Origin of the sequence: Pseudomonas sp. URMO17WK12:I12 (assembly GCF_000514395.1) — a bacterium.
Lineage (GTDB): Bacteria > Pseudomonadota > Gammaproteobacteria > Pseudomonadales > Pseudomonadaceae > Aquipseudomonas > Aquipseudomonas mucoides.
The window spans coordinates 226,439-323,980 of record NZ_AZVV01000010.1 but is presented as its reverse complement, the minus strand read 5'-3'; the positions used below and the strand labels follow the sequence as shown (position 1 = coordinate 323,980).

The following is a 97,542-nucleotide window of genomic DNA, read 5'->3' as shown; positions in this document are numbered from 1 at the left end:
TCAGGATCACGGGGAGGTTTTCGGGCATGAATCATGCCTTGGATTATGCCGAATCAGGCCACGTATCAAGACGTCAAAACCTGATGAGGACGGTTGCAACCATCAAGTAGCCAGTTCAATTCCTGAACGGTCAGGATGATCGCTTCATCGTTGCCATCGGGCGATGTTTTAAATCGTTCGGATTCGAGGCGCTTGAGCCAAAGGCAGAAGCCATTGCGTTCCCAATATAAAATCTTCACGCAGTTGCGTGGCGTGTTGAGGAAGACGAAAAGCACAGAGTCGAATACCGCGACTTTGATATCCAGTTCGACCGGCGCGGCCAGGCCATCAATGAATTTTCGAAAGTCCACGGGTTTGGTGTAAAGATAGACTTTTTCGACGTTTGCATCGGGCGCATCATGGCGGGCTGGCTCTTGAGGGAGTCGGAAGCACCGCATCCTGGATCAGCTAAGTGCTTTGAATGTGGGGTTCATCGAGCGCTTACAAACAATCAGGGCTCGAGACGGCGTTGCAGGTAGATCCAGTCAACGATATCGCCGTCAGGGGTGTAGCCGCTGACGGTTTCGCGTAGGAGTTGGCGAATGCGTGAGTAGTCATCGTTTTCAACCGCATTCACCAACTCTGCCAGCTTCCCCTTAAGCTCATCCCAGGGAAGAAGATCCTCATTGGCGGTCATTATCATCGGATGCTGTGTGGCCGCTACGTTGTCGCCGATCAGTAATTCCTCGTAAAGCTTTTCACCTGGCCGAAGTCCCGTGAACTCAATGGCAATGTCACCGTGCAAGTTTTGTTCCGAACGCACACTCAAACCAGATAGGTGAATCATTTTTTCGGCGAGCTCAGCAATTTTTACCGGCTCGCCCATATCCAGAACAAACACGTCTCCGCCCTGCCCCATAGAACCCGCTTGGATTACCAATTGCGCTGCTTCAGGAATAGTCATGAAGTAACGAGTGATCTTGGGATGGGTAACGGTCAACGGCCCACCGGACTTTATTTGCTTATAAAACAGCGGAATTACAGAACCCGAAGAGCCCAGAACGTTGCCAAAACGGACCATCGTGAAACGGGTTTTATTGACGCGTGAAATTTTCGAATTGTCGCCAAAAAGGACAGGCGCTAATTCATGACTGAGCGCCTGAAGCGTCATTTCGGCAAGACGCTTTGTACTACCCATGACGTTGGTAGGGCGCACTGCTTTATCTGTAGAAATCAGGACAAAGTTAGCAACGCCGGCAGTCAGCGCCGCTTGCGCAGTATTAAGCGTTCCAATGACATTATTAAGAACACCTTCAGCGATATTGTGTTCAACCATCGGAACATGCTTATAAGCAGCGGCGTGATAAACGGTGTCAACCCGCCACGCCTTCATCACATCCAGCAACTTACTCTGATTGCGTACTGACCCCAGAATGGGTAGAAGCCGCACCGACAGGGATTCACGAGCGATACGCTGTTCCAATTCCGACGATATCGAATACAGGTTGAACTCACTGTGTTCAAACAACAAAAGCGTTGTGGGACGCAATGCGAGAATCTGTCGGCAAAGTTCGGAACCGATGGACCCTCCGGCTCCCGTTACCATTACAGCCCTGCCTTTCACACAGCGCTCGAGCAAATCGCTTTGGGCTGGAACCGCGTCACGGCCCAGTAAGTCAGCGATGTCTACTTCCTGAATATCATCGACCTTGACACGCCCACTTGCCAAATCCATAAAGCCTGGGACACTACGAACGTGTAAAGGGAATCCCTCAAGGAAACTTAAAATTTCTCTTCGCCGACCACGATTTGATGACGGAATGGCCAAGAGAATTTCCTGCGCACCCGAGACATCGATCATCTGCTGAATATGTTTAGGCTTATAAACGTGCAAGCCGGAAATGACTCTGTCGGCAATACTGCTGTCATCGTCAATAAATGCGACCGGCCGCATTACGCGCCCCATACGAAGTGCAGCGACAAGCTGATTACCGGCGGCACCAGCGCCATAGATGGCGACCTTCGTCAATCCATTATCCCTGCTTGTAAACGGCACATGCTGCGCCGCAGCGAACCAATCGCCCAAAAAATATTGGCGCATGGCTAGACGCAAGCCACCGATCATGATCAGGCTCAGCCACCAGTAATTAAACACAATCGATCGCGGTATGACTGTTTGATGGTTACTGTACCAATATACGACAAAGCCCAGAATAAGGGCCGACAAGCTCACAGCTTTGATGATAGCAATCAACGCATCATTACCGAAGTAACGCATCACAGCGCGGTACATCCCAAATCGGATAAACAGCGGAATCGACACGAGCGGAGCTGCCATAAAAAGCCAAAAATGCCTTTCAATGGGATTGATCATTTCGTCGATTCCCAATCGCACGACGAAAGACATCCAAAGCGCAACCCACACCAAGACCACGTCAGTACTGACCTGAATCAATCGCTTTTGTCGACGTGGCAATCCCAAGAGACGAACCCTGATGCTATCCATACACTGCTCACCGTTCTCTTATGCCCACACCTACCGAGTGAGGCCATCAATCATACATAATCACGGCAACCCCTAGGGGCTGACCAACGCATCTAGCGTAGTTTAATCGGAATGCTCAAGGGCGCCAGATTTAAATTTAATGGCGAGTAAAAGCAACGGTATGTAGGCAATAAGCACACCAGCGAACCCGCTTATCCGAAGCGTGGCAACCATAAATGCAAGCGGTAGTAACCAGAGAACATTAATTCCAAAAACCGCCATTGTCACGGGGAGGTGATTACCGTACCGGCGAGAAGCATATTGATAACCGTGACTGCGATGTGCTTCATAAATTTTGTCACCTCTTAGCAATCGGCGTATTAACGTAAAAGTAGCGTCATTGATGAATACGCCTAGGACTATTACCCAGGCACAAAATAGCTGAGGTGCAACCCAGGCGGAATGCAAAGATAATATACCGAGCGTGATACCGAGAAAGCCACTACCGGCATCTCCCATGAATATTTTGGCCGGCGGAAAGTTCCAAAAAAGAAAACCAGAGACGCACATAGCAAGAATCGCTGCAGGCCATATTAAATCGGGCAATCCCAGAACCCAATATATAAGACACATACCCAAACAGGCAGAAATGGCTTCAATACTCGCAAGACCATCGATACCGTCCATGAAATTATAAAGATTCAACAACCATACAAGATAAAATACGGCAAAGATATTTCCCAAAACACCAAAGTCTATAACTCTGCCAAAAATATTTAACGGCGCCAGCCCCTGTAAAAAAAACAACGTGACAACTGCACTTGCAAAGTGCCCCAGCAAGCGCCAACGAGCGGCGATATGACCGTGATCGTCCAAAAACCCCAATATCGCAATCCCCGAACCGGGCAAGAGCAACGACCACACCCACCCCCAAGACAGCAGTCCAAAAAAACCAAAGAACGGAAGCGCAATTAGAAAGGTTACAACTATCGCGACTCCGCCTCCTCTAGGAGTCGGAATTGTATGAGAACTCCGCGAGTTAGGTTTGTCTATAAGATTGGCAGCCAGTGCATACTTACGCAGCAACCATGTGGCAAAAAGCGCCGAGAAAAAGACCAAAATCAACATCCAAAACATCACCAACTCCCGACCAGAATCATGACCCGCCGATCAATATAAAACGTTGCCCGACTCACCGGCAATCATAAACTCTTTTGCGGCCAACGAAAGCTCGCTTCGCACGTCAAATGGTGCTTTCCATCCTAGAAGCGTCTGCGCCTTGGAGGAATCGATTAAAAAATAACCACATAGCTGCGTATAAAGCATTTTTTTGCGAAGCAGAATCGAACCGAACCGCAAAAAACCCAGTGGGATCGGGACTAGCACCAACTTACGTTGCATTCCTAGCGCGAGGCTTTCCAGAACTTCCGGAAGAGATACATCTACACCGTCGGATACTAAAAATAACTGATCAGCAGCGTTGGGGTGGACCATAGCCACTTTGATAAAGCTGACTAAATTAGCCAAAGAAATCATACTTCTTCTAGCAGCTACTTTACCAAAAGGTAGCGGCACACCAAGCTTTACGAGCCGCAGTAACCTTTTAAAATTACCAGGAGCATTAGCTGCATAAACCAATGGAGGTCTGATTATTACAAATTCCATCTTGCCCTTCAGCAATGAAGAAAGTGCTTGCTCAGCTTCAAATTTAGACACCGCATATTGCCTGACAGGATTAGCTTCAGACATTTCGGTAATTGGTTCGGCCGTGGTATCAGCACCATTGACACCTATTGAACTCATAAAAACAAACCGCTTAACACCGGCTTTCATGGATAGTTCAGCCAAAGCGATTGTTAAATCCCTGTTTACTTCTCGAAAAGCTAATAAAGGGTCAGAAACTACTTCTTTCATCTGATGAGCTCGCCCTGCCAGATGAACGACTACATCAATTCCCTTTAAAGCTTCTTCTACCAAGGCAGAATCTGCCAAGTCGCCGCACACAACCTGGATCCCCACCCCTAAATCACGCCACTTCCTTAACAGCGCCGTTACCTGCATTCCCTGACTGGACAACTCCTTGCAAAGAGCTGACCCAATAAATCCACCCGCCCCTGTAACCAATATTTTCATTTGGAGGTTACCACTCTAACTATTTCTTCCATCCACCCGGCCAATCGGTAGCGATGAAATATCGTTTCCGGTACATCGTCGTAAGGCAAATCAAGAAAACCATCATTAACAACAGGATTGTGCCGATCTACAATACAAATATTGCTTTCTTTATAGAAATCATAATTTCTAACATTAGAATTGGTCGTTATCAGCTTTTTCCTCGCCCCCAATGTTTCAAGAGTTCGCATCGTCAGCCCAGTTTGATTAGGATGTTCGATATCGAGTATAGCTTTAGATTGGTCAAATACCCGTTGGACTTCCGGCTTCGAAATTGGGTCAAATTTGAAATCTGAAATACTTGAATGACGAAAAGCACTATTCGTAAGACGGCAAAACCAATATACCCATTTTGCCTGCAGGTACAAATACAAGAATTTTTTAGCGCCTACAGGTAATTTTTGATTTATTTTTGAAATAACGCTATACCTATCGGTATGTGCTGTCCCAATAAAACTTATATCGTAAGAAAAAACCTTTTGTTGCTCCTTTTCAAACCCGCTTGAAAAGAACAACGGCCTAAAGTTGATGTTGTATTTTTTAGCATCTATCGCATCAAATGTAAAAGCATAGTCAAAAAAGGCAAGATTATCTACAGCCCATTTTCTATTGCCAAACGAATCCCACATGTACAATACAAACTTAGCTGCAGGATAGAGTTTTTTCCATGACGTGAGGGTGTCTTTGGACAAAGTTTGCCCATTTACTACAAATACATAATCAAATTTAACACCTGAAAACTTGCTGACACCTTCTCTGTAATATTTATCAGCGGTACCAATTACCGAACCTCTCCACACTTTAGTCAGCGCTTTGAGAAACGGACTGTCAAAGGGCCTATCTAGAAGAAAGCATACGTCCGCACCTTGACGAGTCAGCTCACTCTCGATTTCGGACTCATAGCCAAAAAACCGAGGTGCCACGTAAAGTATTTTTTTTCCAGCCAAGCCCTTTTCCAACTCAATTACCTACTCGTAAAAATCAAATAATTCTTGCGGGAATGCCGACGGCGACGCGCCCCGCAGGCACATCATTCAAAACCACTGCATTGGCACCTATCTTGGATCCTTCCCCAATGGTGATACCGCCAAGAATTTTCGCGCCGGCGCCAATGATTACATCGTCCAGAATAGTAGGTCGTCTCTCGGGGCAATAATTCATATCAGCCTCCTTGGCGCCAATAGTTACTCCCTGAAATATAGTAGCATTTGCACCAATTGAAGCGGCACCAATAACCGTACCTACTGTATGAGGTAAAAAAAGGCCAGGGCCGATTTTCACTTTTGCTGAGTATTCCAATCCAAAAACAACAAGATTTAACAAACAAACAATCTTGGAGATCGGTCCCATGTGGTGATGGGCGCACCAGTAAGCTAGTCGAATGAACGCCACCGGCATAAGTCGAATATTGAAGAATGCCTTAAGCGCGCCAAACTTTGAGACATTCGCACTCTTCCCAACCAAACTGTAATAACGCTCTAGATCACTCTTCAATAAAGTAATCATGTCAGGACATCAACTTCATACGGCGCAGTTCCGCACTCGCTTCATCAAGTCTGTCAACAGGAACATCTTGAGTGAGCACCCAGTCCACAAATCGCTTCATTCCCTCGTCGATGCCGACTTTTGGCTGAAATCCGAGCACTGCCTGTATATGTCTCATGTCGGCATAACAGTGACGTATATCACCGACACGATATTCCGCAGTAACATGGGGTGCTACAGTTCCGTTGAGAAGCGACACTAGTTTGCTGGCGATATCCATCACTGAAACCGGAGCACCCAAGCCGACATTGAACACATCATGTGGCCCTGTTTCGGTAAAAAGCGAAAGCGAGATTGCCGCTGCGATATCGCTTACATGCACAAAATCCCGACTTTCAAGTCCATCCTCAAATATTGGTAGAGACTTACCCTGCCTGATACGCGTCGAAAAGATAGACAGAATCCCGGTATACGGGTTATTGAGGGATTGCCCTTCGCCGTAAACATTCTGGAATCTCAAAATGACACTTGAAATTTCCAATGCCTGCGCACCGATCCGAATTAACTCTTCTTGAGCGAACTTAGTAGCGGCATAAATCGATGCTGGATTGACGGTTCCACTTTCTGGCGTCGCGACGGCCAACATTTCACCGCTACAATCAGGGCATTCGAAATCCCATTTATGCGCGGCCAGTGACTCTCGAGACCTTGGATTCGGATACCTAATGACGTCGGGGCTGCATGCTCCACAGCTAAAGGCACCCTCACCATAAACGGAACGGCTCGAAGCAAGCACAAATTTCTTTACACTGTTGGGTATCTTCTGGAGCGCGTCCAAGAGAAGCGCAGTACCTTGAGAGTTCACATAATTGTAGTGGGCAATCTGATACATTGATTGACCGGTACCAGTTTCAGCCGCCAGATGGACAATTGCATCCACCTCGCCTATTACAGCAGCAAGGTCTGCGACGCTAGTGACATCCCCTCGTACCAAAGAAACTTTATCATCTTTTAATATAGGATCGTCGAGATTGGGGATCACGCCATGAATTTGTGCACTAAGATTATCCATCAGAATTATCTTAGTGGCTTTACTTAATAGCTCTTTGGCCAAATTAAGACCGATAAAACCCATCCCTCCGGTAATAAGAACACGCATTACTTCACCTCCGATACGTAGGGCCCAACTTTATTGGCAAGACCATGATAAACACCAAGACTCATCATTCGTAATGATTTCAATTTTTTGTTATCTATAAACACATTAACTACGTAACGTAGCAAAAGGCCGATGATCAGGCGGCGCTTCCAATAACTCTCAACATAGTTCTGTTTAATTAATCGGGTCGTATTTCTGAAGAAATAGTACCGACGAAGTGGAGAATATCTGAAAAAACTTAATCCAAAAACCCGAGCGGGTGGCGCATCAGAAGGAGCGTGCCCCATCTCGACACTTAAACATCCTACTATCTGATAACCCAGACTACGGGCACGGAAACACCACTCCGTATCGGTGTAGTCAACAAAGAACGATTCATCGTATTTTACTGACTCCTTCCATACAGATGCTTTTACCAGCATCCCCGAGGTTATGAGTACGTCTGCCTTTACGAACTCAGACCTTTCTTCGGATGGAAAGACCGCTTCAATGTATCCCTTCTCCGAAGTGTAAAAAGGGAAATACTGCTTAACATCATCTCGACGATCGAAAAATACAGGGCTTACTGCTGCGCAGTTAGGAATAGTCTCATCGGCGCGTTTCATCGCTTGACTTAAACTTTCAATAAGGTTTGGCGCCGCATTGCTGTCCTGGTCAAACGTAACAACATAGTCAGCGCCATTTTTAACAGCATATTCGAATCCAACATTGAGCGCCCGGCCCAACCCCAAATTGCTGCCAAGGTCTATATACTTTATCTTCTCTCTCTTTGTAAAATCCTTATTGAGGTACGTTTCACTACCTCCATTATCTACAAGGATAAGAATATCAACCTGATCAACCAGGGATGATAACAGGCGATCAATTATCTCCATTTCGGGCCTGAACCCTACAACAATTGCGGCAACTTTATTCATGAAAGCCTCTAAAATAAAAGTTGTCTACTCGTTAGTTGAGTAGCGACTGAATGTTTAATAATGGCGGCTCAGCAAAAAATGCGAGATTTAGGTACACGTAACCCAAAGACACTACTGTCAGCAGTTTGTAAATCGCTGTAAATTGCCCTTGAGTTAACGCTAAGGAAACAACAGAGAAAAACAATGCAATGTCAACGATTCTCACCGCGGCGGCAGGCATTTGCCCCATACTTAAATACAAAGCAAGAAATGCGAACGCGTAAAATCCTATTTTTTTAGCAACCTGCTGCTTATGAAAATAGACAAAAATAAATGTTACCAATATAAAAAGAACTTTAAAGGAAAAAGGATTATATGCTTGAAGGTAAACATCCAAAGAATATGTAGAAAAATAAGGCATGAATTCAATGATAAAATACAAAACAACAGCTGCAGCGCAAACCACTACAAAGCGAAGGGTATAGAAATATCTGAAAACCGCCCACATAATAAATATGATAATTGCGACATTGTGCAACAAGGCAGCAAATAAGAAAAGAACGATACTTTTCTGTGCCTTATGATTGACAATGGCTACGCAAGAAACTGCAACAGCCGCAGCGTTTCTTATTTGTGTCAACTCCCACAGAGGGAAAAATGCAATACCGTATAATATGACGAAGAAACAAGTATTCGCCGCCGTCAGTTCATCCAACGAAATAAGAAAGCGAAATTTGTAATACAAGGTAATAAAAGCATATATGAAAAGCAGCCCGACAAATCCAAAACCTAGTGTCTCACTTAGCAGGGAGAAGACTCGATATCCAAGTTCAACACTTACTTCTCCGCCAGAGATTATCGTAAGGAAATTTGCTTCGTACACCGTATAATCCGATGCCAAGTCGCTGGGGCGAAAAGCTATTAACACAGCCAGCACCAGCAAAACTAAAATCCACATGAAGTTATATTTACTTATCAAGGATCCGCCCCGAACGCAGTACAGTATTAAGAGCGACCATAGCCGTTCACCTTGAAAATATCTATCATCTTAGAAGCAATTACACTCCACCGAAGTTTTTCAACGTCGGCCTTGGACTTTTCAACAAGATCATAACGCTGAATGGACGACATTTTCAGCACTTCAATTAAAGCAGCAGTAATTTTCTCGGAATTAACATCTGCGAGATAGATTGCGTTCTCCGCGGTTGCAGGTGAGTAATTTGAAATGACCAAGCATCCACTGGCCATGGATTCGATACAAGGATAATGAAATGCACCATCCTGGATTAAGCCTGTCGCCACAAACACATCGCATGCCCTATAAAACTCAGCTAATAGTTGGTCTCCGTGAGGAGCACAAAACTCAACAAAACCGCAATCTGACACATTAATCTCATCAGGCAGCTCAAACGCTACGCGCAATTTGAGGTCTCGCCCCGTGATAGTTCTAACAGCCTGAACCGCATGGATAATTTCCATGGTGCCTTTCCACTTCGATTTTCGGCCGATGCATCCTATTATTAGCTCTTGACCCTCCCGATGCTGCTCTCGGGATTTAAATACCGCAAGATCGATACCGGGTTCGACTACATATTGTGTAGATATCTCATGATAGTTTCGATACATTGGAGCGTTGACAATTTGAACCAGCGGCAAACGATAAGAAAATTTGGCTATAACAGTACTTAAACGAGCAGCTATAGTTTCTAACTCATCATAAAATTCGGGCTCGTAGGCTTGTATGTAGTAATAACCTTTTTTAGAGCCTAGCGTTGCCAGCGCCACCGGAATTGCGGTAACGTTATAGTTAGCCACAATCACGTCAAAACTTTTCCTATTCTTCATCAAGGCCAGATACATACCCAAAATCTTGCTAATGGTACGAAGTATTGGCAACCGTTGAAAGTAGGCTTGGTATTTTAGTATAGGTGCAGTAGTAGGAAAGTATGGCGCCTGAGATCCTACAGGTGCCAAAAATGCCACTTCGTGTCCCTGCGCAATCATTTCATCAGCAATTTTCGACAAAACGCGCATGCCGCCAGCGCTGGAAAATGCCAACACGGGAAATAAGATTTTCATGAAAATTTCGCAACACGATGATACTTCGACATGATACTAACCCGTTTGCCCATTTTTAAAATAAAAGTATATCCCTACGGATACAATGAACCAATAAACGAGATAAGTAACAGCATGGGCGATCGCTACGCCTTCGATCCCGTATTTTCCAGTGAAGACAACCGTAAATAATACAAAGCTTGTAGCTGCAATTATTTCAGTAAGAATGAACGTTTTAAACATAGCCTTACCTACCATAACGTAAGCTAAAAGCCAGCTACCGATTTTCAAAGTATCACCAACCAGCTGCCAGCCGAAGAGTTCACGAGCAGGTAAAAATTGAGGACTAAATAAAACAACTACGACTATATCGCGCATCAAATACACAACCAACCCACACAGGGCTGCAACCGGCAGAATGATTTTATAGCCACTAATAATTTCCGCTTTAATATCAGCATATCGTTTCAACTCGGAAAGCTTAGGCAAATAATAGAGACTTAAGGTAGTAGTCACCAGTAACAGATAAGAACTACTCATGCGCCAAAGTGCTTCCCAGTACCCAGCAGCCTCCGCGCTGAAGTTATCGGTTAAGTAACCCCGTACTAATATATGACTCAATGGCGTACAAACTGCTGAAGTTATCGCCATTAGAGCGTACTTCAACAAGTTCGACACATGCTTCTTTTCAACAATCCCAAAAAAATTGGAAAACTTAAACCAGCCGGAGCTGCAACAAACTTTCAACGTCGCTATAAATGAAACTGATTGATATAGCGCTAGTGAAATGAGCGCTCCAAACAAACCATTCGCCATTGTCAAAAAAGTCACGAAAAGCAATGAGATGAAACTACCAGAAATGTTCGCTATAACATAAAGTTTAACTTCTTTTTTTCCGTTCAACACAGCTAATAGGAATCCATTGGCCACAAAGAAAATCAGCGCGACGCTAAACGTTTTTACAACCGCAGAGTACTGAAGATCTTTTAGCAACAATTGCGATATTAAAGAACTGAAAAAAAACATCACAACACTTACGACTAAAGTAGACCACAACATAATCATTGTTGCTGCTTGCCACACACCACGCTGGTTATTTTCGTCATCATAATATTCAGCAGTATACTTTGTTACTCCGGTGGTTACCGCGCCACTAGCAAGCGTTGTAATAAGTTGCATTGCATTCTGCAGCTGGCCTATCGCTGCATAACCCACAGGTCCAACGTAAACCGCTAGCACCTTGTTTATGCCCAGCAACGTTAGCATTTTTATCACAACAGCGATGCCATTTAGCAAGCTAGTTTTAATAAGCGTCATTGAATCTGTCTAACGACAAAAGTGTTACAGGCGTGCGCGACCGCCTCAGCATCAGTTAACGAGAGCGAGGGTCCCATAGGCAGGCTCAAGATCTGCTTATGGATCTTCTCTGAAATAGGGTAAGAATAATGAGCGAGATCAATATAAGCCGGTTGAAAGTGAGGCGGAATAGGATAGTGAATCAGGGTCTGAATACCGTTTTCGAGCAGGTGCTGTTGCAACGCTTCTCTATCATCACAGAGAACAGTATACACGTGCCAAACGTGACTGGTATTCTGTAAAGGAGAAAAACACGCATTTACCGGTAGCTTTATTACCGTGTTAGTTATTGTGTTGGTGTAAAGATTTGCTATCAGTCTACGATGAGAAGTTTGTTCATCTAGATACTTGAGCTTAACCGACAAGCAAGCTGCTTGAATTTCATCTAAACGGCTATTTACACCAAGATAAAGATTTTTGTATTTTTCATGAGAACCATAATTTCGCAAGGCGCGCAAAGTTGCCGCTAATAGATCATCGTTGGTCGTGACAGCACCCGCATCGCCAAGTGCGCCCAAGTTTTTGCCCGGGTAAAAACTAAAGCCTGACGCATGCCCCCAATTACCCGCCTTCTTTCCATCAATGCTGGCACCATGTGACTGCGCGGAATCTTCGAGCACCAGCAAGCCGTGACGCTCGGCGAGTGCCATGAGCGCAGGCATGTCCGCCAGGCGGCCATAGAGGTGGACAGGCAGGATAGCCTTCGTTTTGGATGTAATCGCCTTTTCAGCGTTTATTGGACAAATGTTCAAGGTAGCGAGATCGGGCTCTACCAAAACTGGCGTCAGACCATTCTCCGATATTGCAAGAATACTGGCGATATAAGTGTTGGATGGAACCAGGATTTCGTCTCCTTCGCTCAGGTAGCCGAGCTCCTTCCAGGCCCGAATTACCAACACCAATGCGTCCAGTCCGTTAGCAACGCCAATGCAGTGCTTGGTTCCGCAATACTCTGCATAACTGCTCTCGAACTGCTGAAGTTCGCTTCCCCCGATATACCAACCAGAATCAATAACGCGCGTGCACGCCTCAATCAGCTCTTCGCGGCAAGCTTGGTTGATGGATTTCAAATCAAGGAAACTTATCATTTGCTCAGATACCTAATAACTTTAGCTGGGTTACCCACAACAACCGCCCGGTCCGGAACATCGGAAACAACGACCGCCCCGGCACCCACCATTGCCTCTTCGCCAATGGTCACCCCTGGCAATATCGTCGCATTCGCACCAATGCTTGCTCCCTGCTTGATAGTGATACCGGAAAACGTTTCCGGGTAAACCTTGGAGCGTGGCATAGCGTCATTGGTGAATGTAGCGTTTGGGCCAATAAAAACGTTATCGGCGACGACAGTTCCTTCCCAAAGGAAGACTCCCGACTTGATCGTAACGTTGTTGCCGACCGTAACGCTGTTTTCGATCAATGTATGTGCACAGATATTGCAATTTTCACCAATAACAGCACCGTCAAAAACCACTGCAAATTGCCACACTCGAGTGTTTTTTCCGATGCTCGTGCTTTTGACATCGGCGAGTGCATGGATTTTAGGCATGCTTTGTCAGCTCCAAAAAGGCGCCATAGTTTCTGATGTAATCCTGTTCATCGTAAAAATCGCTGGCTAGAACCAGCAACACGCAATCAGCACTAAACTCATGCATTTCGTGCCAAACCATTTTATCAATAACAATAGCTTTATCAGGAGCGTCCAACCATACTTCTGCTTTAGTCAAGCCGTCATCCATTTTCATTAGACAACGCCCGGAAACACAGACCGCGACTTGGACAAGTTCTTTGTGAGCATGAAAACCGCGAGGTACGCCTGCCTGAGTATCTGTCAGATAGTAAACTCGCTTTATGGTAAACGGAACGCCCCTGTTATTTTCAAGCGCAATTAGATGGCCACGTTCGTCACCTAGCGTCGTAATATCCAGGAAATTTATCAAGCTCATTATTGCGACCTCATCAAACTATCGACCTTAGGCGCTTGATCATCTTTTTCACTAATGATGTAGTCGTCAGAACCGGGCCATTTGATACTGAGTTGAGGATCGTTCCAGTGCAGCGCGCCTTCAGACGCTTTGTTGTAATAGTCAGTAGTTTTGTATAGGAAGTGTGTATTATCTTCGAGCGCAACAAACCCGTGAGCAAAGCCTTCTGGAACCCACAGTATATGATTGTTGGTGTCATTCAGCTCAACGCCGACCCATTGCAAATAGGTTGCAGAATCCGGACGAATATCTACAGCGACATCGAACGCTGAACCTCGTACGACTCGGACTAATTTACCTTGTGCATGAGGAGCCCGCTGGAAGTGCAGACCCCGAAGCACGCCTTTTGCCGAACAGGAGTGATTATCCTGAACGAAAGCACGCGGTACGGCCAAACCTAGAGCCTTCAGCGAAGTATGAAACTTTTCTTCATTAAAACTTTCCATGAACCAACCGCGTTCATCGCCATATATAGCAGGTTCGATGATTACCACGTCCGGGATTGAGGTTTGAATCAGTTTCATACGCCAGAAGCCTCGGTAAGAATCTTCCGCAGGTACTGCCCATAACCAGTTTTTTTCAGTTTTTCAGCTTGCTCACCAAGCTGCTCTGGGCTGATCCAACCGCTGGTAAATGCGATTTCTTCCAGACAGGCCACTTTGAGCCCTTGACGGTGCTCAATGGTATGTACGAAGTGACTCGCCTCCAGTAGTGACTCGTGAGTGCCGGTGTCCAGCCAGGCAAAGCCTCGACCAAGCATTTCTACGGTCAACGACTTGTCGTCCAGATAAGCTTTGTTTACATCGGTGATTTCTAGCTCGCCACGCGGCGAGGGTTTTATATTTTTTGCGATTTCAACGACACGGTTGTCATAGAAATACAAACCGGTCACAGCGTAGTTCGACTTAGGACGCACCGGCTTTTCCTCGATACTGAGTGCCCGGCCAGTGCTGTCAAACTCGACGACTCCAAATCGCTCAGGATCAGAGACGTGATATCCGAACACGGTGGCGCCGGAAGTTTGAGACATTGCAGAACGCAGATTGTCGGAGAAATGCTGACCGTAAAAAATATTGTCGCCCAGAATCAGGCAGCACGGGTCTTCACCTATGAACTCTTCGCCAATAATAAACGCCTGTGCCAGGCCATCAGGGCTTGGCTGTTCGGCGTAAGTCAATTCGATGCCGTATTGACTCCCATCGCCCAGCAGCTTTTTGAAGCAAGGCAAATCTTCCGGGGTAGAAATAATCAGAATTTCCCGCATACCGGCAAGCATCAGCACGGAAAGCGGGTAGAAAATCATTGGCTTGTCGAAAATTGGAAGCATCTGTTTCGACACGCCCAACGTCAAGGGGTGCAGGCGCGTACCAGAACCGCCTGCCAGAATGATGCCTTTGCGTTTGATGACCGTCATTTCTCTAACACTTCCTTTAACATCCGGGTCACACCACTGCGCCAATCTGGCAAGTGGATGGAAAAAGTCTTGCGCAGTTTCTCGGTATTAAGCCGGGAATTCAATGGCCGACGTGCGGGGGTCGGAAATTGCGCCGTTGGAATCGGATTAACAGCCTGCGCTTGTAAAGGCATGCCACTCGCCTTGCCGTAGTCGATGACCAAGCTTGCGTACTCATGCCATGAAGTAAACCCATCGGCCGCCAGGTGATAAATACCTGCAACCGTAGGCTCAGCCAGCGCCTTTCTAAGTGTCACCGCGGTAACGTCTGCTATCAAATCAGCGCCAGTCGGCGCTCCGACCTGATCTGCGATGACGTTGAGCTCAGTTCGATCCGTGGCGAGTCGCAGCATCGTTTTAGCGAAGTTGCTGCCCCGCGCTCCGTACACCCAGCAGGTACGAAATATAAGATAATTGCAGCCTGATTGGACAATGGCTCGCTCCCCCATCAACTTGGTCATACCATAGTAGTTGACCGGAGATACCGCATCATCTTCCTGCCAAGCCGCCGAGCCAGTTCCATCGAACACGTAATCCGTGGAAAAGTGCACAAACCAGCAGCCCAGTTTTTTTGCTTCTTCGGCGATGACCTGCACTGCTGTTGTATTGATCTGCAAGGTCAAGTCTTTATCGGACTCAGCCTTATCCACGGCAGTATAGGCTGCCGCATTGACGATGATGTCGGGAGCTACGCGCTGAATGGTTGTCCGCAAACCCTGAAGGTCAGCAAGATCACCGCACAGGCCATTGTCGAGGTGGCGATCAAGAGCCACGACATTGCCTAACGTTGCGAGGGAACGTTGAAGCTCCCAGCCAACCTGTCCATTTTTACCCAGAAGCAAAACTTTCATGTCAGGCTTGCCGCTCAGCATAGTTTTGATCGATCCATTGCTGATAACTGCCGCTCTTCACGTGCTCGACCCAAGGCTGATTGTTCAGGTACCACTCGACGGTCTTGCGAATACCCGACTCAAAAGTTTCTTCTGGAGTCCAGCCCAGTTCGCGCTGAATCTTCCCGGCATCAATGGCGTAACGCAGATCGTGCCCTGGGCGATCCTGGACGTAGGTGATTAGCTTGGCGTGCGGGCGATGTGGGGATTCTGGACATAACTCATCCAGCAGCGCGCAAACGGTATGGACCACTTCGAGGTTTTTCTTCTCGTTATGGCCACCGATGTTGTAGGTCTCGCTGACTTCGCCTTCGGTCACTACTTTATAAAGTGCACGGGCATGGTCTTCTACGTACAACCAGTCACGAACCTGATCACCCTTGCCATAGATAGGCAAAGGCTTGCCTTCCAGCGCATTCAAGATAACCAACGGGATCAGCTTTTCAGGGAAATGGCATGGACCGTAGTTGTTTGAGCAATTGGTCACGATCGTCGGGAGACCGTAAGTTCTGCTCCAGGCTCTGACCAGGTGGTCCGAGCTTGCCTTGCTCGCGGAATAAGGAGAGCTCGGCTGGTAAGGAGTCTGTTCGGTAAAAAGGTCTTCAGGACCATCAAGATCACCGTAAACTTCGTCGGTGGAAATGTGATGGAAACGAAAGTTTTCTTGCGCTGATACGTCCAGGCTTTTCCAATACTGCCGTACCGCTTCCAGCAGGGTATAGGTGCCAACGATATTAGTCTGAATAAAATCCGAAGGACCACTGATCGAGCGGTCAACATGGGACTCTGCGGCAAGGTGCATAACCGCATCAGGTCGATGCTCATCAAACACACGCTGCAACTGAGCAGCGTCGCAAATGTCGACACGCTCAAAGGCATATCGGTCACTTTTAGCGCTTTCACCCAGCGATTCCAGATTACCGGCATAGGTCAACTTATCTAGATTGACCACCGAATCCTTGGTGTTTGCGATGATATGCCGGACAACTGCCGAGCCAATGAATCCAGCGCCACCGGTCACTAATATTTTCAACTTTATCTCCCTAAACTCAATAGCGCATCACTTACGCTATCCGTCATTGATGCTTACCGTGATACGGTTTTCGCTTGTCAGACGGTGTCGTTTTGATTTCGTCATGCAAGGTCAGTGTAGTTCCAGACTCGCCGCTCGAGCATGCACCTGACCTAGAGATCGGTGGTCCAACTGCTTGAGCCATTTTAACAGGACTGCATTTTACACTCGATGCACACCTGAGGCGGCTCGGAGCCATCCCTGATGTGCATTTCCGACAAGCAACCCGATCGACCGTGCCAACGCCTCGTCGGAAGCGATACAAAGCATCGCTCCCACAAATCCTGGAACCTTCAGATCTTAAAAGCGACCATTGACCCCAAGCGTTTCCGATGATTCGGCTCTCCTACGCTTGGTGATAAAATGCTGTAGCAGTGCAATCGCGGAGCCCAACAGCCCACCAATGACAAGCCCCAGAAACACAATCAGAACTTTCTTCGGCTTAACCGGGGAAACAGGCAGGTCTAGGACACCATCGTGGCGGTACACCGCGATATCAAATTTTTCTGCTTCCACCTGCTTGTAGAAGTCAGCTCGCTTCTGAAGTTTGCGTAAACCAGGAGTGAACGGGTCGTCGGAGCCGCGATTTTCGAGGTTTTTCAGCTCCGCCTCCAACGCCTTACTGCCACGCAGGTAACTATTGCCCTCTAACATGCTTCCAGCCAACTTATCGGAACCGCTGCCCGAAAATACAACCGTATTCTCCAGACCACTGGATTTGGCAATAACCAACGCCTCACGAATTTTGCTAATGGTGTCTTGGCGCACGTTATGGCTGGACTCTCTAAGAGTATCTATCTCTAGCTGCAGACCACGTTTTAATACCGCAGCCTCTTTTTTCGCATTCTGAGTCAATTCGCGCGCCGTGCTTGCTCCGACCTGACTTACGTACGAATCAACCCATTGCACGGCACGCTCAGGACTTGAATCTTGCAGGGAAACCGACCAGCGCCCATCTTCTTCCTTTCCGACTGGCGCAACCGTGAGGTTTTTCGAAAACGTCGTGTACAAAGCTCCATTTGGAGATTGTGGAACTCGCTCCCCCAGAGATGGCAAATAAGTAGTTTCAAAAAACGCTCGTCGCTGCGATTCGGATTGAAGGTTACGCAGAAATACCTTGTAAACCTGGTCAACTGAAATAGGTATCAAATCGGACTTACTTGCACGACCAAAGTTGAGATTGGCAATATCATTAACCGTTGGTGGTGATATGTAATACTTCGACTCGTATATAGGAGTTGAAAAGAATGCGTACGCGGCAGCGGCAAAACCAACCGCTAATGTCATACCGACGACAAGCCATTTTCGTTTCCACACCGCAGCGGTGACTTCAAAAAGATCTATTTCAACTGAAGAGTTAATTGTGTTATTGCTGTTTTGCATAGGATATTTTAGCCCTTCAATTGATTCTATTCTGCAAGTTTGGTAAAAAATTTACCCACCCACCTGATAGCCTATTAGACCCGTGCGCAGGGTCCAATTCCTTGACTAACCACCCACAGGAGGATGAAAAAAGAAAATAAAGCTATCAGAGCCCTTGGACGGGCGAAAATAATAACACGGACACAAACTGGTTTCCCGATGAGAAACAACTTCTTCTGGGGAATCCCAGGAGGTTACGGGCGCCGACCAATCCTGAGGCCGATCAGCCACGCCAACAACGGCCCCGCCACCATCCCTAAGAGCAGCGCCGAAATAATGACGCCCGCAATTGGCATTTGCGCAGAAGACCAACCTAGAAAAAACAGCGAAGTCAGCTGGCGATTTTCCAGAATGAATATGATCACCAAAAAAACCAACAGCATAACCAGTACCGCCAGCGCAATACGCTTGAGCCTTTGCACGTCACACCTCCCTTGCGAAACTAAAAATCATACCCCCTCCTCCTCGTCCTCATTCACGCGATCGCGCAGTTCTTTGCCCGGCTTAAAATGCGGAACGAACTTACCGTCGAGGCTGACGGACTGGCCGGTTTTTGGATTGCGACCTACGCGTGGTGCACGGTAGTGCAAGGAGAAGCTGCCAAACCCACGGATCTCGATACGATCCCCTGTGGCGAGGCATTGGGACATTTGCTCAAGCATGGTCTTGATGGCCAGCTCCACATCCTTGGATGAGAGCAGCCCTTGATGGGTGACAATTCGTTCGATCAACTCCGACTTCGTCATATTTTTCCCTTCTTTTTCAAGCAGCTAGGAAAAGCGCTTCAAAGGTTTTAGCATGCTCGAAAGAATTTGAACAGCCCGAGTTTTCACATATATTTTCAAGCCCCGGGGATGCCATATAAACCCCGGCTCCCCGATATAGCCCTCACTCAGCGACAGATAACCAACATGGTCCGCGTCAGGTAGCCCGCCGGATTGAAACCAAAAGGGAATTCATCCTCGTCCTTGGCGTCATCAGACCTTGCGACGACCTTATACCCTGCCGCCTTACACTCCCTATCCGCACGCTTGCGGCACTTTTCCCACCCGGACCCCAGCCCGGAACAGTCGATCTCTATACCACTGACCCCGCGCACGACGTGAGTCTTGGCATTAGTGGTGCAACCCGCCAATGTCAGTACTGCTATTACGACAATGAGCTTGTTCATTCACTTCCTTATGCCGGGCGGCTTGCCCGACTGTCGTTCACTTCAGGCTAAAGGTTAGCTGCAAACAAACGATTGATCCGATTAAAGAAAGAGACAGCTTCTCGGGGATATTGGTTTCACAATCCTTGCAGCCAAAAAGCATCGGCGAGACCACCAAATCGCAGGCACAAAAAAGGGCGACCGAAGTCGCCCTTTTTCTATGGTCTGACAGAACTTAGTTCTGTTTTTCCATTTGTGCACGCAACAGGTCGCCCAGAGTGGTAGGACCAGCAGCGACGTCAGCAGCAGGCTTGTCTTTCAAGCTCTGGATTGCTTCTTTCTCTTCAGCATCGTCTTTCGACTTGATGGAGAGCTGGATTACACGGCTCTTGCGGTCAACGCTGATGATCTTGGCTTCTACTTCCTGGCCTTCTTTCAGAACGTTGCGCGCGTCTTCAACGCGGTCACGGCTGATTTCGGAGGCTTTCAGAGTCGCTTCGATATCGTCGGCCAGAGTGATGATGGCGCCTTTAGCGTCAACTTCTTTCACGATGCCTTTAACGATTGCGCCTTTGTCGTTCTCTTGAACGTACTCGGAGAACGGATCGCTTTCCAGTTGCTTGATACCCAGGGAGATACGCTCGCGCTCTGGGTCAACCGACAGGATAACGGTGTCCAGCTCGTCGCCCTTCTTGAAGCGGCGAACGGCTTCTTCGCCCACTTCGTTCCAGGAGATGTCGGACAGGTGAACCAGACCGTCGATGCCACCGTCCAGACCAATGAAGATACCGAAATCGGTGATCGACTTGATGGTGCCGGAGATTTTATCGCCCTTGTTGAACTGGCCAGAGAAATCTTCCCATGGGTTAGATTTGCACTGCTTGATGCCGAGGGAGATACGACGACGCTCTTCGTCGATGTCCAGAACCATAACTTCCACTTCGTCGCCGACTTGTACGACTTTCGAAGGGTGGATGTTCTTGTTGGTCCAGTCCATTTCGGAAACGTGTACCAGGCCTTCAACGCCTTCTTCCAGCTCAGCGAAGCAGCCGTAGTCGGTCAGGTTGGTTACACGAGCGGTAACGCGAGTGCTTTCTGGGTAACGGGCTTTGATAGCAACCCATGGATCTTCGCCCAGTTGCTTCAGGCCCAGGGAAACACGATTGCGTTCGCGATCGTACTTCAGAACCTTGACATCGATCTCGTCGCCAACGTTGACGATTTCGGAAGGATGCTTGATACGCTTCCAAGCCATGTCGGTAATGTGCAGCAGGCCATCGACGCCACCCAGATCGACGAATGCGCCGTAATCGGTGAGGTTTTTGACGATACCTTTGACTTGCTGACCTTCCTGCAGGGATTCCAGCAGAGCTTCACGCTCGGCGGAGTTCTCGGCTTCGAGGACGCTGCGACGGGAAACGACAACGTTGTTGCGTTTCTGGTCGAGTTTGATGACCTTGAATTCCAGCTCTTTGCCTTCCAGGTGCGTAGTATCGCGCACAGGACGGACGTCAACCAGAGAACCTGGCAGGAACGCACGGATGCCGTTAACGTCGACAGTGAAGCCGCCTTTAACCTTACCGTTGATAACGCCCTTGACCACTTCTTCGGCTGCGAAGGCTGCTTCCAGAACAATCCAGCATTCAGCGCGCTTGGCTTTTTCACGGGACAGCTTGGTTTCACCAAAGCCGTCTTCAACCGAGTCCAGAGCAACGTGAACTTCGTCACCGACGTTGATGTTCAGTTCGCCAGCGTCGTTGTAGAACTGCTCAAGCGGGATGAGTGCTTCAGACTTCAGGCCAGCGTGAACGGTTACCCAGCGAGCTTGGTAATCGATATCAACGATAACACCGGTGATGATGGAGCCTGCCTGAAGGTTCAGGGTTTTTAGGCTTTCTTCAAAGAGTTCCGCAAAGCTTTCGCTCATTTTAATTCCTGTTGATGAGGGCGAAGACTACGCCCATCTCCACACCCCAGACGGTATGGGTTAGTTTCATTTAAAAGAAGCCACCGCAGGACTATGACTGGTCCCCCGCGGCCTTCTTGGTCACCCGGCGATATCGCGAATGGCGATCTCGCTCATGATGCGTTCCAGCACCTGATCAATGGACAATTCCGTGGAATCCAGCTGTATGGCGTCAGCCGCCGGTTTGAGCGGGGCTACCGCTCGCTGGGTGTCACGCTCATCGCGGACACGTATCTCATCTAGCAGACTCGACAGACTAACACCATCGACTTTGCCCTTCAACTGCAAGTATCGACGGCGCGCACGCTCCTCGGCACTGGCAGTGAGGAATATCTTCAAGGGCGCGTCCGGAAAAACCACCGTGCCCATATCCCGGCCATCGGCTACCAGCCCCGGCATTTCCTGGAAAGCACGCTGGCGCTGCAGCAGCGCCTCGCGTACGGCGGGCAATGCCGCAACCTGGGATGCGCCGGCGCCGACACTTTCAGTACGAATCACATCACTGACTTCGTCGCCTTCCAGAATGATTCGCTGCAGTTGACCGTCCGTCGCAGCGATGAACTGCACGTCCAGATGTGCCGCGAGCGCCTTCAGCAATTCTTCATTGGTCAGATCAACACCATGATTGTGCGCAGCGAACGCCAGCAAACGGTACAGCGCACCGGAATCCAGCAGATTCCAGCCCAGACGTTTCGCCAGAATCCCGGCGATCGTGCCTTTACCGGAACCGCTCGGGCCATCGATGGTAATGACTGGCGACTTGTTGATCACGACTGAGCCTCTTCAGCAACCCGGATACCGACCTGCGCGCACAGCGCAAGGAAGTTCGGGAACGACGTCGCGACGTTGGCGCAATCGTGGATGCGAATCGGTGCAGTCGCGCGCAGCGATGCAACGCTGAACGCCATGGCAATCCGGTGGTCGCCATGACCATGCACTTCGCCACCGCCGATCTGGCCGCCGTCAATGATGATGCCATCCGGGGTCGGCTCGCATTTGACGCCCAGCGCCAGCAAGCCATCGGCCATGACCTGAATCCGGTCCGACTCTTTGACCCGCAACTCTTCGGCACCACGCAACACCGTGCGCCCTTCGGCACAGGCCGCGGCCACGAACAGCACCGGGAATTCATCGATGGCCAGTGGAACCAGGGCCTCGGGAATCTCGATACCTTTAAGTTTAGCTGCACGTACGCGCAAGTCCGCGACCGGTTCGCCGCCGACTTCACGCTGGTTTTCCAGGGTGATATCGCCGCCCATCAGGCGCAGGATGTCGATCACGCCGGTACGGGTCGGATTGATGCCGACGTGTTCGAGCACCAGCTCAGAACCTTCAGCGATCGATGCGGCCACCAGGAAGAACGCGGAGGACGAGATGTCGCCCGGCACTTCGATGTGGGTCGCGGTCAGCTTGTGCCCGGACTCGACCGATGCAGTCGCACCGCTGACACTGACCGGATAACCAAAACCTTGCAACATGCGCTCGGTGTGGTCGCGCGTCGGGGCAGGCTCGGTAACGGTGGTCTTGCCTTCAGCGTACAGACCCGCCAGCAGCAGGCAGGATTTAACCTGGGCACTGGCCATTGGCATGGTGTAGGTCAAGCCCTTGAGCGTGTGGCCGCCACGAATGATCATCGGTGGACGACCTTCAGCAGCGGTCTCGATCACGGCGCCCATTTCACGCAGCGGATTGGCCACGCGATTCATCGGGCGTTTGGACAGCGAAGCGTCACCGGTCAGGGTGCTGTCGAAGTTCTGCGCAGCCAACAGGCCAGACAGCAGACGCATCGAAGTACCGGAGTTACCCAGATAGATCGGGCCGGGTGCCGGCTTCAAGCCATGCAGGCCGACACCGTGGATGGTCACACGACCATGATGCGGACCTTCGATCACAACACCCATGTCACGGAAGGCTTGCAGGGTCGCCAGAGCGTCTTCGCCCTCGAGGAAGCCTTCGACTTCGGTGACGCCTTCGGCCAGGGAGCCAAGCATGATCGAACGGTGGGAAATCGATTTATCGCCCGGTACACGAATCCGCCCAGTCAGGCGGCCACCAGGTTGTGCCAGGAAAATCAGGTCGTTGGAGTTCATAGCGTCCACATAGGCCCGGCGGGCCAGGATTTTACTGAAATGCTCGCGGGCAACCCGGGCGCGAGTGAACACGCCCAACAATTGGTGCCCATCCCCTGCATCGACCGCGTCGCGCAAGGCGTCGAGGTCGCTGCGAAATGTATCGAGTGTGCGCAGGACAGCTTCGCGGTTGGCGAGGAAGATGTCGTGCCACATGACCGGGTCGCTCCCCGCGATTCTTGTGAAATCGCGGAAACCGCCGGCAGCGTAACGGAAGATCTCAAGGTTTTCATTGCGCTTGGCCAACGAATCGACCAAACCGAACGCCAACAGGTGCGGCAAATGGCTGGTCGCCGCCAACACTTCATCGTGGCGCTCGACCTGCATGTGCTCGACATCGGCGCCCAATTCGCGCCACAAACGGTCGACCACTGCCAGCGCGGCCGGATCGGTTTGATCCAGCGGCGTCAGAATCACTTTATGACGACGGAACAGCTCGGCGTTGGAGGCTTCCACCCCGCTCTGCTCGGAACCGGCAATCGGATGCCCTGGCACAAAACGCGACGGCAGGCCGCCAAACGCTTCAGTTGCCGCACGGACGACATTGCCTTTGGCGCTACCGACGTCGGTCAGAATCGCCGATCCGAGATCCATTGCCGCCAAGCGTGCCAGCATCTTTTCCATGGCCAGGATCGGAATGGCCAGTTGAATCACGTCAGCGCCCTGGCAAGCAGCGGCCAGGTCTTCTTCACAGCGATCCACCACGCCCAACTCGACCGCCAGCTTGCGCGACTGCGGATCCAGGTCAACCCCGACCACTTCGCGGCACAGGCCGCTTTCACGCATGCCCTTGGCGAACGAACCACCGATCAATCCCAGACCGACCACCACCAGGCGACCGATCATAGGTGCAGCAGATTGCAGTGCAGTGACATCAACCACGAGCCAGAACCTTGGTCAGCGCCTCTAGGAAGCGGCTGTTTTCCGCCGGCAAACCGATCGTGACACGCAGGTGGTTCGGCATGCCGTAGTTGGCCACCGGACGCACGATCACGCCTTCGCGCAACAGCCCCTGGAACACCGGTGCAGCCACGCGACCGAGATCGACGCAGATGAAGTTGCCCTTGGACGGGATCCAACTCAGCCCCAACTCACGAAAACCGGCTTCCAGTTGCAGCATGCCGGACTCGTTCAGGCGACGGCTTTGCGCCAGGTAGTCGACGTCTTGCAGCGCAGCGCATGCAGCGGCCAAGGCCAGACTGTTAACGTTGAACGGCTGACGCACACGGTTCAGGACGTCCGCGACCACGGCGGTGGACAAGCCATAGCCGACCCGCAATGCCGCCAGGCCATAGGCCTTGGAGAACGTACGAGAAACCAGCAGGTTCGGATAAGCCGCCAGATAATCCAGGCCATCCGGCAAGTCGCTGCCCTCGGCGTATTCGATGTAGGCCTCGTCCAGCACGACCAGCACATGCGCCGGAACATCCTGCAGGAATTCGTCCAGTGCCTCGGCATCGAACCAGGTTCCGGTCGGGTTGTTCGGGTTGGCAATGAAGACCACGCGAGTGTCGGCATCGATCGCCGCCAGCATGCCCGACAGGTCATGCCCCCAGTCTTTGGCCGGAATCACTTTGGCCTGGGCACCGACGGCCTGGGTCACGATCGGATAGACCGCAAACGCATGCTCACTGAACACGGCATTGAGGCCCGGCGCCAGATAGGCACGCGCGACCAGCTCCAGAATGTCGTTGGAGCCATTGCCCAGCGTCACTTGATTCAGTTCGACGCGGCACTGCTCGGCCAACAGGGTCTTGAGCGCAAAACCATTGCCGTCTGGATAACGGGTCAGCTCGGCCAGCGCATTCTGAATCGCCGTCAGCGCCTTGGGACTCGCGCCCAACGGGTTTTCATTACTGGCCAGTTTGACGATGCTCGCCGGATCAAGGTCCAGCTCGCGCGCCAGTTCGTCCACAGGCTTGCCCGGGACGTACGGCGAAAGTTGTTGCACGCCCGGCTGTGCCAGGGCGAGGAAGTCATCACTCATTTGCTACCCCTTAGAGAACTGCTTTCGGGTAGGAACCCAGCACTTTGAGTGCCACTGCTTCCTGACTGATCTTTTCCAGCACACCTTTGACCAATGGATCGCGATGGTGGCCGACGAAGTCGATGAAGAACACGTAGGTCCATTTACCGCTGCGCGACGGACGCGTCTCGATGCGCGTCAGGTCGATACCGTTGTCGTGGAACGGCACCAGCAACTCGTGAAGCGCGCCCGGTTTGTTGCTCATGGAGACGATGATCGAGGTCTTGTCGTCGCCGGTCGGCGGCACTTCCTGGCTGCCGATCATCAGGAATCGCGTGGAGTTATCCGGGCGATCCTCGATTTTCTCGGCCAGACGGGTCAACCCGTACAGACCAGCGGCCATGTCGCCGGCAATCGCCGCCGAGTTCCACTCACCTTTAACCCGCTTGGCCGCTTCGGCGTTGCTGGACACCGCCACGCGCTCGACATTCGGGTAGTGTGCGTCCAGCCACTTGCGGCACTGGGCCAGCGATTGGGCATGGGAATAGATGCGACTGATGCTGTCGGTCTTGGTGTTTTCACCGACCAACAGGTGGTGGTGAATACGCAGCTCGACTTCGCCACAGATCACCATGTCGTGTTCGAGGAAGCTGTCCAGCGTGTGGTTGACCGCGCCCTCGGTGGAGTTCTCCACCGGGACCACGCCAAAGTTCACCGCACCGGCCGCCACTTCACGGAACACTTCGTCGATCGCCGCCATCGGCTTGCTGATCACCGCGTGGCCGAAGTGCTTCATGGCTGCGGCTTGGGTGAAGGTGCCTTCAGGGCCGAGGTAAGCCACTTTCAGCGGCTGCTCGAGCGCCAGGCACGAAGACATGATTTCGCGGAACAACCGCGCCATCTCTTCATTGCCCAGCGGCCCCTGGTTACGCTCCATCACGCGTTTGAGCACCTGGGCTTCACGCTCAGGACGATAGAACACCGGCACTTCGCCTTCGGCCAGCGAGGCCATCTTTACTCGCGCAACTTCCTGGGCGCAGCGTGCGCGCTCACTGATCAGCTCCAGGACTTTTTCGTCCAGGGCATCAATGCGCAGGCGCAGTGCCTTGAGTTCTTGCTCAGACATTAGCCGTGTTCCTTCTCGAACTCTGCCATGTACGAAACCAATGCGTTGACCGCAACGATGTCGACGGCGTTATAGATGGAGGCGCGCATGCCACCCACGGAACGGTGGCCCTTGAGGTTCAACAGGCCACGCTCGTCGGCACCGGCCAGGAACGGCTTGTCCAGACGGTCGTCAGCCAGACGGAACGGTACGTTCATCCACGAGCGATCCGGCTTGTTGATCGGGTTGCTGTACAAGCCGCTGGCGTCGATGAAGTCATACAGCGTGCGCTGCTTCACTTCATTGAGCTTGCCGATGGCCTCAACACCACCCTGCTCTTTCAGCCACTCGAACACCAGGCCGGACAAGTACCAGGCCAGGGTTGGCGGGGTGTTGTACATCGAGCCGTTATCGGCCGCGACCTTGTAGTTGAGCATGGTCGGGCACAGGGAACGGGCGTGACCCAGCAGGTCTTCACGAACGATGTTGACCACGATGCCGCTCGGGCCGATGTTTTTCTGGGCGCCGGCGTAGATCATGCCGAAGCGCGAAACATCGACTGGACGCGACAGGATGTCCGAGGACATGTCGGCCACCAGCGGAACATCACCAGTTTGCGGAATCCACTGGAATTCCAGGCCGCCGATGGTTTCGTTCGGCGCGTAGTGAACGTAGGCCGCGTCTTTCGACAGGTTCCATTCGTTCTGACCGGGAATAGCAAAATAGTCGTAAGGCTTGGCAGTCGCGGCGACATTCACATTGCCGTAGCGCGAAGCTTCTTCGATGGCTTTCTGCGACCAGATACCGGTGTCGATATAGTCGGCAGTACCGTTTTCCGGCAACAGGTTCAGAGGAATCTGAGCAAATTGCTGGCTGGCGCCGCCTTGCAGAAACAGCACTTTATAGTTCGAAGGGATATTCAGCAGATCACGCAGATCCTGCTCGGCCTTGGTGGCAATGGACACGAACTCATCACTGCGATGGCTCATTTCCATGACCGACAGGCCCTTGCCGTGCCAGTCAAGGAGTTCACCCTGAGCGCGCTGCAGGACAGCTTCGGGAAGTGCCGCAGGACCGGCACAGAAGTTATAGGCTCTCTTGCTCACATCCAATCTCGCTCTGATTTGGTGGTAATCACGCAATAAATCACAACATCAATCGACACAGAGTCCCTGCTGAAGCACAGCTTTTGTAGGCGTGAGCCTGCTCGCGAATGCATCACCGCGATGTGTCAGACATACCGCGGCGCCTGTATCGTCGGAACGCCGCCCGGAGCTGGCTCACTCCTACAAGGGACTCCATAGGTGTCGATATTTTCATACGGGACAAACAACAAGGGGGCGAATTCTCATCCGCCCCCTGTTTGTTCGCTTACTCTTGTGGCTCTTCGTCAGCGGCGGCATCGAGTTGCTGATCATCAACAACGTCGTCGATCACGACTTCGCCGATGAACTCTGCACCCTCTTCACCTTCCAGCTCTTCACCTTCGACTTCCGATGGCTCCTGAACCCGCTCCAGACCGACCAGCGTTTCATCGCTGGCCAGCTTGATCAGGGTCACGCCCTGGGTGTTACGACCGAGGCTGGACACTTCGTCGACACGGGTACGAACCAGGGTGCCCTGGTCGGAAATCAGCATGATTTCCTCACCATCGAGCACCTGGACCGCGCCGACCAGTCGGCCGTTACGGTCGTTGCTGACCATGGCGATAACGCCCTGACCGCCACGTTTGTATTCAGGGAACTCAGTGATCGCCGTACGCTTGCCGAAACCACGCGCCGAAGCGGTCAGGATCTGGCTGCCTTCTTCCGGGATCAGCATGGAAATCAGCTTCTGGCCTTCCGGCAGACGCATGCCACGAACACCGCGAGCGGTACGGCCCATGGCGCGAACGTCGGTTTCCTTGAAGCGAGTGACCTTGCCGCCGTCGGAGAACAGCATGACTTCGCGCTCGCCATCGGTGATGGCCGCAGAAATCAGTACGTCACCTTCGTCCAGCTCCAGCGCGATCAGACCCACGCTGCGTTGACGGCTGAAGGATTCCAGCGGGGTCTTCTTCACGGTGCCTTTGGCGGTCGCCATGAAGATGAAGTGACCTTCGGTGTATTCCTCGACCGGCAGCATGGTGGTGATGTATTCATCACTGTCCAGCGGCAGCAGGTTGACCAGCGGACGACCACGAGCAGCGCGGGACGCTTCTGGAATTTCGTAGGTTTTCAGCCAGTACACTTTGCCCTTGCTGGAGAACAGCAGCAGCGTGGTGTGGCTGTTGGCGACCAGCAGGTGAGCGATGTAGTCCTCATCCTTGACGCCGGTCGCCGATTTGCCTTTACCGCCACGACGCTGAGCCTGGTACGCAGCCAATGGCTGGGTCTTGGCGTAGCCACCGTGGGAGATGGTCACGACGCGCTCTTCTTCCGGGATCATGTCACCCAGGGTCAGGTCGAGACGGGCATCGAGGATCTCGGTGCGACGCACATCACCGTACTCGGCGCGGATCACTTCCAGTTCTTCGCGGATCACTTCCATCAGGCGCGTGGCGCTGCTGAGGATGCGGATCAGCTCGCCGATCTGGTTGAGGATCTCTTGATACTCGGCCAGCAGTTTTTCGTGTTCCAGACCGGTCAGACGGTGCAGACGCAGCTCCAGAATGGCTTGCGCCTGTTCTGGCGACAGGAAGTACTTGCCGTCGCGCAGACCGTATTGCGGGTCCAGGGTCTCAGGGCGGCAAGAATCGGCACCAGCGCGTTCAACCATGGCCACTACGGCGGAGGATTCCCAGGCTGTGCTGATCAGCGCTTCCTTGGCTTCCGACGGCGTTGGCGAGGCCTTGATCAGGGCGATGACCGGGTCGATGTTCGACAGGGCAACCGCTTGACCTTCCAGGATGTGACCGCGTTCGCGGGCTTTACGCAGTTCGAACACAGTACGACGGGTAACGACTTCGCGACGGTGACGAACGAAGGCTTCCAGCAGGTCCTTGAGGTTCAGGATCCGTGGGCGGCCGTCGATCAGCGCGACGATGTTGATACCGAACACCGCTTGCAACTGGGTCTGGGCGTAGAGGTTGTTGAGGATCACCTCTGGCACTTCGCCGCGACGCAATTCGATCACAACGCGCATACCGTCCTTGTCGGACTCGTCGCGCAGCTCGGTGATGCCTTCAAGCTTCTTCTCTTTCACCAGCTCGGCGATCTTTTCGATCAGACGGGCTTTGTTGAGCTGGTAAGGGAGTTCGGTAATGACGATCTGCTGACGGCCACCGACCTTGTCGATGTCTTCGATCGTCGAGCGGGCACGCATGTAAATGCGGCCGCGACCGGTGCGGTAGGCTTCGATGATGCCGGCGCGACCGTTGATGATCGCGGCGGTCGGGAAGTCCGGACCGGGGATGTATTGCATCAGCTCATCGATGGTCAACTCAGGGTTGTCGATGAGGGCCAGGCAACCGTCGATGACTTCACCGAGGTTGTGCGGCGGAATGTTGGTCGCCATGCCCACGGCGATACCGCTGGAGCCGTTGACCAGCAGGTTGGGAATACGGGTCGGCATGACCGCCGGGATCATTTCGGTGCCGTCGTAGTTCGGCACCCAGTCCACGGTTTCTTTATGCAGGTCAGCCAGCAGCTCGTGCGCCAGCTTGGTCATGCGCACTTCGGTGTATCGCATGGCCGCGGCGTTGTCGCCATCCACCGAACCGAAGTTGCCTTGACCGTCTACCAGCAGGTAGCGCAGCGAGAACGGCTGTGCCATGCGGACGATGGTGTCATACACCGCGGTATCACCGTGCGGGTGATACTTACCGATGACGTCACCGACAACACGGGCAGATTTCTTGTACGGCTTGTTGAAGTCGTTGCCCAGCTCGCTCATCGCGAACAGCACACGCCGGTGCACGGGCTTCAAGCCATCGCGCGCATCCGGCAGGGCCCGCCCGACAATTACGCTCATTGCGTAGTCGAGGTAGGACTGCTTCAGCTCGTCTTCGATATTGACCGGGAGGATTTCTTTGGCCAGTTCGCCCATGAGAAGCTCGATTCCTTTTTCTGGTGAAACTTCGTCACATCCATATGGGACGAACGAAGCTCGCCGCTGCAGGCTGAGTGCCATACACCGACTTACGACAAATCAACAAGATTAACCATGGATTTGCGCAGTAAAGACAACCCCGTGGGACTGCCTCGGAAAACGCCGGATGTTATCACAAGAGCCGCCACGCACCTATCCCCCAGACGCGCATGGAGCATAGTAAGTTGACCGGTGACAGGCTTGAGGGAGACGAGAGGGGCTTAGAGCTGCACCGAATCAAAAAATCGTGCCTGATTCATGCTGATTCATTGACTTTGATGACCTCTTCGCGGGCAAGCCCGCTCCCACAGGGATCTCTGCATGCCCGAGATCTCCCGAACGATGCAGATCCCTGCGGGAGCAGACTTGCCCGCGAAAGCGATGTTTCAGGCGCTAGACATTATTAATGCAAGCGCTTACGGCACATCAACAGCGCCATCTTCGCCGTATCCGGGCGCTCGACAATGCCCTTTTCGGTAACGATCACGTCGATCAAGTCCGCCGGGGTCACGTCGAACACCGGGTTGAACGCATCGACATCCGCCCCGATCCGCTTGCCCCCGACCTCCAGCAACTCACGACCATCGCGTTCTTCGATAGGAATTTCATCGCCACTGGCCAGGTTCATGTCGATGGTCGAACTCGGCGCCACCACCATGAAGCGCACGCCATGGTGCATGGCGTTGACCGCCAGCTGATAAGTGCCAATCTTGTTCGCCACATCGCCATTGGCAGTGATGCGGTCGGCGCCGACGATTACCCAGGTCACGCCTTTGGTTTTCATGATGTGCGCGGCGGCGGAGTCGGCATTCAGGGTCACGGGAATGCCTTCATTGGCCAGCTCCCATGCGGTCAGACGCGAACCTTGCAGCCACGGCCGGGTTTCATCGGCGTAAACCCGCTCGACCATACCCTCGATAAAGGCCCCGCGAATCACGCCCAGCGCCGTGCCGAAGCCGCCGGTGGCCAGTGCGCCAGTGTTGCAGTGGGTCAGGATTGCCTGAGCATTACCCTGGTGCTTGCGAATCAAGTCCACACCCAGCTGGGCCATGGTCAGATTGGCTTCGCGATCACTTTCATGAATGGCGAGAGCCTCGGCCTCCAGGGCCGCCAGTGGGTCTGCGTCTTCCTTGAGACGATCCAGGCGGTCGCGCATGCGACTCAGGGCCCAGAACAGATTCACCGCGGTTGGACGGGAATCGGCCAGTACCGCGTAATCCTCTTCCCACGCAGCCTGCCAGTCACCGCCCTCGGCAATCCGGGCGCGGGCCGACAGCACCATGGCATACGCCGCACTGATGCCAATCGCCGGCGCACCGCGCACCACCATCGAACGAATGGCCTCGGCCACACCGGCCGCACTGGTGTAGGCAATCCAGGTTTCTTCGAAGGGCAAAACACGCTGATCCAGCAGGTACAGGGCGCCATCACGCCAATCGATGGCCTTCACTTTCTCCGCAGCCAACAGTCGATCGCGCATCCCACACCCCGCACTCAAGCACAAAAGCCGCCGATTATAGCGATCCCCCCGCGAAGACGCTCGGGTATACTTCGCCATCCTTTACAAAAGCACTGGAACCGACCCTCGATGCCGAACACTGCCGCTGCGCTCGACCTGTTATTGCTGCCGACCTGGCTGGTACCCGTCGAACCCGCTGGTGTTGTCCTCAAAGAGCATGGCCTGGGCATCCGTGACGGACGCATCGTATTTATCGGCCCACGCTCGACTGCGTTGAAGCTTAACGCAACTGAAGTGCGCGAGTTGCCGGACATGCTGCTCAGCCCCGGCCTGATCAATGCCCACGGTCACGCCGCCATGACGCTGTTTCGTGGCCTGGCCGATGACCTGCCGCTGATGACCTGGCTGGAAAACCACATCTGGCCCGCCGAAGCCAAATGGGCCGATGAAGCCTTCGTACGGGATGGCACGGACCTGGCCATCGCCGAGCAGATCAAAGGTGGCATCACCTGCTTCTCTGACATGTATTTCTTCCCGAAGGTTGCCAGCGAGCGCGTGCACAACAGCGGTATACGCGCGCAAATCGCCATTCCGATCCTCGATTTCCCGATCCCGGGCGCCAGCACGGCGGACGAAGCCATTCGTCAGGGCGTGGAATTGTTTGGCGATCTCAAGCATCACGAGCGCATCAAAATCACCTTCGGCCCCCATGCGCCTTACACCGTGAGCGATGAAAACCTGGAGAAAATCCGGGTGATTGCCGAAGAGCTGGACGCCTCGATCCACATGCACGTCCATGAAACCGCCTTCGAAGTGCAGCAATCGGTCGAGCAGCGCGGTGAACGCCCGCTGGCTCGCCTTGGCCGCCTGGGCTTGCTCGGGCCGCGCTTCCAGGCCGTTCACATGACCCAGATCAGCGATGAAGACCTGGTGATGCTGGTAGAAAGCAACACCAACGTGATTCATTGCCCGGAATCCAACCTCAAGCTGGCCAGCGGATTTTGCCCGGTCGAGCGCTTGTGGCAGGCCGGCGTCAATGTGGCCGTCGGCACCGACGGCGCCGCCAGTAACAATGACCTGGACCTGTTGGGCGAAACCCGCACCGCTGCGTTGCTGGCCAAGGCCGTCGCCGGCTCGGCCACCGCGCTGGATGCTCATCGCGCCTTGCGCATGGCCACGCTCAATGGCGCCCGTGCGCTGGGGATCGAGGCTGAAACCGGCTCGCTGGAAATCGGCAAAGCGGCAGACATCGTCGCGTTTGACCTCTCCGGCCTGGCGCAGCAACCGGTCTACGACCCGGTTTCGCAACTGATCTACGCCACCGGCCGGGACTGCGTGAAACACCTGTGGGTCGCGGGCAAGCAGCTGCTTGATGACCGACGCCTGACCCGCCTCGATGAAGAACAGTTATGCGCCACCGCCAAGGCTTGGGGCCAGCGCATCAGTGGCCGCACCGAATCGTAAGATCCCCGGACCAGAAAACCGGGGCAACAGGATTTTTCAAGTTTTAGAGGACTGAACCATGAGCAACGTCGACTACGCCGAAATCGCCAAATTCGAAGCCCTGGCCCATCGCTGGTGGGACCGTGAAAGCGAGTTCAAGCCGCTTCACGACATCAACCCGCTGCGGGTCAACTGGATTGACGAACGCGTCAACCTGGCCGGCAAGAAGGTGCTGGACGTCGGTTGCGGCGGCGGGATCCTGAGCGAGGCCATGGCCCAGCGCGGCGCCACCGTCATGGGCATCGACATGGGCGAAGCACCGCTCGCGGTCGCGCAGTTGCATCAGCTGGAGTCGGGCGTGAACGTCGAGTACCGGCAGATCACCGCCGAAGGCCTCGCCGAGGAAATGCCCGAGCAGTTCGACGTTGTTACCTGCCTGGAAATGCTCGAGCACGTGCCGGATCCGTCGTCGGTCATTCGCGCCTGCTTCCGCATGGTCAAGCCGGGCGGCCAGGTGTTCTTCTCCACCATCAACCGCAACCCGAAAGCGTACCTGTTCGCCATCGTCGGCGCTGAATACATCATGAAGCTGCTGCCGCGCGGCACGCACGATTTCAAGAAGTTCATCCGCCCTTCCGAGCTCGGCGCCTGGAGCCGCATGGCTGGCCTGACCGTCAAGGACATCATCGGCCTGACGTACAACCCGCTGACCAAGCACTACAAACTGGCGGCCGACGTGGACGTCAACTACATGATCCAGACCCTGCGCGAGGAGTAAGCCGATGCGTATCAGAGCAGTCCTTTTTGACATGGACGGCACGCTGCTCGACACCGCGCCGGACTTTATTGCCATCTGCCAGGCAATGCGCGCCGATCGCGGCTTGCCGTCAATGAATGACAAGCACATCCGTGACGAGATTTCCGGCGGCGCCAAGGCGATGGTCGCCGTGACCTTCTCGATGGACCCGGAGTCGCCAGGCTTTGAAGAGCTGCGACTCGAATTCCTCGAGCGCTATCTCGCCGGATGCGCGGTGCATAGCAAGCTCTTCGACGGCATGGGCGAATTGCTGGCCGACATTGAGCAGTCCAGCCTGATCTGGGGCGTGGTGACCAACAAGCCGCTGCGTTTCGCCGAGCCGATCATGCAGCAACTGGGGCTGGCCGAGCGTTCCGCGCTGTTGATCTGCCCGGACCACGTGAAGAACAGCAAGCCAGACCCGGAGCCGCTGATTCTGGCATGCAAGATGCTCGACCTGGACCCGGCCAGCGTGTTGTTTGTCGGCGATGACCTGCGCGATATCGAATCGGGCCGCGATGCCGGCACCAAGACCGCTGCGGTGACCTACGGCTACATTCACCCCGACGACAACCCGCGCCACTGGGGTGCGGACGTGGTGGTTGATCACCCGCTGGAGTTGCGCAAGGTACTCGATAGCGCTTTATGCAGTTGCTAAGTAGAGCGGCTTTTTGTGGCGAGGGAGCTTGCTCCCGCTGGGGCGCGAAGCGACCCCTCTAGCTATCACCGCACTCTGTCAGGCACACCGCATCTGCAGGTTTCACGACTGCTGCGCAGCCGAGCGGGAGCAAGCTCCCTCGCCACAGGTTCGGTGTTCGCCTTATTGTTGAATTGTGTTGAGGTTTTCTTATGTTTGATTATTCCGCTCGCCCCGAATTGCTCAAGGACCGGGTCATTCTGGTCACCGGTGCCGGCCGCGGCATCGGCGCGGCGGCTGCGAAAACCTACGCAGCCCATGGCGCCACTGTCCTGCTGCTGGGCAAGACCGAAGCCAACCTGACTCAGGTGTATGACGAAATCGAAGCAGCCGGGCATCCACAGCCGGCGGTGATCCCGTTCAACCTGGAGACCGCCCTGCCCCACCAGTACGATGAACTGGCGGCGATGATCGAGACCGAATTCGGCCATCTCGACGGCTTGCTGCACAACGCATCGATCATCGGCCCCCGCACGCCGATCGAACAACTGTCCGGCGAAAACTTCATGCGCGTCATGCAAGTCAACGTCAACGCCATGTTCATGCTCACCAGCACCCTGCTGCCACTGCTCAAATTGTCGCAAGACGCCTCGGTGGTATTTACCTCCAGCAGTGTCGGCCGCAAGGGCCGCGCGTACTGGGGCGCTTATGGCGTGTCCAAATTTGCCACCGAAGGCCTGATGCAAACCCTGGCCGACGAAGTGGACACCGTGGCCCCGGTCCGCTCCAACAGCATCAACCCGGGCGCCACGCGCACCAGCATGCGGGCCCAGGCTTACCCTGGGGAAAACCCGCTCAACAACCCGACCCCGGAGGAGATCATGCCGGTCTACCTCTACCTGATGGGACCGGACAGCACTGGCATCAACGGCCAGGCGTTCAACGCCCAGTAACACCGTGCGTCGCTTTTGTGCCGTGCCGATTTTCCGGCGCGGCACTCAAAGTGAGTCGTAACTACCCCCCTCCCAGTCAAACAACCGCCGCCCCTTTTCGTTAAAAAAACTCAAAATCAAACTCAACTCTATGTTTTTTATAGCTTTATATTCGAATGAACCGAATGGCACGACTTTCGCTCTAAATTTGCTCAGACACGCAGTGTGAAAGCAGACAGGCGGGCTCCCAAGTCGATAGGTTACTAATCTTCGGCAAAGCAGACTAAACTTGCGCCAACTGTCCCACGGGACTGATGGACCAGTATGACGCGCAGCCTGAAGCCGCTCTCACCCAGCCTGTAAGACAGCTTTACCGCTTAGGGGCTCAGCCATATGAAATCACCTTCCCAGACCAACGCAATTGACTTCGATAGCGCCAAATTGCAACGCCTGGGATTTGGTCAGCAACCTCCTCTTCTGGAACGCCCCGTCAGCCTTGCGCTATTGCGCCAGCAACTGGGTCAGCAGTTGCAAACCAGCCTCGAGCCACAACGCATTCTCGGACTTTTCTTCCGCGAAGTTCAGCGCCTGGTACCACTGGATGCCTTGAACTATCGGCATCAGGCCAGTGACTTGCGCCTGGAGTTCGGTCAGCGCGGCCATCACTCGGTCAGTTACAACCTCAGCCATGAAGGCGAGCAGCTGGGTGAACTGGTCTTCCGCCGCAATCAGCGATTCAGCGAGCTTGATCAAGGCAATCTGGAGTCGTTGCTGTCGGCACTGCTGTTCCCGATGCGCAATGCCCTGCTTTACCGGGCGGCGACGCAAAGCGCATTGCGTGACCCATTGACCGATACTGGCAACCGCATCGCCATGGATCAGACCCTGGAACGCGAAATCGAGATGTCGCGACGCCACTTGATGCCTCTGTCCCTGCTGATGCTGGACATCGACCACTTCAAAAACGTTAACGACAGTTATGGCCACAACGCCGGCGATGACGTACTCAAGGCCGTCGCCACGGCGATCAAAAACCAGTTGCGCAATGTCGACATGGTATTCCGGTTTGGCGGCGAAGAGTTTCTGATCCTGCTGTCCAACACCACTCGAGAAGCTGCCGCCATGGTCGGCGAACGGCTGCGGGCAGCAGCTCAGGCTCAGGACTATCGGGCGGATGGCAATGCAGTAGAACTGACCGTCAGCCTCGGATGTTCGACCCTGCTGCCGGGTGAGTCTGCCGAGAGCTTGTTGCGACGGGCTGACAGTGCGTTGTATGTCGCCAAGCGCGAGGGGCGCAACCGGTTGACGATGGCGGGTTGAGCTCTAAACAACACTACAAACCAATGTGGGAGCGAGCTTGCTCGCGATAGCTTTCTAACATTCAGCATCTTTATTGAATGTTTAGCAGCCATCGCGAGCAAGTTCGCTCCCACATTTGGTTTGTAGTGTCTTTAAACCCGTTTAGCTTTCTGCCAGCGCCATGCGCTCACGCGCCACCGGTGCTTTTTCCGAATGCTCCAGCTGCATGCAGCGCTCCAGAAACAGGTGCATGTAGTCATAGCTCTTGCAGATGGCCTGACGCAGTTCCACTTGCAATGACTTGCTCGGGTTCATGCCCGCCAGGGTGCAGATGATTTCCAGTGCCTCCCACGGATGGGCATCGTCGTACTGGGCGTGCATCTTCAACCACTTCATCGCCCGTTTGCGATCCTCTTCCGGAAACGCCGCCGCATAGACACCACTGGAGCAAACCAGCGCCGACCACTCACCGGTTGCGCCTTCAATGGCGTAGTTGGTCGCGGCGATGGCGACGATCAGCGAATCCGCCGAACTGGTGTGCCAGCACCAATGGCTCAAGGCATGAAGTTCAGGGGGCACCTGCTGCGCCTGCAAATCTTCAAGGCTGACGCCGTGCGCCCGACTCCAGTGCACCCAGTAATCGGCATGGTTCAACTCCACGCGAATATTGCGCATCAGCCAGCGACGCGCCATGTCTTCGCCAGGATGGCGGGCAAAGCGGGTCTTGGTCAGGTTTTGTGCCATGTATAACGCGAACTGTTCAACGACCGGCCAGCCACCGATGAGGTACTGACGCATGGTTTTTGCGCTGAGTTTGTTATCTCGCATGCGCTGATACAGTTCGTGTTCGACAACCCGGCGCTTACTCTCGCTGCAATCCTTGATGAGCTGTTGCGCCCAGGCAGGATAACTTGCAGCTTCCATGAGTGGTCCGGTTCGGTTGAATGTGTCGATCACTGTCGGGCTCCTTTTGATTGTGATTGTTCGGATCAGCAAGAGATTTCAACGGAACGTGCCCGGGGCCTTGAACAACAAAGGCTGAGGCCGGGCAGGACGACTTTGCAAACTATCGCAGGTAAACAGATGCGGGCGTTCAATCACATACCCTTGAGCGAAATCGACCCCGATTTCCAGCAATGCCTGCTCGATCTGGGGTGACTCTACAAACTCGGCAATCGTGCGCTTACCCATGACATGGCCGATGTGGTTGATCACTTCGACCATGGCGCGGTTAATCGGGTCGTCCAGCATGTCCTTTACGAAACTCCCGTCGATCTTCAAGAAGTCTACAGGCAAATGTTTCAAGTAAGCGAACGAGGACATTCCGGCGCAAAAGTCATCTAACGAGAAGTGACAACCTAAACCCTTGAGCTCATTGATAAATCTGATTGCACTGCCCAAATTGGAAATAGCACTGGTTTCAGTGATTTCAAAACAAATCATTTCAGGCGGAATGGAATAGTTAACAAACTGTTCACGCAGGAAGTCCAGAAACGCCTCATCTCCGATAGTAGTACCTGACAGATTAATCGCACACATGGCTAACGGACCTTTACGCGCCTCCGATATACATTGGGCAATGACCTTGAAGACGTTCTCCACGACCCAGCGATCGAGTGCAGTCATCAAGCCATAACGCTCCGCCGCCGGAATAAAACTGTCCGGCAGGATCATGCGGCCGGCTTCGTCATGCAGGCGCAACAGAATTTCGATATGCCCGCCCCCGCGCTCGGTATGCCCTAGCGGTGCGATTTCCTGGGAGTACAGGCAAAAGCGATCCTCTTCCAGCGCCATATGCAGACGCTGGACCCAGGCCATCTCGCCAAAGCGCAGCGACAGCTCCGAGTCATCGGCGTGATAGACCTGAACTCGATTGCGCCCCTTTTCCTTGGCCATGTAACACGCCATGTCCGCAGCACGCAGCGAGGCTTCAAGGGAAGTTGGCGTTTGCGCCAGATGAACCAGCCCGATGCTCACCGTCGTCACGAAGGGCCGGCCTTTCCAGACAAAGTGCAGGTTCTGGACGGTCTGGCGCAGGTTCTCGGCAATCTTGTCGGCCGCTTCCGGCGCGCAATTTTCCAACAAGATGCCGAATTCGTCGCCACCGAGGCGGGCCAGGGTGTCGCCTTCGCGCAAGCCCGACTGCAACAGCGCGCAGATATGCCGCAGCAACTCGTCGCCCGCCGCATGGCCACAGGTGTCGTTGACCAGTTTGAATTGATCCAGATCGAGAAACATCAGGGCATGACGCCCGGAATGCCGCGTCAGGTTGTGCAGTGCCTGCTCCAGCCGAAACTCGAACTCTCGGCGGTTGGCGAGCCCGGTCAAGGCGTCATGAGTCGCCTGCCAGGACAGATTGGCAATGTATTGGCGCTCCTGCGTCATGTCATGCAACACCAGCACGGTGCCGCTGACCTTGCCCGCGTTGCGAATCGGCGAGCCAACCAGCGTCACCGACACCGTGCTGCCATCCAGGCGCTGAATCAGCTTTGAATGTTCGCTGCCCCCGCTGAGCTGACCGCTCAGAATATGTTCGATCAACGTGAAACCATCAGCCTGGGCGTTTTCATCCAGCAAGTTGAACAGTGCCGCCAAAGGCAGACCCGTCGCCTGTTCGGCTTTCCAGTGGGTCAGCGCCTCGGCGGCAGGGTTCATGTAGGCAATAGCGCCTTCGACATCCGTGGTAATGACCCCGTCGCCAATGGATTGCAGGGTGATCTGCGCCCGGTCTTTCTCCAGTTGCAGCGCCTCGGCGAACTCATGGCGCTGCCTGAGCAACTTGTGGGTACGCAGCAACGCCAGCGCGATCAGGCCCACCGCCGTGGCGAGATTGGTCACCAGCAGCAACCGGAGAATCAGGCGCGAGCCTTCGCCCAACGCATCGCTGAACGCTTTGGCAGCGGGCGTCACTGCATCGTTGATGGCGAATATCCGATCCTTCCAGCGCCAGATATCGGCGGTGGTGGCCTGACCTTCGGTAATGCGCTGGTGCATCTCTTGCGCCACGTCATTGAGTTGCAGCAGGTACGCGTCGCCCACCGTCCAGCGGTCAATGGCTTTTTCAAGGTAGGTGAAATGGCGGAAATTGAGGTAGAGCCAGATCAGGCTTGAAACGTCGTCGGGGTGGTTACCCCCCTTGAGGATAGCCACTCGCGCAGCTTCGATATCGGGCGGCTGGAGATCCAGCGCCACACGCAATTCGTGGCCACCCTGAGGAACGGCAATGGCGTTCTGGTATTTGCGGAAAATCGCCTCGTCGCGATTGTCCGCGTAGAGGTTGAGGTAATAGATGGCGTCCTTTTGGCCCTTTGACCAAAGGCTTTCACCGGCAACGTAGCCGCGAACCGCCGACAGAACGTACAGGCTGACGCCACCCAACAGGGCCTGAAACAGCACGACGGCAATAAATGGCCAGACGATGCCCAACAACCGTGGCGTTCCGAGAGTCCGGGTTTGATTCATGAGGTCCCTTGTTTTAGCACTGCCAGATCATCATCCCAACGTGATCGCTATAGCTAGACTAGGGTGCGTTCTCGATCCCGGCAAGCGAGAAGCCTGCCAGGACGGGCAAGTCCTTGATTATTCGCCGGGATGTTCCCGGCGACGCATGAAGCGCAATAGAAAAGGGACTGTACGTCGACGCTAAAGTTGCTGCAAATGACCATAAAGCTTCGCGTACAAACCACCATCAGCTATCAATTGTTGATGGTCACCATCCTCGGCAATCTGTCCGCCATCGAACACCAGCACCCGATCAGCCTGTTTCACCGCGGACAACCGGTGCGCAATGATCAGCGTGGTGCGGTGGCTCAGAAACCGCGACAAGGCCTGATGCAGGTTGTATTCGGTGGCAGCGTCCAGCGCCGAGGTGGCCTCGTCGAGAATCACCACTTTGGGTTCGGCCAGTATCATCCGCGCAATCGCCAGGCGTTGGCGCTGGCCGCCGGACAAACGCACGCCGGAGCGCCCGACGACGCTGTCCAGGCCATTGGGTAGCTCTCGAACCGTGTGGTGCAGTTGGGCAATTTCCAGTGCCTGCCAGCAGGCATCGTCGCTGCGTACACGGCCCATCGTCAGGTTGGCGCGGATGGTGTCGTTGAACAGCGCCGGATGTTGCAGGACCACGGCGACGTTTTCGCGCACGGTGTCCAGGCCGATCTCCTGCTGGGTCGAACCACCGAAGCGGATGGTCCCGGCCAACGGCGTGTACAACCCCAGCAACAGTTGCACCAGCGTACTTTTGCCACCGCCACTGGCGCCGACAATCGCGACTTTTTCACCGGGGGCGATGGACAGGTCCATCTTGTTCAACACCCACTCATCACCATAACCGAAGCTCAGCCCCTGCACTTCAATACCCACCGTGTCGCGGCCCTGGAACGGGTCGACCCCACCGGGATAATGCGGCTCATCTGCCCTGGCCAACAGCTCGTTGATCCGCGACAGCGCACCGCCGGCGGCGTAATAGGCGTACTGCAAATTCAGCAATTGCTCCACCGGGCCGATCATGAACCACAGGTAGCTGAATACCGCCAACATCTGGCCGATGGACAGGTCGGAGAACAGCACGGTGAGCATCGCCGCCGCGCGAAAAATATCGATACCGAACTGGAAAAGCAGGCCGCTCGCACGGTTCGAGGCATCGGTTTTCCATTGCGAGCTGATCGCGTAATCGCGCACTTCCCGGGCCCGCAGGCCAAGGCGACCGAGGAAGAACCCCTGGCGGTTGCCAGCACGCACTTCCTGAATCGAGTCGAGGGTTTCGGTCAGTGCCTGGGTGAAGCGCGAGGTGCTGTCGTTTTCGAGTTTTTTCAGGTGTTTGACCCGCTTGCCCAGCTGCACCGTGGCGTAAATCACCAACGGATTGAACAGCATGATCAGCAGCGCCAGCTTCCAGTGCATCCAGATCAGAATGCTCGCGGTGCCGACCAGCGTCAGCATCGCCACCAGAAACCGGCTGAGGGTTTCGCCGACGAATTTGTCCAGCGTGTCCAGGTCGGTGACCAGGTGCGTGGTCACCGTGCCGCTGCCCAGGCTTTCGTATTCGCCCAGTGAAATGCGCTTGAGCCGCTCGATCAGGCGGGTACGAATGCGATACACAATGTCCTTGGCCAGCGCCGCAAACAATTTCGCCTGGATCACGTTGAACAACAAGGCGCCGCAGCGCAGCAACAAGGTCACGAACAACATCAGGCCGATGTAGCCTGCCGCTTTCTGCCAGCCTTCGGGCAAGGCGTGGTTCATCACCTTCAACGCGGCGTCACCGTGGCCCAGCAACACTTCGTCCACCAGCAACGGCAGCAGTAACGGAATCGGCACGCTGCACAAGGTCGCCAACACGGCGACGCCATTGGCGATCCAAAGGGATTTTTTATGGTGCAAGGCCAGTCGGCGGATTTCGGCCCAGCTCAGCCGATCGACACACGCGGGAGCCGGGACGCCATCAGGACCATCATGCACAGACAGAGTGCTCCAGCCAGCGGCCGAGCAACGGGGACAATTCACTCAGGGGCTGATAGCCATTGGTCAGCAACGCCAATTGACCTTTGCGCTCAGCCAGCAAGGTAGGGAAACCGGCGATGCCCAGGTCCTGGACCCAGGTGAAATCGGCCGCCGTGGCGGCGTGCATATCGGCACTGTCAAACAAGGCGGCGAATTCGATGCGCGGCAGACCGGCCTGCTCGGCCAATTCCACCAGCACACTGGCGTGGGTGACGTCGCGCCCTTCGACGTAGAACGCGTGCTGGATCAGGCCTAACAGTTTCCATGCGCAATCCGGCGCCAGGGCACGTGCGGTCACCAACGCCCGGCAGGCAGGCTCGGTGTCATACACAAAGCCGTCCGGCAACGCGCCTTCTGTCTTGAACGGTTGGCCGGTGGCTTCGGTGACCGCCTGCCAATGTTCAAGAATGTAACGTCGGGTAGTCGGCTCCAGCGCCGCACCACTGCCGGTGCGCAAACCACCGACAATCAGATGCACCTCTACGCCCGCCGCACGCGCCTGTTCGACCAAGGCAGTGGCCACTGGCGCAAAACCCCAGCACCAGGAACACATCGGATCCATCACATAGAGCAGACGGCGGCGCGCAGACATGATTCAAGCCTCGGAAGGGGTTTGCTTGTAGTTGTAGCCGATCGGGTGAGGCAAGTTGCGCGCCTTGGCCAGTTCGATCTGCTTCTGCCGATCAATGGCACTGCGCCGGGTCTTCTCGCTCAGCGTATCCCAGCAATGCGGGCAGCTGATGCCGGCGACGTAATGCTCGGAGGCGCGGTCTTCAACGCTGATCGGCGTACGGCAGGCATGACATTGATCGTAGTCGCCTTCGCTGAGGTCATGCCGCACGGTCACGCGGTTGTCGAACACGAAGCAGTCGCCCTGCCATTTGGTTTCTTCCTGCGGCACCTCTTCGAGGTACTTCAGGATGCCGCCCTTGAGGTGATAGACCTCATCAAAGCCTTCGCTGAGCATATAGCTCGACGCCTTCTCGCAGCGAATGCCACCGGTGCAGAACATCGCCACCTTCTTGTGCACGGCCGGGTCGAAGTTGGCTTTGATGTAGTCAGGAAATTCGCGAAAACTGGTGGTTTTGGGGTCGATGGCGCCTTCGAAGGTACCGATCGAGACTTCGTAATCGTTACGGGTGTCGATCAACAACACTTCCGGATCGCTGATCAGCGCATTCCAGTCCTGTGGATCCACGTAGGTGCCGACCTTTTTGTTCGGGTCTACGCCTTCAACGCCGAGGGTGACGATTTCTTTCTTGAGCTTGACCTTGGTGCGGTAGAACGGCTGATCGTCGCAGTACGACTCTTTGTGATCAATGTCGTCCATGCGTGGGTCGTTCTTGAGCCAGGCCATCAGCCCGTCAATGCCTTCGCGGCTGCCGGACACGGTGCCGTTGATGCCTTCTTCGGCAATCAGCAGCGTGCCTTTGATGCCGTTGTCGACCATCGCTTGCAGCAGTGGCTCGCGCAAGGCGACGTAATCTTCCAGGGTGACGAACTTATACAGTGCCGCCACGACAATCTGTTGTGTCATGGGTATTTCTCCAGGTGGCTACCCTCGCAAAGGGTGAACCGGATAAAAAAAAACGCGCCGGGTGAGCGGCGCGTTGCAGATTTTAGCAAGAAAGCAGCTTCGAGCGGTAAGCTTCAAGCGGCAAGTTGAAGCAGGTCGCCGTGATCTTGCAGCTTGCAGCTTGAAGCTGCTTTTTACTGCTTTCCTCCAGCACAGGTCGGCGAGGCCGGAGCCGCGCCGATCTGTGCCCATTCCTCAGGCGTGTAGGTATGCAGCGCCAACGCATGAAACTCGCCCATCAGCTCGCCGAGCGTGCCGTAGACTTTTTGATGACGCTTGACCCGGTTCAGCCCTTCGAACTGCTGGCTGACCACCACGGCCTTGAAGTGAGTCTGCAACCCACGACTGTGCATGTGGCTTTCATCCAGCACTTGCAGATGCTGCGGCTGTAACAGGCCCAGCGTTGATTCGATGCGTTGTTGCATGGTCATACCGAACTCCGCTTAAGGCTTTTTCTTGGCTGCTGGAGCCGCGGCGCCTTTCGGGTCCAGCTCGGCAGTCATGTCAGCCAACAGTTTGTTGACCACAGGTACCGCGCTTTCCAGCTTGGCTTGAGTCATCTGGGCCGATTGCTGAGTCAGCTGCGGCATTTTTTCCAGGACTTTCTTGCCCAGCGGCGACTGGTAGAACGCTACCAGGTCTTTGAGCTCGGACTCGGTGAAGTTGGTGGTGTAGAGCTTGACCATGTCCGGCTTCAGCTTGTTCCAGCCAATGGCTTGGTCCAGCGCGGCGTTGGCTTTGGCTTGATACGTTTCCAGCAAGGCTTTTTTCGATTCAGGGGCTTTGGTCTGTTCAAAGCGCTGAGCGAACATTTGCTGTACTTGCATGTACACCGGAGTGCCCAATTTGTCAGCGTGCGCCAGAGTCAGGAAAGCTTCGGCACTGGCGTTGTGGCTGGCGGTATCGGCAAAAACTGGGCCGCTGGCGCAAACCAGTGCAACCGCGGTACAGATGGCACGAAGACGAGTCATCGAGTTTCCTTTTCTAGCAGGCGAGGTAAAACCCCAAGGGCGTCCATTCTGCGCCTAAAAAAGTGTGTCGCTCAACCCCAAGCCTTGTCAGGCCTGAATTAGAGGGGCTGAAGAGGCAAAAAACCTTCAGATGGAACCACGGCCGGCGATCACGGCCTAAACTGCGCTATCAGCCCTACAGGAGTGTGCATTGATGAGCCGTATCGAAACCGACAGCCTTGGCCAGGTGGAAGTCCCGGATGAAGCTTACTGGGGCGCTCAGACGCAACGCTCGCTGATTAACTTCGCCATAGGCAACGAAAAGATGCCGCTGGCGGTGCTGCACGCTTTGGCATTGATCAAGAAAGCGGCGGCGCGGGTCAACGACCGTAACGGTGATGTGCCCGCCGACATCGCCCGGCTGATCGAACAGGCCGCCGACGAAGTGCTCGATGGCAGCCATGACGACCAGTTCCCGCTGGTGGTCTGGCAGACCGGCAGCGGCACTCAAAGCAACATGAACGTCAACGAAGTGATCGCCGGCCGCGCCAACGAACTGGCCGGCAACCCGCGCGGTGGCAAGTCGCCGGTGCATCCCAACGATCACGTCAACCGCTCGCAAAGCTCCAATGACTGCTTCCCCACCGCCATGCACATCGCGGCGGCCCAAGCCGTGCAACAGCATTTGCTACCGGCCATCAGTGAACTGTCGGGCGGGTTGGCCGAGTTGGCGGCGCGTCACATGAAACTGGTCAAGACCGGCCGAACGCACATGATGGACGCCACGCCGATCACTTTCGGCCAGGAAATCTCGGCGTTTATCGCGCAACTGGATTACGCCGAACGGGCGATCCGCAGCGCACTGCCAGCCGTGTGTGAACTGGCCCAGGGCGGCACCGCCGTTGGCACCGGGCTGAACTCGCCCCACGGTTTTGGCGAAGCGATTGCTTCCGAGCTGGCGGCCCTTTCCGGCCTGCCCTTCATCACCGCACCGAACAAATTCGCGGCGCTGGCCGGTCACGAACCGCTGACGACTCTTTCGGGGGCGTTGAAGACCCTGGCGGTGACCCTGATGAAAATCGCCAACGACTTGCGACTGCTGGGCTCCGGCCCCCGCGCCGGTCTCGCCGAGGTTAAATTGCCGGCCAATGAACCGGGCAGCTCGATCATGCCGGGAAAGGTCAATCCGACGCAGTGCGAAGCGCTGTCGATGCTGGCCTGTCAGGTGTTGGGCAATGACGTCGCCATCGGCTTCGCGGCGAGTCAGGGCCATCTGCAATTGAACGTGTTCAAACCGGTGATCATCCACAACCTGCTGCAATCGATCCGCCTGCTGGGGGATGGCTGCAGCAACTTCCAGCAGCACTGCATCGCCGGGCTTGAGCCGGACGCAGAGAAAATGGCTGAACACCTGGAGCGTGGGTTAATGCTGGTGACAGCACTGAATCCGCACATCGGTTACGACAAATCGGCGGAGATTGCCAAGAAGGCGTATGCCGAAGGGCTGACCTTGCGGGAAGCGGCATTGCAGCTGGGGTATCTGACGGATGAGCAGTTTGAGGCCTGGGTAAGGCCGGAGAATATGCTGGAGGCTGGGGCCAAAGGTTAAGTTTTACAGTGTCAGTTAGATTGCTATCGCGAGCAGGCTCACTCCTGCAGGGGGATCGCCATTTCCTGTGGGAGCGTGGCTTGCCCGCGATGAACGATGACGCGATTAACCTGCTGCCATCCGGACCTTACGAGCCTTGAGCCCCGCCATCAACGAAGGCCCCAACGCCACTAACGCCGACCCCAACACCACCAGCACCGCCCCGCCATACCCCAGACCGTTGATCGTCTCGGCATGCACATAATCGGGCCACAACCACGCGGCCACGGCCACCGCGACAAACGTCACCAACGGCGTGATCGCCAGCGTCGCACTCACTCGTGAAGCTTCCCAATGGGCCAGCGCTTCGGCAAACGCGCCATAGGCAATCAGCGTATTCATGCAGCACGCCAGCAGCAGCCAGCCTTGCAGCGGGCTCAATTGAAGCGCTTCAAGCGGATGCACCCACGGTGTCAGCAACAACGCGCAGAACAGGTAGATCACCATCATCACCTGCAACGAATTCCACACCGTCAGTAATTGCTTCTGCCCCAAGGCATAGAAAGTCCAGACCGTGGACGCCAACAACACCAGCAGCACGCCCGTGGTGTATTCGGTCAACGAAGTGAGCAACTCGGCCAGGCGCTGATTGAAGAACAGGGCGAAACCGATCAGCAGCACCAACAGGCCAATCCCCTGCCCCACGCTGAAACGCTCCTTGAACACAAACAGACTGGCGATCAGCAACATGATCGGGCCCATCTGCACCACCAGTTGCGCGGTGCCGGGGCTGAGCAGGTTCAAGCCCATCAGGTACAGCACGTAGTTGCCGACCAGACCGAGCACCGCCATCAACACCAGCCAGCCACCTCGCGGGCCGAGGACTTTGCGCGTTGGCAAACGTTTGGTCGCGGCCAGATACACAAACAGGCAACCACCGGACACAATCAGGCGAAACCAGGTGACAGTCACCGGGTCCATCACCAACAGCACTTGCTTGAGCTTGATCGGCAGGATTCCCCACAACAGCGCAGTCAACAGGGCCAGAAACAGACCGTAAACCCAGCGACCGGATGAAATGTGCATGCGAACCCCAACAGCCTGATGGCGAGAAACACCATTCTAGGCGCAGCGGCGTCTGGCACACAGGGACAGTTGGCGAGTGGACGCGAATGAAACTGTGCAGGTCGCAGCGGCCGTCGATCAGTTGGCCGGGCACAGTCGGAGGTTCGTGCATAAGCTCACGGTATTCCCCCCAGGAGATCGCCATGTACGGCATGCGCGCCAAGGACAACGCCCCCGCGATGCACTTTCGCAGTGACCGGTTGTGTCGTGTGAATGGGGAACTGTATTTCAGTACTCGGGAAAATACGCTCGAAGGGCCGTTTGATAATGCCGAGGCGGCGGCGCGGGAGATTCAGGCGTATATCGAGCGGATGCAGATTTTAAGGGCCCGCCGTTAGACCGAGGCGCTGCCTTCGCGAGCAGACTCACTCCTGCAATTGAAATGCGATCAACTGTAGGAGTGAGCCTGCTCGCGATAGCGATTGATCAGGCGACACCGTTTTGCGAATTTAACGCACCGCCTCAAACAACCCCGTCGCGCCCATCCCGCCACCCACGCACATGGTGACGACGCCATAACGCAAATTGCGTCGCTGCAACTCCCGCACAAGATGCCCGACCTGACGCGAACCGGTCATGCCGAACGGATGCCCGATGGAAATCGAGCCGCCATTGACGTTGTACTTCTCGTGATCGATCTCCAGCCGATTACGGCTGTACAGGCACTGCGAAGCAAACGCTTCGTTGAGTTCCCACAGGTCAATGTCGGCCAACTCCAAGCCCTTGGCCTTGAGCAACTTCGGCACCGAGAACACCGGACCAATGCCCATTTCATCCGGTTCACACCCGGCAACCGTGAAACCACGGAAGAACGCCTTGGGCTTCAAGCCCAGTTCCAGGGCTTTTTCCAGGCTCATCACCAGCGTCATCGACGCGCCGTCGGACAGTTGCGACGAGTTGCCTGCCGTGACCGAGCCGTCTTCGGCAAACACCGGTTTCAAACCGGCCAGGCTTTCCAGCGTGGTGTCCGGGCGGTTGCAGTCGTCGCGATCGACGATGCCATCGAGGATTTGAATTTGCCCGGTGGCCTTGTCTTCGACCCGGTACTTCACCGTCATTGGCACGATTTCATCATCGAACAGACCGGCGGCCTGAGCCTTTGCCGTGCGCTGCTGACTTTGCAACGCATACAGATCCTGCGCTTCGCGGCTGACGTTGTAGCGACGCGCGACGATTTCGGCGGTCTGGCCCATCGGGAAATAGATGCCAGGCACCTGCTCTTTCAGCAGCGGGTTGATCAGGTTGTCGGTGTTGACGCTTTTCATGGTCAGGCTGATGGACTCGACGCCACCGGCAACGATGATGTCGCTGCAACCCGACGCAATCTGGTTGGCGGCGATGGCAATCGCCTGCAAGCCCGAGGAGCAAAAGCGGTTGAGGGTCATGCCGGCGGTGCCGGTGCCCAGACGCGACAACACGGCCACGTTGCGCCCGATGTTGTAGCCCTGCGCGCCTTCGTTGGAGCCCGCACCGACAATGCAATCCTCGACGCTGGCCGGATCGATGCCGGTACGCGCCAACAAGGCATCGACACAATGGGCCGCCATGTCGTCCGGACGGGTCTGGTTGAACTTGCCGCGAAAGGATTTGGCCAGGCCGGTCCGCACGCTGTCGACGATCACCACTTCACGCATGGCATACCTCATTGTTGTTGTCGGTTGAGAGTGGACCGAGCATAAGTCCACCTCATAACCGACCGCGACAATCATTCACCCCGCGTATGCGTAACCATCGCCTCAGTTCTTGTGCTGCCTGGCCTTCTTGTCGGACTTTTCGAACGCGTCCTCCAATGCCCGATTGATCGTGCGCAGGACTTTGACCCGCGCCCAGCGCTTGTCATTGGCTTCCACCAGGGTCCAGAGCGAGATTTCGGTGCTGGTGCGATCGACCATGTCGCCGACGGCGGCGCGGTAAGCGTCCCATTTTTCGCGATTGCGCCAATCGTCTTCGGTGATCTTGAAACGCTTGAAGGGAATTTCTTCCCGCGCCTGAAAACGCTCCAGTTGGGTCTGCTTGTCGATGGCCAACCAGAACTTGACGACGATGATGCCCGAATCGGAAATCTGCTCTTCGAAGTCGTTAATCTCACTGTAGGCCCGCAGCCAGTCTGCTGGCGGACAGAGCTCTTCGATGCGCTCCACCAGCACCCGCCCATACCAGGACCGATCAAATACCGTGAACTTGCCCTTGGCCGGCAGGTGGCGCCAGAACCGCCACAGATAGGGCTGTGCCCGCTCCTCTTCAGTGGGTGCGCCAATTGGCACGATGCTGTACTGACGCGGATCGAGCGCCGCCGCGACTCGCCGGATCGCCCCGCCCTTGCCCGCCGCATCATTGCCTTCGAACACCGCCACCAACGCGTGCTGACGCATGCGTTTATCGCGCATCAGACCGGAGAACCGCGCCTGCTCGGTAATCAGCTGTTCTTCGTAATCTTCCTTGTCCAGCTGCTGGGTCAAGTCGAGGCTGTCGAGCAGGTTGATCTGATCGATATGGATCGGCAGCGGCGCGGCGTTGACCTTGTCGGGATGGACCTTGGGTCGCTTGAGCGCATTTTGCAGGCCTTCGAGCAGGATCTTGCCCACCGCCAGGCTGCGATAGTGGGGGTCCGCCCCTTCAATCACATGCCACGGCGCGTAGTCGCGACTGGTGCGACGCAATACACGCTCGCCGTACTTCACGAATTTGTCGTAGGTCCGGGATTGCTGCCAGTCCAGCGGACTGATGCGCCAGCTGTGCAGCGGATCGTCGGCCAGGGCCTTGAGGCGTGCCTTCATTTGCTTTTTGGAGAGGTGGAACCAGAACTTGACGATCAGCGCACCTTCGTCGCAGAGCATTTTTTCAAAGCGCTCGGACTGGTTGATCGACTGATCGAGCACGGCATCCTTGAACAGGCCATGGACCCGGCCTTGCAGCATCTGGCTGTACCAGTTGCCAAAGAAAACCCCCATGCGGCCCTTGGCCGGCAACATCCGCCAGTAACGCCAGGCCGGTGGCCGCGCCAGCTCTTCGTCGGTCTGCTGGTCGAAGGTGCGGACTTCAATCAGGCGCGGGTCCATCCATTCGTTGAGCAGCTTGACCGTCTCGCCCTTGCCGGCGCCTTCGATGCCATTGATCAGGATGATCACCGGGAAACGTTGCTGCTGCTGAAGATCGAATTGCGCTTCCAGCAAGGCTTCGCGCAGCGCCGGCACCTCGGCGTCATAGGTTTCTTTGTCGATGGCGTGACCGATTTCGGCGGATTCAAACATGGACGGCTCCCTTTCCTGATTGAGCAAGACTAGCGGATTGACCTCCCTTGCGGGGGAGAAATCCCTCACCTCACTGCCGGAACAGTTTCGTGTAGCAGCTGCCGAAGGCTGCGTTCGACTGCGTAGCGGTCGTGAAACCTGAACTCTTTATTTACCTGAAAAAACCCATGGCTCGATTTTGCGACCGCTGCGCGGCCGAACGCAGCCTTCGGCAGCGGCTACAAGTCTCCCGTGCCATAGATCAAGCATCCCCCCGGCGATCGGCTAGAATGGCGGCCTTGCCGTTGCCGAGCCTGCCATGAAACCTGTATTGCCTCACGCCCAACTCGACTGGGACGACCAGGGTCGCCCGTATTCGCGAGTGTTCGATGACGTGTATTTTTCGGACAAATCCGGTCTTGAAGAAACCCGTTACGTGTTCCTCGAACAGAACAATTTGCGTGAGCGATTTGCGGCGTTAGCGGACGGTGGCCGCTTGGTCATTGGCGAGACCGGCTTCGGCACCGGGTTGAATTTTTTGTGTGCCTGGCAATTGTTTGAGCAACACGCGGTGGCGGGTGCGCGACTGCACTTTGTCAGCGTCGAAAAGTACCCGTTGAACGCACCCGATTTGCAACGAGCCCTGGCGTTATGGCCGGAACTCAAACCGTTCGCCGATCAACTGCTCGCGCAATACGTGGCAATCCATCAAGGCTTCCAGCGTCTGGTCCTGGACAACGGCCGGATCACCCTGACGCTGCTGATCGGCGATGCACTGGAGCAGTTGCCGCAACTGGACGCGCAGATTGACGCCTGGTTTCTCGACGGTTTCGCCCCGGCGAAAAATCCCGACATGTGGACCGCCGAACTGTTTGCCGAACTGGCACGGCTCGCAGCGCCAGGCTCGACCATCAGCACATTCACCAGCACCGGTTGGGTGCGCCGTTTGCTGAATGCGGCGGGCTTCAAGATGAAGCGCACGCCTGGCATCGGCCACAAATGGGAAATCCTGCGGGGCGTGTTTCTCGGTTGGCCTGAAGACAGCGCCGCACCCGTTACGGCAAAACCCTGGTTTGCTCGCCCGACGCCGCTGGACGGCGAACGTCATGCGCTGGTGATCGGTGCCGGACTGGCCGGCTGCGCCACGGCCGCGAGTCTCGCTGCACGGGGTTGGCAGGTCAGCTTGCTGGAGCGTCACGACGCGCTCGCGCAAGAAGCCTCAGGCAATCCACAAGGCGTTTTGTACCTTAAGCTGTCGGCCCATGGCACGGCTTTGTCACAATTGATTGTCAGCGGTTTTGGCCACACCCGTCGGTTGCTGGAGCATTTGCAGCGCGGTGTCGACTGGGGCGATTGCGGTGTACTGCAATTGGCCTTCAGTACCAAGGAAGCGGAACGTCAGGCGCAGTTGGCGGCAGCGTTTCCTGAAGACCTGCTGCACCTGCTTGATCGCGAAACAGCCGAGCGTCGCGCCGGTGTCGCGCTGCAATCGGGCGGCCTGTTTTACCCCGAAGGCGGTTGGGTGCATCCACCCGCCCTGTGCCACTGGCAAGCCGGGCATCCGAACATCCGGATTCTGACCCATCGTGATGTGCTGGAGCTACGCCGTGTCGACGGGCAATGGCAAGCATGGGATGGCACATCATTGCTGGCCGATGCTCCCGTGGTGGTGCTTGCCGGCGCCGCCGAGATCAAGCGCTTTCCCTACAGCAGCGAGCTGCCGCTCAAACGAATTCGCGGGCAGATCACCCGCCTGCGCCAGACACCTGAAAGCCAAAGCCTGAGCACCGTCGTGTGCGCCGAAGGGTATGTCGCTCCGGCACGTTTGGGTGAGCACACCCTCGGCGCGAGTTTCGATTTCAATAACGATGACCTGACCCCCACAGCTGCCGAGCATGCCGGCAATCTGCACATGCTCGAAGAAATCTCGATGGACCTGGTCGCGCGACTCGGTGCAGACACCTTGCAACCAGAAGCACTTGAAGGGCGCGCAGCGTTTCGCTGCACCAGCCCGGATTACTTGCCGATTGTCGGCCCCTTGGCCGACAGCCAGGCATTTGCCGACGCCTACATCGCCCTGAGCAAGGATGCCCGGCAAACTCCGGACACCCCTTGCCCATGGCTGGACGGTTTGTACGTCAACAGCGGTCACGGTTCACGGGGGCTGATTACTGCGCCGTTGTCGGGCGAGTTGCTGGCAGCGTGGCTGGATGACGAGCCGCTGCCATTACCCAGAGCCGTGGCTGAAGCCTGTCATCCAAACCGCTTTGCCTTGCGGCGTTTGATCCGGGGTCAGTGAAACCGCTCAACCGTCCGCCAGAGAGCAAGTGCCCAGCTCCACCATTTTCATGACGTCCTCGGTCAAGCGCTCGAAAACGGCATTCTCCGCCGTTTCTTTTTCGGTCTTGATCACCGACACCTGACTGAGATAATCGGCCGTCGTCAGGCTCTCGGCCTTATCGAATACCGCTTGCAACTTTGCCGGATACGTCCCGCTGACCGATGCGAATCGTCCAGAGTAATGGCGACTCAGGTAATCCGTCCAAAACGGCTGACGGATCAAAAACCGTTTCAACTGCGGTGACAGCTCTGCGCTTTTAATTTTGCGTTCCGCAATGTCGAGATCGGTCTGCTTCACACCGCTCAAAGAGGCATAGCGCATGTGTGTGGGTTGTCCCGGCAAGTCCAGAGTGTTGGCCAACCCGGTTCGATAGGCGAGGCTGACTTCCAGCGGATCAGCCTTGAGGTCCTGCCTGATGTGGCTTTGAGCGAGCTTCTCCAGTTCCTCAAGCCGAAACAGACCTCGCCCAAGCTTCAACAAACCTGCTGCCGTAGAACGCAAGCTCCCGACGGGATTGATCGCCTTGTCCACTTCCGTGGCCACTTCCAGATGACTGAAGTTCATTGCCGCCGAATCCGTGCAGTTGATTGGATTGGCAGCCAGTTCGAACACCTGCTCGCGCAGCAACGTATTGGCCTGGGCGGCGTCCAGCACGCTCCAGACTCGTCGGGTCATGTCCTCGCGCACATATTCGGCATCCGCGGTGTCTCCCAGTTCGGCCAGTAATCGAAACAGACCATCAGATGCCGGGACGTCCTTGAATGCCGTCCATGTTGCAGCCCGCGCGGGCGACACCCACTCCTCTGGCAACCAGAGTTCTCGCGCCTGTTGCTCGTTCAATCGGGCAATGTCGTCTTCGAGATACCCCATGCCGACGCCGACCCGTTCACGAAATTGCCCAAGGCGGGACTGGCTATCGTCCGATAGAGGGTTATGCCGCAAGTTGAGTGTTTCGCTCAACCGCCGGGTGCTGCTGAACAACCAGTCCGGCAGGTCCTTGATCTCATTGTCGCGCAGATCAACTCGCTCCAGATTGGGTAAGCGCGCGAGGTTTTTCGGTAATTCAGTAGCCCGGGTGTCGCGCAGTGACAGGTAACGCAAATCAAACAGCCGGCCAACATCCAGCGTTGCGCCGAGTCGGCGGTTTCCAGTCAGGTTGAGGGTTTCAAGCGTTCGCATACCGTTCAACTTCTTCAAGGTCTGCTCGGTCAATTGCAAATCGTTGTTCGCCAGGCTGAGGTGTTTGAGCGTCGGCATCTGCGAAAGAATTTCCGGCAGCAATGTCAGTTTGTTGGCATCCAGCACCAGGGATTCAAGGTTTCTGAACGCCTTGAGGAAGTACGCCACATCGTTATCCAGCTCCATGTCCTTGAGCGACAGGTATTGCACGTGATCAAAGGTGACCTCGGGTGGCAAGATCGGGAGCTTGCCAACGCGCATCTTGTCCAGACTCAAACCCGGTACCGAAGTCGCTTTTTCATTGCGCATGAAAAACAGACGACGCCAGCTGTTTTCCATGATGTCGGACACTTGCAAGCGACTCTGGCGCCACTCGCTGGGGTTCTCGGTCGGTGACCTCGGATCGATCTCCTCTGCGCGCCAGGCGCGGAGCGTACTTCGCAGCTTTTTCAACGCCTGCTGTCGACTTCTGACCTCCTTCGCTCGCACCAAGTGGTCGCTACCCAGTCCCTCAAGCAATGCCCGGGCCTGAGCGTCGGTCAGCAGCGGGTAAAGCTTTCTGACCTTGCGAACCAGCGCTCGAGGGTGAGTCGTTCCGGGCACCGGTTCATCGGCTTGCAGGCACTCGCCGGACGAAGGCGGATCTTCAATTGAGGCACCTGATAACACTCGCTCGGCGATGGCTCTACTCTCAACGCCCTTGCCCAGCAGATCGACACGCAATTGCCGCGCATCGTTGTCCCCGATTCCGGCGACGCCCATGGCCGTGCGTTGCTCCAGGGGAAGCGCGCGCAAGATCGCGCTGTAGAGGCTGTTGGCCCCCAAAGCGGCGCCAAGCGATTTCCCATCGCTGCCGAACGCTTCGTGTCCGCTGGCAGTGCTGATGATGACGCGTTTGAGCGCAGCGTTCTCGTTGCCCACGCTGGCCGACAAGGTACCGGTGGTAGAACCCTCTCGGAGTTCAATCCGCACATCTTTGCTCCAGCCACCCAGGCGGGAAAGCAACGGTATGGCCAGCTTCCGCGTGTCGGCCTCCGCAATTTCGGGTAACGAAAACCCGGCCAGCGCCCGGTCCAGACGGATATCGGCCAACACTTGCCGGACGTTTTGCGCCAACCCCATGGGAATCCGCCCTGTTGCTCGCAAGCCAAGGCGTTCGGCACTGGTAGAGGCGGCGATCAACTCCTGCGCCAGACCGGCGGGAAGTTCGGAAAAGACGCTGCGTACTTTTTGCACATCGCTGACGATGCTCTGGTCATGCCGTTGATACAGGTGCTTGAAGACGGATCTGCGATCAGCCTTCACCGCCGCTCCGATTTTCCTCGCAAGCAATCCGCTCTCTGTACCTTTGACGACGGGCTTGCCCAGCAATGCATCGACCTCACTCTGATACAGCCCGGCCACCACCGTATCCAGCAAATCGCCCCTGGCCAACTGCGCCTCGGTCACTACGATACTCAACTCTTCGTCCGGGACCAACGTCGTTGGCGGGTACATCGCGGTGATCTTGCGCTCGTTATCGAGCACTTCAATATAACGGTCTGCTGGCCAACCCGGCAGGGATGGCAAGGTATGCAGTTGCTCCGGGGCATACTCGGCACGTCGTGTATCACCTTTCTCCAGGTCTGCAATGAAATCGGTCAGCCGCTGCTCGAGACGAAAACGCGCGACGCTATCCTTGAACCGCGCAGGCAACCCTCTGTTTTTGTCAGCCAGATGATGCAGTCGAGCGAACGGGGTGTCGGTGATTTTCCGTATATCTTCCAGCCGCCACTCATCGAGTTCGGCCAACCGCGGATCGATGCGTTTCAAGGCATAGACACCGCTGCTCCATGCTTCGGGTTGTTCATGAGCAAAGCGCCAACCGCCCTCACCGATTTGCTCGACAACCGGTGAAAAAGCGCCGCGGCGGGCAGGATGGCTGACTCGCCATGCGTCCAGAACCTGATCGAAGGTAATCTCATAATTCGCATCGTCGATCCTGATGAAACGCTGGGGACCGACGTGATAGATGCCCTCGGCATCAGCGGTGCCCCCCACTGGCGGCGTTCGTCGGTAGGGCGCCCCGTCCGACAACCAGAGCCGGGGTTTGCCTGCCGAATTCTTTACGGCGGTGAACCGACTGAAAAATTCCGGATGCTGCTCGACAGTCCTCCTGACCAGTGAACCGATGGCTTTGGTGCCCGCCGCAAATGCCGCCATCATGGCAATGTTTTCTGCAACGTTGAGCAGGTGGGCCATTGCCCCGGCCTTGTCGCCATGGCGCCAATCTTCAATACCGTCGTAGACCTCGCCCAACAGTTGTCCAACCGCAAGCCCCATCATCAATTGCCCCAGCACCGGAACAAATAACCCGGCGATGTTGGCGATCAGCAGGCCTGCTTCTTCGTATGCTTCCAGACGTTTCTGACGCGAAACGGCGTCAACATCCGCCGTCGGCACAGCCAGGATCAATGCATCACTCTGCATCTTCGTGACATGGCTCTGGTAAAGGAAATTGAACAGCGTCACCAGAATGGGAGACGCCTGCAGGTTCATTGCCTTCTTTTGTGTGACAGAGGTGTAGAAATTGGTTTTGTTGCTTTCATCGATGTAGCTGGCGAAAAAATCCGCGTAGGCACGATCCTTCAGCTGTCGGTACAAATAATACTCGAACAGGGCGAAGGTGCTGTATTCGTATAACGGCCGGGTTGGCTCGTTCGGCATGTACACGACACACCCGTCGATCGGATGATCCGTTAGCGCTCGTTTTGAGAAGATGACCACTCCCCAGACACAGGTTCCGAACAACTCCAGCCCTTGCGTATGAACCGGTAAATCCTCGTAGAGAATGGCCTTCACGCCCGCAGCGTCGCCTGCGCCGCTGTTCAACTCCAGGCTTTGCAACATCTGAAACGCCGAGTCACCAATGTCGCCTTTCAATAGCGCCGTATGAGCGTCCACCTTGAGCGCACTCAATTTCAGCCGGCGGATGTCCAGCCCTACCGCGGCAGGTTTGAAGGTGGTCTCGAAATGAGTCTGGTAGCGCTTCCCCAAATCCAGATCGCGACACACTTTGGCAAATGCCATGGGCGTCAACCGGCGCAAACCCTCTGGCGTTGAAACCAGACGTACAATCGCGCCTGGAGGGAAGCCATTCTCAGCCGTTTCGTCCTCGGTGAAGTTATGCATTGCAGCCTGTAACAAGCTGCGTTGGGCGATCACTTGCTGTTTGGCTACATCATCGGTCGCGGTGGAACCGGGGCAACCGCAATCGAATCCCGGTAGCTCGACGGCGTCTTTTTCAACGTCGAACGCCACAGCGAATTGCGTCGTCAGCGCTTCCGTCAATTCAGTGCGACAGAACTCGTACAGCGGCTTGAGCGCATCAAGTGTCGGCTGAACCTTGAGTTGACAGACCTGCAGCTCACGCATGGCGCTGGCAAGCGCGGCGATCTGCTCGGGTGTGGCGTCGGTCAGCCACTTGGGCAAGGTCTTTTGAAGCGTTTCGGCACTGTCCAGATCGCCAGTCATGTCGATCAAAGCCGATAGCTGATCTGAATCCGTGAATGGCTTGACAGCCGGGTTGACGGGGTCCTTGTCTGACATTCGCAATGTTCCTTATTGCAAGCGGGAGAGTCCCTAAAGTAGCCCCTTCAATCGTCAATGAATAATCAGAAAACCTCGTGTATTCAGTTGCTTAAGCAGCAGCATTTTCAATGCGTCGCATCAATATGTACCGCACACCTCCAGCTCTTTTCGGGTAAGGCCGTCCGGTTCACTGCGGCGGCTTATTACTTATCGATCTAAAACTCCCACGGTCCCACCGGGTCAGTTTCTGAGTACCCGCCGTTTTGGCCGGGTATCGATTGACCCTCCCCAACGGAAAAACCGGTAAGGATTTTATGTGCGGATTAGCTGGCGAGTTACGCTTTGATCATCAACCTGCGGACCTCGCGGCCGTTGAACGAATCACCCATCACCTGGCCCCTCGCGGCCCCGATGCGTGGGGTTTCCATGCCCAAGGGCCGATTGCGCTTGGTCATCGTCGGCTGAAAATCATGGACCTGTCGGACGGTTCGGCGCAGCCGATGGTCGACAATCAATTGGGCTTGTCCCTGGCCTTCAACGGCGCGATCTACAACTTTCCGGAATTGCGCACCGAGCTCGAAAGCCTTGGTTATGCCTTCTATTCCGGCGGTGACACCGAAGTACTGCTCAAGGGCTATCACGCTTGGGGCGAAGCCTTGCTCCCCAAGCTCAACGGCATGTTTGCCTTCGCTATCTGGGAGCGCGATGCCCAGCGCCTGTTCATCGCCCGCGACCGTCTCGGCGTCAAGCCGCTGTACCTGTCGCGCACCGGCCAGCGCCTGCGCTTTGCCTCGGCACTGCCGGCGTTGCTCAAGGGTGGCGACATCAGCCCGATACTCGACCCGGTGGCGCTCAATCATTACCTGAACTTCCACGCCGTGGTCCCGGCACCGCGCACCTTGCTGGCCGGCATTGAAAAACTGCCGCCAGCCACCTGGATGCGCATCGAAGCCGATGGCCGCACCGAGCAGAAAACCTGGTGGACCCTGCCCTACGGCCCTCGCGCCGACGAAATGAACCTGACCCTGGAAGACTGGTGCGACCGGGTGCTCGACAGCACCCGAGATGCGGTGGCGATTCGTCAACGGGCGGCGGTCGATGTCGGCGTACTGCTATCGGGCGGCGTCGACTCGAGTTTGCTGGTCGGGCTGTTGCGTGAAGTCGGCGTGGAAAACCTGTCGACCTTCTCCATCGGTTTTCAGGATGCCGGCGGCGAACGCGGCGACGAGTTCCAGTATTCGGACCTGATCGCCAAGCACTACGGCACTCAGCACCATCAATTGCGCATCGACGAAAAAGAGATCATCGAGCAACTGCCTGCTGCGTTCCGCGCCATGAGCGAGCCGATGGTCAGTCATGACTGCATCGCTTTTTATCTGCTGTCCCGCGAAGTGGCCAAACATTGCAAAGTGGTCCAGAGCGGCCAGGGCGCGGACGAGTTGTTCGCCGGGTATCACTGGTATCCGCAAGTCGACGGCGCCGCCGATCCGTACGCCGCCTATCGCGAGGCATTTTTCGACCGCAGCTATGACGATTACGCCGCCACGGTGCAGCCGAAATGGCTGACAGCGAATGACGCCGCCGGTGACTTCGTGAAGGAACATTTCGCACAGCCCGGCGCCGATGCGGCGGTGGACAAAGCCCTGCGTCTGGACAGCACGGTGATGCTGGTGGACGACCCGGTCAAACGCGTCGACAACATGACCATGGCCTGGGGCCTGGAAGCACGCACGCCGTTTCTCGACTATCGACTGGTGGAGTTGTCGGCCCGTGTGCCGGGCAAATTCAAACTGCCGGACGGCGGCAAGCAAGTGCTCAAGGAAGCGGCGCGCCTGGTGATTCCGGGTGAAGTCATCGACCGCAAGAAGGGTTACTTCCCGGTGCCCGGCCTCAAGCATTTGCAGGGCGATACGCTGAACTGGGTGCGCGAACTGCTGCTCGATCCGAGTCAGGATCGCGGTCTGTTCAACCCGGCGATGCTCGACCGTTTGCTGACTGACCCGCAGGGTCAATTGACTCCGCTGCGCGGCTCCAAGCTGTGGCAACTGGCGGCCCTGAACCTGTGGCTCAGCGAGCAAGGAATCTGATCGATGAAACCCCACGCCACGGCTTATAGCCAACGCTTGTTGCGCGGCCAGACACCGTCTTATGAACGCTTGCAGGCGCGTCTCGCCGAAGACGGCAGCGAACTGAGTGCGGAACCGATTGCCGTGCATTGCGGCTGGGGCCGGTTGCTGATCGGGCACACTTTCCCCGATCCTGCCAGCCTCGCCCAGGAGTTGCTCAATGAGCAACCGGGCGAGCGCGACATTGCTTTATACGTTGCCGCGCCGCAGCAGATTCTGGGGCTGGAGCCGGCGCAACTTTTTCTCGACCCGTCCGACACCTTGCGTTTGTGGTTCAGCGATTACCGTCAAGCCACTCGTGTGTTTCGCGGCTTCCGCATTCGCCGGGCACAAAGCGATGCGGATTGGCAGGCGATCAATCAGTTGTATCAGGCGCGCGGCATGTTGCCGATCGATGCAAACCTGCTGACCCCGCGACACTTGGGCGGACCGGTGTATTGGCTGGCCGAGGACGAAGACAGCGGCGCGATCATCGGAAGTGTCATGGGCCTCAATCACCACAAGGCATTCAACGATCCGGAAAACGGCAGCAGCTTGTGGTGCCTGGCGGTCGATCCGCATTGTTCGCGGCCGGGCGTCGGTGAGGTGTTGGTGCGGCATTTGATCGAACACTTCATGAGCCGTGGGCTGAGTTACCTGGACTTATCGGTTCTACATGACAACCGACAAGCAAAAAGCCTTTACGCCAAGCTCGGTTTTCGCAACCTCTCGACCTTTGCGATCAAGCGCAAGAACGGCATCAATCAGCCGCTGTTCCTTGGGCCTGGTCCGGAGGCGGACTTCAATCCGTATGCGCGGATCATTGTCGAGGAAGCCCTTCGCCGCGGCATTGATGTGCAGGTCGATGACGCCGATGCCGGCCTGTTCACCCTCAGCCATGGCGGGCGCCGGGTGCGTTGCCGCGAATCGTTGAGCGATCTGACCAGCGCCATCAGCATGACCTTGTGCCAGGACAAGAGCCTGACCCACAAAGCGCTCAAGGCCGCAGGTTTGAACCTGCCTTCGCAACAACTGGCCGGCAACGCCGATGACAACCTGGCATTTCTCGATGAGCACGCGCGGGTGGTGGTCAAACCGCTGAATGGCGAACAAGGCCAGGGCGTTGCCGTGGACCTGCGAACCATTGAAGACGTGCAGCAAGCCATCGAAGCCGCCCGCACGTTCGACAGTCGAGTGCTGCTGGAAAGCTTTCACGAAGGCCTGGACCTGCGGATTCTGGTGATCGGGTTTGAGGTGGTGGCGGCGGCGATTCGGCGACCGGCGGAGGTGGTTGGCGACGGTCAGCATTCCATCGGCGCATTGATCGAAGCCCAGAGTCGACGGCGACAGGCAGCCACCTGTGGCGAGAGCAAAATCCCGCTCGATCATGAGACCCAGCGCACGTTGCACGCCGCGGGTTACGACTACAACAGCATTCTGCCGGCGGGTGAGCATTTGTTCGTACGGCGTACAGCGAATCTTCATACGGGCGGGGTGCTGGAGGACGTCACGGCGATTCTGCATCCGACCTTGGTCGATGCAGCGGTGCGGGCGGCGCGGGCGCTGGATATCCCGATGGTCGGGCTCGACTTGATGGTGCCGGCGGCCGATCAGCCAGAGTATGTGTTTATCGAAGCCAATGAGCGCGCCGGTCTGGCCAACCATGAACCGCAGCCCACGGCTGAGCGGTTTGTGGATTTGTTGTTTCCGCATAGTCAGCCGGCGGTCTAGCTCCTTCTTGATCGTTCCCACGCTCTGCGTGGGGATGCCTCATCGGACGCTTCGCGTCCGCCCTTGGGACGCAGAGCGTCCCTCGCTGCATTCCCACGCAGAGCGTGGGAACGATCAGCTCTTCACTCATCAGGAGTTTCCATGACCACTAAAATCCCTGAACCGGATCTCAACTACCTGCAAAAAGTCCTGCTGGAAATGCTCGCCATTCCCAGCCCCACCGGGTTCACCGACACCATCGTGCGCTATGTCGCCGAGCGCCTTGAAGAATTGGGCATCCCCTTCGAAATGACCCGTCGCGGGACTATCCGCGCCACCCTCAAAGGCAAGAAAAACAGCCCCGACCGTGCGGTGTCCGCGCACCTGGACACCATCGGCGCGGCGGTTCGCGCCGTGAAAGACAATGGACGCCTGACTCTGGCACCGGTCGGTTGCTGGTCCAGTCGTTTTGCCGAAGGCAGCCGGGTCAGCCTGTTTACCGACAACGGTGTGATTCGCGGCAGCGTGTTGCCGCTGATGGCTTCCGGGCACGCCTTCAACACCGCCGTGGACGAAATGCCGATCAGTTGGGATCACGTCGAACTGCGCCTCGATGCCTATTGCGCCACCCGCGCCGACTGCGACTCGCTGGGGATCAGCGTCGGTGACTTCGTGGCCTTCGACCCCTTGCCGGAGTTCACTGAAAGCGGTCACATCAGCGCCCGTCACCTGGACGACAAGGCCGGCGTTGCGGCGTTGCTCGCGGCGCTGAAAGCCATCGTCGACAGTGGCGAGGAGTTGATGATCGACTGCCATCCGCTGTTCACCATCACCGAAGAAACCGGCAGTGGCGCAGCGGCCGCGCTACCGTGGGATGTCAGTGAATTCGTCGGTATCGACATTGCGCCGGTCGCGCCCGGCCAGCATTCCAGCGAACACGCGGTGAGCGTGGCGATGCAGGATTCCGGCGGGCCTTATGACTATCACTTGTCGCGGCATCTACTGCGCCTGGCCAGTGACAACGACTTGCCCGTGCGCCGCGACCTGTTCCGTTATTACTTCAGCGATGCGCATTCGGCGGTGACGGCTGGACACGACATCCGCACCGCCCTGCTCGCCTTTGGTTGCGACGCCACGCACGGTTATGAGCGTACGCACATCGACAGCCTGGCGGCGTTGAGTCGCTTGCTCGGTGCCTACATTCTGAGCCCGCCGGTGTTTGCCAGTGACGCGCAACCAGCGAAGGGGTCGCTGGACCGGTTCAGTCATCAGATCGAACATGAGACGCAGATGGAAAGTGATACGCGGGTGCCTTCGGTGGACAGCCTTGTCGGGCAGCGCTCCGATAACTGATCCCGACATTTGTATTGCCTGCTCGCGAGGGGACAGGCCTGGCAACACATCAGCCCGAGGCTAGCCGCGACCGATCATTCGCCGTAGCATCCCGACATTGTTTTAGCCGAGGTGCCTATGCTGATTCCCTACGACCAACTTGAAGTCGACACCCTCACCCGCCTGATCGAGGATTTCGTGACCCGTGACGGTACGGATAATGGCGATGACACACCGCTGGAGACCCGTGTATTGCGGGTTCGCCAGGCATTGACCAAAGGTCAGGCACTGATCGTGTTCGATCCGGAAAGCGAGCAGTGCCAGTTGATGCTCAAGCACGATGTACCCAAGCACCTGTTCGACTAAACGGCTCAGCGCCCCTTGGTCTTGGCCAGTTTGACCTGGATGCGCTCATAGACCTCGGCGCGATGCACATTGACGTTCTGCGGCGCCTCGACGCCAAAACGCACACTGTTGCCGCTGACGTTGAGGATACGCACTGAAATGTCATCACCGATGGAAATCATCTCGCCCACAACGCGACTGAGTACAAGCATGGTATTGGTCCTTGAAGATTGCCGGCCCTTGAAGATGCCCGGCGTTTAGCGGGTCTTCAATGCGATGGCGGCAAATCAGTCCAGCCCTACAGCTCTGGAAGAACACTCCTGACGGAAGCGTCCGACAAATTGCTTTAATGCAGGACCGATCCTTCAGGATGCGGAAAAGCGCGGGCCAAACAGAATGACGCTCGCGCCGATCACGCACAGCGCTACGCCGATCCAGTCCGAGCCCAGCGGTCGAATCCGCTCGACCACGGCCAGCCAACCAATCGAGGCAATGATGTAGATCCCACCGTAGGACGCATAGGCGCGCCCGGCGTAGGTGGCTTCGACTCGGGTCAGTAGCAGCGCGAACAAGGTCAGGCTGAGCAACGCAGGCAGCACCCACAAGACGCTTTTGCCTTGGCGCAGCCACATCCAGAACGCGAAGCAGCCGGCGATTTCGAAGAGCGCCGCGAGGAAAAACCACAGGTAATTGAGCATGCAGGTGTCTCGTTAGAGTGACCGATGGCGGCCACCCTAACGACGCGGTTGCCTACGGGCAAGATCAGCCTGCGCTTTGTTTGGCCTTGGCGCGCATTTTGTCGGCCATGAGGGTCATTTCGTTGTAGAGCAGTTGCGGGTTTTTCTGCTTGATCGCCCAGGCCATGCGGCCCTGCTCGTGCGGCAGGATCATGAACTCGCCGGCAGCCACCTGGTTGTATATGTAGTCGGCAATGTCGGTGGCGGTAATCGGCGAACTTTCCAGCAGTTTGCCGACCTGGGCTTTCATCGCCGGAGTCGGGCCACGGAAAGAGTCGAGCAGGTTAGTCTGGAAGAACGACGGGCAAACCACATGCACGCCCACTTCCTGTTGCGCCAGTTCGATCAACAGGCTCTCGGACAACGCCACCACGCCGGCCTTGGCCACGTTGTAGTTACTCATGGCCGGGCCTTGCATCAGGGCAGCCATCGACGCGATGTTGATGATCTTGCCTTTGCTTTTCTCCAGCAGCGGCAGGAACGCCTTGCAGCCCTTGACCACCCCCATCAGGTTTATCGCGATCTGCCAGTCCCAGTCTTCCAGCGACAGTTCACTGAAGAAGCCGCCGGACGCGACACCGGCGTTGTTAACGATGACATCGATGCCGCCGAGCTTCTCTTCGCAGGCCTGGGCGAATGCGGTCAGCTGGCTGTAATCGCGTACATCGCAACGCTGGATAAAGCCATCGCCACCGGCGTCGCGAACCAGCTTCAAGGTTTCTTGCAGGCCGGGTTCGCTGACATCCGACAAGGCCAGTTGCCAGCCTTCACGCGCCCAGCGCAGCGCGATTTCGCGACCCAGGCCCGAGCCCGCGCCAGTGATCATCATGCGATTTTGCATAGCAAACAGCCTTGTGGTTCCGGGAAAGATGCGCTGAGTGTAGCGAAGGTCCTTGCCCGACCCACGCTCCATCAGATTGCTGAATGGCCCGAACAAACCGTGGGCGCGTGTGGTTCAACTAATCCTGGAAAAAACGAAATAAACAGGCCTTCGAAAAACATTAAAAAAACATGGAATTTTCCGACTCACGCACCAGTCGGACGTTGTAAGCAGCTTGAATTAATAACCTTCCAGCTGACCGTTAAAAGACAGGTCAATCCAGAACACTTCCAACAAGGAAATAATAGACATGGGCACAATTCTGATCGTTATTCTGATCCTCTTGCTGATCGGTGGTCTGCCGGTTTTCCCACACTCCAGAAGTTGGGGTTATGGCCCGTCGGGTATCATCGGCGTCGTCCTGGTAGTGCTGTTGATTCTGCTCTTGCTTGGCAGGATCTAACGGATATAACGAATTAACGGACAAAAAAAGAGGCCCTTGAAAAAGGGCCTCTTTTTATTGCGCCGAAAACTTAGTCCGGCTTGCCGTCCACAACACCCGCGGTGTTGTCGAGCAGGCTCTTGGTCGCGGTTTGCAGGAACGACTCAAGCTTGAGCTTCAACTCGGCAGTGCGTGGATCGTTCGGCACGATCTCGGCATGCGGCTTGGCGCCCAGTTCATAGCGGTACATCTTTGGCTCCATTTCCTTCTCTTTCGGCAACACCAGAATCTGGTCAGCCGTGAGAATGGCCGTGGTCTGTTCGCTGCCTGACGGCTTGATCACACCAAAACCGGTGTCGCCTTCCGGCAGGTTGAGCAGGTCGCGCCCCCAGCACTGATGGCGCACTTCGCCACCGATACGCCCCATGATGGTCGGCACGATGTCGATCTGAGTGCCCACGGTGTGGTCACGCTGGCCGAACTTTTCCTGGATACCCGGTGCAATCATCAGCATCGGCACGTTGAAACGGCCCAGGTCCATTTCGGTGATTTGCTGCTCGTTACCGAAACCGTGGTCACCCACGATCACAAACAGGGTCTCCTTGAAGTACGGCTCTTTACGCGCTTTCTCGAAGAACTGACCCAACGCCCAGTCGGAGTAACGCATGGCGGTCAGGTGTTCGTTGAGGCTGCCGCGATCGGTCACGCGCTCGACCGGCAATGGCGTCGGCAAGGCGTACGGCGTGTGGTTGGACAGCGTCTGCAGCAGGGCATAGAACGGCTTGCCATCTTCCCGGGCCTTGAGCTCTACCAGGCCACGGTCGAACATGTCCTGGTCGGACACGCCCCAGGTCGGATCGGAGAACACCGGGTTGACGAAGTCGTTACGACCGATGAAGTTGGTCATGCCCTGGTTGCTGAAGAAGCCCGACTGGTTATCCCAGGCGAAATCACCGTTGTAGACGTACACGTCGTCGTATTTTCGGGCGCTGAGCAACTGTGGCAGGCCGGACAGTTTGTGGCTGCCTTCAGGGGTCTGCATCAGGTATTCGAAACCCGGCAGGTTCGGGAAGCACGCCATGGTGGCGAACATGCCCTGGTGGGTATGGGTGCCGTTGGAGAAGAAGCGGTCGAACAGCAGGCCTTCCTTCGACAGTTTGTCGAGGTACGGCGTGATGTTGCCCGGGCCGCCCAACGCGCCGACCGAGTGACCGGCCATGCTTTCCATCAGGATCACGACCACGTTCTTGATCGGCAGGGTCTTGTCGGCCGGTGGTGTGTAGTCACGACGCACGGCGGCTGTTTCAGCATCCACCAGTTTTTCGTCTTTCATCACCAACATGTCACGCACGGTCTGCTGAGCCAGAGGCTGCGGCAGTGTGGCTTTCCAGATGTTGTCGCGATCTTCGGAGATCCGGCTCTTGGCCGCCGCGATCAGCGACAGCGTGCCGTTGAGGCCCAACTGGTTGGCGAAGTTCGAGTCGGTGGTGTAGACGTCACCCCAACGCAGCGGCGGTCCCTGGCGCAGGGTGCCCCGAGCGGCGACCACGCAGACCAGCAGACAGACCACGAACACGACGCCTCGCGCATACCAGGGGGCGATCTGACGCGTGCCGATGCTGCCGCCACTGAATGGGCCACGAGGCCGGGTCGCACGGTCGGCGCCCTTGAACGCCAGGGTCAGGATCAATGTGCCAAAGGCCCACGCCAGCAGATAGCGAACCACCGGGAAACCGTACCAGAGCATGCTCATCACGGTTTTCGGGTCTTCCTTCACGTACTGGAAGACCAGGCCATTGAGGCGCTGGTGGAACTCGCGGTAGAAGTCCATCTCCATCAGGCCGAGGAACAGCGCAATGCTCGACGCAATGGTCAGCCAGAACCGGAAGAACCCGCGAGCAGCCATGGCCCGCGCGCTGAACAACGCCAGCAATAGCGGAACGCTGAGGTAAACCACCAGGCGCAGGTCGAAACGCAGGCCGTTGGCGAACGCTTCAAGGAAAGTCGAAGCCGGGGTGTCGAGGATCATCGAGCGGTTGTAGACCAGCAGCGCAACACGCAGCAGGCTGAACATGACCATCATGATCAAGGCACATAGCAGCGTGTAGGCCAGATGCGATTTGACGGTCGGTTGCAGCAGGCGACTAGAAGCTCGCTGCTGATTCAGGGCGTCCGGGTTTGCCATGTCGTTTAAGGACCCATTGGAAGTTGAAGTTTCAAAAAATACAGCGGCGCCCTGCCCTCTATTGACCATTGCTTGGCCCCGGGGCTTGCGCGATGCGCAAATGTTGCACCATCACCCGCCTCATTGCCATTGATTACTGTTTGGCTGACAGATGCGGGCGGATTGTCTTGGAGGCTTTGTGAAAATTTTGTGCAACGCATATCCGGAAACACAATAAAGCCGCGCACGGCTGAAAACGCAAACGCCCCGAACCAGTCGGGGCGTTTTGCTGAACGACGCTGTAATTACTTCTCGGCGCGTTCTTTCAGGGCTTTCAGGGTATTGAATGGTGCATCGACCACGAACTTGTTGGCAATCATCGATGGCACGCTGCCGCCTGGCTCGGTGTGCACCTGATAGGTCACTTCGACCTGGTCACCCTTGGGCACGAACTTCCAGAACCCGTCGACTTTGGCGACGCGCACGAAACCTTTTTCTTCCGGAATGTATTTCGGTACACCTTCGAGCTTGCGGGTCATGCTTCCATCGGCGCCTTCAACGGTGGTGATGTGCAGCACCGAATCACGTGCCGTGACGGGCCACGGGGTATTGAATTGGGTATAGGTCCAGCTCTGGTCGCCTTCGTGCTTGAGCGACTTCTGCATTTTGCAGTCGTGAATCCAGGCACAGGCACCGGACGCGTCTTCTTGCAGAGCGCGCAGTTTGGCGACGGTGGTCTTCATCAAAGTGACGCCCTGATAGGCCTTGTAGTCCGAACCCGGTACTTCGGCCAGAGAAATCTTGATGCCGTCTTCGTTCTTGGCGACCTTCCAGTCTTCGGCCTGGGCAGCCGTAGCAGCCAGAACCGCAGTCAATCCACACAACACAGCGATACGATGCAGTGAACCCATGGTTTTATTCCTTATTGTTGAAGTTCCGTTGGTTGAACACATCACGCCGCCGTCATTTGCTCCCACCATCCCAGCAATTTGATCGCCTCGTCACTGCTACTGCCGCAGACTTCAATATCGGCTTCAAAAGCCGAACAGACTGCGGGGCGTTCGGGTTTGCCGAAGATGCTGCACAAGTTATCGACCGAAAGTTGCACGCAACGTTCGCCAGCGGCTTTGCCATGGGGCATACCGGGAATCGGTGAACTGATGGAAGGGGCAATGCAACAGGCGCCACAGCCTTCACGGCATTTCATGACGACGAGCTCCTCACGAGGTGTGATGTGTAAAAGGACAGGGCACAGAGTAACCGCTAAAACAGTTGTTTAAAATTACCCGGACCGGGGTTTTTTCATTCAAATCCGTGTGACTGACCAGTCTCCGACAAAGCGTCTGGCCAGCGGCTCACGGATGGGAACGATTTACTGCTTGAACTCGAAATCCAAGGCCGCGCCTTCGACGTCCCGACGCTCTTCATTGCGCAGCTGCAATTGCATTTCGTTACTGAGCAGCCGACCGTTGAGCTGAAACGGGCTACTGCCGGACTTTTCACCAAACATTTGTGGCAGCAGCGCATCGTGACTGGGCAGCGGCACGGTGCCGATCGGTTTCAGTTCCTGGGCCATTTGCGGTGGCAGTCTCAAGTCAAGTTTGACGGGAGGCAGTTGGGTTTTCACCACTTCACTGGGCGCCTTCGACTTGGCGGCAATGGGTGGACGCTTTTTCACCACCGCCGTTGGCTTTTTCACCGTCGTGGCCTTTTTCGCAGGCAGCGGTTTTTTTGCGGTTGCGCTGGCGGCAGGTTTTTCCTGGGCAGCCGCTGCCATGACGCCTTCAGCGTGAACGGTCATCAACAGGCAAAGAAACAGGCAGACGGCAGGAAAAATCGGTTTCATGAACCCAACAGCAGTAACGGCAGAGGGCCATATGCTCGCCTGTTGCGCGCCACATGACAAGCTCCGCCGAGAACCTCCCTCCCGACTGCTCAGAAGCCGCCGGCCGTCTCCTGGCAAAGTTGCGTCGCCAGCATCCCCAACGTCATCAAGGCCCGTTCGGCTTCACGGTTCCAGGGTATGCCGCAGTTCAGCCGGATGCAGTGATTGAACTGCTCGGTGTTACTGAAGATAAGTCCCGGCGCAATACTGATGCCCTGCTGCAACGCCCGTACGTGCAATTCCTGGGTGTTGACCCGTCCCGGCAAACTGACCCACAAGATGAAGCCGCCGGTCGGCCGGGTCATCTGCGTGCCTTCAGGGAAGTATTGCTGAACGGCGAGCTGGAAGGCGCTGAGGTTCTTGCGGTATTCCTGGCGGATGTAGCGCAAATGTCGGTCGTAGCCGCCGTTTTCCAGATACGCCGCAATGCCCATTTGCGTAACACTGCACGCCGAATGGGTACTGAACGTCTGCAGGCGCTGGATTTCCTGCTGGTATTTGCCGGCAATCATCCAGCCGATCCGCACGCCCGGCGACAGGGTTTTGGAGAAGCTTGAACAATAGATGACCCGATCCAGCCGATCATAGGCCTTGAGTGATTTGGTACGCCCCTGCTCGAACATCAGTTCGCCGTAAATATCGTCTTCGACAATCTGGATGTCGAAATCAGACGCCAGGCGCAGCAATTGTTTCTGCCGCTCCTCGGGCATGGTCCCACCCAAGGGATTGCTCAGTCGCGTGGTCAGCACCAGCGCCTTGATCGACCATTGGTTGGCCGCCAGTTGCAGTGCTTCCAGACTCATACCGGTGGCAGGATCACTCGGGATTTCGATCACTTTGAGGCCGAGCAAGTCGGCCAGTTGCAGCAGACCGTAATACGTCGGCGATTCGGCGGCGATCAGGTCGCCCGGCCGGGTCAATACGCGCAGTGACATCTGCAACGCGTCGACGCAGCCGTGGGTGATGACCACTTCGGAAGGATCGACTACCACGCCGGCATCGCGCATGCGGATCGCCACTTGTCGGCGCAACGGTTCAAAACCGGGGCTGAACATGTAGCTGAAGGCTCGCGGGCTATGGAAACGAGTGACTTTGGCCAATTGCTGATGCAGCGCCCGCACCGGCAGGTAATCGACACTGGGCACTGCGGCACCCAACGGAAAAACACCCTCGCGGCGGGATTCGACCAACACTTGTTGAATGATGCTGCTGCGCGTGACCAGGCCAGGACGCTCGACCCGGGCGATGTCCGGCGTCGGCGCAGTCAGGGCCGGCGTCTGGTGAACGTAGTAGCCCGACTGCGGCCGGGCGCGGATCAGCCCTTGATCTTCAAGATTGGCATACGCCTGCAACACCGTCGCATGGCTGACGTTGAGCTGCGAGCTCATCTTGCGCACCGAAGGCACGCGCTCCCCCGGTTGATAGACACCACGGCGGATGTCTTCGGCCAGTTGTTGAGCAATACGTTGGTAGAGCAAGAGATTGGTCATGACGCAGCACTCGATTTCACGGGCATTTTATTCTTGTGTGAAACAATACCGGAACAGTTTAGAAGTGTACTGGGACAGTTGCCACAATAGTCGACCGTACAGTGCAGTGTCAGCAAAATCTGTACTGCTTTTTGCGATCAACCCTGCAAAAAGCAGACGAAAAAAAACCCGGCTCTGTCTGGCAGGCCGGGTTTGCTACAAGATTTCGGGGGTAATTCGCTTTCGCGAACCTACCTTTCCAAAGATGCTTAGCGGGCGGCGCCGAGCTGGCCTTTTTCGTCGGAGAACACAATTTCCACCCGACGGTTCTGCGCACGGCCACGCTCGGAAGCGTTTACGTCCACCGGGTATTCATCGCCGTAGCCTTCAACTTGAATGCGTTTGTCGTCGATGCCCAAATCCATCAGGACGTCAGCCACCGATTGCGCACGGTCACGGGACAGCTTGAGGTTGTCCTGCTTGCCGCCGGTGCTGTCGGTATAGCCTTCGATCCGCACCACGCGTTTCGGATTGAGCTGCAGGAACTGAACAATCTTCAGCACCACACGGTTGGCCGAATTTTTCAGCTCGGCTTCACCGGTATCGAACAGCACATCGCCCAAGGTCATCACCAGGCCACGATCCGTCTGGGTGGTCGCCAGCGCGACAATCTGCTCTTCGAGCCACTTGCCCTGTTGCTGAACGCTGAGCAATTTGGATTCGCGCAGTGCCAGTTGCAGACGCTGACGCTCCAGTTCGAGCTTCGCCGCGCGCTCTTCGTTGAGCACCAGATTGGTGTGCTCCCGGGCAATTTCGCTGTAGCGCTGGCTCAGGTAGGCGTAATGCACCACGTCCGAACCGCTGCCCCAATAGCTGGACAGACGATCGGCGCGGGCCAGCGACTCACCGGCGCGGATCACGTCCTTGGGCGCGATGCGCAGCACATTGGAGTCTTCCTTGACCTTCTGGAAGTCGGCGCCCGCTTCTTGCAAAGCGGCGTCACTGTGCTGGCCAGCGCAGCCATACAGGCTGGTGCAGCCGACGAGGATCAAGCTGGCGAGCACTTTCGACTTCAGGCTCATTGGGCATCTCCCAGTTGCTTGCGCAGACGGGTGATACGGGTATTGAGCACGTTCAATTGCTCCTCGCTCTTGAGGGTCAACACCTTGGCTTCGGCCAGGCGCGCGTCCAGTTCGGCCTGCTCGGCCCGCATGCGCGCATGTTTGTAGGACTGCTCGGTCATATTGCTTTGGGCACGGGCGAATTTTTCTTCGGCCAGTTTCATTTCCGGCATGTCGTCGGCGGTGGCGCCCACGGCTTTTGCCTGGACGAGTGCCTGTTCGGTCAGGCGAATCTGTTCATTCGGCGCCGGATCGGCTGCACAACCCGCCAGAGCCAGAACGGCCAGGGCAGCGAAAAGAGGTCGAATACTCACTAAGAATCCCTACTGTTTTGGGGTACTGACAGGTTGTTGCTGCTGCTGTTGCTGCGCTTTCCAACGCTCGATATTGCGTTGCAACGCGGTGTCCGTCAGTCCTGAGGCGGGCAATTCTGTCATCTTTTTGGCCAGCTGTCCGCGCAACCACGGATCGTTGCAGGCGGAGTTATGGGAAACCGCGAGGTACAGACCGGGTTTGTCGATTGGCTCGGCACGGGGGACCAGGTCATTGGCCATGCTCAGCGCCTGCGCGGCCGCCATGCCGGAGTAGCGTCCGGCGAGTACAAATTCCACCTCGCCCAAGAGTAATTTCTGAAAGGCCTGGGTCAGGTTGGGCGTACGGGTGAGGGTCAATTGCTGATCGGCAAAAGTGCCGAAATCCGGGGTCATTCGAGACTTTTCCGACAATGCGCCGGGATGGCCGTGGAGGTCCTGGGCCTGGTTGTAGATCAATGCCGAGTCTTTGCGAGTCCAGACGAGGTAATCGTTTTCCAGCAACGGCGGATGAATGTAATCCAGGGTTTCCAGTTCGCTCACGGTCAACGTTGCATCGGCCAACATGTCCATGCGCCCGCTGCGTACTTCGTCCAGCGCCTGGGCGCGTTTGCCGGCATACAGCAACTCGACCTTGATGCCCAACTCCCCCGCCACTTGCTGCAACAGGTCAGCACTGGCACCGATCAGCTTTTTAGGGTTTTGCGGGTCTTGCCACAAATACGGTGGTGCGTCCGGGCTGCCGGTCACAATCAGTCGATCGCACTTGCCCGCCGCATTGGACAAGGTCGGCAACATCGTCAGGCCCAGCAATAACGACCAGCCACACACGCGACGCAGATCCATGGCAACACTCTCCCACTCAACTCCGGAACAAAAAAAAAGCCCGACCAAAAGGTCGGGCTCTTTATAAGTCAGGCCGCTGGATTAGACCAGCTTCTCGAACTCGGGGATTGCTTCGAACAGGTCTGCCACCAGGCCATAATCGGCCACCTGGAAGATCGGCGCTTCTTCGTCCTTGTTGATCGCAACGATCACTTTGGAGTCTTTCATGCCGGCCAGATGCTGGATCGCGCCGGAGATACCGACCGCGATGTACAGCTGTGGAGCAACGATCTTGCCGGTCTGACCGACCTGCATGTCGTTGGGTACGAAACCTGCGTCGACCGCGGCGCGGGAAGCACCGACAGCAGCGCCCAGCTTGTCAGCCAGGGCGTACAGGTGTTTGAAGTTGTCGCCGTTCTGCATGCCACGACCGCCGGAAACGACGATTTTGGCAGCGGTCAGTTCCGGACGATCGGACTTGGCCAGCTCTTCGCCAACGAAGCTGGAGATCGCAGCATCGTGAGCAGCAGCAACGGACTCAACCGCAGCCGAACCGCCTTCAGCAGCAACCGGGTCGAAACCGGTGGCACGCACGGTGATGACTTTCACCGAAGCGTTGGACTGAACGGTCGCGATGGCGTTACCGGCGTAGATCGGGCGCTTGAAGGTGTCAGCGCTTTCGACCGAGATGATCTCGGAGATCTGGTCAACGTCCAGCGCAGCGGCAACGCGCGGCAGGATGTTTTTGCCGTTGGAAGTCGCGGCAGCCAGGATGTGGCTGTAGCCCTTGCCCAACTCTGCAACCAGAGGCGCTACGTTTTCCGGCAGTTGGTGAGCATAGGCAGCGTTGTCAGCTACCAATACTTTGCTCACGCCAGCGATTTTCGCAGCAGCTTCAGCCACGGCGCCAACGCCCTGGCCTGCAACCAGAACGTGGATGTCACCACCGATTTTAGCAGCGGCAGCCACGGTGTTCAGTGTGGCCGGGGCCACTACTTTGTTGTCGTGTTCAGCAATAACCAAGATAGTCATTTAGATTACCTTCGCTTCGTTTTTCAGTTTCTCGACCAGTTCAGCCACCGACTTGACCTTGATACCCGCGCTGCGTGCAGCAGGCGCTTCGACTTTCACGGTCTTGTTGGTGGAGGCGGTGGAAACGCCCAAAGCGTCCGGAGTCAGCACTTCGAGAGGCTTCTTCTTGGCTTTCATGATGTTTGGCAGGGACGCGTAGCGCGGCTCGTTCAAACGCAGGTCGGTGGTGACGATGGCCGGCAGTTTCAGGGAAACTGTCTGCGCGCCGCCGTCGACTTCGCGAGTCACGGCAACGCTGTCGCCGCTGATTTCGACTTTCGAAGCGAACGTGCCCTGACCGTAGCCGCTCAATGCAGCGAGCATCTGGCCAGTCTGGTTGTTGTCGCTGTCGATGGCTTGTTTGCCAAGGATCACCAGCTGCGGCTGTTCCTTGTCGACAACGGCCTTCAGCAGTTTGGCAACGGCCAGAGAAGTCAGGTCTTCGGCGGATTCGACGAGGATGGCGCGGTCGGCACCCAGAGCCAGCGCGGTGCGCAGTTGCTCTTGAGCGGTGGACGGGCCGACGGAGACGACGACGATTTCAGTCGCAACGCCTTTCTCTTTCAGGCGTACGGCTTCTTCCACGGCGATCTCGCAGAACGGGTTCATCGACATCTTGACGTTGGCAAGATCGACGCCGGAATTGTCCGCCTTGACGCGGACCTTGACGTTGTAATCCACAACGCGTTTGACAGCTACAAGAACCTTCATGGATTCCTCGTTACTCTCCGGTGAAAAGAAAGTCGCCTAGGCGAACCTGGCGGTTGATGCTCATCGGGCGCAAGGGCACCTCTAAAAACGCCGGCAAACGTGTCAAGTGACCATTGCTCATGAAGTGCATGACCGTTCGTCAGTGGTGACCAACGAGTCATTCAATATCGCGACGTGTAAACTGCGAGCCAAACCTGAGCTGCGCATCACTTGCCACTGCCATCGCCCTGTCTTTAGAGGTGCTCTTGAAACCAACAGTCAGCCTACGGCGAGCGCAAAACCGACCGTATCTTGACCGGAACGCCTATTCCGGTCAATACGGCAAAATGGCCGTTCGTAAGCCGCGTGACTTTGATTTCTCTGGCTTTGAGCCAATTCAAACAAACGTTTGTATTGGACGCTAGGAGTGGTGTAGATATAATGCGCCACCCAGAGAGAAAGGTGACTAATCGATTGTCCCCTCCCAGCATCAGTGCAGGGATTCATGGATGCGACACCAAACCTCCAATTAGAAAAAAAACTGTTGAGCCTTGAGTAGGAGATAACCTGTGGAACGCGAATACATGGAATTCGACGTCGTCATCGTCGGTGCCGGCCCCGCTGGTCTTTCCGCTGCCTGCCGCTTGAAGCAGAAGGCTGCTGAAGCCGGTAAGGAAATCAGCGTCTGCGTGGTCGAAAAAGGCTCCGAAGTCGGTGCTCACATTCTGTCCGGTGCCGTGTTCGAACCACGCGCCCTGAACGAACTGTTCCCGGACTGGAAAGCACTCGGCGCCCCGCTGAACACGCCGGTCACCCGCGATGACATCTTCGTTCTCAAGAATGCTGAAAGCGCGCAAAAGATTCCTGACCTCTTTGTGCCCAAGACCATGCACAACGAAGGCAACTACATCATCTCCCTGGGCAACCTGTGCCGCTGGCTGGCTCAGCAGGCCGAGAACCTGGGCGTGGAAATCTACCCGGGCTTCGCTGCCCAGGAAGCGCTGATCGACGAGAATGGCGTGGTTCGCGGGATCATCACCGGTGACCTGGGCGTTGACCGCGAAGGCCATCCGAAAGAAGGCCTGTACACCCCGGGCATGGAACTGCGTGGCAAATACACGCTGTTCGCCGAGGGCTGCCGTGGCCACATCGGCAAGCAACTGATCCAGCGTTTCAACCTCGACAGTGAAGCCGACGCCCAGCACTACGGCATCGGCCTGAAGGAAATCTGGGAAATCGACCCGGCCAAGCACCAGCCAGGCCTGGTGGTTCACACCGCCGGCTGGCCGCTGGACATCATGGGCACCGAGAACACCGGTGGTTCGTTCCTCTACCACCTGGAAAACAACCAGGTGGTCGTCGGCCTGATCGTCGATCTGTCCTACAGCAACACGTACCTGTCGCCGTTCGACGAGTTCCAGCGCCTCAAGCATCACCCGGTGCTCAAGCAGTACCTGGAAGGCGGCAAGCGCGTCAGCTACGGCGCGCGTGCCATCTGTAAAGGTGGCCTGAACTCGCTGCCGAAAATGGTCTTCAAGGGCGGCGCGCTGATCGGTTGCGACCTCGGCACCCTGAACTTCGCCAAGATCAAAGGCAGCCACACCGCGATGAAGTCCGGCATGCTCGCCGCTGAATCCGTGGCCGAGGCGCTGTTCGCTGAAAAAGACGGCACCGAAGAGCTGACCGCTTACGTCGACGCCTTCAAAAAGAGCTGGCTCTACGACGAGCTGTTCGCCAGCCGCAACTTCGGCCCGGCGATCCACAAGTTTGGCGCCATCGTCGGCGGCGGTTTCAACTGGCTGGACCAGAACATCTTCGGCGGCAAACTGCCGTTCACCTTGCACGACACCAAGCCGGATTACGCTTGCCTCAAGCTGGCGGCCGACTGCAAGAAGATCGACTACCCGAAACCGGACGGCAAAATCAGCTTCGACAAACTCAGCTCGGTGTTCATCTCCGGTACCAACCACGAAGAAGAACAGCCTTGCCACTTGAAGCTGACCGACCCAAGCATCCCGATCAGCAAAAACCTGCCGCTGTACGATGAACCTGCCCAGCGTTACTGCCCGGCCGGCGTATACGAAGTGATCACCAAGGAAGACGGCGAGAAGCGCTTCCAGATCAACGCCCAGAACTGCGTTCACTGCAAGACCTGCGACATCAAGGACCCTGCACAGAACATCACCTGGGTGACACCGGAAGGTGCTGGCGGCCCGACTTACCCGAACATGTAAGCCGAACCTCTGAACATCAAGGCTCCCGAAATGGGGGCCTTTTTGTTGCCCGCGATTTCACCGACACCACAAATCCCCCTGTAGGAGTGAGCCTGCCAACTCAGGCAGCGCGCTCATCCCCCGGATTACGCTCAAAGTAGCGCTTGTACTCCCGACTGAACTGCGACGTACTCTGATACCCCACCCGATGCGCCACCTGCGCCACGCCCAAGCCTTCAGACAGCAACAATTGCTGCGCCTTGAGCAAACGCAAGCGCTTCAGATACTGCACCGGCGACAACAACGTGCTGCGTTTGAAATGCTCGTGAAACGTCGACGCACTCATGTTCGCGCAACTGGCCAGCGTCTCGACATTCAGCGGCTCGGTGTAATGTGCATGCAGATGACTGAGCGAAGCCGCGACCCGGGCGAATTGCCCTTGTTGCTCCACCAGTGCACGCAACACATCGGCTTGCGGCCCGCGCAACGCGACGAACAGCAACTCACGCAAACGCGCCTGCCCCATCACCTGGCATTCCAGCGGATCGTGCAGGCAACGCAGCAACCGTTCGACACACCCGCGCATCGCGTCGTCGAGTACCGTCGAGGTCATCGACTCCAGCGTCTGTGCCGCAATACTGCGCCCCGCCACCAGCCCCATGGCCAACACCAATTCGCCGAGCAACGTGCGGTCGATCGCGATGGAAATCCCCAGCATCGGCCCCTCCGGCGCGGCAAAGGTTTCGCACTCGAACGGCACCGGCAAGGCCTGAATCAGATAATGGCCGGCGCCGTACTCCAGCGTGCGCGGGCCCAGGTATGCCAATTTGCTGCCCTGGACGATGATGACCAGACTCGGCTCATAGATCTGCGGACCACGGGCCACATCGCAACTGGCGCGCAATACCTGCACGCCCGGCAACGCGGTGGGCGCGAAGCCGTCGCGAGTGGTCAGCGGCTGGATCAGCGAAACCAGCGTGGCATTGGCATCGAGATGTCGGGTCAACAACATGGGAGCTCTTCACAAAAATGTCGCGGAAAAAGGGATGAAAGCATCTTCGCAGGTCTGACCGCGCATTTGATCAATCCAGCGTGGATGCCGGAGGAATAGGCATGACACCCGGAGGAATCGCCATGGTCGATGCCAGGTGCGGCGCCCAGAATGCACCGCCTCACTTGTCACTGCTTTAGCGAGGTTCCTCATGTACACCGCCATCGGATACGCCGCCCAGTCGGCCACCACTCCCCTCGCCCCCGTGAAATTCGAACGCCGCAGCCCTCGGGCCGACGACGTGGCGATCGAAATTCTCTACTGCGGCGTCTGCCACTCCGACATCCACCAGGCCCGCAACGAGTGGGGCATTGCCGTGTACCCGCTGATGCCCGGCCACGAAATCGTCGGCAAAGTCACCGCCATCGGTGCGAACGTTACCAAGCATAAAATCGGCGATCTGGTTGGTGTCGGTTGCATGGTCGATTCCTGCCGCAGCTGCGAAGCCTGCCAGTCCAACCTTGAGCAATATTGCCTCGAAGGTCCGACCATGACCTACGCCACCCCGGACCGGGTCGATGGCAGCAACACCATGGGCGGCTACTCGGACAGCATCGTGGTCAGCGAGCACTTTGTCGTGCGCATCCCGGAAAAACTCGCACTGGCCAGCGCCGCACCGATCCTGTGTGCCGGCATCACCACCTATTCGCCGCTCAAGCATTACGGGGTCAAGGCCGGCGACAAGGTCGGGATCCTCGGCATGGGCGGCCTCGGCCACATGGGCATCAAGTTCGCCAAGGCGATGGGCGCCGAAGTGACGCTGTTCACCCGCTCGGCGAGCAAGGCCGAAGAAGGTCGTCGCCAGGGTGCGGACCACGTGATCGTGTCCACCGATGCCGACCAGATGAAAGCCGCTGCCGGCTACTTCGACTTCCTGCTCGACACCATTCCGGTGCAGCACGATCTCAACCCGTACCTCGACACCCTGCGTTTCGATGGCGTGCACATTCTGGTGGGTCTGATCGAACCGATCGATCCGCCGGTCCATGCCGCCAAACTGGTGTTGGGCCGTCGTGTGCTCGCCGGTTCGCTGATCGGCGGCATCGCAGAAACCCAGGAAGTGCTGGATTTCTGCGCCGAACACAACATCACCTGCGACATCGAAATGCTCGACATCCGCCAGATCAACGAGGCTTACGCCCGCATGATCGCCGGTGATGTGAAGTACCGCTTCGTGATCGACATGGCGACCTTGAAGGTCTAAACCTTCGCGCCGAGTTCTGCCGAGAGCCGGGCTGTGACCCCTTTTATCAGGGGGATCAGCTCGGCCATTTTTTCCAGCGGCATATAAGGCACGGTGCTGGCGATGCTGATGCCGGCGACGATGCGCTTGCTGGCATCACGGATCGGCGCCGCCACACAGCGGATCGACGGCTCGTTGTCTTCCAGATCGAAGGCGTAGCCACCCGCCACATACTCGACCATGCGCTGCTGAAACTGCTCCCAGGATTGCTCCGGGTGCTGCGGCCAAAACAGATTTTTCCCACCCGCTGGCAAGCTGACTTCGTACAGCCGTTGCCATTCTTCCTGCGAGTCATCAAGCATCAAGGCCTTGCCGATCCCGGTGCGGGCCAACGGCATGCGATGGCCGACCCGCGAACGCATTTCCGGGCCATTGCGCCCCGGATTCTTGTGCAGGTACAGCACCTCGTCACCTTCGCGGATCGCCAGGTGAATGGTGTCACCGGTCAACGCCGACAACTCATCCAGATACGGCCCGGCCAAGGTCACCAGCGGCAACTCTTCGCGCGCCTGGAAACCCAGTTCGATCAGCTTCGGCCCCAACAGATAACCGACTTGCGGCACCACACGCAGGTAACGCTCGTCCACCAGGCAACTGGCCAGACGATGGGTGGTGCTGCGCGTCGTGCCGATCAGCCGGGCGATTTCCTTGAGATCGCGGGCGCCGCTGGCCACGGCCTGAACCACACCCAGGCCACGAAGCAGTGTCTGGGTGCCGGTCGGGGCGGCGTCCTTGGCGATTTTTGGGGCGTCTTCCTGCATATCCAGCCTTTACCGTTGAGCGAGTGAACGGGCGGCATTATGGTCGCCCGATGCCTGCCACTACAACTTGATACGCTCGACTTTGCCCACCAGCAAGATGTAGGAAAGCGCGCCAATCAATGCCAGCACCGAGATGTAGGTAATCGCCGGGGCAAACGAATCCCCGGTCGCCAGGAAACCGATGACAATCGGCGTGGTAATCGCCGACAGGTTGCCGATGAAGTTGAACACCCCGCCGGTCAGTCCCAGCAAACGCGCCGGTGCCAGCGTTGACACCAGTGACCAGGTGATCGACGCCAGCCCGTTGCCGAAGAACGCCAGTGCCAGGAACGCAATCACCAGCGGCGTCGACTCGACGAAGTTGGCGCCGATGATCGAGGTGGAAATCAGCAGGCCGCCAATGATCGGCAGCTTGCGAGCGAAACCCACCGTGTAACCGCGACGAATCAGGAAGTCGGAGAAGAACCCTGAGCACAACACGCCGACGAAGGCCGCGAGAAACGGCAACGACGCCAGCAGACCGGACTTGATGAAGTCCATGCCGCGATACTTCACCAGGTAGGTCGGGAACCACGTCAGGAAAAACCACAACGTCGAGTTGAGGCAGAACTGGCCGAGGTAGATGCCCCACAGTTTGCGTTTGGTCAGGACAACCCCTAGGTCGGTCCAGCTGAATTTCGCTTTGACTTTGGCTTGCTCGGCCTGGATATCCACCAACCCGCCGCCCTCGCGGATCAGGTCGATTTCGGCGTCGTTGGCGCCTTTGAAATCACGGGGCTCGCGGTACACCGCGTACCAGATCACCGCCCACAGAATGCCCACCGCACCGGTGCTGACGAACACCATGTGCCAGCCGAATTCGTGCTGAAGCCAAGCGAGAACCGGCGTCAGGAAGGCCAGGCCGACAAACTGCCCGGAGGTGTAGAAACCGATGGCCGTGGCGCGCTCGCGCTCGGGGAACCAGGTGGTGACCACGCGGCTGTTGATCGGGTACGCCGGCGCTTCCAGGGCCCCGACCGCCATGCGCAGGACGAACAGCGCGATGAAGCTGGCGGCGAAACCGAGCATCACGGTGGCAATCGACCACAGCAGCAAGGCGACGCTGTAGAGGATGCGCGGCGGCACACGGTCCACCAGCCAGCCACCGGGGATCTGCATGGCGGCGTAGGTCCAGCCGAAAGCCGAAAAGATCAGCCCGACGTGGATCGGATCGATGCCCAGTTCGCTGGTCAGCGCCGGGGCGGCGATGGAGAGGTTGCTGCGGTCCAGGTAGTTGATCACCACGGTGATGAACAGCAGGACCATGATGAAAAATCGCTTGCGACTGGGCGTCACCAACGACGCTTGCCCGGCGAGGGTTTGCGGTTGCATGAGGAGTGCCTCTTCTTATGTTTATTGAGGTCGTTCGAAAGACTGGCGCAGGCCTCTTGCAGGAGTGAGCCTGCTCGCGACAGAGGTGTGTCATTCAGCATTGATGTCACTGACACACCATCGCGAGCAGGCTCACTCCTACAGGGGATAGTGGTGAGTCAGAAAGCACTCACCACTCAGCAAAACTACCATCGGCATGGCGCCAGATCGGGTTGCGCCAGCGGTGGCCGACCGCCGCGCGTTCGATCACGTATTCCTCGTTGATCTCGATCCCCAGCCCCGGGCCATTCGGAATCTTCACGAAGCCTTTGTCGTAATCGAACACCCGCGGATCTTTCACGTAATCGAGCAGGTCATTGCTCTCGTTGTAGTGGATGCCCAGGCTCTGTTCCTGGATGAACGCGTTGTAGCAAACCGCGTCCAGTTGCAGGCACGCCGCCAGCGCAATCGGCCCCAGCGGGCAATGCAGCGCCAGCGCCACGTCATAGGCTTCGGCCATGTTGGCGATCTTGCGGGTCTCGGTGATGCCGCCGGCATGCGACGCATCCGGCTGGATGATGTCGACGTAACCTTCACTCAGCACACGTTTGAAATCCCAGCGCGAGAACAGGCGCTCACCGAGGGCAATCGGGGTGCTGGTCAGCGGCGCCAGTTCTTTCAGCGCCTCGTAGTTTTCGCTGAGCACCGGCTCTTCGATGAACATCAGTTTGTACGGATCGAGCTCCTTCATCAGCACCTTGGCCATTGGCTTGTGCACCCGGCCATGGAAGTCGACGCCGATGCCGACGTTCGGCCCGACCGCGTCACGCACGGCAGCGACGTTGGCCAGGGCGAGGTCGACCTTCTCGAAGGAATCGAGGAATTGCAGCTCTTCGGTACCGTTCATTTTCACCGCCGTGAAACCACGGGAAACCGCTTCTTTCGCCGCACGAGCGGTGTCTGCCGGCCGGTCGCCGCCGATCCACGAATACACACGAATCTTGTCGCGCACCTGACCACCGAGCAGATCGCTGACCGACACGCCCAGGGCCTTGCCCTTGATGTCCCACAGCGCCTGATCGATACCGGCCAGCGCGCTCATGTGGATCGCACCGCCCCGGTAGAAGCCGCCGCGATAGAGCACGGTCCAGATGTCTTCGATGTTGCGTGGGTCTTTGCCGATCAGGTAGTCGGACAACTCTTCAACGGCCGCCGCCACGGTGTGGGCGCGACCTTCAACCACAGGCTCGCCCCAACCGGTCACGCCCTCGTCGGTTTCGACCTTGAGGAAGCACCAGCGCGGCGGAACGATGAAGGTGGTCAGTTTGGTAATTTTCATTGTCTTGTCTCTCTTATTAGAGGCAGCGCTCACCGCGCCAAAAAGTCTTAGCGAAGGGCTTTCCAGGCAGCCACGTAGGCCTTGGCATTGACGGCCACGTCCTCTGGTGTCATTCCCGGTTTGAACAAGCCGGAACCGAGACCGAAACCTTTGACGCCCGCGTCGATAAACACCTGCATGTTGTCGGGCGTGATCCCGCCGACCGGCGCCAGAATGGTCCCGGCGGGCAATACCGCGAGCCAGGCTTTGACGACTGCCGGCCCCATCTGCTCGGCAGGAAACATCTTCAGCACGTCGGCACCTTCGGCCAATGCGGCAAACGCTTCGGTCGGTGTCGCCACACCCGGCGACAGGAACAACCCCGCCGCTTTCGCTGCGCGCAGCACTTTCGGGTCGCTGTGCGGCATGACGATCACTTGGCCGCCAGCGGCTTTCACCTGCTCGACCTGCTCCGGTGTCAGCACCGTGCCGGCGCCGATCAGGCAATCGGCGGGCAAGGTGCTGCGCAGGATGCGGATACTTTCGTACGGTTCAGGGGAATTGAGCGGCACTTCGATGACGCGAAATCCGGCGGCGTACAGGACTTCGCCGATGGCCGCCGCTTCTTCCGGGCGCAGGCCACGCAGGATCGCGATCAGGCCGTTTTGCGCCAAGGCGTGTTTGAGCATGTCAGACCTCCAGTCAGGTTTAACGGGATGGGTTGGAAGTGATCAGTCCGGCGGCAAGCGCCAACTGCCACAACCCGCGTTCAGTGGCTTGTTCGGCCAGCGTCACCCGGGCAAACCCGCAGGCGTCGAGGGCCCGGCTGTAGCGGGCACAGAGGTGGGCATTACCGATGAGGATGATCGAAGGCAGGTGCACGCTATTGCGCCGACGCCGCTGGGCCGTCGCCAGCGCCGACAGCTCATGACCGATCAACAAGCCCGACAGATAATCCGCCTGGGCCGTGGCGCTCAGATCACCGGTCAGCCCCAGGCTGCGGGCACTGAACACCGTCGACAGCGGACCGATTTCGCCGTCTGGCGACAACGCCACTTGCACACCACGATCAAAAGCCTGGCCATCGAAGGACGCGCCCTGCTGCTGGGTGCGCCCCAAAATGCTGTGTTCGCTGAGCACGGCGAAGATTTCGCCGGTCATGAAGGTATCGAAATGCACGATGCAGCCGTCGGCCACTTCCACCCATTTCGAATGACTGCCCGGCAGGCCGATCAACAGGTCGCTGCCCGCCTCGCTCGACAGGGTTTGCAGAACACCAAGGACCTGGGTTTCCTCGCCGCGCATGACATTTGGCAAACGCGACCGCTGAATCACACCCGGCACGATGTGCACATCGACACCGCGAAAACTGCGAACCGTTTGCAGGGAAGTGCCGAGATTGGCGACGTTCGCCGGTGTATCGCGGTAAGCCGCTTCACGCCAACCCTGGGCGCTGCCGACCATGCCGCAGGCAATCACCGGCAAATCCGGCTGTGCATCGAGCCAGTCACCGCACGCCTCATCGAAGGCCAGTTCGAAACCGTCGGCGCACTCCTGACCGTTAATGATTCGCGGCGTGCGCGGCAGCTGCATGATCCCCGACGACAGCGAACGCTGTTCGAGCACCTGGCCACCTGCGGCGAGTTTGTAAGCACGTAATGAGGTTGTCCCCCAATCGAGCGCGATCAATTGCGCCAGCATCGCTTCACCTGTTTTGTTTATTGGCAGTGAGTGAGCCGGACTATAAACCCGGAAGCAGGATAATCTCAATATATAAATATCACTCCCATATATTGGGATAAGCGCAAAAAAATCGCAGCTCATGGCTGCGATCTTTTAAACGACAAGGCTGACGATCAATTACCCTCGGCAAACTCGCGCAACACCTTTCCATCCATCCGATACCGCACCCACTCTTCCTGCGGCTGCGCGCCCAGCGATTTATAAAACTCGATCGCCGGTTTGTTCCAGTCCAGCACGCTCCACTCAAACCGTCCGCAATCATTGGCGCAGGCGATTTTCGCCAGGTGGCGCAGCAAGGTTTTACCCGCCCCGCCGCCGCGTTGTTCAGGGGTGATGTAAAGGTCTTCGAGGTACAGGCAGTTGCTGCCGAGCCAGGTGGAGTAGCTGAAGAAGAATACGGCGAAGCCGATCGGCAGGCCGTCGCGCAGGCAGATCAGGCCGTGGGCGGTGGCGCCTTCGCTGAACAGGCTGCGCTCGATGTCGGCGACGCTGGCGATGACTTCGTGGCGGGCACGTTCGTAGTCGGCCAGTTCAGTGATGAACCCGAGGATTTGCGGTGCATCGCTGGGGGTCGCCGGGCGGATCTCGATCGTCATGGGGACGTGCCTTCGTCAAAGGTTGAAAACGCCATACTAAGTTGCCACGCTGCGTCCGTCACATGGGAAATTGATCCTGAATCATGGCCCAGCTGCTACACAGGGTTGTGTTGTGGCTGAAAACTTTTTCACTTAACAGGATGTTTATGAACACTGATGCTTTCGCGCCGCTGCAAACCCTCGCCGCTGACTTGCTGCCCCATGCGCTGGAGCCTTCAGAGGACGGCGCCCATGACCTGTCGCATTTGCAGAGGGTCTGGCACAACGCGCGCACAATTCACGCGCAGGAAGGCGGCGATCTTGAGGTGTTGCTCGCGGCGGTGCTGTTGCATGATTGTGTGGCGGTGGAGAAGAACTCTCCGCTGCGTTCGCGAGCATCACGACTGGCCGCCGAAAAAGCATCTGTCGTATTGGCCGACCTGAATTGGTCACGCGCCAACATCAGCGCAGTGGCCCACGCCATCGAAGCTCACAGCTTCTCCGCCAACATTCCCGCGGCATCGCTCGAAGCGCAAATCATGCAGGACGCTGACCGCCTTGATTCCCTCGGCCTGCTCGGTGTCGCGCGCACGTTCTACGTTGCCGGGCGCATGGGCAGCGCGTTGTACGACCCGCTGGACCCGGACGCACAGCATCGCGACTACGACGATAAACGCTTTTGCCTCGACCATTTCCAGACCAAGCTGCTGCACCTGGCGGACGGCTTCCAGACCGCAACCGGTCGAGACCTGGCGCAGATCAGGCATAAGCGCCTGAAGGGTTTCATGGAGCAATTCAAGGAAGAGATCGGCGCCTGCTGAAGGCGATACTCCGGCGAGCACTAACCCTGAAATCGGTAACCACAGACCTAACATCGGCGCCCTCCGTGATAGATAGATAACGCTCACGTCTATCGGGTCAAGGAACCGCGTCATGTCCAGCGCAACACCCCCAGTCTCCAGCCGGTTGTTCGGTCTGTTTTGCCTCGCCAGCTATTTGCTGTCGCTGTCCTATGGCGCAACGTTTTTACTGTCGTTGCTGATCGGCTCACGCGGCGGCAATGAACACGATGCCGGCAGCGTGATTTCGGCGGCCATGCTCAGCACCTTTGCGGCGGTGATCGTCTCCGGGCATTTGTCTGACTGGCTCGGTGCTGCGCGGTCGATTGCCTTGTTTGGCGTGTTGCTGGTGGCGGCCAGTCTCGGCTTCGCCTTGACCCCGGGCTTCGGCAACCTGCTGCTGTTTTTCGGACTGTTGCTGGGGCTGGGTTGGGGCGTGTTCTACACCCTCGGGCCGATCATCGTGGCCAGCCTGGTGACGCCGGCCCAACGCGCCAAATACTTTGCGTTGCTGTCGGGCAGCATGATGACCGGGATTGGCAGCGGCCCGTTGCTGGGGCGTGCCGCCAGCGCCCTCGGTTATCCGGTGACCGCCGCGTTTTACCTCGCCGCACTGGCCAGCCTGATCGGCGTTTTACTGTTCTGGCGACTGGATGCACAGCTCAAGAAAGCGCCCGCGCCTGCCACTTCGGTCGCACGGATTTCCTGGCGCGCAACGGCTCAAGTGCTGTCGTCCAAAGCTGTGTTCCCGATCATCATGGTCGGTCTCGGCGGTTGCGTGTTCGGCGGTCTGTCGAGCTTCCAGACCAGTTACGCCGCATCCCGTTCGCTGGACTACTCACTGTTCTTTTTCGGCTTCATGGGCGCGGCGATCAGCAGCCGCATGTTGATCGCAGGCATCGTGGTCAAGCGTGACCCGTTCCGCGCCTCCTGCCTGTTGTCGGGCCTGATGATGGGCTCGATTGTGGTGTTTGGTTTCGTGGTCGACAGCGGGTTCAGCTATGTACTGGCGGCGGTGATGCTCGGTGTCGGATACGGGCTGACCTATTCGGTGATCAATGGCCTGGCGGCCAACGAAGCGCCGCACGGCACGACCTCACAAGCCTTGCTGTTGTTCAGCCTCGCCTACTTCATCGGTGTGTTTGGATTTCCTTTGCTGGCGGGGACAATCATCGTTGAACACGGGATGCCGACGCTGCTGCTGACCGTGTTGGCCGTGGCTGTCCTGAACTGGCTGATCACCGTGGGCCGGTTGATCTGGCGTCGGTTTGCGCCGGCTAAAGCCGTGCAGCCAGCCTAGACCGTTCGTCGTTCCTCAGGCACCAATGCAAATCCCGGGCGGACCAACATCAGGTAAGGACTCTATTAAACGGAGACGATGCCATGTTCATGTCCAGGTTGACCGCCCTCGCCCTCACCACGCTGCTGTCCTCTGCCGCATTCGCCGCGACACTCGCTGAAGGAACCGGCCCGACCAACCCGGTCGAGGGCCCGAAAGCGCCCGCCATCCAAAGCGCACCCGGCATGAACACCAACGGCTCCGGCATCGACAACAGCCTGCCGCCCTCCACGGGCACTGACCCACGGACTCAGGGCAACGACGCCGGCCGTCAAGGCGGGCTGAATTTGCCCGACACGCGCACACCCGATAACGCCGGCAGTGGCATCGGCTCGAAAACCACCACCGGCGGCTCGGGTTCCGAAGGGGCCGCCAATCAATAGCTCGCCGCCGCGAGCAACCTCTCCACCACCATCCAGAGGTAAGCATGAACGACGATAACAACCTGGAAAAAGAAGTCCTGATCCGCCTGCTGCACGCCCACCCAAGTGGCTTGGGCAAGGAGGTCCTGGACAATTATCGCGGGGAGAAAGTCGTGGCCAGCACCCTCGCCGCCCTGCAGGACCGAGGGCTGATTCAACACGGCCACGTGACGTGCAACGAAGCGGGTGAGCACTCGCTGAACCTGCCGATCAAGCTCAGTTGCGCCGGGGTTGAAGCGGCACGCAAACTGGAAATCTGAACACTCTGAAGCCAGGAGAGATCCCATGCGTCGTGGAAGCAAAGACAAATACACCGCCGAGCAAAAGCGCAAGGCCGAGCACATCGAAGAAAGCTATGAACACAAAGGTGTGTCCAAGGATGAAGCCGAGGCCCGCGCCTGGGCCACGGTGAACAAGCAGTCGGGTGGCGGTGAACGCGCCGGGGGTTCCGGGCGCAAGAAACCGGCCAGTGCCAAGTCCGAGGATCGCAAGGAATCATCGCGGCGGGCGGTGGCGACCCGTGAAGGCCATTCGCGTAACAGCAAGGCTTCGCGGGATACGCAGACGGTTGATAGCCTGATGAAAGAGGCTCGAGCGAAGCAGATTCCCGGGCGGTCCGGGATGCGCAAGCAGGCGTTGATTGAGGCGTTGCGCAAGGCTGGGTAAATTCAGAATCTGCGGTGAATTGACTGGCCCCTTCGCGAGCAGGCTCGCTCCCACATAGGATCAGTGCACGACGCAGATCAACGGTAGGAGCGAGCCTGCTCGCGAAGGCTATCGTTCAACGCCATCAATCTTACGGATTGATTAAAGCATCCACCTCAGCACTCCCCGGCGAAGTCGCCGGCCCCCACCGAGTGACCGCCAACGCCGCCGCGGCATTCGCCCGGCGCGCCGCCTCAACCGCCGACAATCCATGCGCCAACCCGGCCACAAACACCCCGGCATGCGCATCGCCCGCCCCGTTGCTGTCCACCGCCGTCACCCTGAAACCCGGCACATGCTGACGCTCGCCACGCTGGCTGATCCAACACCCTTGCGGCCCATCGCGCACCACCATCAACACCTCGGCGGGCAGGTGATCGCCCAAAAGATCCAACGCCTGGGCAATATCCGATGCACCGGTAAATCGCAGCACCTCAACGCTGTTGCTGGTCCAGATATCGATGCGCGCCAGCAAGGCTTTCATCAACGGCTCATCCGGTGAATCCACCAACGGCCCCGGATCGAACACCACGTTGATGCCTTTCGGCAAATCCAGCACCCAATCCACCAGCGCCTTCGCCTTGCCTACTTGCAGCAGGCTGTAGCCACTGACGTAGACATAGTCGCCCGCCTCGGCCGGCACGCTGGCCAGGTCCTCGGCGGTCAGTTCGCCTTCGGCGCCGATGTAGGAAATGAAACTGCGTTCGGCCGAGGCATCCGTCACCGCCACGCACAAACCCGTGTCCCGGTCTGCGGGTTGGGCGATGCCGATCCGAATGCCTTCCGCCTGCATCGCCTCACGCGCCAGATCGCCGAAACGCCCGGTGCCATGGCGCCCGAGGTAGACCACGGGCAAGCCATTACGCTGGGCCGCAGCCATCACATTGAAGCCGCCGCCGGCTTCGAAACTGGCGGACTTCGCCAGCACGTCGCCGCCGGTTTGAGGCAATTTATCCACGGCCATGGCCAGGTCGATGATGACCTGGCCGGTGTGCAACAAATTAGGCATGAGCATTCTCAGTCATGGCGGCGCGGCGATCCTTGGCGCCACCGAGTACAAAATAAATCCCGCCGGCCACCAGGAACGTGACGATCCAGCCCAGGCCGTTATGGCCCAGCCACGAGTTGGACAGGAAACCACGGAACCACACCGTCTGTTCGGTGGTGCCGATGGTGGTAAAGCTGAAGCCCAACACGATCGCCACGGCCCATGCACCGAAGGCGCGCCATTCGATACCACCGCTGTACCAGTAAGCGCTGCTCGGGCTGACGTCCAGCAGGTCTTTGGGGCTGTAGTAATGACGGTGAATCAGGTCGACGACGAAAATCCCGACCCACGCGGTGATCGGCACTGCCAGCAAGGAAATGAAGGTAATGAACGGACCGTAGAAGCTGTCGGCGATCAGCATGAAGTAGATCGAACCGGCGAAGATCGCGACGATATCCACTACCACCGCGTACACACGCTTGACCTTCAAACCGAGGGTCAACGTGGTCAGGCCAGCCGAATACACCGACAGGTTATTCGACAGCAGCAAGCCGCCGAACGCGGTGATCAGGTACGGCACGGCCATCCAGGTCGGCAGCATGTCGCGGATCGCGATGATCGGGTCAGTGGCGGAAGCCAGGTCATTGTTACCCACCGACAACAGACCGCCAAGAGTGATCAGCAACACCAGTGGAATCCCCGCACCGAACGCTGCCGACGCCACCAGGCGCACCGCTTTGACACTGCGATGCTGGTAGCGCGACATGTCGGCACCGGCGTTGGCCCAACCGATCCCGGTGCCGGCGGCCATCGTGCCGACGCCGATGATCATGGCGCTCAACGGTGCAGGTGTGGCGTTGAACACGGCGCTCCAGTCGATGGTGGCGCAGAGGAAACCGCCGACCACAATGTTCAGCGCGCCGAACACGTAGGTCGCCCACTTCTGAATCACCAGCAGCGTGGCGTGACCGAGGCCGGACACCGACAACGTCAGCAACACGAAAATCGCGATAAACAGCAACGTCAGAACCGGCGCGCTTTTGGCTTCTACGGGCGATCCGAACAGGATCGAGCACAGCGACAGCAACACGAACGCGGCAGTGGTGGTGTTGACGGTTTCCCAGCCCAGGCGCGACATCAGCGAAACCAGGGTCGGGCCGATATTGCCCCGTACGCCGAAGATGGCTCGCGACAGGGTCAGGCTCGGTGCGCGGCCACGCCGACCGGCGATGGAGATAATCCCGACCACCGCGAACGAACCGGCAGCGCCGAGGATCGCAACGATGATTGCCTGCCAGATCGCCAGGCCACGAAACGCCACCAGCGTGGCGCCCAACGGCAGGCCGAGGATGGAAATGTTGGCGGCGAACCAGACCCAGAACAGTTGCAGCGGATGCCCGTTGCACTCCGCTTCCGGCACCGGTTCGATGCCGCGCGTTTCCAGTTGCCCGGCACTTTGCCCGGCGGTTGATGAACTCATGAAAATACTCCTGTTGCCTTGTTGTGATTATGGGCAATGACGGAAGACGACAACTACAGCCCGGCTGTCCTGGCCAAGTCAGTGCGATCCATTGCGGTGAAAAATTCAAACAAGGGGCGCGCCTATCGCGGGCAAGCCCGCTCCCACAGGGACAGTGTGTACCTCAAGGTTTGCACTTTACCTGTCGGAGCGGGCTTGCCCGCGATGGCGTCAGCCCAGTCAACGCAAAGCCAAAAGCCCTTGCACCAACGGTTCCAATTCAAGGCCATTAACCGCTTTGACCTTGTCGATCATCGCCACCGGCCAACTCTCAAGGCCCAGGCAAGCCCCCAGCATCGCGCCGAGAATCGCCGCCATGGTATCGGTGTCACCGCCCAGTCCCGCAGCCATGCACACCGCTTCAAAGGCACTCATCTCGCCAATGGCCACTTGCTGCGCCAGGGCAAACGAGACCACCACCGATTCCTGCGAGGCCACCGAGGTGCCAATCACGTCGTACATCACGTCCGCCAGCAGCGCCTTGTCGCTGTCGACACTAATGCTGCGTGCCCAACTGATGCGCGAGGCAATCCGTCCGCCCGCCACCCAGTGACCACGACCTTCGGCTTGCTGCGCGATCTGCTGGCCGAGGTTCAGCGCTTCGCCCAAATCCATGCCATTGATCCCGGCAGAAATCACCGCCGCCACCGCCGCCGCGCTGGAGATGCCCAGCGTGGTGTTGTGGGTGACCTGACACGCCTGCACCACCGCTTTGATGAAACGCTCCGGGTCGGCGACATCCGCCGCAATGCCGACCGGCGTGATGCGCATCGCTGCGCCATTGGTGGTGCCGTAACGCCCCGCTTCTTCCGGCGAATGACCGGCGAGGATCATCTCGATCGCCCGCTTGGTCGAAGGCCCGAGCAAGTCCTGCGAGCCCTTGGCCTGCATCTCGGCTTCCCATTCGATCAGCCGCTGCGCGAGCACCGTCGGCTCGATCCGTCCCTCACCCTCAATCAGCAACTGACCGACCAGAATCGCCTGTTCGGTGTCGTCGGTGATCGAGCCCTTGGGCATGTTGGCGGCGATCGGTTGATCGGGGCCGGCGTCTTCCAGATCGGTGATTTCGCCGAAGCGCGCCTTGATTTCGGCGCGGCTCAGGGACTGGGTCGGCATGCCCAGCGCATCGCCCAGGGCCAGTCCGTAGAACGCGCCCAGGGCACGATTGAGCGCAGTCATTTCGGGGTTCCAAATTGCAGGTGCAGGCGAAAATGTACGGGATCGAGCAGACTTTCGACTTGCTCCATGAAGCGGTTTTGCCGGTCGTAGGTGGTCCGCAGCGCCTTGAGGAATACGGTGCCCACCGGACGCCCCAGCAATTCGGCGTCTTCGGCATTCAGGGGTTCGGCGCCGATCCATTGATCGCCGCGTTCGCCGATGTAGCCGTAGGCGGCCAGGGTGATGGTCAGTGAATTGTCGATCAGGCCAACGCGCGGCAGGCTTTCCAGGCCACCGGTCGCGGGCATCAATGAGCGTTCGAGGGAGACCAGCGTGCCGTTGTTGGAGCGGCGGCGCCGGTCGAGGGTGATGAATTGGTCGGTGCCGAAACGCGGCAACAGGTCCGGACGCGTCACCGCTTCCAGCCGCAGCACTTCGGTATTGATCAACGCTCCGCTGTCGGCCAGCGCCTGGGCCCAGCCGCTGCGCTGATCGAGCACCACACCGTCGAAGGTGACGATGGAACCGACACCACTTTGCGTCGCAATGTAGTTGCGCCGTTTCAACTCGGCGAGTGCTTCACGCAGCGTCCCTCGGCTGACTTTGAATTCTTGAGCCAACTGATGCTCGCCCGGCAGCAGAAAGCCGTCCTCCATGAGGCCGCTTTCAATGCGCCGGATGAGTTCGTCGACCACCCGTTGTTTCTTGTCAAATCGTACCTGTCTAATCATGTACAAAGAAATAGCCGAAACGGGTCCGTGCGGGCAAGGGATATTTCAGGAAAGTGACGGGAGGACGCGGTTGTACGCGATAGAGGGGTGATTCAGATACACCGCCATCGCGGGCAAGCCACGCTCCCACCGGTTATGTGTCAGTCGCATAATCCGTGCACGACACATGACCTGTGGGAGCGTGGCTTGCCCGCGATGGCGTCAGCTAAGACAGCACGAGTCTCAGCGTTGTTTGAGTCGGTCGATGACGACCGCCAACAACAGGATCGATCCACGAATCACATACTGGTAAAACGTATCGATGTTCTTCAGGTTCATCGCATTTTCAATAATCGCCAGAATCAACACCCCGGCAATTACATGCCGGATCATGCCGATCCCGCCGCTCAACGACACCCCGCCCAGCACGCAAGCCGAGATCACCGTCAGCTCAAAACCCTGGCCAATCATCGGCTGCCCGGAGGTCATGCGCGACGCCAGGATCACCCCGGCCAACGCGCCAATCACGCCATGCACGGCGAAGATGAGGATCTTGGTCCGGTCAACGTTGACCCCGGCCAGCAACGCCGCTTCCTGGTTGCCCCCGATGGCCATGGTGTTGCGCCCGTAGGTGGTGTAGTTCAGCAGCCAGCCGAAAAACAGGAAGCAGACGATGGTGATCAGGATCGGCACCGGCACGCCAAACAACTGGCCATTGCCGAAGACGAAGAACTGTTCTTGCGAGACGCCGACCGCTTTGCCATTGGCAAAGATGTAAGCCAGACCGCGAACAATCTGCATGGTCGCCAGCGTGGTGATCAACGCGTTGACCCGCAGCTTGGCAATCACGATCCCGTTGATCAGCCCGACAATCAGGCCCATGAACAGTGCTGCCGTCACCCCAAGAAAGACGCTGTCGGTGTCGCGCATGACCACCGCCGCAACCACACCGGCACAGGCAATCACCGAGCCCACGGACAAGTCAAAATGCCCGGATGCCAGGCAATACAACATGGTGCACGCGGCGATGCCGGTGGTGGAAATCGCCAGGCCCAGGCCGCGCATGTTCAGTGGCGAGAGGAAGTTGTCGATCAGTAACGTGCAGAGCACGAAGATCCCGACGGCTGCCAGCAGCATCACCCAGTCATCGAGAAAGCGTCGCAGGTCCAAGGGTTTGCGCTCGGTAGGCAGCGCGTTGTTTTGGGTTGTCATCATAGTCACCTCTCAGTTCGCCACGTCGTCAGCGCGTTGGCGTGGCAAAGCCAGTTGCAGCAGGTTGGATTCATTGGCCTCGGCGCGAGACAACTCGCCGCGCATCGCGCCTTCGCAGAGCACCAGAATGCGGTCGGAAATACCCATCACTTCCATCAGGTCGCTGGACACCACGATCACCGCGATGCCGCTTTCGGCGAGGTTATGGATGATCTGGTAGATCTCCGCCTTGGCGCCGATGTCGATGCCGCGTGTCGGTTCGTCGAGCAACAGGACTTTCATCGGCATCGACAGCCAGCGACCGAGAATGGCCTTCTGCTGATTGCCGCCGGACAGGTACATGATTTTCTGTTCAGCGCTGGGCGTCTTCACCTTCAGCGCCTTGATATGTTTGTCGGCATTGCCCTTTTCCCACAGGCCACGCAACAGGCAGCCAAAGGTGGAATGCGCGCCGCGAGCACTGATGTTGATGTTCTCGGCGACACTGGCGAGCGGGATGATGCCCTCCTTCTTGCGGTCCTCGGGGCACAGCAGAATCCCGGCCGCAATCGCATCGCGAGGTGAGCGCAGTTTCAGTTCATGGCCGCGCAGTTCCAGGCGTCCGGCCGTATTGCGTTCCAGCCCGCTGAGCAGGCGGAACAGCTCGGTACGCCCGGCACCGACCAGCCCGAACAACCCGAGAATCTCGCCTTTGTGTGCCTCGAAACTCACCGGCTCGCGCAAGCCGGGGCCGAGCAGGCCATCGACCTTCAGCGCCACCGCGCCACGTTGCCGAGCGCGGTAATCGTAGATGTCCTGAATGTCGCGACCGACCATGCACGTCACTAGTTGGTCGTGGGTCAGTTCGCTCATGTCCTCGAAGGTGCGCACGTAGCGGCCGTCCTTGAACACCGTCACCGCGTTGCAGATGCGGAACACTTCTTCCATGCGATGGGAGACGTAGAGCACCACTTTGCCTTCGTCGCGCAGGCGTCCGATGATCGCCATCAAGCGGTCGATCTCGCGTGCCGACAGGCTGCTGGTCGGTTCGTCGAACGCAATCACATGCGCGCCACGGGACAACGCCTTGGCGATTTCCACCAGTTGCCGCTGCCCGAGGGACAAGCGCCCGACTTTTTCTTGCGGGTCGATTTCATCGGCCAGGCCTTTGAGGCAAGCCAACGCCTGTTGGCGCAAGGCGCCACGATTGATCAGGCCGAAACTGGCCGGCAGGTGCCCGAGGAACAGGTTCTCCGCCACGGTCATTTCCGGCACCAGGTGCAATTCCTGATGGATCACCGCGACGCGGCTGGCGATGCTGTCGGCGGTGGATTTGAACGCCATCGTCTGTTCGCCGATCTGCAGGTCGCCGCTGCTCGGCGTGTAGGCGCCACCGAGGATTTTCAGCAGGGTCGATTTGCCGGCACCGTTCTCGCCCATCAAGGCGTGAACCTGCCCCGGGTGCGCGACGAAGCTGATGCCATCCAGCGCCTTCACGCCGGGAAAGGTCTTGCCGATCCCGTTGAAGCGCAGGCTGCCGCCGACGCTGTGCTCATGTGTCTGTACTTGCGCGTGCATAAACCACCTCTTCACAGATCAGACGGCCCCGTCGCCAGGGCCGCCGTTGAAATCAACCGCGCCTCAGTTCCAGAGGCCGATCTTTTCCAGTTCCTGCTTGAAGTTCTCGCGCGTGATCAGCGTCACGTCGTCCATGGCGGTGAATTTCGGTGGTTCTTTGCCGGTGGTGACCCAGTCAAACATCATGCTGGCGGTGTTGTAGCCTTCGATGTGCGGGCTTGGCAGCATCGAGCCAAAGAAGCCGCTATTGGGCTTTTTCAGTTCGCCGATAGCATCCGTACCGTTAATGCCGATGCCGATGACGTTGGCCGCTGCAAAACCGGCGGTTTCGGTAGCGCGCACGCCGCCCAGCACCGTGTTGTCGTTCATGCCGCCGATGATCAGGTTTTTCGCGCCACTCGGCAGTTTCACCAATGCAGAGTTGGTGGCGTCCATGCTGCCCGGGACGTCGAGGGTTTTCTGCGCCGTGAAGAGAATGTGGTCTTTCGGGAAGCCCGCGTCTTCCAGCGCCTTGACCGAACCGTCGGTGCGCTTCTTGCCAGTGTCGAGTTCGTTGAACGTGTTGATCACCGCGTAGGTGTCTTTCCAGTCCCAACCGCGTTTCTTCGCTTCGGTGGCCATCGCCGCGCCCTGTTTCTGGCCGACTTCAAAGGCGGCCATGCCGAGGTAAGGCACGTCTTCCATGAACTTGCCGCTGGCATCGACAAAACGGTCATCGACCGCCATCACTTTCAAACCATTGGCCTTGGCCTTGGCCACGATGGCCGGGCCGAGGCCGACGTCCGGCGGGCAGATCACAAAACCCTTGGCGCCGTTGGCCGCAAGACTGTCGATGGCAGACAGGGTTTTCTCGCCGTCCGGCACAGCGATCTTGATAACGGTGAAGCCTTTGTCTTTACCGGCCTTTTCAGCGAAGGCCCACTCGGTCTGGAACCAAGGCTCCTCCGCTTGCTTGACCAGAAAACCAATCTTTACTTCCTCGGCTGCCAGCAGCGTACTGCTCAGGCTAACCGCGGTGACCGCCAGAGCGGCACAGCACAGGGAACGGATCCCGCGACGACGATTCATAAGCTGACTCCTTGTTATTTTTTTTGAGCGTTATTTGAAAGCCGGTGAACACTTTGAAGCTAATAGTCATATCGTATGATGATTGGCTTTCAGACGGAGTTCCGCGCCTGAAAGCGGTTCTATTCAGTCGTGGTACATCACCGAGCGCCCACCATCGATGGTGATGCACGAGGCATTGATGAACGGCGCTTCATCGCTGGCCAGGAACACGGCGGTCATGGCCACTTCCATCGGTTGACCGATGCGACGCGGCGGATGCAAGTCCAGGGCGCGTTGACGCTCGGCATGCGGGTCGGCAAACCCGTTCCAGTAATCCACGTT

The 97,542-nt window shown here is 57.0% G+C and carries 89 protein-coding genes (1 of these 89 running past the window's edge); 20 read left to right on the top strand and 69 right to left on the bottom strand.

Annotated features, from left to right (window positions below):
- Positions 1-65 precede the first annotated feature (65 nt).
- From tnpB to mtnA, 30 genes are all read right to left on the bottom strand, one after another.
- Positions 66-437 carry an IS66 family insertion sequence element accessory protein TnpB gene (gene tnpB, locus D882_RS01000000131165; RefSeq protein ID WP_050590203.1) on the bottom strand — a complete coding sequence of 124 codons (372 nt, stop codon included), beginning with the start codon at positions 435-437 and terminating at the stop codon, positions 66-68.
- 53 nt (positions 438-490) lie between these two features.
- Positions 491-2,485, bottom strand: a complete 1,995-nt coding sequence (locus D882_RS0115730) for a nucleoside-diphosphate sugar epimerase/dehydratase (RefSeq protein ID WP_027924133.1) — start codon at positions 2,483-2,485, stop codon at positions 491-493.
- 102 nt (positions 2,486-2,587) lie between these two features.
- Positions 2,588-3,607 carry a glycosyltransferase family 4 protein gene (locus D882_RS0115725; RefSeq protein WP_027924132.1) on the bottom strand — a complete coding sequence of 340 codons (1,020 nt, stop codon included), beginning with the start codon at positions 3,605-3,607 and terminating at the stop codon, positions 2,588-2,590.
- Positions 3,608-3,634: 27 nt separating this feature from the next.
- A complete protein-coding gene (locus tag D882_RS0115720) occupies positions 3,635-4,597 on the bottom strand; it encodes an NAD-dependent epimerase/dehydratase family protein (protein ID WP_027924131.1) in 963 nt (320 codons plus the stop codon).
- Positions 4,594-5,595 carry a hypothetical protein gene (locus D882_RS0115715; protein ID WP_155953732.1) on the bottom strand — a complete coding sequence of 334 codons (1,002 nt, stop codon included), beginning with the start codon at positions 5,593-5,595 and terminating at the stop codon, positions 4,594-4,596. Before D882_RS0115715 ends, D882_RS0115720 begins: the two co-directional genes overlap by 4 nt.
- Before the next feature lie 22 nt (positions 5,596-5,617).
- A complete protein-coding gene (locus D882_RS1000000133345; RefSeq protein ID WP_027924129.1) occupies positions 5,618-6,142 on the bottom strand; it encodes a serine O-acetyltransferase in 525 nt (174 codons plus the stop codon).
- A 1-nt stretch (position 6,143) separates the two neighbouring features.
- The gene (locus tag D882_RS0115705; protein WP_027924128.1) at positions 6,144-7,280 is read right to left on the bottom strand and encodes an NAD-dependent epimerase/dehydratase family protein; all 1,137 of its coding nucleotides are present in this window, start codon (positions 7,278-7,280) and stop codon (positions 6,144-6,146) included.
- A complete protein-coding gene (locus D882_RS0115700; RefSeq protein WP_027924127.1) occupies positions 7,280-8,197 on the bottom strand; it encodes a glycosyltransferase family 2 protein in 918 nt (305 codons plus the stop codon). Before D882_RS0115700 ends, D882_RS0115705 begins: the two co-directional genes overlap by 1 nt.
- Positions 8,198-8,228: 31 nt before the next feature.
- Positions 8,229-9,134, bottom strand: coding sequence for an EpsG family protein (locus D882_RS0115695; protein WP_027924126.1), 906 nt, complete (start codon positions 9,132-9,134; stop codon positions 8,229-8,231).
- Positions 9,135-9,181: 47 nt separating this feature from the next.
- Positions 9,182-10,255 (bottom strand): glycosyltransferase family 4 protein, encoded by a 1,074-nt coding sequence (locus D882_RS0115690; protein ID WP_027924125.1) that lies wholly within the window; start codon positions 10,253-10,255, stop codon positions 9,182-9,184.
- Between the two features lie 36 nt (positions 10,256-10,291).
- The gene (locus D882_RS0115685; RefSeq protein WP_027924124.1) at positions 10,292-11,551 is read right to left on the bottom strand and encodes an O-antigen translocase; all 1,260 of its coding nucleotides are present in this window, start codon (positions 11,549-11,551) and stop codon (positions 10,292-10,294) included.
- Complete coding sequence (locus D882_RS0115680; RefSeq protein ID WP_027924123.1) at positions 11,548-12,678, bottom strand: DegT/DnrJ/EryC1/StrS aminotransferase family protein; 1,131 nt, start codon at positions 12,676-12,678, stop codon at positions 11,548-11,550. The genes D882_RS0115685 and D882_RS0115680 overlap by 4 nt, the downstream gene beginning before the upstream one ends.
- The gene (locus D882_RS0115675) at positions 12,675-13,139 is read right to left on the bottom strand and encodes an acyltransferase (protein ID WP_027924122.1); all 465 of its coding nucleotides are present in this window, start codon (positions 13,137-13,139) and stop codon (positions 12,675-12,677) included. Before D882_RS0115675 ends, D882_RS0115680 begins: the two co-directional genes overlap by 4 nt.
- The gene (locus D882_RS0115670; protein WP_027924121.1) at positions 13,132-13,536 is read right to left on the bottom strand and encodes an FdtA/QdtA family cupin domain-containing protein; all 405 of its coding nucleotides are present in this window, start codon (positions 13,534-13,536) and stop codon (positions 13,132-13,134) included. The genes D882_RS0115675 and D882_RS0115670 overlap by 8 nt, the downstream gene beginning before the upstream one ends.
- A complete protein-coding gene (gene rfbC, locus D882_RS0115665) occupies positions 13,536-14,099 on the bottom strand; it encodes a dTDP-4-dehydrorhamnose 3,5-epimerase (RefSeq protein WP_027924120.1) in 564 nt (187 codons plus the stop codon). The genes D882_RS0115670 and rfbC overlap by 1 nt, the downstream gene beginning before the upstream one ends.
- Positions 14,096-14,989 (bottom strand): glucose-1-phosphate thymidylyltransferase RfbA, encoded by an 894-nt coding sequence (gene rfbA, locus D882_RS0115660; RefSeq protein WP_027924119.1) that lies wholly within the window; start codon positions 14,987-14,989, stop codon positions 14,096-14,098. The genes rfbC and rfbA overlap by 4 nt, the downstream gene beginning before the upstream one ends.
- A complete protein-coding gene (gene rfbD / locus D882_RS0115655) occupies positions 14,986-15,879 on the bottom strand; it encodes a dTDP-4-dehydrorhamnose reductase (RefSeq protein ID WP_027924118.1) in 894 nt (297 codons plus the stop codon). Before rfbD ends, rfbA begins: the two co-directional genes overlap by 4 nt.
- A gap of 1 nt (position 15,880) precedes the next feature.
- A complete protein-coding gene (gene rfbB, locus D882_RS0115650) occupies positions 15,881-16,951 on the bottom strand; it encodes a dTDP-glucose 4,6-dehydratase (protein ID WP_027924117.1) in 1,071 nt (356 codons plus the stop codon).
- A gap of 339 nt (positions 16,952-17,290) precedes the next feature.
- Positions 17,291-18,373: an LPS O-antigen chain length determinant protein WzzB gene (locus D882_RS0115645; protein WP_027924116.1), complete on the bottom strand. Its 1,083-nt coding sequence runs from the start codon at positions 18,371-18,373 to the stop codon at positions 17,291-17,293.
- A gap of 233 nt (positions 18,374-18,606) precedes the next feature.
- A complete protein-coding gene (locus tag D882_RS0115640) occupies positions 18,607-18,834 on the bottom strand; it encodes a lipopolysaccharide assembly protein LapA domain-containing protein (RefSeq protein ID WP_027924115.1) in 228 nt (75 codons plus the stop codon).
- A gap of 27 nt (positions 18,835-18,861) precedes the next feature.
- Positions 18,862-19,158 (bottom strand): integration host factor subunit beta, encoded by a 297-nt coding sequence (gene ihfB / locus D882_RS0115635; RefSeq protein WP_003218804.1) that lies wholly within the window; start codon positions 19,156-19,158, stop codon positions 18,862-18,864.
- A gap of 146 nt (positions 19,159-19,304) precedes the next feature.
- On the bottom strand, positions 19,305-19,583 hold the full coding sequence (locus D882_RS0115630) for a hypothetical protein (RefSeq protein WP_027924114.1): 279 nt from the start codon (positions 19,581-19,583) through the stop codon (positions 19,305-19,307).
- Between the two features lie 214 nt (positions 19,584-19,797).
- On the bottom strand, positions 19,798-21,489 hold the full coding sequence (gene rpsA, locus D882_RS0115625; protein ID WP_027924113.1) for a 30S ribosomal protein S1: 1,692 nt from the start codon (positions 21,487-21,489) through the stop codon (positions 19,798-19,800).
- Between the two features lie 120 nt (positions 21,490-21,609).
- Positions 21,610-22,299 (bottom strand): (d)CMP kinase, encoded by a 690-nt coding sequence (cmk, locus tag D882_RS0115620; RefSeq protein ID WP_027924112.1) that lies wholly within the window; start codon positions 22,297-22,299, stop codon positions 21,610-21,612.
- Complete coding sequence (locus D882_RS0115615) at positions 22,296-24,503, bottom strand: bifunctional prephenate dehydrogenase/3-phosphoshikimate 1-carboxyvinyltransferase (RefSeq protein ID WP_027924111.1); 2,208 nt, start codon at positions 24,501-24,503, stop codon at positions 22,296-22,298. Before D882_RS0115615 ends, cmk begins: the two co-directional genes overlap by 4 nt.
- Before the next feature lie 28 nt (positions 24,504-24,531).
- On the bottom strand, positions 24,532-25,644 hold the full coding sequence (gene hisC / locus D882_RS0115610) for a histidinol-phosphate transaminase (RefSeq protein ID WP_027924110.1): 1,113 nt from the start codon (positions 25,642-25,644) through the stop codon (positions 24,532-24,534).
- A gap of 10 nt (positions 25,645-25,654) precedes the next feature.
- Positions 25,655-26,749, bottom strand: coding sequence for a prephenate dehydratase (pheA, locus tag D882_RS0115605; protein WP_007899727.1), 1,095 nt, complete (start codon positions 26,747-26,749; stop codon positions 25,655-25,657).
- On the bottom strand, positions 26,749-27,834 hold the full coding sequence (gene serC, locus D882_RS0115600; protein WP_027924109.1) for a 3-phosphoserine/phosphohydroxythreonine transaminase: 1,086 nt from the start codon (positions 27,832-27,834) through the stop codon (positions 26,749-26,751). The genes pheA and serC overlap by 1 nt, the downstream gene beginning before the upstream one ends.
- Before the next feature lie 265 nt (positions 27,835-28,099).
- A complete protein-coding gene (gyrA, locus tag D882_RS0115595) occupies positions 28,100-30,754 on the bottom strand; it encodes a DNA gyrase subunit A (protein WP_027924108.1) in 2,655 nt (884 codons plus the stop codon).
- Positions 30,755-31,199: 445 nt separating this feature from the next.
- Positions 31,200-32,276 (bottom strand): S-methyl-5-thioribose-1-phosphate isomerase, encoded by a 1,077-nt coding sequence (gene mtnA / locus D882_RS0115590; protein WP_027924107.1) that lies wholly within the window; start codon positions 32,274-32,276, stop codon positions 31,200-31,202.
- A gap of 108 nt (positions 32,277-32,384) precedes the next feature.
- Between mtnA and D882_RS0115585 the strand changes: the two genes are divergently transcribed.
- The 5 genes from D882_RS0115585 to D882_RS0115565 all read left to right on the top strand — a co-directional run bounded on the left by D882_RS0115585 (position 32,385) and on the right by D882_RS0115565 (position 37,383).
- Positions 32,385-33,719 carry a TRZ/ATZ family hydrolase gene (locus tag D882_RS0115585; RefSeq protein WP_027924106.1) on the top strand — a complete coding sequence of 445 codons (1,335 nt, stop codon included), beginning with the start codon at positions 32,385-32,387 and terminating at the stop codon, positions 33,717-33,719.
- Positions 33,720-33,777: 58 nt separating this feature from the next.
- Entirely contained in the window at positions 33,778-34,476 is a 699-nt protein-coding gene (gene ubiG, locus D882_RS0115580) for a bifunctional 2-polyprenyl-6-hydroxyphenol methylase/3-demethylubiquinol 3-O-methyltransferase UbiG (protein ID WP_007945809.1), read from the top strand.
- A gap of 4 nt (positions 34,477-34,480) precedes the next feature.
- Complete coding sequence (gene mupP, locus D882_RS0115575; protein ID WP_027924105.1) at positions 34,481-35,152, top strand: N-acetylmuramic acid 6-phosphate phosphatase MupP; 672 nt, start codon at positions 34,481-34,483, stop codon at positions 35,150-35,152.
- 191 nt (positions 35,153-35,343) lie between these two features.
- The gene (locus D882_RS0115570; protein ID WP_008031809.1) at positions 35,344-36,084 is read left to right on the top strand and encodes a YciK family oxidoreductase; all 741 of its coding nucleotides are present in this window, start codon (positions 35,344-35,346) and stop codon (positions 36,082-36,084) included.
- Positions 36,085-36,456: 372 nt separating this feature from the next.
- Positions 36,457-37,383, top strand: a complete 927-nt coding sequence (locus D882_RS0115565) for a GGDEF domain-containing protein (RefSeq protein WP_027924104.1) — start codon at positions 36,457-36,459, stop codon at positions 37,381-37,383.
- A gap of 141 nt (positions 37,384-37,524) precedes the next feature.
- Here D882_RS0115565 and D882_RS0115560 read toward each other — a convergent pair whose 3' ends face one another.
- The 7 genes from D882_RS0115560 to D882_RS0115530 form a co-directional block, all read right to left on the bottom strand.
- Positions 37,525-38,286 (bottom strand): iron-containing redox enzyme family protein, encoded by a 762-nt coding sequence (locus D882_RS0115560; RefSeq protein WP_228758893.1) that lies wholly within the window; start codon positions 38,284-38,286, stop codon positions 37,525-37,527.
- Positions 38,287-38,364: 78 nt separating this feature from the next.
- A complete protein-coding gene (locus D882_RS0115555) occupies positions 38,365-40,824 on the bottom strand; it encodes an EAL domain-containing protein (protein ID WP_027924102.1) in 2,460 nt (819 codons plus the stop codon).
- Between the two features lie 180 nt (positions 40,825-41,004).
- Positions 41,005-42,822, bottom strand: a complete 1,818-nt coding sequence (locus D882_RS0115550; RefSeq protein WP_027924101.1) for an ABC transporter ATP-binding protein — start codon at positions 42,820-42,822, stop codon at positions 41,005-41,007.
- Positions 42,815-43,456, bottom strand: coding sequence for a DsbA family protein (locus tag D882_RS0115545; RefSeq protein WP_027924100.1), 642 nt, complete (start codon positions 43,454-43,456; stop codon positions 42,815-42,817). The genes D882_RS0115550 and D882_RS0115545 overlap by 8 nt, the downstream gene beginning before the upstream one ends.
- A 3-nt stretch (positions 43,457-43,459) precedes the next feature.
- Positions 43,460-44,401 carry a rhodanese-related sulfurtransferase gene (locus tag D882_RS0115540; RefSeq protein ID WP_027924099.1) on the bottom strand — a complete coding sequence of 314 codons (942 nt, stop codon included), beginning with the start codon at positions 44,399-44,401 and terminating at the stop codon, positions 43,460-43,462.
- 173 nt (positions 44,402-44,574) lie between these two features.
- Positions 44,575-44,871, bottom strand: coding sequence for a BolA family transcriptional regulator (locus tag D882_RS0115535; RefSeq protein ID WP_027924098.1), 297 nt, complete (start codon positions 44,869-44,871; stop codon positions 44,575-44,577).
- 12 nt (positions 44,872-44,883) lie between these two features.
- Positions 44,884-45,411: a DUF2059 domain-containing protein gene (locus D882_RS0115530; protein WP_027924097.1), complete on the bottom strand. Its 528-nt coding sequence runs from the start codon at positions 45,409-45,411 to the stop codon at positions 44,884-44,886.
- Between the two features lie 193 nt (positions 45,412-45,604).
- Between D882_RS0115530 and D882_RS0115525 the strand changes: the two genes are divergently transcribed.
- Entirely contained in the window at positions 45,605-46,999 is a 1,395-nt protein-coding gene (locus D882_RS0115525) for a class II fumarate hydratase (protein ID WP_027924096.1), read from the top strand.
- Positions 47,000-47,104: 105 nt separating this feature from the next.
- Here D882_RS0115525 and D882_RS0115520 read toward each other — a convergent pair whose 3' ends face one another.
- The gene (locus D882_RS0115520; RefSeq protein WP_027924095.1) at positions 47,105-48,064 is read right to left on the bottom strand and encodes a DMT family transporter; all 960 of its coding nucleotides are present in this window, start codon (positions 48,062-48,064) and stop codon (positions 47,105-47,107) included.
- A gap of 182 nt (positions 48,065-48,246) precedes the next feature.
- On the opposite strand from D882_RS0115520, the gene D882_RS0115515 reads away from it, so the two are divergent.
- Positions 48,247-48,441 (top strand): DUF6316 family protein, encoded by a 195-nt coding sequence (locus D882_RS0115515; protein ID WP_027924094.1) that lies wholly within the window; start codon positions 48,247-48,249, stop codon positions 48,439-48,441.
- 111 nt (positions 48,442-48,552) lie between these two features.
- Here the strand turns inward: D882_RS0115515 and D882_RS0115510 are convergent, their stop codons facing one another.
- Positions 48,553-49,737 (bottom strand): thiolase family protein, encoded by a 1,185-nt coding sequence (locus D882_RS0115510; RefSeq protein WP_027924093.1) that lies wholly within the window; start codon positions 49,735-49,737, stop codon positions 48,553-48,555.
- 102 nt (positions 49,738-49,839) lie between these two features.
- On the bottom strand, positions 49,840-51,354 hold the full coding sequence (pap, locus tag D882_RS0115505; protein ID WP_027924092.1) for a polyphosphate:AMP phosphotransferase: 1,515 nt from the start codon (positions 51,352-51,354) through the stop codon (positions 49,840-49,842).
- A 298-nt stretch (positions 51,355-51,652) separates the two neighbouring features.
- Here pap and mnmC point away from each other — a divergent pair, with 298 nt between their 5' ends.
- Positions 51,653-53,632 (top strand): bifunctional tRNA (5-methylaminomethyl-2-thiouridine)(34)-methyltransferase MnmD/FAD-dependent 5-carboxymethylaminomethyl-2-thiouridine(34) oxidoreductase MnmC, encoded by a 1,980-nt coding sequence (gene mnmC / locus D882_RS0115500; RefSeq protein WP_027924091.1) that lies wholly within the window; start codon positions 51,653-51,655, stop codon positions 53,630-53,632.
- Between the two features lie 6 nt (positions 53,633-53,638).
- On the opposite strand, the gene D882_RS0115495 is transcribed toward mnmC, so the two are convergent.
- Positions 53,639-58,441: an NEL-type E3 ubiquitin ligase domain-containing protein gene (locus D882_RS0115495; RefSeq protein ID WP_027924090.1), complete on the bottom strand. Its 4,803-nt coding sequence runs from the start codon at positions 58,439-58,441 to the stop codon at positions 53,639-53,641.
- 296 nt (positions 58,442-58,737) lie between these two features.
- Between D882_RS0115495 and D882_RS0115490 the strand changes: the two genes are divergently transcribed.
- The 4 genes from D882_RS0115490 (at position 58,738) to D882_RS0115475 (ending at position 63,936) form a co-directional block, all read left to right on the top strand.
- The gene (locus D882_RS0115490) at positions 58,738-60,510 is read left to right on the top strand and encodes an N-acetylglutaminylglutamine amidotransferase (protein ID WP_027924089.1); all 1,773 of its coding nucleotides are present in this window, start codon (positions 58,738-58,740) and stop codon (positions 60,508-60,510) included.
- Positions 60,511-60,513: 3 nt separating this feature from the next.
- Positions 60,514-62,259, top strand: coding sequence for an N-acetylglutaminylglutamine synthetase (gene ngg, locus D882_RS0115485; RefSeq protein ID WP_027924088.1), 1,746 nt, complete (start codon positions 60,514-60,516; stop codon positions 62,257-62,259).
- Positions 62,260-62,400: 141 nt separating this feature from the next.
- Positions 62,401-63,591, top strand: a complete 1,191-nt coding sequence (locus tag D882_RS0115480; protein ID WP_027924087.1) for an osmoprotectant NAGGN system M42 family peptidase — start codon at positions 62,401-62,403, stop codon at positions 63,589-63,591.
- A 117-nt stretch (positions 63,592-63,708) separates the two neighbouring features.
- Entirely contained in the window at positions 63,709-63,936 is a 228-nt protein-coding gene (locus tag D882_RS0115475; protein WP_007945785.1) for a YheU family protein, read from the top strand.
- 5 nt (positions 63,937-63,941) lie between these two features.
- Here the strand turns inward: D882_RS0115475 and csrA are convergent, their stop codons facing one another.
- The 3 genes from csrA to D882_RS0115460 form a co-directional block, all read right to left on the bottom strand.
- Entirely contained in the window at positions 63,942-64,127 is a 186-nt protein-coding gene (gene csrA / locus D882_RS0115470; protein WP_027924086.1) for a carbon storage regulator CsrA, read from the bottom strand.
- A 153-nt stretch (positions 64,128-64,280) separates the two neighbouring features.
- On the bottom strand, positions 64,281-64,613 hold the full coding sequence (locus tag D882_RS0115465; protein ID WP_027924085.1) for a YnfA family protein: 333 nt from the start codon (positions 64,611-64,613) through the stop codon (positions 64,281-64,283).
- Positions 64,614-64,677: 64 nt separating this feature from the next.
- On the bottom strand, positions 64,678-65,493 hold the full coding sequence (locus tag D882_RS0115460) for an SDR family oxidoreductase (protein WP_027924084.1): 816 nt from the start codon (positions 65,491-65,493) through the stop codon (positions 64,678-64,680).
- Positions 65,494-65,776: 283 nt separating this feature from the next.
- Between D882_RS0115460 and D882_RS1000000132070 the strand changes: the two genes are divergently transcribed.
- Positions 65,777-65,935: a DUF3309 family protein gene (locus D882_RS1000000132070; protein ID WP_172825980.1), complete on the top strand. Its 159-nt coding sequence runs from the start codon at positions 65,777-65,779 to the stop codon at positions 65,933-65,935.
- 70 nt (positions 65,936-66,005) lie between these two features.
- On the opposite strand, the gene D882_RS0115450 is transcribed toward D882_RS1000000132070, so the two are convergent.
- The 10 genes from D882_RS0115450 to D882_RS0115405 all read right to left on the bottom strand — a co-directional run bounded on the left by D882_RS0115450 (position 66,006) and on the right by D882_RS0115405 (position 75,471).
- Positions 66,006-68,099: an LTA synthase family protein gene (locus D882_RS0115450; RefSeq protein WP_027924083.1), complete on the bottom strand. Its 2,094-nt coding sequence runs from the start codon at positions 68,097-68,099 to the stop codon at positions 66,006-66,008.
- A 284-nt stretch (positions 68,100-68,383) separates the two neighbouring features.
- A complete protein-coding gene (locus D882_RS0115445) occupies positions 68,384-68,989 on the bottom strand; it encodes an START domain-containing protein (RefSeq protein ID WP_027924082.1) in 606 nt (201 codons plus the stop codon).
- A gap of 41 nt (positions 68,990-69,030) precedes the next feature.
- Positions 69,031-69,285 carry a YkgJ family cysteine cluster protein gene (locus D882_RS0115440; protein ID WP_027924081.1) on the bottom strand — a complete coding sequence of 85 codons (255 nt, stop codon included), beginning with the start codon at positions 69,283-69,285 and terminating at the stop codon, positions 69,031-69,033.
- Positions 69,286-69,450: 165 nt separating this feature from the next.
- The gene (locus D882_RS0115435; RefSeq protein ID WP_027924080.1) at positions 69,451-69,924 is read right to left on the bottom strand and encodes a hypothetical protein; all 474 of its coding nucleotides are present in this window, start codon (positions 69,922-69,924) and stop codon (positions 69,451-69,453) included.
- Between the two features lie 89 nt (positions 69,925-70,013).
- Positions 70,014-71,453 carry a PLP-dependent aminotransferase family protein gene (locus D882_RS0115430; protein WP_027924079.1) on the bottom strand — a complete coding sequence of 480 codons (1,440 nt, stop codon included), beginning with the start codon at positions 71,451-71,453 and terminating at the stop codon, positions 70,014-70,016.
- A gap of 248 nt (positions 71,454-71,701) precedes the next feature.
- Positions 71,702-72,514, bottom strand: coding sequence for an OmpA family protein (locus tag D882_RS0115425; protein WP_027924078.1), 813 nt, complete (start codon positions 72,512-72,514; stop codon positions 71,702-71,704).
- Positions 72,511-72,867, bottom strand: coding sequence for a DUF4398 domain-containing protein (locus tag D882_RS0115420; protein WP_027924077.1), 357 nt, complete (start codon positions 72,865-72,867; stop codon positions 72,511-72,513). The genes D882_RS0115425 and D882_RS0115420 overlap by 4 nt, the downstream gene beginning before the upstream one ends.
- Positions 72,868-72,876: 9 nt before the next feature.
- Positions 72,877-73,710, bottom strand: a complete 834-nt coding sequence (locus tag D882_RS0115415) for an ABC transporter substrate-binding protein (RefSeq protein WP_027924076.1) — start codon at positions 73,708-73,710, stop codon at positions 72,877-72,879.
- A gap of 81 nt (positions 73,711-73,791) precedes the next feature.
- Complete coding sequence (locus D882_RS0115410; RefSeq protein ID WP_027924075.1) at positions 73,792-74,721, bottom strand: electron transfer flavoprotein subunit alpha/FixB family protein; 930 nt, start codon at positions 74,719-74,721, stop codon at positions 73,792-73,794.
- On the bottom strand, positions 74,722-75,471 hold the full coding sequence (locus D882_RS0115405) for an electron transfer flavoprotein subunit beta/FixA family protein (RefSeq protein ID WP_007945693.1): 750 nt from the start codon (positions 75,469-75,471) through the stop codon (positions 74,722-74,724).
- A gap of 548 nt (positions 75,472-76,019) precedes the next feature.
- Between D882_RS0115405 and D882_RS0115400 the strand changes: the two genes are divergently transcribed.
- Positions 76,020-77,684 carry an electron transfer flavoprotein-ubiquinone oxidoreductase gene (locus D882_RS0115400; protein ID WP_027924074.1) on the top strand — a complete coding sequence of 555 codons (1,665 nt, stop codon included), beginning with the start codon at positions 76,020-76,022 and terminating at the stop codon, positions 77,682-77,684.
- A 100-nt stretch (positions 77,685-77,784) separates the two neighbouring features.
- On the opposite strand, the gene D882_RS0115395 is transcribed toward D882_RS0115400, so the two are convergent.
- A complete protein-coding gene (locus tag D882_RS0115395) occupies positions 77,785-78,675 on the bottom strand; it encodes an AraC family transcriptional regulator (RefSeq protein WP_027924073.1) in 891 nt (296 codons plus the stop codon).
- A 190-nt stretch (positions 78,676-78,865) separates the two neighbouring features.
- On the opposite strand from D882_RS0115395, the gene D882_RS0115390 reads away from it, so the two are divergent.
- Positions 78,866-79,918 (top strand): NAD(P)-dependent alcohol dehydrogenase, encoded by a 1,053-nt coding sequence (locus D882_RS0115390; RefSeq protein ID WP_027924072.1) that lies wholly within the window; start codon positions 78,866-78,868, stop codon positions 79,916-79,918.
- On the opposite strand, the gene D882_RS0115385 is transcribed toward D882_RS0115390, so the two are convergent.
- From D882_RS0115385 to D882_RS0115360, 6 genes are all read right to left on the bottom strand, one after another.
- Positions 79,915-80,718: an IclR family transcriptional regulator gene (locus tag D882_RS0115385; protein WP_027924071.1), complete on the bottom strand. Its 804-nt coding sequence runs from the start codon at positions 80,716-80,718 to the stop codon at positions 79,915-79,917. The genes D882_RS0115390 and D882_RS0115385 overlap by 4 nt on opposite strands.
- 60 nt (positions 80,719-80,778) lie before the next feature.
- Positions 80,779-82,089, bottom strand: coding sequence for an MFS transporter (locus tag D882_RS0115380; RefSeq protein ID WP_027924070.1), 1,311 nt, complete (start codon positions 82,087-82,089; stop codon positions 80,779-80,781).
- A gap of 169 nt (positions 82,090-82,258) precedes the next feature.
- On the bottom strand, positions 82,259-83,407 hold the full coding sequence (gene dgoD, locus D882_RS0115375; protein WP_007903915.1) for a galactonate dehydratase: 1,149 nt from the start codon (positions 83,405-83,407) through the stop codon (positions 82,259-82,261).
- Between the two features lie 47 nt (positions 83,408-83,454).
- Positions 83,455-84,075: a 2-dehydro-3-deoxy-6-phosphogalactonate aldolase gene (locus D882_RS0115370; protein WP_027924069.1), complete on the bottom strand. Its 621-nt coding sequence runs from the start codon at positions 84,073-84,075 to the stop codon at positions 83,455-83,457.
- Positions 84,076-84,094: 19 nt separating this feature from the next.
- The gene (locus D882_RS0115365) at positions 84,095-85,087 is read right to left on the bottom strand and encodes a 2-dehydro-3-deoxygalactonokinase (RefSeq protein WP_027924068.1); all 993 of its coding nucleotides are present in this window, start codon (positions 85,085-85,087) and stop codon (positions 84,095-84,097) included.
- Between the two features lie 155 nt (positions 85,088-85,242).
- Complete coding sequence (locus D882_RS0115360) at positions 85,243-85,725, bottom strand: GNAT family N-acetyltransferase (protein WP_027924067.1); 483 nt, start codon at positions 85,723-85,725, stop codon at positions 85,243-85,245.
- Positions 85,726-85,871: 146 nt separating this feature from the next.
- On the opposite strand from D882_RS0115360, the gene D882_RS0115355 reads away from it, so the two are divergent.
- The 5 genes from D882_RS0115355 to D882_RS0115335 all read left to right on the top strand — a co-directional run bounded on the left by D882_RS0115355 (position 85,872) and on the right by D882_RS0115335 (position 88,970).
- On the top strand, positions 85,872-86,525 hold the full coding sequence (locus D882_RS0115355; protein WP_027924066.1) for an HD domain-containing protein: 654 nt from the start codon (positions 85,872-85,874) through the stop codon (positions 86,523-86,525).
- 112 nt (positions 86,526-86,637) lie between these two features.
- Complete coding sequence (locus D882_RS0115350) at positions 86,638-87,843, top strand: MFS transporter (protein ID WP_027924065.1); 1,206 nt, start codon at positions 86,638-86,640, stop codon at positions 87,841-87,843.
- Positions 87,844-87,926: 83 nt separating this feature from the next.
- Complete coding sequence (locus D882_RS0115345; RefSeq protein WP_027924064.1) at positions 87,927-88,265, top strand: hypothetical protein; 339 nt, start codon at positions 87,927-87,929, stop codon at positions 88,263-88,265.
- Positions 88,266-88,309: 44 nt separating this feature from the next.
- Complete coding sequence (locus tag D882_RS0115340; protein WP_027924063.1) at positions 88,310-88,564, top strand: hypothetical protein; 255 nt, start codon at positions 88,310-88,312, stop codon at positions 88,562-88,564.
- A 25-nt stretch (positions 88,565-88,589) separates the two neighbouring features.
- Positions 88,590-88,970, top strand: coding sequence for a termination factor Rho (locus D882_RS0115335; RefSeq protein ID WP_027924062.1), 381 nt, complete (start codon positions 88,590-88,592; stop codon positions 88,968-88,970).
- Positions 88,971-89,100: 130 nt separating this feature from the next.
- Here D882_RS0115335 and D882_RS0115330 read toward each other — a convergent pair whose 3' ends face one another.
- The 8 genes from D882_RS0115330 to D882_RS0115295 all read right to left on the bottom strand — a co-directional run.
- On the bottom strand, positions 89,101-90,018 hold the full coding sequence (locus D882_RS0115330) for a PfkB family carbohydrate kinase (protein ID WP_027924061.1): 918 nt from the start codon (positions 90,016-90,018) through the stop codon (positions 89,101-89,103).
- Positions 90,011-91,477 (bottom strand): cytosine permease, encoded by a 1,467-nt coding sequence (locus D882_RS0115325; RefSeq protein ID WP_027924060.1) that lies wholly within the window; start codon positions 91,475-91,477, stop codon positions 90,011-90,013. Before D882_RS0115325 ends, D882_RS0115330 begins: the two co-directional genes overlap by 8 nt.
- 219 nt (positions 91,478-91,696) lie before the next feature.
- Positions 91,697-92,695, bottom strand: coding sequence for an ADP-ribosylglycohydrolase family protein (locus D882_RS0115320; protein WP_027924059.1), 999 nt, complete (start codon positions 92,693-92,695; stop codon positions 91,697-91,699).
- Positions 92,692-93,405 (bottom strand): GntR family transcriptional regulator, encoded by a 714-nt coding sequence (locus D882_RS0115315; RefSeq protein WP_027924058.1) that lies wholly within the window; start codon positions 93,403-93,405, stop codon positions 92,692-92,694. The genes D882_RS0115320 and D882_RS0115315 overlap by 4 nt, the downstream gene beginning before the upstream one ends.
- A gap of 222 nt (positions 93,406-93,627) precedes the next feature.
- Positions 93,628-94,596, bottom strand: coding sequence for an L-arabinose ABC transporter permease AraH (gene araH, locus D882_RS0115310; RefSeq protein ID WP_027924057.1), 969 nt, complete (start codon positions 94,594-94,596; stop codon positions 93,628-93,630).
- Positions 94,597-94,608: 12 nt separating this feature from the next.
- Positions 94,609-96,153 carry an L-arabinose ABC transporter ATP-binding protein AraG gene (araG, locus tag D882_RS0115305; protein ID WP_027924056.1) on the bottom strand — a complete coding sequence of 515 codons (1,545 nt, stop codon included), beginning with the start codon at positions 96,151-96,153 and terminating at the stop codon, positions 94,609-94,611.
- 63 nt (positions 96,154-96,216) lie between these two features.
- Positions 96,217-97,221, bottom strand: a complete 1,005-nt coding sequence (locus D882_RS0115300; protein WP_027924055.1) for a substrate-binding domain-containing protein — start codon at positions 97,219-97,221, stop codon at positions 96,217-96,219.
- Positions 97,222-97,344: 123 nt separating this feature from the next.
- Positions 97,345-97,542: the 3' portion of an SDR family oxidoreductase gene (locus D882_RS0115295; RefSeq protein WP_027924054.1), read on the bottom strand. It continues 621 nt past the right edge of the window; only the last 198 of its 819 coding nucleotides appear in the window; its start codon lies beyond the right edge, outside the window — the gene reads right to left on this strand; it ends in the stop codon at positions 97,345-97,347.

Excerpts from the sequence above, each read along its gene's own strand:
- tnpB (WP_050590203.1), bottom strand. The coding sequence starts at position 437 with ATGCGGTGCTTCCGACTCCCTCAAGAGCCAGCCCGCCATGATGCGCCC.
- D882_RS0115730 (WP_027924133.1), bottom strand. The coding sequence starts at position 2,485 with ATGGATAGCATCAGGGTTCGTCTCTTGGGATTGCCACGTCGACAAAAG.
- D882_RS0115720 (WP_027924131.1), bottom strand. The coding sequence starts at position 4,597 with ATGAAAATATTGGTTACAGGGGCGGGTGGATTTATTGGGTCAGCTCTT.
- D882_RS1000000133345 (WP_027924129.1), bottom strand. The coding sequence starts at position 6,142 with ATGATTACTTTATTGAAGAGTGATCTAGAGCGTTATTACAGTTTGGTT.
- D882_RS0115705 (WP_027924128.1), bottom strand. The coding sequence starts at position 7,280 with ATGCGTGTTCTTATTACCGGAGGGATGGGTTTTATCGGTCTTAATTTG.
- D882_RS0115700 (WP_027924127.1), bottom strand. The coding sequence starts at position 8,197 with ATGAATAAAGTTGCCGCAATTGTTGTAGGGTTCAGGCCCGAAATGGAG.
- D882_RS0115695 (WP_027924126.1), bottom strand. The coding sequence starts at position 9,134 with ATGTGGATTTTAGTTTTGCTGGTGCTGGCTGTGTTAATAGCTTTTCGC.
- D882_RS0115690 (WP_027924125.1), bottom strand. The coding sequence starts at position 10,255 with ATGAAAATCTTATTTCCCGTGTTGGCATTTTCCAGCGCTGGCGGCATG.
- D882_RS0115685 (WP_027924124.1), bottom strand. The coding sequence starts at position 11,551 with ATGACGCTTATTAAAACTAGCTTGCTAAATGGCATCGCTGTTGTGATA.
- D882_RS0115680 (WP_027924123.1), bottom strand. The coding sequence starts at position 12,678 with ATGATAAGTTTCCTTGATTTGAAATCCATCAACCAAGCTTGCCGCGAA.
- D882_RS0115675 (WP_027924122.1), bottom strand. The coding sequence starts at position 13,139 with ATGCCTAAAATCCATGCACTCGCCGATGTCAAAAGCACGAGCATCGGA.
- D882_RS0115670 (WP_027924121.1), bottom strand. The coding sequence starts at position 13,536 with ATGAGCTTGATAAATTTCCTGGATATTACGACGCTAGGTGACGAACGT.
- rfbC (WP_027924120.1), bottom strand. The coding sequence starts at position 14,099 with ATGAAACTGATTCAAACCTCAATCCCGGACGTGGTAATCATCGAACCT.
- rfbA (WP_027924119.1), bottom strand. The coding sequence starts at position 14,989 with ATGACGGTCATCAAACGCAAAGGCATCATTCTGGCAGGCGGTTCTGGT.
- rfbD (WP_027924118.1), bottom strand. The coding sequence starts at position 15,879 with ATGAAAGTTTTGCTTCTGGGTAAAAATGGACAGGTTGGCTGGGAGCTT.
- D882_RS0115645 (WP_027924116.1), bottom strand. The coding sequence starts at position 18,373 with ATGCAAAACAGCAATAACACAATTAACTCTTCAGTTGAAATAGATCTT.
- ihfB (WP_003218804.1), bottom strand. The coding sequence starts at position 19,158 with ATGACGAAGTCGGAGTTGATCGAACGAATTGTCACCCATCAAGGGCTG.
- D882_RS0115630 (WP_027924114.1), bottom strand. The coding sequence starts at position 19,583 with ATGAACAAGCTCATTGTCGTAATAGCAGTACTGACATTGGCGGGTTGC.
- rpsA (WP_027924113.1), bottom strand. The coding sequence starts at position 21,489 with ATGAGCGAAAGCTTTGCGGAACTCTTTGAAGAAAGCCTAAAAACCCTG.
- D882_RS0115615 (WP_027924111.1), bottom strand. The coding sequence starts at position 24,503 with ATGATCGGTCGCCTGGTGGTGGTCGGTCTGGGATTGATCGGTGGTTCG.
- hisC (WP_027924110.1), bottom strand. The coding sequence starts at position 25,644 with ATGAGTGATGACTTCCTCGCCCTGGCACAGCCGGGCGTGCAACAACTT.
- pheA (WP_007899727.1), bottom strand. The coding sequence starts at position 26,749 with ATGTCTGAGCAAGAACTCAAGGCACTGCGCCTGCGCATTGATGCCCTG.
- gyrA (WP_027924108.1), bottom strand. The coding sequence starts at position 30,754 with ATGGGCGAACTGGCCAAAGAAATCCTCCCGGTCAATATCGAAGACGAG.
- mtnA (WP_027924107.1), bottom strand. The coding sequence starts at position 32,276 with ATGCGCGATCGACTGTTGGCTGCGGAGAAAGTGAAGGCCATCGATTGG.
- D882_RS0115585 (WP_027924106.1), top strand. The coding sequence starts at position 32,385 with ATGCCGAACACTGCCGCTGCGCTCGACCTGTTATTGCTGCCGACCTGG.
- ubiG (WP_007945809.1), top strand. The coding sequence starts at position 33,778 with ATGAGCAACGTCGACTACGCCGAAATCGCCAAATTCGAAGCCCTGGCC.
- mupP (WP_027924105.1), top strand. The coding sequence starts at position 34,481 with ATGCGTATCAGAGCAGTCCTTTTTGACATGGACGGCACGCTGCTCGAC.
- D882_RS0115570 (WP_008031809.1), top strand. The coding sequence starts at position 35,344 with ATGTTTGATTATTCCGCTCGCCCCGAATTGCTCAAGGACCGGGTCATT.
- D882_RS0115565 (WP_027924104.1), top strand. The coding sequence starts at position 36,457 with ATGAAATCACCTTCCCAGACCAACGCAATTGACTTCGATAGCGCCAAA.
- D882_RS0115560 (WP_228758893.1), bottom strand. The coding sequence starts at position 38,286 with ATGGAAGCTGCAAGTTATCCTGCCTGGGCGCAACAGCTCATCAAGGAT.
- D882_RS0115555 (WP_027924102.1), bottom strand. The coding sequence starts at position 40,824 with ATGAATCAAACCCGGACTCTCGGAACGCCACGGTTGTTGGGCATCGTC.
- D882_RS0115545 (WP_027924100.1), bottom strand. The coding sequence starts at position 43,456 with ATGTCTGCGCGCCGCCGTCTGCTCTATGTGATGGATCCGATGTGTTCC.
- D882_RS0115540 (WP_027924099.1), bottom strand. The coding sequence starts at position 44,401 with ATGACACAACAGATTGTCGTGGCGGCACTGTATAAGTTCGTCACCCTG.
- D882_RS0115535 (WP_027924098.1), bottom strand. The coding sequence starts at position 44,871 with ATGACCATGCAACAACGCATCGAATCAACGCTGGGCCTGTTACAGCCG.
- D882_RS0115530 (WP_027924097.1), bottom strand. The coding sequence starts at position 45,411 with ATGACTCGTCTTCGTGCCATCTGTACCGCGGTTGCACTGGTTTGCGCC.
- D882_RS0115525 (WP_027924096.1), top strand. The coding sequence starts at position 45,605 with ATGAGCCGTATCGAAACCGACAGCCTTGGCCAGGTGGAAGTCCCGGAT.
- D882_RS0115520 (WP_027924095.1), bottom strand. The coding sequence starts at position 48,064 with ATGCACATTTCATCCGGTCGCTGGGTTTACGGTCTGTTTCTGGCCCTG.
- D882_RS0115515 (WP_027924094.1), top strand. The coding sequence starts at position 48,247 with ATGTACGGCATGCGCGCCAAGGACAACGCCCCCGCGATGCACTTTCGC.
- D882_RS0115510 (WP_027924093.1), bottom strand. The coding sequence starts at position 49,737 with ATGCGTGAAGTGGTGATCGTCGACAGCGTGCGGACCGGCCTGGCCAAA.
- pap (WP_027924092.1), bottom strand. The coding sequence starts at position 51,354 with ATGTTTGAATCCGCCGAAATCGGTCACGCCATCGACAAAGAAACCTAT.
- mnmC (WP_027924091.1), top strand. The coding sequence starts at position 51,653 with ATGAAACCTGTATTGCCTCACGCCCAACTCGACTGGGACGACCAGGGT.
- D882_RS0115495 (WP_027924090.1), bottom strand. The coding sequence starts at position 58,441 with ATGTCAGACAAGGACCCCGTCAACCCGGCTGTCAAGCCATTCACGGAT.
- D882_RS0115490 (WP_027924089.1), top strand. The coding sequence starts at position 58,738 with ATGTGCGGATTAGCTGGCGAGTTACGCTTTGATCATCAACCTGCGGAC.
- ngg (WP_027924088.1), top strand. The coding sequence starts at position 60,514 with ATGAAACCCCACGCCACGGCTTATAGCCAACGCTTGTTGCGCGGCCAG.
- D882_RS0115480 (WP_027924087.1), top strand. The coding sequence starts at position 62,401 with ATGACCACTAAAATCCCTGAACCGGATCTCAACTACCTGCAAAAAGTC.
- D882_RS0115475 (WP_007945785.1), top strand. The coding sequence starts at position 63,709 with ATGCTGATTCCCTACGACCAACTTGAAGTCGACACCCTCACCCGCCTG.
- csrA (WP_027924086.1), bottom strand. The coding sequence starts at position 64,127 with ATGCTTGTACTCAGTCGCGTTGTGGGCGAGATGATTTCCATCGGTGAT.
- D882_RS0115465 (WP_027924085.1), bottom strand. The coding sequence starts at position 64,613 with ATGCTCAATTACCTGTGGTTTTTCCTCGCGGCGCTCTTCGAAATCGCC.
- D882_RS0115460 (WP_027924084.1), bottom strand. The coding sequence starts at position 65,493 with ATGCAAAATCGCATGATGATCACTGGCGCGGGCTCGGGCCTGGGTCGC.
- D882_RS0115450 (WP_027924083.1), bottom strand. The coding sequence starts at position 68,099 with ATGGCAAACCCGGACGCCCTGAATCAGCAGCGAGCTTCTAGTCGCCTG.
- D882_RS0115445 (WP_027924082.1), bottom strand. The coding sequence starts at position 68,989 with ATGGGTTCACTGCATCGTATCGCTGTGTTGTGTGGATTGACTGCGGTT.
- D882_RS0115440 (WP_027924081.1), bottom strand. The coding sequence starts at position 69,285 with ATGAAATGCCGTGAAGGCTGTGGCGCCTGTTGCATTGCCCCTTCCATC.
- D882_RS0115435 (WP_027924080.1), bottom strand. The coding sequence starts at position 69,924 with ATGAAACCGATTTTTCCTGCCGTCTGCCTGTTTCTTTGCCTGTTGATG.
- D882_RS0115430 (WP_027924079.1), bottom strand. The coding sequence starts at position 71,453 with ATGACCAATCTCTTGCTCTACCAACGTATTGCTCAACAACTGGCCGAA.
- D882_RS0115425 (WP_027924078.1), bottom strand. The coding sequence starts at position 72,514 with ATGAGCCTGAAGTCGAAAGTGCTCGCCAGCTTGATCCTCGTCGGCTGC.
- D882_RS0115415 (WP_027924076.1), bottom strand. The coding sequence starts at position 73,710 with ATGGATCTGCGTCGCGTGTGTGGCTGGTCGTTATTGCTGGGCCTGACG.
- D882_RS0115410 (WP_027924075.1), bottom strand. The coding sequence starts at position 74,721 with ATGACTATCTTGGTTATTGCTGAACACGACAACAAAGTAGTGGCCCCG.
- D882_RS0115405 (WP_007945693.1), bottom strand. The coding sequence starts at position 75,471 with ATGAAGGTTCTTGTAGCTGTCAAACGCGTTGTGGATTACAACGTCAAG.
- D882_RS0115395 (WP_027924073.1), bottom strand. The coding sequence starts at position 78,675 with ATGTTGTTGACCCGACATCTCGATGCCAATGCCACGCTGGTTTCGCTG.
- D882_RS0115390 (WP_027924072.1), top strand. The coding sequence starts at position 78,866 with ATGTACACCGCCATCGGATACGCCGCCCAGTCGGCCACCACTCCCCTC.
- D882_RS0115385 (WP_027924071.1), bottom strand. The coding sequence starts at position 80,718 with ATGCAGGAAGACGCCCCAAAAATCGCCAAGGACGCCGCCCCGACCGGC.
- D882_RS0115380 (WP_027924070.1), bottom strand. The coding sequence starts at position 82,089 with ATGCAACCGCAAACCCTCGCCGGGCAAGCGTCGTTGGTGACGCCCAGT.
- dgoD (WP_007903915.1), bottom strand. The coding sequence starts at position 83,407 with ATGAAAATTACCAAACTGACCACCTTCATCGTTCCGCCGCGCTGGTGC.
- D882_RS0115370 (WP_027924069.1), bottom strand. The coding sequence starts at position 84,075 with ATGCTCAAACACGCCTTGGCGCAAAACGGCCTGATCGCGATCCTGCGT.
- D882_RS0115365 (WP_027924068.1), bottom strand. The coding sequence starts at position 85,087 with ATGCTGGCGCAATTGATCGCGCTCGATTGGGGGACAACCTCATTACGT.
- D882_RS0115360 (WP_027924067.1), bottom strand. The coding sequence starts at position 85,725 with ATGACGATCGAGATCCGCCCGGCGACCCCCAGCGATGCACCGCAAATC.
- D882_RS0115355 (WP_027924066.1), top strand. The coding sequence starts at position 85,872 with ATGAACACTGATGCTTTCGCGCCGCTGCAAACCCTCGCCGCTGACTTG.
- D882_RS0115350 (WP_027924065.1), top strand. The coding sequence starts at position 86,638 with ATGTCCAGCGCAACACCCCCAGTCTCCAGCCGGTTGTTCGGTCTGTTT.
- D882_RS0115345 (WP_027924064.1), top strand. The coding sequence starts at position 87,927 with ATGTTCATGTCCAGGTTGACCGCCCTCGCCCTCACCACGCTGCTGTCC.
- D882_RS0115340 (WP_027924063.1), top strand. The coding sequence starts at position 88,310 with ATGAACGACGATAACAACCTGGAAAAAGAAGTCCTGATCCGCCTGCTG.
- D882_RS0115335 (WP_027924062.1), top strand. The coding sequence starts at position 88,590 with ATGCGTCGTGGAAGCAAAGACAAATACACCGCCGAGCAAAAGCGCAAG.
- D882_RS0115330 (WP_027924061.1), bottom strand. The coding sequence starts at position 90,018 with ATGCCTAATTTGTTGCACACCGGCCAGGTCATCATCGACCTGGCCATG.
- D882_RS0115325 (WP_027924060.1), bottom strand. The coding sequence starts at position 91,477 with ATGAGTTCATCAACCGCCGGGCAAAGTGCCGGGCAACTGGAAACGCGC.
- D882_RS0115320 (WP_027924059.1), bottom strand. The coding sequence starts at position 92,695 with ATGACTGCGCTCAATCGTGCCCTGGGCGCGTTCTACGGACTGGCCCTG.
- D882_RS0115315 (WP_027924058.1), bottom strand. The coding sequence starts at position 93,405 with ATGATTAGACAGGTACGATTTGACAAGAAACAACGGGTGGTCGACGAA.
- araH (WP_027924057.1), bottom strand. The coding sequence starts at position 94,596 with ATGACAACCCAAAACAACGCGCTGCCTACCGAGCGCAAACCCTTGGAC.
- araG (WP_027924056.1), bottom strand. The coding sequence starts at position 96,153 with ATGCACGCGCAAGTACAGACACATGAGCACAGCGTCGGCGGCAGCCTG.
- D882_RS0115300 (WP_027924055.1), bottom strand. The coding sequence starts at position 97,221 with ATGAATCGTCGTCGCGGGATCCGTTCCCTGTGCTGTGCCGCTCTGGCG.